General features: G+C 71.0%; 85 protein-coding genes, 3 tRNA genes and 1 pseudogene. 46 read left to right on the top strand and 43 right to left on the bottom strand.

Annotation, left to right across the window (positions count from 1 at the left end):
* Positions 1-139: 139 nt before the first annotated feature.
* A complete protein-coding gene (locus LPA41_RS34785) occupies positions 140-814 on the bottom strand; it encodes a hemolysin III family protein (RefSeq protein ID WP_229075485.1) in 675 nt (224 codons plus the stop codon).
* A 78-nt stretch (positions 815-892) separates the two neighbouring features.
* Here LPA41_RS34785 and LPA41_RS34780 point away from each other — a divergent pair, with 78 nt between their 5' ends.
* Genes LPA41_RS34780 through LPA41_RS34770 form a run of 3 tightly spaced genes read left to right on the top strand, consistent with a single transcriptional unit; the run spans position 893 to position 3,109 of the window.
* Entirely contained in the window at positions 893-1,498 is a 606-nt protein-coding gene (locus LPA41_RS34780; protein WP_229075484.1) for an allophanate hydrolase subunit 1, read from the top strand.
* Positions 1,495-2,361 carry a biotin-dependent carboxyltransferase family protein gene (locus LPA41_RS34775; RefSeq protein WP_229075483.1) on the top strand — a complete coding sequence of 289 codons (867 nt, stop codon included), beginning with the start codon at positions 1,495-1,497 and terminating at the stop codon, positions 2,359-2,361. Before LPA41_RS34780 ends, LPA41_RS34775 begins: the two co-directional genes overlap by 4 nt.
* Positions 2,357-3,109, top strand: a complete 753-nt coding sequence (locus LPA41_RS34770; protein WP_229075495.1) for a LamB/YcsF family protein — start codon at positions 2,357-2,359, stop codon at positions 3,107-3,109. Before LPA41_RS34775 ends, LPA41_RS34770 begins: the two co-directional genes overlap by 5 nt.
* Positions 3,110-3,295: 186 nt before the next feature.
* Here LPA41_RS34770 and LPA41_RS34765 read toward each other — a convergent pair whose 3' ends face one another.
* From LPA41_RS34765 to pdhA, 6 genes are all read right to left on the bottom strand, one after another.
* Positions 3,296-5,098, bottom strand: a complete 1,803-nt coding sequence (locus LPA41_RS34765) for an NHL domain-containing thioredoxin family protein (RefSeq protein WP_229075482.1) — start codon at positions 5,096-5,098, stop codon at positions 3,296-3,298.
* 117 nt (positions 5,099-5,215) lie between these two features.
* Positions 5,216-9,040, bottom strand: coding sequence for a hypothetical protein (locus LPA41_RS34760; protein WP_229075481.1), 3,825 nt, complete (start codon positions 9,038-9,040; stop codon positions 5,216-5,218).
* Between the two features lie 321 nt (positions 9,041-9,361).
* On the bottom strand, positions 9,362-9,499 hold the full coding sequence (locus LPA41_RS34755; protein WP_229075480.1) for a hypothetical protein: 138 nt from the start codon (positions 9,497-9,499) through the stop codon (positions 9,362-9,364).
* Between the two features lie 198 nt (positions 9,500-9,697).
* Positions 9,698-11,188, bottom strand: coding sequence for a dihydrolipoamide acetyltransferase family protein (locus LPA41_RS34750; protein ID WP_229075479.1), 1,491 nt, complete (start codon positions 11,186-11,188; stop codon positions 9,698-9,700).
* A 5-nt stretch (positions 11,189-11,193) separates the two neighbouring features.
* A complete protein-coding gene (locus tag LPA41_RS34745) occupies positions 11,194-12,180 on the bottom strand; it encodes an alpha-ketoacid dehydrogenase subunit beta (RefSeq protein ID WP_374238246.1) in 987 nt (328 codons plus the stop codon).
* Positions 12,180-13,322, bottom strand: a complete 1,143-nt coding sequence (pdhA, locus tag LPA41_RS34740; RefSeq protein ID WP_229075477.1) for a pyruvate dehydrogenase (acetyl-transferring) E1 component subunit alpha — start codon at positions 13,320-13,322, stop codon at positions 12,180-12,182. Before pdhA ends, LPA41_RS34745 begins: the two co-directional genes overlap by 1 nt.
* 1,816 nt (positions 13,323-15,138) lie before the next feature.
* Between pdhA and LPA41_RS34735 the strand changes: the two genes are divergently transcribed.
* Entirely contained in the window at positions 15,139-15,396 is a 258-nt protein-coding gene (locus LPA41_RS34735) for a hypothetical protein (RefSeq protein ID WP_229075475.1), read from the top strand.
* Positions 15,397-15,402: 6 nt separating this feature from the next.
* On the opposite strand, the gene LPA41_RS34730 is transcribed toward LPA41_RS34735, so the two are convergent.
* Genes LPA41_RS34730 through LPA41_RS34720 form a run of 3 tightly spaced genes read right to left on the bottom strand, consistent with a single transcriptional unit; the run spans position 15,403 to position 20,155 of the window.
* The gene (locus LPA41_RS34730; RefSeq protein WP_229075474.1) at positions 15,403-16,602 is read right to left on the bottom strand and encodes a hypothetical protein; all 1,200 of its coding nucleotides are present in this window, start codon (positions 16,600-16,602) and stop codon (positions 15,403-15,405) included.
* A gap of 32 nt (positions 16,603-16,634) precedes the next feature.
* Entirely contained in the window at positions 16,635-18,287 is a 1,653-nt protein-coding gene (locus tag LPA41_RS34725; protein ID WP_229075473.1) for a GTPase family protein, read from the bottom strand.
* Positions 18,284-20,155 carry an ABC transporter gene (locus LPA41_RS34720; RefSeq protein ID WP_374238245.1) on the bottom strand — a complete coding sequence of 624 codons (1,872 nt, stop codon included), beginning with the start codon at positions 20,153-20,155 and terminating at the stop codon, positions 18,284-18,286. The genes LPA41_RS34725 and LPA41_RS34720 overlap by 4 nt, the downstream gene beginning before the upstream one ends.
* Before the next feature lie 217 nt (positions 20,156-20,372).
* Between LPA41_RS34720 and dnaK the strand changes: the two genes are divergently transcribed.
* The 4 genes from dnaK to LPA41_RS34700 all read left to right on the top strand — a co-directional run bounded on the left by dnaK (position 20,373) and on the right by LPA41_RS34700 (position 24,599).
* On the top strand, positions 20,373-22,241 hold the full coding sequence (gene dnaK, locus LPA41_RS34715; protein WP_229075471.1) for a molecular chaperone DnaK: 1,869 nt from the start codon (positions 20,373-20,375) through the stop codon (positions 22,239-22,241).
* Complete coding sequence (gene grpE / locus LPA41_RS34710) at positions 22,238-22,855, top strand: nucleotide exchange factor GrpE (RefSeq protein ID WP_229075469.1); 618 nt, start codon at positions 22,238-22,240, stop codon at positions 22,853-22,855. The genes dnaK and grpE overlap by 4 nt, the downstream gene beginning before the upstream one ends.
* A 73-nt stretch (positions 22,856-22,928) precedes the next feature.
* Positions 22,929-24,137: a molecular chaperone DnaJ gene (gene dnaJ / locus LPA41_RS34705; protein ID WP_229075467.1), complete on the top strand. Its 1,209-nt coding sequence runs from the start codon at positions 22,929-22,931 to the stop codon at positions 24,135-24,137.
* A 21-nt stretch (positions 24,138-24,158) separates the two neighbouring features.
* Entirely contained in the window at positions 24,159-24,599 is a 441-nt protein-coding gene (locus LPA41_RS34700) for a heat shock protein transcriptional repressor HspR (RefSeq protein ID WP_229075465.1), read from the top strand.
* A 75-nt stretch (positions 24,600-24,674) separates the two neighbouring features.
* Here the strand turns inward: LPA41_RS34700 and LPA41_RS34695 are convergent, their stop codons facing one another.
* The 4 genes from LPA41_RS34695 to LPA41_RS34680 form a co-directional block, all read right to left on the bottom strand.
* Positions 24,675-25,121: a hypothetical protein gene (locus tag LPA41_RS34695; RefSeq protein WP_229075463.1), complete on the bottom strand. Its 447-nt coding sequence runs from the start codon at positions 25,119-25,121 to the stop codon at positions 24,675-24,677.
* Between the two features lie 186 nt (positions 25,122-25,307).
* Entirely contained in the window at positions 25,308-26,459 is a 1,152-nt protein-coding gene (locus LPA41_RS34690; protein WP_229075492.1) for a cation:proton antiporter, read from the bottom strand.
* A gap of 65 nt (positions 26,460-26,524) precedes the next feature.
* Positions 26,525-27,022: a cation:proton antiporter regulatory subunit gene (locus tag LPA41_RS34685; protein ID WP_229075461.1), complete on the bottom strand. Its 498-nt coding sequence runs from the start codon at positions 27,020-27,022 to the stop codon at positions 26,525-26,527.
* A 69-nt stretch (positions 27,023-27,091) separates the two neighbouring features.
* Positions 27,092-28,309, bottom strand: a complete 1,218-nt coding sequence (locus LPA41_RS34680; RefSeq protein WP_229075459.1) for a sugar efflux transporter — start codon at positions 28,307-28,309, stop codon at positions 27,092-27,094.
* A 129-nt stretch (positions 28,310-28,438) separates the two neighbouring features.
* On the opposite strand from LPA41_RS34680, the gene clpB reads away from it, so the two are divergent.
* Positions 28,439-31,027 (top strand): ATP-dependent chaperone ClpB, encoded by a 2,589-nt coding sequence (gene clpB, locus LPA41_RS34675; protein WP_229075458.1) that lies wholly within the window; start codon positions 28,439-28,441, stop codon positions 31,025-31,027.
* 40 nt (positions 31,028-31,067) lie between these two features.
* Here the strand turns inward: clpB and LPA41_RS34670 are convergent, their stop codons facing one another.
* Positions 31,068-31,244 (bottom strand): hypothetical protein, encoded by a 177-nt coding sequence (locus LPA41_RS34670; protein WP_229075456.1) that lies wholly within the window; start codon positions 31,242-31,244, stop codon positions 31,068-31,070.
* 348 nt (positions 31,245-31,592) lie between these two features.
* Between LPA41_RS34670 and LPA41_RS34665 the strand changes: the two genes are divergently transcribed.
* The 5 genes from LPA41_RS34665 to LPA41_RS34645 all read left to right on the top strand — a co-directional run bounded on the left by LPA41_RS34665 (position 31,593) and on the right by LPA41_RS34645 (position 37,394).
* Entirely contained in the window at positions 31,593-33,149 is a 1,557-nt protein-coding gene (locus tag LPA41_RS34665) for a hypothetical protein (RefSeq protein WP_229075455.1), read from the top strand.
* Positions 33,150-33,476: 327 nt separating this feature from the next.
* Positions 33,477-34,460 (top strand): hypothetical protein, encoded by a 984-nt coding sequence (locus LPA41_RS34660; protein WP_229075453.1) that lies wholly within the window; start codon positions 33,477-33,479, stop codon positions 34,458-34,460.
* Positions 34,461-35,313: 853 nt separating this feature from the next.
* Positions 35,314-35,691 (top strand): helix-turn-helix transcriptional regulator, encoded by a 378-nt coding sequence (locus LPA41_RS34655; RefSeq protein WP_014440216.1) that lies wholly within the window; start codon positions 35,314-35,316, stop codon positions 35,689-35,691.
* Between the two features lie 118 nt (positions 35,692-35,809).
* A complete protein-coding gene (locus LPA41_RS34650) occupies positions 35,810-36,484 on the top strand; it encodes a class II aldolase/adducin family protein (protein WP_229075452.1) in 675 nt (224 codons plus the stop codon).
* A 142-nt stretch (positions 36,485-36,626) separates the two neighbouring features.
* Positions 36,627-37,394, top strand: coding sequence for a DedA family protein (locus tag LPA41_RS34645; protein ID WP_229075451.1), 768 nt, complete (start codon positions 36,627-36,629; stop codon positions 37,392-37,394).
* A gap of 498 nt (positions 37,395-37,892) precedes the next feature.
* Here the strand turns inward: LPA41_RS34645 and LPA41_RS34640 are convergent, their stop codons facing one another.
* The 5 genes from LPA41_RS34640 to LPA41_RS34620 form a co-directional block, all read right to left on the bottom strand.
* Entirely contained in the window at positions 37,893-38,942 is a 1,050-nt protein-coding gene (locus LPA41_RS34640; protein ID WP_308036658.1) for a DedA family protein, read from the bottom strand.
* 85 nt (positions 38,943-39,027) lie between these two features.
* Positions 39,028-41,523, bottom strand: coding sequence for a polynucleotide kinase-phosphatase (locus LPA41_RS34635; protein ID WP_229075449.1), 2,496 nt, complete (start codon positions 41,521-41,523; stop codon positions 39,028-39,030).
* The gene (locus LPA41_RS34630; protein WP_229075447.1) at positions 41,520-42,887 is read right to left on the bottom strand and encodes a 3' terminal RNA ribose 2'-O-methyltransferase Hen1; all 1,368 of its coding nucleotides are present in this window, start codon (positions 42,885-42,887) and stop codon (positions 41,520-41,522) included. The genes LPA41_RS34635 and LPA41_RS34630 overlap by 4 nt, the downstream gene beginning before the upstream one ends.
* 51 nt (positions 42,888-42,938) lie before the next feature.
* Positions 42,939-43,124: a hypothetical protein gene (locus LPA41_RS34625; RefSeq protein ID WP_229075445.1), complete on the bottom strand. Its 186-nt coding sequence runs from the start codon at positions 43,122-43,124 to the stop codon at positions 42,939-42,941.
* A gap of 84 nt (positions 43,125-43,208) precedes the next feature.
* Positions 43,209-44,756, bottom strand: a complete 1,548-nt coding sequence (locus LPA41_RS34620) for a hypothetical protein (RefSeq protein WP_229075444.1) — start codon at positions 44,754-44,756, stop codon at positions 43,209-43,211.
* A gap of 157 nt (positions 44,757-44,913) precedes the next feature.
* Here LPA41_RS34620 and fbaA point away from each other — a divergent pair, with 157 nt between their 5' ends.
* The 3 genes from fbaA (at position 44,914) to LPA41_RS34605 (ending at position 47,389) form a co-directional block, all read left to right on the top strand.
* The gene (fbaA, locus tag LPA41_RS34615) at positions 44,914-45,939 is read left to right on the top strand and encodes a class II fructose-bisphosphate aldolase (protein WP_229075442.1); all 1,026 of its coding nucleotides are present in this window, start codon (positions 44,914-44,916) and stop codon (positions 45,937-45,939) included.
* Positions 45,940-46,165: 226 nt separating this feature from the next.
* Positions 46,166-46,564 carry a hypothetical protein gene (locus LPA41_RS34610; protein ID WP_229075441.1) on the top strand — a complete coding sequence of 133 codons (399 nt, stop codon included), beginning with the start codon at positions 46,166-46,168 and terminating at the stop codon, positions 46,562-46,564.
* Between the two features lie 561 nt (positions 46,565-47,125).
* Positions 47,126-47,389, top strand: a complete 264-nt coding sequence (locus tag LPA41_RS34605; RefSeq protein WP_229075439.1) for a type IV toxin-antitoxin system AbiEi family antitoxin domain-containing protein — start codon at positions 47,126-47,128, stop codon at positions 47,387-47,389.
* Between the two features lie 292 nt (positions 47,390-47,681).
* Here LPA41_RS34605 and LPA41_RS34600 read toward each other — a convergent pair whose 3' ends face one another.
* Both LPA41_RS34600 and LPA41_RS34595 read right to left on the bottom strand, forming a co-directional pair.
* Complete coding sequence (locus LPA41_RS34600) at positions 47,682-48,035, bottom strand: hypothetical protein (RefSeq protein WP_229075436.1); 354 nt, start codon at positions 48,033-48,035, stop codon at positions 47,682-47,684.
* A gap of 504 nt (positions 48,036-48,539) precedes the next feature.
* On the bottom strand, positions 48,540-49,727 hold the full coding sequence (locus tag LPA41_RS34595) for an LOG family protein (RefSeq protein WP_229075434.1): 1,188 nt from the start codon (positions 49,725-49,727) through the stop codon (positions 48,540-48,542).
* Between the two features lie 76 nt (positions 49,728-49,803).
* On the opposite strand from LPA41_RS34595, the gene LPA41_RS34590 reads away from it, so the two are divergent.
* Together LPA41_RS34590 and LPA41_RS34585 are read left to right on the top strand one after the other, a co-directional pair.
* Positions 49,804-50,793 carry an ADP-ribosylglycohydrolase family protein gene (locus LPA41_RS34590; RefSeq protein WP_229075432.1) on the top strand — a complete coding sequence of 330 codons (990 nt, stop codon included), beginning with the start codon at positions 49,804-49,806 and terminating at the stop codon, positions 50,791-50,793.
* Positions 50,794-50,870: 77 nt separating this feature from the next.
* On the top strand, positions 50,871-51,293 hold the full coding sequence (locus LPA41_RS34585) for a DUF3151 domain-containing protein (RefSeq protein WP_229075431.1): 423 nt from the start codon (positions 50,871-50,873) through the stop codon (positions 51,291-51,293).
* 145 nt (positions 51,294-51,438) lie between these two features.
* On the opposite strand, the pseudogene LPA41_RS34580 reads toward LPA41_RS34585, so the two are convergent.
* The 3 genes and pseudogenes from LPA41_RS34580 to LPA41_RS34570 form a co-directional block, all read right to left on the bottom strand.
* Positions 51,439-52,509, bottom strand: a pseudogene (locus tag LPA41_RS34580) (MinD/ParA family protein); the annotation flags it as partial.
* Positions 52,510-52,599: 90 nt separating this feature from the next.
* The gene (locus LPA41_RS34575) at positions 52,600-53,556 is read right to left on the bottom strand and encodes an acylglycerol kinase family protein (RefSeq protein ID WP_229075429.1); all 957 of its coding nucleotides are present in this window, start codon (positions 53,554-53,556) and stop codon (positions 52,600-52,602) included.
* Position 53,557: 1 nt separating this feature from the next.
* Positions 53,558-54,847: an adenylosuccinate synthase gene (locus LPA41_RS34570; protein ID WP_229075427.1), complete on the bottom strand. Its 1,290-nt coding sequence runs from the start codon at positions 54,845-54,847 to the stop codon at positions 53,558-53,560.
* A gap of 91 nt (positions 54,848-54,938) precedes the next feature.
* Here LPA41_RS34570 and purD point away from each other — a divergent pair, with 91 nt between their 5' ends.
* Positions 54,939-56,180 (top strand): phosphoribosylamine--glycine ligase, encoded by a 1,242-nt coding sequence (purD, locus tag LPA41_RS34565; protein WP_229075426.1) that lies wholly within the window; start codon positions 54,939-54,941, stop codon positions 56,178-56,180.
* A 70-nt stretch (positions 56,181-56,250) separates the two neighbouring features.
* Here purD and LPA41_RS34560 read toward each other — a convergent pair whose 3' ends face one another.
* Entirely contained in the window at positions 56,251-56,703 is a 453-nt protein-coding gene (locus LPA41_RS34560; RefSeq protein WP_229075425.1) for an SCP2 sterol-binding domain-containing protein, read from the bottom strand.
* Positions 56,704-56,861: 158 nt separating this feature from the next.
* Here LPA41_RS34560 and purB point away from each other — a divergent pair, with 158 nt between their 5' ends.
* Positions 56,862-58,283 carry an adenylosuccinate lyase gene (gene purB, locus LPA41_RS34555; protein ID WP_229075423.1) on the top strand — a complete coding sequence of 474 codons (1,422 nt, stop codon included), beginning with the start codon at positions 56,862-56,864 and terminating at the stop codon, positions 58,281-58,283.
* 91 nt (positions 58,284-58,374) lie between these two features.
* On the opposite strand, the gene LPA41_RS34550 is transcribed toward purB, so the two are convergent.
* Positions 58,375-59,052: a trypsin-like serine protease gene (locus LPA41_RS34550; RefSeq protein ID WP_229075421.1), complete on the bottom strand. Its 678-nt coding sequence runs from the start codon at positions 59,050-59,052 to the stop codon at positions 58,375-58,377.
* Between the two features lie 282 nt (positions 59,053-59,334).
* Here LPA41_RS34550 and purS point away from each other — a divergent pair, with 282 nt between their 5' ends.
* The 3 genes from purS to purL are packed head-to-tail and all read left to right on the top strand — an operon-like array spanning position 59,335 to position 62,815.
* Positions 59,335-59,592, top strand: coding sequence for a phosphoribosylformylglycinamidine synthase subunit PurS (gene purS / locus LPA41_RS34545; RefSeq protein ID WP_229075491.1), 258 nt, complete (start codon positions 59,335-59,337; stop codon positions 59,590-59,592).
* Positions 59,589-60,302: a phosphoribosylformylglycinamidine synthase subunit PurQ gene (purQ, locus tag LPA41_RS34540; protein WP_229075490.1), complete on the top strand. Its 714-nt coding sequence runs from the start codon at positions 59,589-59,591 to the stop codon at positions 60,300-60,302. Before purS ends, purQ begins: the two co-directional genes overlap by 4 nt.
* A complete protein-coding gene (purL, locus tag LPA41_RS34535) occupies positions 60,299-62,815 on the top strand; it encodes a phosphoribosylformylglycinamidine synthase subunit PurL (protein ID WP_229075420.1) in 2,517 nt (838 codons plus the stop codon). Before purQ ends, purL begins: the two co-directional genes overlap by 4 nt.
* 184 nt (positions 62,816-62,999) lie before the next feature.
* Here purL and LPA41_RS34530 read toward each other — a convergent pair whose 3' ends face one another.
* The gene (locus LPA41_RS34530; RefSeq protein WP_229075419.1) at positions 63,000-64,853 is read right to left on the bottom strand and encodes a carboxypeptidase-like regulatory domain-containing protein; all 1,854 of its coding nucleotides are present in this window, start codon (positions 64,851-64,853) and stop codon (positions 63,000-63,002) included.
* Positions 64,854-65,005: 152 nt separating this feature from the next.
* Here LPA41_RS34530 and LPA41_RS34525 point away from each other — a divergent pair, with 152 nt between their 5' ends.
* The 5 genes from LPA41_RS34525 (at position 65,006) to amcA (ending at position 69,823) form a co-directional block, all read left to right on the top strand.
* Positions 65,006-65,365: a sterol carrier family protein gene (locus LPA41_RS34525; RefSeq protein ID WP_229075417.1), complete on the top strand. Its 360-nt coding sequence runs from the start codon at positions 65,006-65,008 to the stop codon at positions 65,363-65,365.
* Between the two features lie 130 nt (positions 65,366-65,495).
* The gene (gene purF, locus LPA41_RS34520) at positions 65,496-67,106 is read left to right on the top strand and encodes an amidophosphoribosyltransferase (RefSeq protein WP_229075415.1); all 1,611 of its coding nucleotides are present in this window, start codon (positions 65,496-65,498) and stop codon (positions 67,104-67,106) included.
* Positions 67,107-67,145: 39 nt separating this feature from the next.
* Positions 67,146-68,297 (top strand): phosphoribosylformylglycinamidine cyclo-ligase, encoded by a 1,152-nt coding sequence (gene purM / locus LPA41_RS34515; RefSeq protein ID WP_229075412.1) that lies wholly within the window; start codon positions 67,146-67,148, stop codon positions 68,295-68,297.
* A 226-nt stretch (positions 68,298-68,523) separates the two neighbouring features.
* Complete coding sequence (gene amcB, locus LPA41_RS34510; protein ID WP_304523815.1) at positions 68,524-69,627, top strand: cyclophane-forming radical SAM peptide maturase AmcB; 1,104 nt, start codon at positions 68,524-68,526, stop codon at positions 69,625-69,627.
* The gene (amcA, locus tag LPA41_RS34505) at positions 69,596-69,823 is read left to right on the top strand and encodes a multiple cyclophane-containing RiPP AmcA (protein WP_229075409.1); all 228 of its coding nucleotides are present in this window, start codon (positions 69,596-69,598) and stop codon (positions 69,821-69,823) included. The genes amcB and amcA overlap by 32 nt, the downstream gene beginning before the upstream one ends.
* A gap of 123 nt (positions 69,824-69,946) precedes the next feature.
* Here the strand turns inward: amcA and LPA41_RS34500 are convergent, their stop codons facing one another.
* Both LPA41_RS34500 and LPA41_RS34495 read right to left on the bottom strand, forming a co-directional pair.
* A complete protein-coding gene (locus tag LPA41_RS34500; RefSeq protein ID WP_014440246.1) occupies positions 69,947-70,162 on the bottom strand; it encodes a DUF3073 domain-containing protein in 216 nt (71 codons plus the stop codon).
* A 181-nt stretch (positions 70,163-70,343) separates the two neighbouring features.
* Positions 70,344-71,408, bottom strand: a complete 1,065-nt coding sequence (locus LPA41_RS34495; protein ID WP_229075407.1) for a Glu/Leu/Phe/Val dehydrogenase — start codon at positions 71,406-71,408, stop codon at positions 70,344-70,346.
* A 155-nt stretch (positions 71,409-71,563) separates the two neighbouring features.
* On the opposite strand from LPA41_RS34495, the gene LPA41_RS34490 reads away from it, so the two are divergent.
* Entirely contained in the window at positions 71,564-72,403 is an 840-nt protein-coding gene (locus LPA41_RS34490; protein WP_229075405.1) for a hypothetical protein, read from the top strand.
* Between the two features lie 281 nt (positions 72,404-72,684).
* Positions 72,685-72,894, top strand: a complete 210-nt coding sequence (locus LPA41_RS34485) for a BldC family transcriptional regulator (protein WP_014687221.1) — start codon at positions 72,685-72,687, stop codon at positions 72,892-72,894.
* Between the two features lie 163 nt (positions 72,895-73,057).
* Here the strand turns inward: LPA41_RS34485 and LPA41_RS34480 are convergent, their stop codons facing one another.
* A complete protein-coding gene (locus LPA41_RS34480; protein WP_229075403.1) occupies positions 73,058-73,429 on the bottom strand; it encodes a PPOX class F420-dependent oxidoreductase in 372 nt (123 codons plus the stop codon).
* A 19-nt stretch (positions 73,430-73,448) separates the two neighbouring features.
* Between LPA41_RS34480 and LPA41_RS34475 the strand changes: the two genes are divergently transcribed.
* The 4 genes from LPA41_RS34475 (at position 73,449) to LPA41_RS34460 (ending at position 76,732) form a co-directional block, all read left to right on the top strand.
* Positions 73,449-74,225 carry a bifunctional 2-polyprenyl-6-hydroxyphenol methylase/3-demethylubiquinol 3-O-methyltransferase UbiG gene (locus LPA41_RS34475; RefSeq protein ID WP_229075401.1) on the top strand — a complete coding sequence of 259 codons (777 nt, stop codon included), beginning with the start codon at positions 73,449-73,451 and terminating at the stop codon, positions 74,223-74,225.
* Positions 74,222-74,788 carry an RNA 2'-phosphotransferase gene (locus LPA41_RS34470; protein WP_229075399.1) on the top strand — a complete coding sequence of 189 codons (567 nt, stop codon included), beginning with the start codon at positions 74,222-74,224 and terminating at the stop codon, positions 74,786-74,788. Before LPA41_RS34475 ends, LPA41_RS34470 begins: the two co-directional genes overlap by 4 nt.
* Positions 74,789-74,870: 82 nt before the next feature.
* A complete protein-coding gene (locus tag LPA41_RS34465; RefSeq protein WP_229075397.1) occupies positions 74,871-75,470 on the top strand; it encodes a hypothetical protein in 600 nt (199 codons plus the stop codon).
* Complete coding sequence (locus LPA41_RS34460; RefSeq protein WP_229075396.1) at positions 75,467-76,732, top strand: PrsW family intramembrane metalloprotease; 1,266 nt, start codon at positions 75,467-75,469, stop codon at positions 76,730-76,732. Before LPA41_RS34465 ends, LPA41_RS34460 begins: the two co-directional genes overlap by 4 nt.
* Positions 76,733-76,734: 2 nt before the next feature.
* On the opposite strand, the gene LPA41_RS34455 is transcribed toward LPA41_RS34460, so the two are convergent.
* Positions 76,735-76,983, bottom strand: a complete 249-nt coding sequence (locus LPA41_RS34455) for a hypothetical protein (protein WP_229075394.1) — start codon at positions 76,981-76,983, stop codon at positions 76,735-76,737.
* Between the two features lie 152 nt (positions 76,984-77,135).
* Here LPA41_RS34455 and LPA41_RS34450 point away from each other — a divergent pair, with 152 nt between their 5' ends.
* The 3 genes from LPA41_RS34450 (at position 77,136) to LPA41_RS34440 (ending at position 78,694) form a co-directional block, all read left to right on the top strand.
* Positions 77,136-77,534, top strand: a complete 399-nt coding sequence (locus LPA41_RS34450; RefSeq protein ID WP_255691097.1) for a hotdog fold thioesterase — start codon at positions 77,136-77,138, stop codon at positions 77,532-77,534.
* Between the two features lie 69 nt (positions 77,535-77,603).
* A complete protein-coding gene (locus LPA41_RS34445; RefSeq protein ID WP_229075390.1) occupies positions 77,604-77,993 on the top strand; it encodes a hypothetical protein in 390 nt (129 codons plus the stop codon).
* 26 nt (positions 77,994-78,019) lie between these two features.
* Positions 78,020-78,694, top strand: coding sequence for a DUF2786 domain-containing protein (locus tag LPA41_RS34440; RefSeq protein WP_229075389.1), 675 nt, complete (start codon positions 78,020-78,022; stop codon positions 78,692-78,694).
* Here LPA41_RS34440 and LPA41_RS34435 read toward each other — a convergent pair.
* Positions 78,681-78,989 (bottom strand): hypothetical protein, encoded by a 309-nt coding sequence (locus LPA41_RS34435; RefSeq protein WP_229075387.1) that lies wholly within the window; start codon positions 78,987-78,989, stop codon positions 78,681-78,683. The two genes, LPA41_RS34440 and LPA41_RS34435, sit on opposite strands and share 14 nt — an antisense overlap.
* Before the next feature lie 182 nt (positions 78,990-79,171).
* Here LPA41_RS34435 and LPA41_RS34430 point away from each other — a divergent pair, with 182 nt between their 5' ends.
* Complete coding sequence (locus tag LPA41_RS34430; protein ID WP_229075385.1) at positions 79,172-79,627, top strand: permease-like cell division protein FtsX; 456 nt, start codon at positions 79,172-79,174, stop codon at positions 79,625-79,627.
* A gap of 199 nt (positions 79,628-79,826) precedes the next feature.
* Entirely contained in the window at positions 79,827-81,191 is a 1,365-nt protein-coding gene (locus LPA41_RS34425) for a calcium-binding protein (protein WP_229075384.1), read from the top strand.
* Between the two features lie 51 nt (positions 81,192-81,242).
* On the opposite strand, the gene LPA41_RS34420 is transcribed toward LPA41_RS34425, so the two are convergent.
* Positions 81,243-82,136: a TetR/AcrR family transcriptional regulator C-terminal domain-containing protein gene (locus LPA41_RS34420; RefSeq protein ID WP_229075382.1), complete on the bottom strand. Its 894-nt coding sequence runs from the start codon at positions 82,134-82,136 to the stop codon at positions 81,243-81,245.
* A gap of 110 nt (positions 82,137-82,246) precedes the next feature.
* Here LPA41_RS34420 and LPA41_RS34415 point away from each other — a divergent pair, with 110 nt between their 5' ends.
* Entirely contained in the window at positions 82,247-82,999 is a 753-nt protein-coding gene (locus LPA41_RS34415) for an ABC transporter ATP-binding protein (protein ID WP_229075377.1), read from the top strand.
* Complete coding sequence (locus LPA41_RS34410) at positions 82,996-84,315, top strand: FtsX-like permease family protein (protein ID WP_229075376.1); 1,320 nt, start codon at positions 82,996-82,998, stop codon at positions 84,313-84,315. The genes LPA41_RS34415 and LPA41_RS34410 overlap by 4 nt, the downstream gene beginning before the upstream one ends.
* 207 nt (positions 84,316-84,522) lie before the next feature.
* On the opposite strand, the gene LPA41_RS34405 is transcribed toward LPA41_RS34410, so the two are convergent.
* The 9 genes from LPA41_RS34405 to LPA41_RS34365 all read right to left on the bottom strand — a co-directional run bounded on the left by LPA41_RS34405 (position 84,523) and on the right by LPA41_RS34365 (position 91,197).
* Entirely contained in the window at positions 84,523-85,878 is a 1,356-nt protein-coding gene (locus tag LPA41_RS34405) for a calcium-binding protein (RefSeq protein ID WP_229075374.1), read from the bottom strand.
* 431 nt (positions 85,879-86,309) lie between these two features.
* Positions 86,310-86,564 carry a DUF6226 family protein gene (locus LPA41_RS34400; RefSeq protein WP_229075373.1) on the bottom strand — a complete coding sequence of 85 codons (255 nt, stop codon included), beginning with the start codon at positions 86,562-86,564 and terminating at the stop codon, positions 86,310-86,312.
* Positions 86,565-86,610: 46 nt separating this feature from the next.
* Positions 86,611-86,687, bottom strand: a tRNA-Phe gene (locus tag LPA41_RS34395).
* Between the two features lie 13 nt (positions 86,688-86,700).
* Positions 86,701-86,774: transfer RNA gene (locus tag LPA41_RS34390), tRNA-Asp, on the bottom strand.
* Between the two features lie 54 nt (positions 86,775-86,828).
* Positions 86,829-86,901: transfer RNA gene (locus LPA41_RS34385), tRNA-Glu, on the bottom strand.
* Between the two features lie 171 nt (positions 86,902-87,072).
* Complete coding sequence (locus LPA41_RS34380; protein WP_229075371.1) at positions 87,073-88,053, bottom strand: MerR family transcriptional regulator; 981 nt, start codon at positions 88,051-88,053, stop codon at positions 87,073-87,075.
* Complete coding sequence (gene idi / locus LPA41_RS34375) at positions 88,043-88,612, bottom strand: isopentenyl-diphosphate Delta-isomerase (RefSeq protein WP_229075369.1); 570 nt, start codon at positions 88,610-88,612, stop codon at positions 88,043-88,045. Before idi ends, LPA41_RS34380 begins: the two co-directional genes overlap by 11 nt.
* Positions 88,609-90,090, bottom strand: coding sequence for a phytoene desaturase family protein (gene crtI / locus LPA41_RS34370; RefSeq protein ID WP_229075367.1), 1,482 nt, complete (start codon positions 90,088-90,090; stop codon positions 88,609-88,611). Before crtI ends, idi begins: the two co-directional genes overlap by 4 nt.
* Before the next feature lie 39 nt (positions 90,091-90,129).
* The gene (locus LPA41_RS34365; RefSeq protein WP_374238244.1) at positions 90,130-91,197 is read right to left on the bottom strand and encodes a polyprenyl synthetase family protein; all 1,068 of its coding nucleotides are present in this window, start codon (positions 91,195-91,197) and stop codon (positions 90,130-90,132) included.
* 68 nt (positions 91,198-91,265) lie between these two features.
* Between LPA41_RS34365 and LPA41_RS34360 the strand changes: the two genes are divergently transcribed.
* From LPA41_RS34360 to LPA41_RS34345, 4 genes are all read left to right on the top strand, one after another.
* Entirely contained in the window at positions 91,266-92,153 is an 888-nt protein-coding gene (locus tag LPA41_RS34360) for a phytoene/squalene synthase family protein (RefSeq protein WP_229075366.1), read from the top strand.
* Position 92,154: 1 nt separating this feature from the next.
* The gene (locus tag LPA41_RS34355) at positions 92,155-93,480 is read left to right on the top strand and encodes a deoxyribodipyrimidine photo-lyase (protein WP_229075365.1); all 1,326 of its coding nucleotides are present in this window, start codon (positions 92,155-92,157) and stop codon (positions 93,478-93,480) included.
* Between the two features lie 271 nt (positions 93,481-93,751).
* Entirely contained in the window at positions 93,752-95,110 is a 1,359-nt protein-coding gene (locus tag LPA41_RS34350; protein ID WP_229075364.1) for an NAD(P)/FAD-dependent oxidoreductase, read from the top strand.
* Positions 95,111-95,271: 161 nt separating this feature from the next.
* Positions 95,272-96,126, top strand: a complete 855-nt coding sequence (locus LPA41_RS34345; protein ID WP_229075363.1) for a Rieske 2Fe-2S domain-containing protein — start codon at positions 95,272-95,274, stop codon at positions 96,124-96,126.
* Positions 96,127-96,528: the final 402 nt, after the last annotated feature.

The following is a 96,528-nucleotide window of genomic DNA, read 5'->3' as shown; positions in this document are numbered from 1 at the left end:
GAGCGCAAGATATGCCTCACGCTCGCGGGTCAGACGTCGACGGCCCTGATTGACCGACCGGTCCCGGACCTCGAAGTCCATCGCATCCCCTGAACTGGGGTGTTGCGACGACTCCTAGAACCCAAGGACCCGGGCCTTCTCAGGCGTAGAGGGCAAAGTAGATCGCGATGTGGTGGCTTATCGCCGCCACCAGCGTGCACGCGTGGAAGAACTCGTGGTGGCCGAAGACGGTCGGCCACGGGTTCGGCCGCCGCAGGGCGTAGAAGACCGCGCCGACGGTGTAGATCAGACCGCCGACGATCATCAGGACCAAGCACGTCACGCTGACGTGCAGCACGTCCGGGATGATTGCCACGGCGACCCAGCCCAGTGCCACGTAGAGCGGCGCGCCGACCCACCGGGGCAGGTGCGGCCAGATCAGTTTGAGGGCGACACCGCCGAGGGCGCCGAACCAGACCAGGCTCAGCATCAGCGTGGCCATGCCCTTGTCGAGCAGCAGCACGCAGAACGGCGTGTAGGTGCCGGCGATGAAGATGAAGATCATCGAGTGATCCATCCGCCGCATGATCTGGTAGCCGCGTTCACTCCAGACCCGGCGATGGTAGAGCGCACTCACGCCGAACAGGCCGCAGACCGTGATGCTGTAGATCAGGCAGCTGAAGAACGGCGCCATGCCCGGGCGGGTGAGGGCGATCGAGCAGAGGACGATGCCGCAGACGACTGCGACGAAGAACGCGTACTGATGCAACCGGCCGCGCAGACGCGGCTTACCGAGATCGGCCGGCTTCATCCGGAACGGGGTTGAGGGCGTCACGTGTTCCAGGTTACGGCACCGTAGGTTACTAGCGGGTAGTGACGCCGCATACGCCAGACCATCACCGATGATTTCCCCATGAAAGTACGACGCGTGGGCGCCTCGGCGCTGCTGATCGAATGCACCGGCCCGGCCGCCGTGGAAGGCTGGCGCGCCGAGCTCTGGCGCCGCCGCGAGATCGGCGACCTGGACGCTGTGGAGATCGTTCCCGGGGCACGGACCGTCCTGCTCGACGGCGTACCGCCCGGCACCGAGGAGCGCCTCGCCGCCTGGGAACCGGCACCGGACGCCACACCCGCCGCCGGTCCGCTCGTCGAGGTGCCGACCACCTTCGACGGCGACGACCTGGCCGACGTAGCCGAGATCTGGCAGGTCACCGTCGAGGACGCGGTGAAACGCCTGGTCGAGACGCCGCTGACGGTGGCGTTCTGCGGATTCGCGCCCGGTTTCGCCTATCTCCGTGGTCTGCCGGAGGCGTGGGCGGTGCCCCGGCTCGCCGCTCCGCGGCCTCGCGTGCCGGCCGGTTCCGTCGCGCTCGCCGGTGGTTACGCCGGGATCTACCCCACGGCCTCACCGGGCGGGTGGCGGCTGGTCGGCCACACCGGCTTGGAGCTTTTCACCGTACGGGCGGAGCAGCCCGCCCTGCTCTCCCCGGGCACCCGCGTCCAACTGGTCCAGCAATGATCACCGTGCTGCGGGCGGGCCCGCTCACCACCGTGCAGGACCAGGGCCGCCCCGGGTACGCGCACCTCGGCGTGCCCCGCTCCGGCGCGCTCGACGCACCGGCCCTGGGACGCGCCAACCGGCTCGTCGGCAACCCGGACCACGCGGCCGGGCTGGAAACCACCCTGCTGGGCTGCCGGCTGCGGTTCGAGACGCCGGCCATCGTGGCGGTGACCGGCGCGGTGGCCGCCGTGAAACTCGACAAGGTGCCCGTCGGCGGTCCGGTGATCGAGGTGCCGGCGGGCGGGGTGCTGGAGATCGGGCGGGCGGTGCGTGGGGTGCGCTCCTACGTCGCGGTGGCCGGCGGGATCGCTGTCGAACCGGTGCTGGGCAGCCGGTCCACGGACACGCTGGCCGGGCTGGGCCCGGAGCGGCTGGCCGACGGGATGACACTGCCGATCGGGGGTGCCGGGGGCTCGTCCGCGGCTCCGGGCGGCCTGCCGGTCGCGTCCGGGGCTCCGGGCGGCCTGCTCGGTGCGCCGGAGCCGGCGGACAGCGTCGTGCTGGGGGTCCGGCTGGGGCCGCGCGACGACTGGTTCGAGGTCGCGGGACTGTTCGGTCACCCGTACACGGTGAGCCCGATGAGCAACCGCGTCGGATGCCGGCTGGCCGGCACCGCCCTGACCCGCACCCGGGCCGGCGAACTGCCCTCCGAAGGCGTGGTGCTCGGCGCCGTGCAGGTGCCGGCGGACGGGCAGCCGATCGTCTTCCTCGCCGACCACCCCACGACCGGCGGATATCCGGTGATCGGAGTGGTCGGGGACGTGACCCCGCTCGCTCAGGCGCGGCCAGGTACTACGGTACGTTTCCGTGAACTCGATTGACCTCAACGCCGACCTCGGCGAAGGCTTCGGAGCCTGGCGGCTCGGCGACGACGACGCGCTGCTCGACGTCGTCACCTCGGCCAACGTGGCGTGCGGCTTCCACGCCGGCGACCCGTCCACGATGTACCGGGTGTGCCGCACCGCGGCCGAGAAGGGCGTGGCGGTCGGAGCCCAGGTCGGGTACCGGGACCTGGCCGGGTTCGGCCGGCGGCGCATCGACTACGACCCGCGGGACCTGCGCGACGACATCCTGTACCAGATCGGCGCGCTGGAGGCGTTCTGCCGGGCCAGCGGGACCAAGGTCAAGTACGTGAAGCCGCACGGCGCGCTCTACAACACCGCGGCCGTCGACGGGGTGCAGGCGTCCGCCGTGGTGGCGGCGGTCCTCGCCTACGACGCCTGGCTGCCGATCGTCTGCCAGCCCGGTTCGGTCCTCGCCGACAAGGCCCGGGAGGCCGGGCTGACCGTGATCGCGGAGGGGTTCGCCGACCGCGCCTACCTGCCCGACGGGCGGCTGGTGCCCCGATCGGCGTCCGGTGCGCTCGTGCACGACCCGGTCGAGGTGGTGGACCGGGTGGTACGGATGGCGGCGGCCGGCGAGGTGGTCGCCACCGACGGTTCCGTGCTCGAAATGCCGGTCCAGTCGATCTGTGTGCACGGTGACACGCCCGGGGCGGTCGAGCTGGTCCGGAAGGTTCGGGAGGCGCTCGAGTTCGCTCTGACGGTCGTGCGGCCGGTCAACCGCTGAGCCGGGGCGCCGACTCCGGGCCCCCTCCGGCCGGCTTCGGCGCCCTCCGGTCAACCGCTGACCTGAGGGCGCCGGCGTCGGTGCCCCGCCCGTCCACCGTTCGCCCCCACCGGCCCCGGGCCCGCCGGGCGTCTTGGCCCGGGCTGACGCTCGCCGTGTGCCCGGGGCGGTGATGGCCGATCCGGATCAGGCGGCCGGCTCGTCGAGACCGCGCAGGACCAGGGGCAGGCGGTCCGGGCCGGTCGGGTCGATCACGATGGGAACGCCCCAGTCCTGCCGGGTCAGGTGGCAGGCGCCGAACTCGGCGTCCACATCGCACGTCGCGGCCTGCGCGACCACCTGGAGCACGCCCTTCGGAACGTCCGGGTTGAGCACCAGCCGGCGGGACAGGTCGGTGGTGACGCCGTCGCCGGACAGCAGCAACTCGGCCGGGGAGGCCGACACGGTCAGGCGCAGCGGCGAGCCGAACTGGCTGTCCAGCTTCTGGCCCGGCGCCGGCGTGAAGATCACGTCGAGGGTCACCTCGCCGGGGGCCAGGTGCGACGGCGGGCGCTCGGTCCGGTGCCGTTCGCCGCTGACCGTCTTCACCACACCCGGAGCCAGCCGGGTCAGCCGGTGCGCGGCCGACTCGACGACGAGGACCTCGTTCGCGGCGGTCACCAGGATGTCGCTCGGCTCGGCGAGACCCGAGTCCACCGTGGAGACGGCGTTCGCCACCGGGTCGAAGCGGCGGACCGCGCCGTTGTAGGTGTCCGCGACCAGCACCGAACCGTCCGGCAGCGCCGCCACCCCGAGCGGATGCTGGAACAACGCCTCAGCAGCCGGACCGTCGACGTGACCGAAATCGAACAGACCCTGACCGACCGCGGTGTGCAGCACGCCGGCCTCCACATACCGCAGGGCCGACGTCTCGCTGTCCGCGATCCAGAGCCGCTCGCCGTCGGCGCTCACCGACAGACCGGACGGCTGGGCCATCCAGACGTCCGGCAGCGGCCCGTCCCGCAGCGCCTCGACAGTCGTGCCGGCGTAGACGCCGACGGTCCGCTTGATCGGATCGAACCACCAGAGCTGGTGGATACCGGCCATCGCGATGATGACCTTGTCGTCGAACCAGGCCAGATCCCACGGCGAGGACAGGTCGGCGGCGAGCGCGTCGTGCGGGTGCTCGTCCACCGTGGAACGCCACGGCCGGCCCGAACCGGCGACCAGGGTGATCTCGCCGGTCGCGGTGTTGATCGCCCGGAGCTGGTGGTTCACGGTGTCGGCGACGACCACGTCGTAACCGGCGATCTCGGCCACCGGCGGCGGCAGCAGAACCAGGCCCTGCGGCTCGCTGAACGGCTCGTTGCGCTGCTCGCCGCCGAACCGGCGTACCAGAGTCTCGCCGTCCGCGGCCAGCTCGACCACCGAGTGCCGCGCCGAGTCGGAGACCAGCAGGTTGCCGCCGGGCAGCTCGATCGCCTTGCCGGGGAACCGGAGCAGGCCGTCCGGCGCGGGCGGCGGAACGAACGGGCCGTCGCCGCGGTGCAGCGTGCCGTCCGCCTCGTGCTTGGCGATCAGTTCGTCGATCAGGCGGGACAGGCCCTCGGCGTGCCCCTCACCGGCCATCGAGGCGACCAGGTAGCCGGTCGGGTCGACCACTGCCAGGGTGGGCCAGGCCTTCGCCGCGTACTGCTGCCAGAGGTGCATGTCACCGTCGTCGACGACCGGATGGTGCACCCCGTACCGCTCGACGGCGGCCGCCAGCGCCACCGGGTCACGCTCGTGCTCGAACTTCGGCGAGTGCACCCCGATCACCACGATCGCGTCGCCGTACTTCTCCTCGAGCGGGCGCAGCTCGTCCAGGACGTGCAGGCAGTTGATGCAGCAGAACGTCCAGAAATCCAGGATCAGGATCTTGCCCCGGAGGTCGGCCAGGGTGAGATCCCGGCCGCCGGTGTTGAGCCAGCCGCGGCCGGAGAGTTCGGGCGCACGCACGCGAGAGTTCATGGTGCCCATCGTGCCTGACGAGCCGTGGACCGCCCACTGGCGGTCGGCCCACGGCTGTGATCAGGCTTTACCTGCGCCCTGCGGCGCCTCTCGGTCAGCCCTGCGGGCGGGCCTCGGTCAGCCGCGCGGCTTGAGGCAGAGCACCTGGTTGGCGCCGTCCTTCGGGATCACGATGTACGGCTGGGAGGTGTCCGCGCACTGGTCCTTGGTGGCCGCGATCGAGACCACCTCGAACGCGCCCTTCGTCGAGCAGTCGGCCTTCACCGGCGTGTTGCTGCCGGTCCGGGTCACGCACTCGCCCTGAGCCACGCTGAACTCGTCGTCACCGGAGATCAGGTAGACCAGGCCGAACACCACACCGAGCAGCAGCGCGGCGCCGAGCACCACGGCCAAGGTGACCGGCACGGTACGCACGTTCACCTTCACCGGTGCCGGAGGTGCCGCCGGCTCCTCCGACTTGAACTGGTCGAACCGGTTCTGCTCCTCGGCCGGGCCGGGCCAGCTGGTGGTGTCCTCCGGGCCGGGCGGTGTCACCGTGGCCCGGGCCGCCGGGCTGTTCGGGTAGACGCTGCCGGGACCGGACTCGGGCATCGGCGGCAGGGCGGGCGCCGGTACGTACGGCGAGTCACCCCGGCCCGAGACGTCCGTGGTGTTCTCGTTGAACTGGTCCGGCCGGGCGCCACCGGGGCTGGTCGGGGCGTTGCTCCGGCCGAAGTCGGTGGTGAAGTCGCTGTAGGGCGGGCCGCCGGCGCCCGGCGCACCGAACCCGGGACCGCCCGGGGACGGCTCACCCGGGAACTGCGGCGAACCCGGCATCGGGAACGGCGCGGTGCCGGAACCCGGGTAGGGCGAGCCGCTGCCCGGTGCCTCCGGTGGCGCGACCCGGGCACTCGCCGACGCGCGGGCCGAGGCCCGGGCCGGGGACTGCGGCGCCACGCCAGGCGCGTCGGTGCCGAAGCCCGGCGCGCCGTCACGCGGGAACGGCATGCTGGCGAACCCGCCGGACGGCTCGCCGTCGGACGACTCGCCGGCCCGCCGGCCGTAGGTGCCGCTCTCGGCCGGACGTGCGCCGAAGGGGTTGCTGTCGCCGGGACGCCCGTTCTCAGCCGGTCGGCCGTAATCGCCCTGGTGACCGTTTTCGATCGGCTGACCGTATTCGCCGAGGCCGCCGTTCTCCGCGGGCCGGCCGTATTCGCCGGGACCCCCGCTTTCCGCGGGTCGGCCGTATTCGCCGGGGCCGCCGTTCTCCGCAGGTCGGCCGTACTCGCCGGGGCCGCCGTTCTCCGCAGGCCGGCCGTACTCGCCTGCGTGCTCGACGGGCCGGCCGTACTCGCCGCTGTCGCCAGGCCGCTGGCCGAACGGGTTGTTCTGCGCCGCCGGCGCGCTCTCGCCGAAGCCGCCGCCGCCCGCCTCGCCGAAGCCGCCGCCGCGCTGCGGCAGCGGCGCGGCCAGGAAGCCACCACTCGGCTCGCCGTCGGGCTGGGCCGGGAAGCCGGCGCCACCGTGCTGCGGAACACCGGAGAAGCCCGGGCCGTTGCCCTGCTGCGGCGCGGGCGGGAACCCGGCGGGCGGGGCGAAGCGGTCGTCGGCACGGGAGAAAGCGCCGGACGGCTCGTCGTTGCCGGGGTACTGCCCGCCCTGCTGCGCCGCGAACGGCTCGGCCCGGTCCGCGCCCGGCTCGCCGCGCTGTGAGAGCCCGGCCCGGTTCGCGCCCGGCTCGCCACGTTGCGGGAGTGGAGCGGCGAACGGTTCCGCCCAGTCCGCACCCGGCTCGCCGTGCTGCGGGACCGAGGTGCCGTACGGTGCCGATTCGGCGCGATCCGTCCCCGAGTCACCGCGCTGCGGGAGCGGGGCCCCGAACGGCTCGGCGCCGGGCTCGCCCCGCTGCGGGAGCGGGGGTGCGTAGGAGGCCGAGTCGCCGCGCTGGGCGCCGGGCTCGCCGCGTTGCGGCAGCGGAGTGGAGTACGGCGCGGCGGGGAAGCCGCTCGACGGCTCCTCGTCGACCCGGTCGTCGGCGCCGGTCTCCGGCTCGGCCGGGGGCGTCGCGGCCGGGCGGCCGTAGACGCGGGCCTGCGGCGCGGGCGCGGGCGGTGGCAACTCGGAGGCGTCGACCCGTGAACCGGGAACCGAGGCGCTGGCCGTCACCGGGCGGGCCGATCCGACGACCGGACCGGCTGCCGGTCCGGGACGCTCGGCGAGTTCACCCGGGTCACGTGGCTGCGGCACGGCACTGCCGGACGTGGGTGCCGGCATCGGTGCGCCGCCACTGGAGAGCGAGGCGCCGGGCACGCGCTGCGGGAAACCGGAACTCCCGGCGGGCTGGGCATCCCGGTCGGCGGGGGCGTCGGCGGGCTGACCACTCGCCGGGTACGCCCCGAAGCCGCCGGAGTGCGCACCGCCGGACTGCCCGTTGTCGGACCGTGCGCCATCGGCCTGTGCGGCACCGAACGGCTGGGCGCCGACGCCGGCATCGGACGTGCCGCCGAAAGGCTGCGAACCAGGACCGAAGCGACCCTCAGCACCACCCGGCTGCCGATCGCCGCCGTCAGACTGGACGGACCCGAAGGACCCGCCGGAAGACGCCGGGCCGAAGGAGCCACCGGACGAGGCCGAGCCGAAGGAGTCGTTGGAAGACGCCGGGCCGAAGGAGCCGTTGGACGACGCCGAGCCGAACGAGTCGTTGGACGACGCCGAGTCGTTCGAGGAGGCCGAGCCGAACGCCGGCGCATCGTTCTCGGGCTGGGCGGATCCGAACGGCTGCGATGTGCCCGAGGTGGGCTGACTCGAACCGAACGGCTGCGGTGCGCCGGAAGCGGGTGCCGGGGAGCCGAAGGGCTGCGGGGACTCCGATGCGGCGGCGCCGAAGGGCTGGGCGCCGGGCTGCTGACCGCCCGCGTAGGACTGGCCGGCATTGCGGACCGGCAGGTCGAGGCCGGGTGAGCCGTCAGCCTCCGCGGTGGCCGGGCCGGCGGGTGCGCGCAGCGGGAAGCCGCCGCCGTCACCCCGGCGGGCGGGGAAGGTGTCGGCGGCCGGCCGGGTCGGGTCGGCGGGCTCGGGGTTGCGGGCGTTGTTCTGCATCCAGCTGTTCTGTGCCGGGCCGGCAGTGAAACCACCGGGCGCGGGGACATCGGGGAGGTCGGTGAGGCTGGCGCCGGGCACACGCACCGGCTGGTCACCGAAAGCGGAGAAACTGGTGCCGCCGGAGTCGTCGGCGGAGGGCACCGAGGCGCCAGGGGTACGGGTCGGCAAGCCACCGGGTCCACCGGAACCACCAAGGCCACCGGAACCACCAAGGCCACCGGAACCGAGGCCGCTGGCACCGGAGCCGCCGGAACCGAGGCCGGGGCCGCTGGAGCTGCCGGGGCCGCTCGCGGCGTTCGACCCGGCGGGACCGCCGGCCGGCGCGCTGCCGTTGAGACCGGGAACGCCCTGCTGCTCACCGCCCGGTGCGGGCTGACCGGCGGGTGCGGGCTGGCCGTAAGGAGCGGGCTGACCGGCGGGTGCGGGCTGACCGGCGGGTGCGGGCTGGCCGTAAGGAGCGGGCTGACCGTAAGAAGGTGACTGCCCGTAGGGGACCGCTCCACCGTAGGGCGCGGGGGTTCCGGGGACGCCGGGTGTGACCGAACCGTACGGCGAGGCTGGCTCGCGCCGGGGCAACGGCTCGGCTTCGCCGGGCTGTGGCGGGCGTGCCGAACCGTAGGGCGTCCCGGCGGGCTTGGGGCCCGCTCCGAACGCGGCGACCTGCGGAACGACGAACGGCGAGCCGCCGTTCGGGGTGGCTTGGGGAGGCGGCCCGTACGAAGTCGGGACCTCGGCCGGTGCCGGGGCGGATGCCCGGCCGGCCACTCGCTGACCCTCAGCGTCGGACGGGTAACCGTCCGAACCGGGTCCGCCCGACGTGGCTTCGGCCGGCTGACCGGCGTGGTGCCCCTCGGACGTCATACGCGCCTCCTCGTTTCTGCGGCCGTGCCAGCTTTGCACGGACGCGACCCTGCCGGTGTCCTTCCGTGGCAAGGGCCTTGCCGGCTCTGTCGGCCAGGGCCGTGCTGGGGGCCGGGGTCCGTGGCCTCCGGTGGCCCCGGTCCTCGTCAGCCGACCGGCCGTGCCGGCTTGGGGACCGTGCCCAACCGTACCGGGCGTCGGCGACCGGAGGAATCCCGGTGTACGCCCCGGAGGGACGAGTGTCCGATCTTGAAGAGTGGTTTTTGACACGAAACAGCCCGTCCGGATGATCCGGACGGGCTGTTTCGCGGGATGTCGACCCTAGAAGGGCCGCCGCTGGGCGAAGTAGGCGATCTCGTCGCGCATCGCCTGCGTGGGCGCCGTCTGCATGGCGCGGTCGATGGCGCGGTTCTGGCGGCTGATCCTGCGGCGCTGGCGGATGCGGTCGATCATGCTCATGACGCTGCTCTTTCCCCGGCTGGTGTGCCGGCACTGCTCATGACGAGCGTCCCGGTCCGCTTGTGGCGGTCACCTCGGCGCACGTCTCGGTGTTGACTCGAGTATGCGCCTCCACTGAGGAGCTTTCCAAACTTTTAGAGGGTGAGCTGGGTCATCTGCCTAAGGATCGAAGGTCCGCACCCGCCATGACCGAAGGAATCAGCCCCAGGTGAGCATCGCCGTCTTGGGGTCGGCCAGGAAGGCGCCGACGTCCCGGAGGAACTTCGAGCCCAGCTCGCCATCGATGATCCGATGGTCGAAGGAGAGCCCGAGCGTCGTGACCTGGCGAATCTTGATCTTGCCGTTGTGCACCCAGGGCGTCGGGCGGATGGCACCCAGCGCCAGGATCGCAGCCTCGCCCGGCGGCAGGATCGGGGTGCCGGTGTCGACCCCGTACACGCCCACGTTCGTGATCGAGAACGTGCCGCCGGTCATGTCGGCCGGTGGCGTCTTGCCCGAACGCGCCGTCCGCACCAGGTCGTTCAGTGCGGTCGCGAGCTCCGGCAGGGTGAGCCGGCCGGCGTCCTTGACGTTCGGCACGATCAGGCCGCGCTCGGTCGCCGCCGCGATCCCCAGGTTCACGTAGTCCTTGACGACGATCTCGTTCGTCTCGCCGGACCAGGTGGAGTTGACCATCGGGTACCGCTTGATCGCGAGCAGGACCGCCTTCGCCACCAGCAGCAACGGCGAGATCCGCTGCTCGGCGAACTCCGGCCGGGACCGCAGCTTCTCCAAGGTCTTCACGCTGCGGGTCACGTCGACGGTGAGGAACTCCGTGACGTGCGGTGCGGTGAAGGCGGACGCGACCATGTTCGCCGCGGTCAGCTTCCGCACCCCCTTGATCAGGATGCGCTGCTCGCGCGTGCCGGCGTCGGCGACGCCGCCGGTCAGGGTCACCGCGGGCGCGGCCTCGACGGCCACGTCCAGGTCCGGCGCCGATCGGGCCTGGGCGACAGCCTGATGTACGTCGTCGCGCGTCACCGACCCGAGCGGACCGGTGCCGGCGATCGTCGCGAGGTCCACGCCCAGGTCACGGGCCAGCTTGCGGACCGGCGGCTTCGCCAGCACCAGGCCGGGGCGGGTGACCGGGGCCGGTGCCGGGGTGGGCGATGCCGTTGGGGGCGTGCCGGCCGGAGTCCCGGCGGTAGCCGCCGCAGGCGGGGTGGTGGTGGCCGCGGGTGTGGCAGAAGTGGCCGTACCGGTGCGGGGTCGCCGTTTCGCGCTCGTGGTGCGCGGGCCGTAACCGACAAGTACCGCCGTGCGCCCGCCAGGGGCCGGACCACCGATCAGGCCGGCTTCGACCTCGCCGCCCGCCGTGTCCGTGGTCGCTGCTGCTGCTGCTGCCGCCGTCGTCTGCGTCTCCAACGACGTGGGGGCCGGCTCGGTGGGGACCGGACCGGAGGAGGGGTCCGTGTCGATCGAGATGATCGGCTTGCCGACCTCGACCACCGTGCCCGCCTCGTGGAAGATCCGGGTGACGACGCCGCCCCATTTCGCCGGGATCTCGACGGCCGCCTTGGCGGTCTCCACCTCGACGATGGGCTGGTTCAGCTCGATCGTGTCGCCGACCTTGACCAGCCAGGACAGGATTTCGCCCTCGGTGAGGCCTTCGCCGAGGTCGGGCAGGTTGAATTCCTTGATCCGGGACATCGGCGTCACCAGCCGAACGAACGGTCGACGGCGTCCAGCACCCGGTCGAGATCCGGGAGGTACTCCTCCTCGGCGCGTGCCGCCGGGTAGGGGATGTCGTAGCCGGTGACCCGCAGGACCGGTGCCTCCAGGGAGTAGAAGCACTCCTCGGTGATCCGGGCGGCAAGTTCCGCGCCCAGGCCCAGGTTGCCCGGCGCCTCGTGGACGACGACCGCGCGGCCGGTCCGCCGGACCGACTCGAAGATCACCGGGTAGTCGACCGGTGACAGGGTGCGCAGGTCGATGACCTCGAGTTCGCGGCCGTCCTCGGCGGCGGCCGAGGCGGCGTCGAGCGCCACCCGGACCATCGGGCCGTAGGCGAGAACTGTCGCGTCGGTGCCAGGCCGGGCCACCCGAGCGGCGTGCAAGGGGTACGCGCCGTCGAGCTCGCCGGCCAGGTCGACCTCGCCCTTCTCCCAGTAACGCCGTTTCGGCTCGAAGAAGATGATCGGGTCGTCGGACGCGATGGACTGCTGGATCATCGTGTAGGCGTCCGCCGGGTTGGAGCAGGTCACGACCTTGAGGCCGGGGGTGTGCGCGAAGTACGCCTCGGGGGACTCCGAGTGGTGCTCCACCGCGCCGATGCCGCCGCCGTAGGGAATCCGGATGACGATCGGCAGCCGTACGTTGCCCTTGGAGCGGTAGTGCATCTTCGCCACCTGGGCGACGATCTGGTTGTAGGCCGGGAAGACGAAGCCGTCGAACTGGATCTCGCAGACCGGCCGGTAACCCCGGATCGCGAGGCCGACGGCGGTGCCGATGATGCCGGCCTCGGCGAGCGGGGTGTCGATCACCCGGTCCTCACCGAAGTCCTTCTGGAGGCCGTCGGTGATCCGGAAGACGCCGCCGAGCTTGCCGACGTCCTCACCCATGATGACGACCTTGGGGTCGTTCTCCAGCGCGCGGCGCAGGCCGTGGTTGAGCGCCTTGCCCAGGTTGATCGTCTCGGCCATCAGTGCCCACTCCCCTCGAACGACGCCTGGTAGTCCTCGAACGCCCGGCGCTGTGCCGCGATCTCGGGCGAACCGTTGGGATAGACGTTGTCGAACATGGCGACCGGTTGCGGGTCGGGCATCGCGAGGACCCGCTCCCGCAGGTCCAGGGCGAGTTTGCCGGCACCCTCGTCGACCTCGCCGAAGAAGTCCTCCCCGGCCAGCTGCTGCTTGGTGAGGAACGCCTTGAGGCGGGAGATCGGGTCCTTCGCCTTCCAGGACTCGACCTCGCTGGAGATGCGGTACCGCGTCGGGTCGTCGGAGCTGGTGTGCGCGCCCATCCGGTAGGTGTACGCCTCGATCAGGGTCGGGCCCTGTCCGGTGCGGGCGGCGTCCAGGGCGGCCCGGGTCACCGCGTAGGTGGCGAGCACGTCGTTGCCGTCGACCCGGATGCCGGGGAAGCCGTAGCCGTTGGCCCGCTGGTGCAGCGGGACGCGGGTCTGCCGCTCGAGCGGTTCGGAGATCGCGTACTGGTTGTTCTGGCAGAAGAAGACGATCGGTGCGTTGAAGACACCGGACCAGACGAACGACTCGTTGACCTCGCCCTGGCTGGTGGCGCCGTCACCGAAGTACGCGATCACGGCCTCGCCGTCCGCGCTGCCGGTCCGGCCGTCCATCGTGACGCCCATCGCGTAGCCGGTGGCGTGCAGCGTCTGCGAGCCGATCACGATGGTGTACGTGTTGAACCGGAACTCGTTGGGGTCCCAGCCGCCCTGGTCGACGCCGCGGAACAGGCCGAACGGCATGATCGGGTCGATGCCACGGCAGTAGAGGACGCCGTGCTCGCGGTAGGTCGGGAACGCCATGTCCTGCGGCCGCAGCGCCCGGCCGGAGCCGACCTGTGCCGCTTCCTGCCCGAGCAGGCTCGCCCAGATGCCGAGCTCGCCCTGTCGCTGGAGCGCGACGGCCTCGGTGTCGAGACGCCGGACGGTGACCAGGTCGCGGTAGAGCTCCCGGTACTCCTCGTCGGTGAAGTCGACGGTGTAGGTGGTTCCGTCGGCGGTGGTCGCGCTGTCGAAGCGCTCGCCGTCGGGGGTCAGCAGTTGGACGAAGCCGCCGGCCGGCACATCGCTGCCGGCTTTGTCGCGCTCGCCTTTCGCCATCCGTGTCTCCTGTTTCCTCTTCGCGCCCGCGGCGGGTGTCTCCCGGCCGCGCGGCTGACCGCTGGGGCTGCCGCGCCTGACCCGGGTGGGGTTGCCGCGCGGCCTGTTCCGGCTGCTGCTCCTGCCGGGACGAACCCGCCGAAGCCCCGCTGGTTGGCGGAGGACGACGGCGGCGGTGCCGTCGCCCCCATCCTGACAGAGGGAGTGACCGCCGTTACAGACTGCGTGGATCACGAATAGAGATTTTCTCCCAGCGCATCGCCGAGGATATTTGTCCGGTTTAGTGGTTTTTGTGCTCTCACTCCAGTACGAATAGCAGCCTCTCACCGCTGCCGGATGCGGAATGCGTCGTTCAGCCCTTTGACCGGAACGGATCCAACTGGATCTTTTCTTCGCTGGAGGAACACGCGTGTCGCACCTGCCCCACGACGACGGCCCCGTGCCGCCATTCAAGGTGCTGCGCAAGCGCCTCAACGGGGTGTACAGCGAGGACCACGGCTTCTCCGGCCCGACCCGCCGCTACGTGATCATGGTGGCGATGCTGGTCGGCCTCGCGTCGGTGCCGACGCTGGCGGTGCTCACCACCGGCTCCAGCGAGATCTCCCGGCAGGACCGGCCCGGGGCGATGGATGTGCCCTTCCTGCCGCCGGCACCTACCGGGCCGGTGGGCGGGCCATCGGCCACGGCGTTGCCGCCGGGCCCTGCTGCGCCGAGCGAGCCCTCCGATATGACCGATAAAGATCAGGTGTACGCGGGGGAGCGTCCGGCGGGTTCGAAGAACGGGCGGGGTACGGGGGCGCCGGTTCCGCCGACGATTTCGGATCCTGCGAAACCGAGGGATTCCCCGGCTCGTAAGGAATCGCCGCGCGCTTCCGGTAGCGGTGTTATGTCCGAATTGCCGAAGGGGTCGGATTCTCGGCGGCTGGATCCGCCCGGTGTGCCGGATTCGCCACGGGGGCCAGGTTCTTCGCCCGGCTCTCTGCCCGGTTCTTGGCCCGGTTCTTGGCCCGCGCCTGGCTTTCCGTCGCGGCCGGGTTCGCCTGCTGGGCCGGGTTCGCCTGTCCGGCCCGGATCGCCACACGGGCCTGGGTCGCCGCAACGGCCTGGGCTGCCGCACGGGCCTGGCTCGCCGCACGGGCCTGGGGGGCCGGGGGTTCCGGGGCTTCCGGTCGTGCCGGGTCTGCCGGTCGTGCCGGAGGAACGGAATGCGGGGTGGCACGAGGAGCCGGCCGCGTTTCCCACCGCTCCGGGGCTGCCCGCTGTGCCACCTGACGGCCGGTCGCCGGCCGGCAGATCCGCCAGCTCGCCCGATGGCCGGTCGTCTGCCCGCAGCAGCTCGCCCCACGGCAGTTCGTCGCACGGCACTTCGCCCGACGGCAGTTCGCCGGATGGCCGGTCGTCGTCGCGTGGCAGTTCGCCGCGCGGCAGTTCGTCCTACGGCGGCTCATCGCACGGGGGGTCGTCGCGGGGTAGCTCGTCACCCGACAGCTCGTCGCCCGCCACGGCGTCGCACGCCGGCTCGTCGCCTGGCAGTTCGTCGCGCGGCCGGGCGTCGGCCGACAGTTCGTCGCAGAGCCGGTCCTCGCGCGGCAAATCTGGTCGGCCGCGGGGCGCCGGCCGGTCGGCGGACCGCCGGCTTCCCGGCTGGCCGACGGATAAGCCGGGCTGGCCGACGGACAAGCCCAACCGGCCGGCGGAGGAGCCTGGCCGGCCGGCGGACGAGCCGGCCGTGCCGGCGGCGGAGCCGTGCAAGCCCATCCGAGAACACAGCCGCCGGTCGGGAGCCGACCGGTCCGAGACCAGCCGGAGGTCAGCGGTGGCCGAACGCCCGTACAACATTCGACCTGCTCGGATCCTCGAACAGAGTTACGCGGACGGCGGGATCAACGTGCACCGCCTGCTCACCCAGCCGCGTTCCGACGAGGACCGGATGATGAACCGGCCGTACCGGGGTCAGCACCGGGCCGAGCACACCCAGCAGTCCGACGAGCTGAACGCGGCGTGGCAGCGCAGCACCCGGGTCGGGCGGCATCACGCCGAACCGGTCGACGACCATCACGTCAACCGGCGCTGAGCCGGCTCATTCGTCGCGGTTGGCCTCGAGCCAGGCGTCGATCGCGGACGCGTCGTTGGGGTCGACGCCCTCGGCGATGAGCTGGGCCACCGCCGCGGTGGCCGGGCTGCGCCGCTCGCCGGTCGTGTAGAGCCGGGCGAACTCCGGGATCAGCTCCTCCATCGCGGACTCGGTCTCGGCGACCGCGTCGGCGGGCAGGGAGCGCCGGTGAGCCGTGTAGGCCGACCAGGCTCGCACCACCCGGGGCAGCATGGCGGCGTCGTCCATGTCGAGGACGGCCCGGCGGTGCACCCAGTCGAGCAGGAACAGGCCGGCCACGGTCGGGCTCCAGCGCAGCGGGTCGCCGCCGGGCAGGCTCTCGGCGTGGTCCAGGATCAGGCTGAGGCAGAAGCTGAACGAGGCCTGGTCGGCGTCGGACGACAGCTCCGGCAGGCCGGCGCGGGCCGCCTCGGGTGAGGACATGAAGTCGTGGGCCAGGTCGGCGCCGGTGGGGCCGGACGGCTCGTCCAGCGGCGGCGTGGTCACCGCGGGCAGCAGGGCCAGCCGGGCCGCGGCGAGAGCGCGGTCGGTGGCGAGCGAACCGTCGGACGGCAGGTCGCCCAGCTCGTCGGTGATCTCCAGGTGGCGGCCGACCTCGTCGCGGAGCCGGCCCGGGTCCTCGCTGCGGAACCAGGTGAGGTCGTCGGCCGTGCACAGCTCGCGCACCTGGGTGAGCAGTCCGTCGGCGGCGGCCGAGACGAAGACGTCCTTGGTGATGCCGATGTTGTGGTCGACGACGGCGACGACCGCGTGCTCCGGTCCGCCCGCGGAGTCGTCGTCGTAGGCGAACGTCGCCAGGTAGGAGGTCTGGTCGCCGTAGACGTCGCCGTACGCGTAGAAGCCGGTCGGCCGCACCCGGCCCAGCTGGTCCACCCAGGACGGCGCCCGCCCGTCGTGGCCGACCTGGGCGGCGCCGTCGGCATCGGGCACCAGGGCGGCGAAGACCTCCCGGATCGTCACTGCCTCCGGGGTGCCGCGCCGGCTGGTCTCGCTCAGGAACCGGCCCACGAAGTCGCGGACCGCTTCGGCACGGTGCTCGGTGGCGACCGAGTAGACGCTGCCGAGCAGCGCCGTGCCGAGCATCTCCGCGTCGAGGGCGCAGCCCAGCTTCGTGACGTCGCGGGCCGCGTGCAGAACAGCCTCGTACGCGCTCTGGGGTGCCGGCATGTCGCGAGCCTACGCCGGGTCCCCCGCCGGAACTACTCCGAGCGGACCACGCCGAGCGCTTCTCGTGCCTGGGCGTAGGCGTTCAGCACCTCACGGACCGGCGCGACCACGTGTTCCCGGGCCACCTCGGTCACCGCCGCCCGCAGTCGCTGCTCCGCTTTCCGGTGTGCGCGCCGGGCGCCCGCCGCCACCAGCGGCTTCAGCAGCAGCCAGACGAGCAGCCCGGCCAGCAGGCCGCCGAGCAGCAGCAACGTCGGCAGCGGGACGGAACCCACCTGCGGGTTGTTCAGCTCGGGCAGGCCCAGGGCGCCTAGCGCGTACCCCAGGATCAGCCAGCCGAGACCGACCACCGCCGCACCGAGCAGCACCCACTGGAGCACCCCGGCGACCCGCCACCAGAGGGGTTTGCGCTGGGCGCCGAGGTCGGCCGTGGCGATCGCCCGGTCCAGCGCGTCGGGCAGGTCACCGGACCGGGAGCGGGCCGCTTCGGTGAGCGCCGGCGCCCAGACGTCCGGCAGCGGCGCGGCGGCCCGGGTGGCGACCGCCCGGACCGAGATGCCGACCGCGGAACGCTGGGCGGCGTCGGGTGCCGGCACCGAGGTGCGCGGCACGATGTCCGTCGAGACCGCGTCGGTCTCCGGTTTGTCGCCGAGGTGCAGCCGGCGCAGCGGGTCCGGGCGGAGCCGGTTCAGCCCGCGGATGAGTGGCCAGCCGGTCGCCGCGGTGGCGCGTTGCCGGTACGCCGCGGCGGTCGCGTCGGCCACCGCGGGAACGCCCGCCGAGGCGGCGAGCGAGTCGGACAGCTGCCGCACGGTGCTGCGGTCCACCTCGTCCTCGGCGGCCGGCGGGCCGATCGTCGCGGCCAGTTCCTCGCCGACCGTGTCCAGGTCGGCGGCGAGCCGGCGCAGCGCGGCCTGTCGCGCGGCCACCGTCTCCTCCAGGGCGGCGCGCAGCTCACCGAGCATCCCCGGTTGTTTGGCCGAGGCGGCCAGCACCGGCGTCTCCTCCAGGCCGTCCTCCTCGATGAGCCGGCGCAGGTCGCCGAGCACCACCTCGGTGTCGCCGGGACTGAGCCGGTCGGCCTGGTTGAGCACCACGATCGTCACGCCGGCGTGCGCGCTGAACTGCGAGAGATATGCCTGGTGCAGCACCCGGTCGCCGTACTTCTGCGGGTCGACGACCCAGACGATCTGGTCGACCAGGCCGAGCAGCCGGTCCACCTCGAGCTGGTGGGTGCGCTCCACCGAGTCGAAGTCCGGCAGGTCGAGCAGCACCAGCCCGTGCAGGGCCACCTCGTCGTCGCCGTCCAGCGCGCTCTCCCGGACGAACCGCTGCCGCGGCAGCACGCCCACCCAGTCGAGCAGCTTGTTGGCCGGTTCCAGCGGGCCCCAGACGCAGGCGTGCGCGGTGCCGGTGGTGGGCCGGCGCACACCCACCTGGGAGAGCTTGAACCGGGCGAGCGCGTTGAACAAGCTCGACTTGCCGCTGCCGGTGCTGCCGGCCAGCGCCACCACGGTGTGGTCCAGCGAGAGGGCGAGCCGGTTGCCGGCCCGCTCCACAAGCGTGTGCGCCGCGACCAGCCGGGTGTCCGGCAGGTACGGGCCGGCCACCCGGAGGAACCGGGACAGCGCCTCCAGCCGCCGGGCGAGATCCTCGGCGTTCACCCTCTGCTCCACCAGACTCATTGCCCCGACCCGGTCAACGCGAGTTCCTTCCTGGCTTCCTCGACCTCGGTGCCGACCCGGCGCAGCGCGGTGCCCGGTTCGGCCTCGAGACGCGCCGTGGCTGTCCGCTCGGTGAACCGGGCGGCCTCGACGGCAAGCAGATCATCCACCCGGGACAGCAGCTCGGTGCGGGCGCGGGTGGCAAGCGTGCGGATGGCCTGGTCGCCGAAGACGGCTTCGAGCACCTTCTGCGCGGCGACCGCGCTGCCGGCGCCGGCAGCGACCTCCAGGCCGGTCGGGATGAACGCGGTCGAGGTGAACACCGCGATCATCACGGCCAGGCCGGCGCCGTTCACCGCGTACGCCGCGCCGCGGGCCACCGTGCGCTTGTCCGCGGCCTCCCGGCGGACCAGGTCGAGCACCCACTGCTGCCAGTCGCGGACCAGGCGGTCGGCGCGTTGCGCCAGGTCGTCGGAGGCGCGTTGCAGGCCGGGTTCGAGCAGGGCGGCGCCGGCCGGGTGGGCCTGCCAGGCCGCGTACGCCTGCTCGGCCGCGTCGGCCGCCACCCCGCGCAGCAGGGTGACGAGCTGGGACTCCATCGCGACCTGAAGGTTCCGCCCCGGTGCCGGACGGCCGCTGACCGCCGCGAACAGCCGGTCCCGCAGGTGGCCGACCCGGGACTCCAGGCTGCGCAGGAACTCGCCGGTGCCGATGAACTCCTGCCAGCGGGCCAGCACCTCGCCGCGGAGCAGCCGGCCGTCCTGGAGGCCCTCCTCGGTGGTGCGGCGGGCGCCGCGGTAGGCCGCTTCCACCCGCTCGTCGAGGTTCTGTGCGGTGGACACCTGCTCGGCGGCGGCGTCGGCCAGGCCGTGCAGTGCCGGGGCGAGTGCGCCGAGTGCGCCGTCCAGCGTCTGCCGGACCACCGCGGACCGGGCCGTCGCGTCCGAGGAGAGCTGGGCGAACCACTGCCGCATCGGGCCGACCGCCGAGTCGGGCAGCATGCCGTTGCTGTCCAGGCCGGTCTCCGGGATCACGAACAGTGGTGCCGAACCCAGGTCGCGCTCGGTGAGCATCTCGCCCAGGTGCGCGGCGACCTCGGCGGCGGCGTCGGCCGGGACCCGGTCCAGAACCAGGGCGATCACGGTGCCGCGCAGGCGGGCGGTGGTCAGCAGCTCCCACGGGACCGCGTCGGCGTAGCGCGCGGCGGTGGTGACGAAGAGCCACAGGTCGGCCGCGGCCAGCAGCTGGGCGGCGAGTTTGCGGTTGCGGTCGACCACCGAGTCGATGTCGGGGGCGTCGAGCAGCGCCACGCCGGGGCCGATCGACGGCGCGGCGACCACCTGCAGCGTGTTCGGGTCGGTGCTCTGCTCACCGGTGCGGACCAGGCCGGGCAGCAGCCCGCCCCGGCCGAACCAGTTGAGATCGGCCGGGTTGGCCACCAGCACCGGCGAGCGGGTGGTCGGGCGCAGCACCCCGGCCGTGCTGACCGGCGCCTGGATCAGGCTGTTGACGAGCGTCGACTTGCCCGCGCCGGTGGAGCCGCCGACCACCACGAGCAGTGGCGCGTCGAGGCGGGCCAGCCGCGGCAGCAGATAGTCGTCGAGTTGGGCGACAAGCGCCGCGCCGACCCGGCGCGCCTCCTCGGCGGAGGGCAGGGCCAGAGGGTACGAGACAGCGCCCAGCGCCGCCCGTAATCCGCTCAGGCCCGTCGCGAGCCGGCTCAGGGCGGGTGGCACTCCGGCCGTTTCGGGCCTGTTCTCCCGATTCGCCGGACGCTCCGCGTTGGTCCCCGTACGCTCTGATGGGCTGTTGACCTGGTTCTTCTCATCTGAGGCGGCGGGGACGGCGGACAGGGCCGACGGACCGACCGCGTCTCCGTGCGTCGTCACGGGTAAAGCCTGCACGATCTATGCATCCCCGACAACGGGTCCCGGTATGCCGTGACCGGACAGGTATGTAGGTGATTGCCGAATCATCTGTCCCGCGCGCCAACTTGCGCCGCTCCGGCTCAACTTCGATTTGACGTTGTGTGGGACCGTGGCATCATTGAGTCGGTTCCACTCAACCCTGGTATGAACCAAGTCGGTTAGCGAAGCGAGGAACACCATGGCACGTGCGGTCGGCATCGACCTCGGCACCACGAACTCCTGCGTCAGCGTTCTGGAAGGAGGCGAGCCCACCGTCATCGCCAACGCGGAGGGCTCTCGGACGACTCCGTCGATCGTCGCCTTCGCCCGCAACGGCGAGGTGCTCGTCGGTGAGGTCGCCAAGCGTCAGGCGGTGACGAACCCTGACCGGACCATCCGCTCGGTCAAGCGTGAGGTCGGCACGAACTGGTCGATCGACATCGACGGTAAGAAGTACACCCCGCAGGAGATCTCGGCGCGGGTGCTGATGAAGCTCAAGCGCGACTCCGAGGCGTACCTGGGCGAGACGATCACCGACGCGGTGATCACCGTCCCGGCCTACTTCAACGACGCCCAGCGTCAGGCCACCAAGGAGGCCGGCGAGATCGCGGGCCTCAACGTGCTGCGGATCGTGAACGAGCCGACCGCGGCTGCCCTGGCCTACGGGCTGGACAAGGGCTCCAAGGAGCAGACCGTCCTGGTCTTCGACCTCGGTGGCGGCACCTTCGACGTCTCGCTGCTGGAGCTGGGCGACGGCGTCATCGAGGTGAAGTCGACCTCCGGTGACAACCACCTGGGCGGCGACGACTGGGACCAGCGCATCATCGACCACCTGGTCAAGACCTTCCGCGGCGAGCACGGCATCGACCTGTCCCAGGACAAGATGGCTCTGCAGCGTCTGCGTGAGGCCGCCGAGAAGGCGAAGATCGAGCTCTCCGCGGCGACCACCACGAGCATCAACCTGCCCTACATCACGGCCGGTGCGAACGGCCCGCTGCACCTCGACACGTCGCTGAGCCGCGCCGAGTTCCAGCGCATGACGCAGGACCTGCTCGACCGCTGCAAGGGCCCGTTCGAGTCCGCGATCAAGGACGCCGACGTCAAGCTCTCCGACATCGACCACGTCATCCTGGTCGGCGGCTCCACCCGGATGCCGGCGGTTACCGAGCTGGTGCAGAGCCTGATCGGCCGCGAGCCGAACAAGGGCGTGAACCCGGACGAGGTCGTCGCGGTCGGCGCCGCCCTGCAGGCCGGTGTGCTCAAGGGCGAGGTCAAGGACGTCCTGCTGCTCGATGTCACCCCGCTGTCGCTGGGCATCGAGACCAAGGGCGGCATCATGCACAAGCTGGTGGAGCGCAACACCACCATCCCGGCGCACCGCTCCGAGGTCTACACCACGGCCGACGACAACCAGCCCTCCGTGCTGATCCAGGTCTACCAGGGTGAGCGCGAGATGGCGGCCTACAACAAGAAGCTCGGCACGTTCGAGCTCAGTGGCATCGCGCCGGCGCCGCGCGGCGTGCCGCAGATCGAGGTCTCCTTCGACATCGACGCGAACGGCATCGTGCACGTGTCCGCCAAGGACCTGGGCACGGGCAAGGAGCAGAAGATGACGATCACCGGCGGGTCCGCGCTGCCGAAGGAAGACATCGAGCGCATGATGCGCGACGCCCAGGACCACGCGGACGACGACAAGAAGCGCCGCGAGGACGCGGAGACCCGCAACCTGGCCGAGCAGCTCCAGTGGCAGACCGAGAAGTTCCTGGCGGAGAGCGGCGACAAGCTCCCCGAGGACAACAAGAACAAGATCAGCGAGGCTCTCGGCGAGCTGCGTGGCGCCCTCGGCGGCACCGACATCGAGAAGATCAAGACGGCGCACGAGCGGCTGTCGCAGGTCTCCCAGGAGGCCGGCTCGCTGCTCTACTCGCAGGGTGAGGCCCCGCAGGGCGCTCCCGGTGCCGACGCCGGCCCGGGTGCTCCGGGTGGCGCGACCGGCGCCGGCCCGGCGGGTGCCGCGGGCGGCGACGACGTGGTGGACGCCGAGATCGTGGAGGACGACAAGAAGTGACCGCCAAGGACGACGACAACGACGGTCCGGTGACCGAGCGGGAAGTCATCCAGGGCGAGATCGACGAGTCAGCCGAGGAGACTTCCGCCGAGGAGCCGGTGAACAAACCGGCCGGCGCACATCGCGCCCCCGACGAGGAGGACGAGATCCCGGTGCCCGAGGACGCGACGCCCAGCCTCGGTGCTGAGCTGGAGTCGCTGCGCAACGAGCTCGACGAGCGGACCCACGATCTGCAGCGGGTCACCGCCGAGTACGCGAACTACCGCAAGCGGGTGGACCGCGACCGGGGTGCGGCGGCCGAACAGACCACCGGTGCGGTGCTCACCGCACTGCTCCCGGTGCTGGACGACATCGACCGGGCCCGCGAGCACGGTGACCTGGTCGGGCCGTTCGCCTCGGTGGCGGAGCAGCTCACCGCGGCGACCGGCAAGCTCGGTCTGGTGGCGTTCGGGGAGAAGGGTGATGCCTTCGACCCGAACCGCCACGAGGCGGTCGCGCACCAGATGTCGCCGGACGTCACCGAGCCGACCTGTGTCGAGGTGATGCGCCGCGGCTACAGCCTGGGCGAGCGGCTTCTGCGCCCGGCGATGGTCGCGGTCGCCGACCCGGAGTGAGACCTTCAGGCGTTTCCCGCCCGCCGGTTCGCCGGCGGGCGGGACCTTCAGTGAAGTCGAGGAGGTGGACTGAATGAGCTCGAAGGACTGGCTCGAGAAGGACTTCTACGCCGTGCTGGGCGTGAACAAGTCCGCCTCAACCGACGAGATCAAGAAGGCGTACCGGAAACTCGCCCGCGACCTGCACCCGGACCGCAATCCGGGCAACAAGGAGGCGGAGGAGAAATTCAAGGCCGCCTCCGAGGCGTACGACGTGCTCGCCGACGACAAGAAGCGCAAAGAGTACGACGAGATGCGCTCCCTGTTCGGCTCGGGCGCGTTCCGCCGGGGCGCCCGTCCCGGCGGCGGTGCCGGTGGCGCCCAGTTCGACCCGTCGGACCTGTTCGGCGGGTTCAGCGGGGCGGCCGGGACCGGTGCCGGTGCGGACCGCCGGTTCGGTGGCACCGGCTTCTCCGACATCTTCAGCTCGATCTTCTCCGGCGGTGGTGGCCCGGCCGGGCCGGGTGCCGCCCGCCGGGGCCCGCAGCGCGGGCGGGACGTCGAGACCGAGGTGACGCTGGACTTCGTCCAGGCCGTCCGCGGCACCACCCTGCCGCTGACGTTGCGCACCCCGGGCGCCTGCGACACCTGCCACGGTTCGGGCGCCAAGCCGGGGACCATCCCGCGCTCCTGCCCGAAATGCCACGGCAGCGGCATGATCTCCAGCAATCAAGGCTCGTTCAGCTTCTCCGAGCCGTGCCGTGACTGCCAGGGCTCAGGCAGCATCGTCGACGAGAAATGCCCGGAGTGCCGGGGCAGCGGCGGCGTCACCAAGTCCCGGACGATAAACGTGCGCTTCCCGGCCGGCGTGGCCGACGGGCAGCGGATCCGGCTCAGCGGCCGGGGCGAGCCGGGCGATCGCGGTGGCACTGCCGGCGATCTGTACGTGCAGGTCAAGGTGCGGCCGGACGAGCTGTTCGGGCGCAGCGGCGACGACCTGACGCTGGCCGTGCCGATCACCGTCGCGGAGGCCGTGCTCGGTACCGACCTGCGGGTGCCCACCCTGGACGGCCCGGTCACCCTGCGGGTGCCGCCGGGCACGCCGAGTGGGCGCAAGCTGCGGGCCCGCGGCAAGGGTGTGGTCCGCAAGGAGGGCCAGGCCGGTGACCTGATCGTCACGGTCGACGTGCAGATACCGGCCGTCGTCAGCGACGAGGCCCGGGACGCGCTGGAGAAGTTCGCGAAACTCACCCCGCCGGTGGGGCGGGAGCGGCTCGACGCCCGTATGCGCCGAGCCGGTTAGGACCCTCACGGGAGGTGGCACATGTATGAAGAGATCCACATCTCGACGGAAGCCTCCGACGCGAAGGTTTTGATCATCTCGGTCGCCGCCCGGCTGGCCGGGATGCACCCGCAGACCCTCCGGCAGTACGACCGTCTCGGTCTGGTGCAGGCGGGACGGGCGGGCGGCGGTGGCCGGCGGTACAGCGAGCGCGATGTCGCGCTGCTCCGGGAGGTGCAGCGGCTCAGCCAGGAGGACGGTGTCAACCTGGCCGGCATCAAGCGGATCATCGGGCTCGAACAGCTCGTCGGCGACCTCCAGCACCGGATCGCCGAGCTGGAGCAGGAGCTCGAGGAGGCGTACACGCGCATGGCCCGGATGGAGGCGATGCGCAGCCCTTACGCCGGTCGGGACCTGGTGCGTCAGGAGAACCACTCGACGGCCCTGGTGGTGTGGCGGCCACGCCGCTCACCGGACAGGTAAGCAGAAACGGCGGCCCTCATCGAGTGGCCGCCGTTACTACTTGTAGTTATTTACCGCTTACCGAGCGTCAATTCATCAGCGCCGGTTGAAGAGGCCGAGTCGCCGCGGATGACGGACCAGGCCGCCCTCCATCCAGTCGTGGTGGTCGAAGAGCTCGGGCCGCGTCATCAGCACCCGGCAGTTGTGCGCCCAGATCTGCATCGGCTCGTCGCCGACCTCTTCCGCGCGCTCCACGAACTTCTTCAGTCGGCGCTTGCGCTGCCCGCTCGCGTTCTGCCGCACCCCGTCCGCGGCGTAGATGTACATGCAGTGCTGTGCGAATCGCCGCGCCGGGCACTGCCGGTCCATGGCCAGCTCGAACAGGGTCGGGCCGAGCACGTCGCCGGAAATCAGCAGATCCCAGTCGCGCGGCATGGTGTTCAGTGGGACCGTCTCAGGGTGGTACGCCCACGCCTGAAGCTCGTCCGGCCGGGGATCGACCGGATTCCCGAATCCGAAGAATGTTGCTTCACGCACGCTCACGCCGCCGCCTCACTCATGCGTCCACAGCAGGTGACCGGCGTCTCCGCCGGTCACAGGTGTCGGACGTCCCAATACTCAGAGTCGTCGCCCCGAGACGGTAGCGTGCTCAATGTTTCAGCGGAAGTGTCAAGGCTTCACATTCAGATACTGGACAGTAACTTTGGGCGCTCCCCGTGGAGACGCCCGTCACTCCGTCGCCGCCGGCCGCTGGGCGCGTTCCACCTGCGCCACCATCCGCCGCCGGACCGCCTTCTTGAACCACTGGTAATCGGGTAGCCGGGCCAGCATCGGACCGGTCACCACGGTGATCAACACGTACGCGGTGGCGAGCGGCGCGAGCCGGGGGTCCACGCCGTACGCCACCGCGAGGCCCGCGATCACCACCGAGAACTCGCCGCGCGGCATCAGCGCCAGGCCGGTCCGCAGCCGGCCGGGCAGCGCGATGCCGGCCCGCTTCGCCGCTAGGTAACCGGTGAGCACCTTGGTCAGCATGGTCAGCACCGCCAGCCCGAACGCCGGCAGCAGCACCGCCGGCATGTCGGCCGGGTCGGTGGCCAGCCCGAAGAAGACGAAGAACACCGCGGCGAACAGGTCACGCAGCGGCGAGAGCATCTGCGTCGCGTGGTGCGCGACCGGCCCGGAGAGCGCGATGCCGACCAGGAACGCGCCGACCGCCTCGGAGACCTTGAGCTCGCCGGCCACCCCGGCGATGAACAGGGTGAGGCCGAGGACGCTGAGCAGCAGCGCCTCCGGGTCCTTGACCGAGATGAACCGGCTGATCTCCCCGCCGTACCGGATGGCCACGACCAGCACCGCCACCACCGTGACCACCGCGACGCCGAGCGTGGTGAGGCCCGGGATCAGGCCGGCCCCGGCCAGCACCGCGGTGGCGATCGGCAGGTAGAAGGCCATCGCCAAGTCCTCGATCACCAGGACCGAGAGGATCACCGGAGTCTCCCGGTTGCCGACCCGGCCCAGGTCGCCGAGCACCTTGGCGATCACACCGGACGACGAGACCCAGGTGATGCCGGCCAGCACCAGCGCGGCCTCCCAGCCCCAGCCGAGCAGCAGCGCGAACGCCGCGCCGGGCAGCGCGTTCAGCAGCATGTCGATCAGGCCGGCGGGCGCCGCTGCGCGCAGGTTGCCCACCAGTTCGCCGGCCGAGTACTCCAGGCCCAGCATGACCAGGAGCAGCACCACCCCGATCTGGGCGCCGACGCCGATGAACTCCTCGCTCGCCGAGAGCGGCACCACCCCGCCGTGCCCGAAGGCCAGACCGGCCAGCAGGTACAGCGGGATCGGGGAGAGGCCGAACCGCCGGCCGATGCGGCCCAGCATGCCCAGGCCGAAGAGGAGCGCGCCGATCTCGATGAGCAGGATCGTCGTGTCGTGATGCACGGTACTCAGCCGTCGTCGTTGCCGGCCAGGATGGCGGTGACGCCGTCCAGGCCCTCCCGGGTGCCGACCGCAACGACCACGTCGTTGGAGTCGAACCGGAACGACGGCTCCGGGGAGGCGATCACTTCCCGGTCGCGCAGCACCGCCACGATCGAGGCCCCGGTCCGGCTGCGCGCGCGGGTGTCGCCCAGGCGCCGGCCCACGAACGGCGAACCGGCCGGAAGCGCGACCTGCTCGGTGAGCAGGCCGGCGGCCTGCTGCCGGAGACCGGCGAGCTGACCCAGCATCAGGGACGCGCCGAGGACGTCGGCGAGGGCCTCCGCCTCGTCGTCGGTGAGCGGGATCGAGGCCAGGCTGGAATCGGGGTCGTCGACGTCGTACAGCACCAGGTCGCGGCGGCCGTTGCGGTGGGACACGACCCCGACCGTCCGGCCGGAGGAGGTCACCAGATCATGGCGGACGCCGATTCCCGGCAGCGGAGTCTGTTCCACCCGAACACGCACGACGCCAACGGTAACCCGCAACCGGCCGGTATCGGCCCGGAAACCGACTCGGGCACCGGTAGGAGGGCATTACGCCTGTTCAGTGGCCTTCTCTTGATCGAAGTTGGTCGGTTGCGGCGTGTCGGCCGGGCGGGACCGGGCCAGCGCCAGCAGCACGAGCCCGAGCACGCAGAGTCCCAGGTTCAGGCCGAACGCGAGGCGGAACCCGTACTGCTGGGAAAGGCCGAAGAGCGGCGCGGCCAGGATGTTCCCGATCGGGAAGGTGTTGGTGAACATGGTGGTGGCCCGCCCCGGGAAGCGGGGCATCATGTCCTGCACGTACGAGATGCCCAGGCCCGACGTCGCGGCGATGAACAGCGCGTTCGGCAGCTGGGCGGCGGTGAGCATCCAGATCGACGTGGCGCTGAGGGCCAGCGCCTGGTAGATCACCGCGCAGACCGTGCCGGCCAGGATGATGACGCGGAGCGGCACCCGGGTGGAGAGCCAGCCGAAGCCCAGCATCAGCGGGATCTCCAGGGCGGCGCAGAGCCCGAGGATCAGGCCGGCGTCGCCGATCGAGCCGTTCAGCTCCGTGCTGGTGAACAGCGGCATCGCCTGCACGCCGAGGACCATCGCCGTCTGGAGCAGGGTGAACCCGACCAGGATCGGGATGAGCACCCGCGGCGCCCGGGAGGAGACCGGTCCGTCCTCCGCGCGCGGTGACGCCGGCGCCTCCATCTCCGGCAACCAGCGGATCGCCACCAGCGCGGCGATCAGGTACATCAGGGCGGCCGCGCCGTAGACCCAGCTGAAGTCGCCGGCCTCGAGCAGGAACGCCGCAAGCGTGGGACCGCCGACCCAGGCGATCGAGAAGACCGTGCGCAGGGTACTGATTCCCATCGCGGCCCGGCTCGGATCGTCGCGTTGGAGCACCTGTCTCGCGTACGCGAACGATTGTGGGTAGAGCGACCCGGCGATCGCCGTCGCCGTCGCGGTGAGCGCGAGCAGCACCCAGTAGTCGCGGACGACCGCGGTGAGACCGGTGCCGACGCAGCCGGCGAGGGCGGCGACGACAAGCAGCAGGCGTCGCATCGGGCGGCGGTCGGAGATCCGGCCGATCGCCCAGGACATCGCGACGCCGGAGAGGGAGGCCACCATCAGGAAGACGGTGACCTGGACCGGGCTGGCGTCGACCGCGGTGCTGAGGAAGAGCCCGAGGAAGGGACCGACCACGGCGGTGGCGATGCCGGAGGTGAGGAAGACGAGGCCTAGCGGGAAGAGCCGTCGCGTCAGGGAGGGCAGCGACACAGCTCGTACGTTACGGGTTCTTACCTGTTCGGGCCCCCTACCGGTGGTGGTCGTCACCGTTTTCCGGCACGCGCTAAAGTTGAGTTGCATACGCTCAAGTCTTTGGTTGGGAATCGATCAGGGGAGCAGATGAACACCGAACGCTTGACCACCAAGAGCCGCGAAGTGATCACTTCCGCGGTCGCCGACGCCGGCAGCCGCGGGCATGCCACGGTCGAGCCGTGGCACATGCTGCTGTCGCTGCTCGACACCGGCGGCTCGACCGCGACCGCGCTGCTGCGGGCGGTCGGGGCCAATCCCGCGGACATCCGCCGATCCGCCGCCCGCGCGCTCGAACAGCTGCCGTCCGCGCGCGGCGCCAGCACCGCGGAGCCCAGTCTTTCCCGGGAGTTCGTCAACGCCATCGGTTCGGCCGACCTGATCGCCAAGCCGCTCGGTGACGAATACGTGTCCACCGAGCACCTGCTGGCCGGCCTGGCCCGGGTCGGCGGTGCGGTCGGTCAGGCACTGCAGAGCGCCGGCGCCACCGAGGAGGCGCTGGTCGCCGCGTTCCCGCAGGTGCGCGGTGGGGAGCGGCGGGTCACCACCGCCGACCCGGAGCAGACCTACAAGTCGCTGGAGAAATACAGCGTCGACCTGACCGCGCTGGCCCGGGACGGCAAGATCGACCCGGTTATCGGGCGGGACGCGGAGATCCGCCGGGTGGTGCAGGTGCTCTCCCGGCGTACCAAGAACAACCCGGTGCTGATCGGTGAGCCGGGCGTCGGCAAGACCGCGATCGTGGAAGGCCTGGCCCAGCGGATCGTGGCCGGCGACGTGCCGGAGACCCTGCGCGACAAGAAGCTGGTCTCGCTCGACCTCGGCGCGATGGTCGCCGGCGCGCAGTACCGCGGCCAGTTCGAGGAGCGCCTCAAGAGCGTTCTCGAGGAGATCCGCGGATCCAACGGGCAGGTCGTCACGTTCCTCGACGAGCTGCACACGGTCGTCGGCGCCGGCAAGGGCGAGGGCTCGATGGACGCCGGCAACATGCTCAAGCCGATGCTGGCCCGCGGTGAGCTGCGGATGGTCGGCGCCACCACCCTCGACGAGTACCGCGAGCACATCGAGAAGGACCCGGCCCTGGAGCGCCGCTTCCAGCCCGTCGTGGTGGGCGAGCCGACGGTCGAGGACACCATCGGCATCCTGCGCGGTCTCAAGGGCCGTTACGAGGCGCACCACCGCGTGCAGATCACCGACGCCGCGCTGGTCGCCGCGGCCAGCCTCTCCGATCGCTACATCAGCGACCGGTTCCTGCCGGACAAGGCGATCGACCTGATCGACGAGGCCGCGTCCCGGCTGCGCATGGAGATCGACTCCCGGCCGGTCGAGCTGGACCAGCTTCAGCGCCAGGTCGACCGGATGCGGGTGGAGAGGCTCGCGCTCGGCAAGGAGACCGACCCCGCCTCGGTGGCCCGGCTGGAGAAACTGGAGCGCGACCTCGCCGACCGCGAGGAGGACCTGACCGCGCTCACCGCCCGCTGGGAACGCGAACGCAGCGGCCTGAACCGGGTCGGTGAGCTGAAGAAGCGGCTCGACGAGGCGAAGGCGGCCCAGGAGCGCGCCCAGCGCGACGGCGAGTTGCTCGAGGCGTCCCGGCTGCTCTACGAGATCATTCCGGCCCTGGAGAAGGGGATCCGGGAAGCCTCCGAGGCCGAGGACGAGAAATCCGAGCCGCCGATGGTCAAGGAGGAGGTCGGCGCCGACGACATCGCCGAGGTCGTCTCCGCGTGGACCGGCATCCCGGCCGGCCGGATGATGGAGGGCGAGACCGCCAAGCTGCTCCGGATGGAGGAGTCGCTGCAGGCCAAGGTGATCGGCCAGCAGGAGGCGGTGGCCGCGGTGGCGAGCGCCGTCCGCCGGGCCCGGGCCGGCATCGCCGACCCGGATCGCCCCACCGGCAGCTTCCTCTTCCTCGGCCCCACCGGTGTCGGCAAGACGGAGCTTGCCAAGGCGCTGGCCGGGTTCCTCTTCGACGACGAGCGGGCCATGGTCCGCATCGACATGAGCGAGTACGGCGAGAAGCACTCGGTGGCCCGGCTGGTCGGTGCCCCGCCCGGCTACGTGGGGTACGAGGAGGGCGGCCAGCTGACCGAGGCGGTGCGTCGCCGCCCGTACAGCGTGGTCCTGCTCGACGAGGTGGAAAAAGCCCACCCGGACGTCTTCGACCTGCTGCTCCAGGTGCTCGACGACGGGCGGCTCACCGACGGTCAGGGCCGGACCGTCGACTTCCGCAACGCCATCCTGGTGCTCACGTCGAACCTCGGCTCGGCGAACGCCGACTTCACGATGGGCGACGAGGAACGCCGCGACGAGGTGCTCGCCGCCGTGCGGGCACACTTCAAGCCCGAGTTCCTGAACCGGCTCGACGACATCGTGGTCTTCCACGCGCTCACCAAGGCCGACCTCACCGCGATCGTCGACATCCAGCTCGGCCGGCTGCGCAGCCGACTCGCCGAACGGCGGCTCGACCTCGAGGTGGCGCCCGAGGCGGTGGACTGGCTGGGCGAGCACGGGTACGACCCGATCTACGGCGCCCGGCCGCTGCGGCGCCTGGTGCAGTCCACCATCGGCGACCTGCTCGCCAAGGCGCTGCTCGGCGGCGACATCCGGGACGGCGACCTCGTGCAGGTCACGCTGAACGAGAACAAGGACGGTCTCACCGTCCGGCGCGGCGCCTGACGAACAGGGGCCCCGGGTTTCCCCGGGGCCCCTGTCATTTTCAGATGTCCGCTCCCCGTTGCCGGTAGGCGTGTGTCATCAGAATGTCCGTGATGGCGTGCTCGCCGTCCGCGGACCAGATTCTGATCCCGTTGCGGTGGAGCTGATATCGCACGTCCTTGAAGCGGGTCCGGGTGTCGTCATGGTGGACGACGGTCAGGGTGTCGGCGTGGGGCATGGGACTCACCGGTCCTTGTCAGATCTGGGGCCGCCGCGGTGCGGTCACGCGGCCGGCCTGATGGGATGGGTGCCTGAAGCCGGTCTGCCACGGCCCCGGCGCGCTCTGCGCGGGGCGGGCGACTCGTGCGGGCAAGGCGGTCCGCCGGAGATCTCTGCTGCCAGCTGGACGCCACGGCATCGAAGTGTAGGCGGGCGTGTCGCAGGGTGTCGCCCCCCGAAAGAGCGACGGTTTGCGGGTTTTTCGGACCATCGTCGCCCGATGCTGCCACACCGTCGCAGACCGTGAGGCGCGGTCGCGGTAGATGGCCTCCGACCGATACCGTAAATGGATCTAGAGGAGGGCAGTGTGACCGTTCCCATATATCCCACCCCAAACCCGGCACCGGCCGCGCGTCCACGGCGGCCCGGTGTCGTGACGACCTCGTCGTTCCTGCTCTACGGAGTAGCTTTCCTGCAGTTGGCGAGCGCACTCATCACGCTGCTCACCCTGGGCGGGGCGCGTGACGCCTACAACGACGCGTACGCGGGGACCGGCATCGACGTCGAGGCCGCCACGACCGCTGTCATGGTCGTCATCGCCCTGATGTACGGGGTGATCGCCATCGGTCTGGCGGTGCTGTCGTTCTTCAACAGCCGCGGCCACAACGCCTCCCGGATCACCACCTGGGTCTTCGCCGGCATCGGACTCTGCTGCAACGCGCTCAGCCTGACCAACGCGGCCGGCAGTGCGGTCACCGCCGAAGGGGCCGGCGTCCCCAGCGACAGCCAGGTCGAAGCCCAGGTGTCGGAGTCCTTGCCGGGCTGGTACGACCCGGCGCTCTGGGCGCTCACCCTGCTCACCGTGGGCGCGCTGCTCGCCGTGATCGTGCTGCTGGCGTTGCCGGCGTCGAACGCGTTCTTCCGCAAGCGAGGTGTGGGGTACGGGGGATATCCGGGCCCTTACGGCGGACCGTCGTACGGGCAGCCGTACCCGGGGATGCCTGGTCATCCCGGTGCCTACGGCCCTGCCGCCTACGGGCCTGCCGGTCCTTATGGGCCGCCGGCCGGCGCTCACGGTTCCGAGGCGTCGCCCTACGCGGCGCCTGACGTGACCGGCCAGCCGTTGTCGGGCGGGCCGGCATACCCGGGGCAGCCTGGCCCCGCGCCGTTCTCCGGGGCGCCTTATCCGAGTGGGCCTGGGTTCCCTGGGCAGCCCTATCCGGGCGGGCCTGGAATCCCCGGACAGCCTTATCCCGGCGGACCCGGGTTCCCTGGACAGCCCTATCCGGGCGGACCTGGCTTCGCCGGACTGCCCTATCCCGGCGGGCCCGGATTCCCGGAGCAGCCCTATCCGGGTGGGCCGGCGTTCCCCGCGCCTGGACAGTTCCCGCCGCATCCCGGCCAGCCGGGCGAGGCGAGCCACCTCGGGTCACCCGAGCAATACGGTGAGCCCGGGCAGCCGGCGCCGGGGCTTCCGCCGTACCCCGGCCAGACCGGAACCCACACGCCGGCATCCGCGCCGCCCGCATCCGCACCGCCCGCATTCGGCCTGCCGGCTTCTTCGCCGCAGGCGGGCCAGGACTACCCGCAGACCGGGCCTGCAGCACCGGGCTTCCCCGCACCGAGCGATTCCACGGTGCCGGGTTTCCCGCCGGCAGGTTCGGACGCCGCACCCGGCGGTTCGCCGGCACTCGCCGGTCCGCCCGCCAGCCAGCCGCCGAGTGACCCCTGGGCCCCGCCGCCGGCCACGGACCGGACACCGGCCGAGCCGCTGGATCAGCCGCCGGCTGCTGCCGCCGGCCAATCACCTGGCGATCTGCCGGCGGCTTTTCCGGCCGGGGATTCGCCTGCGGTTCCCGGTAGGGAGGCCTCCGACCAGCCCGGAAGCGACCAACCGCAGCGCCGGCCGGACGACCCGGCCTGACGAACACCGGACCGGCTCGCCTGCAAAGGACGAGCCGGTCCGTTTTTGAACACAGAGGCCGCCCCCCGGACCGGACGAGGCTGCCGCCGGGTCGGGGCGGTACCCGCGCGCCGCTGGTTGGGCCGACCCTGCGCCTGCTCGTCCCACCGGCTGCGCGATGTGCTCGCCGAGGCCCGGGCCGCGCGGCCGCACGGGTCCCCGTGAGCGGACGGCCGGTGACCCGCCGGTGACCGGTAGCCACCTGTCCGCGCACCCTGGGCAGTCCGCCCACTTTCCCCCGCTGCAGGCGGTAGGTTTTGGCCAGCCGACCACTGCGGGAGCCCATCGATGTCGTACGTCGCCCAGCCACCCTCACCGGCCTCGCCGCCGCAGAATCAGTACCCCGCGCCGCCCCGGCCCGCAGCCCGACCGGCTTCGATCACTGTTGCGGTCGCTCTGCTCTGGACCATGGCGGTGGCGGGGCTGGCCTACGCGGTCAGCATGGTCGCGGTGACGCCGGGCACGGTAGGACGGTTCCGGGACGCCACTGCCGGGTCCGAGCTGGCGGAGAACTTCATCGCGGTCGTCTGGCTCGTCTCCGCAGTGGGTGCGGTGGTGGCGGTGCTCGTTGTGGCACTGTTCGTGGTGCTCGGCCTGGGTTTGCGGCGGGGCAGCCGGGTGGCCTGGGGTGTCACGCTCGGGCTCTGCGTGCTCGGTGTGCTGGGCGGTTGCGGCGCGGTCGCGGCGATCGGGGCCCAGCAGTCCGGTGACGCGGTGCCGGGGTCGCTGGGTTTCGCTCTGAACGACGCCTATCCGGGCGGCTGGATCGGCTTGAACGCCGTGGTGGCGGTGGCGCAGGTCATCGCGTACATCTTGGTCGCCTTCCTCCTGCTCCTCACCCCGCGCGCGTTCTTCGGCGGCGCGGCTGCGGCAAGGAGCGCGGAAGGAAATTCCTGGGGTACGGCCGGAGCGGCACCCTGGCACCCCACGAGCGGCACCCCGGCGGGCGTGCCCGGCGCACTAGGCCACCCCGGCGGCCCGGCGGCATCGGGCGGACCGTGGGCGACCGGCGGCCCGGCGGCATCGGGCGGACCGTGGGCAGCCGGCGGCCCGGGCTCGGCGGGAGCGATGTGGAATCAGGGTGACGGCGGGAACGGACCCGTATACCCATCGAGTGAGTCTCCCGTCACATCATCACCGTGGGCTGGACCACATTCTCCGGATCAATACCCGCGTTCGGATCAAAGTCCGTCCGAAGGGGATCACAAGTCGGTGATGGAGAAGCCCGCGCCGAGGCCGGAAGACGAGTACTGGTCACGACCTTCGGACTGAACCGGCCAGTAACAAACCCTATCCGGTCCGGCATCGACGACTGTGGGTCACTCGAACGGGTACGGTGCGTTTCTGCGGGCGTCACCCGATCGGCTGTCCGGATAGATGGAGATCGGCCGACCGGTGCGTGTTTTCGCCTGGACGGGCAAACGTGATTCCGAACCCTCACAGCAGTCTCACAGCGCAGCCACCAGGTGATCCTGAGGTGCGCGGAGGTACCGTGGCGACGTTACCTTCTTTGAGCAGCGTCTATGGTCCGTGGAAAGGTCGAGCGCCGATGGACGATCGGTAAACCTTCTTTACAGAGCCCGGCAAAGCCCTGGGTCAATAGTTCCGTTCCGCCCCGGCGGGGCGAAAGATTCCGGTTTCCTTCCAGCCAGTACGCTCGATGTCATGACGGCACGGCAAGACCTGCGTAAATTCATCACTGAATGGCCGTCGCGCAGCGTGGCGTCGTGCTTTCATCGGGTCGTGAGCTGTTGGGTTCGGAGTGTGGCTACCAAAAGATCGCGCAGTGCGGCGTGATGGTCTGGATGCGTTCTGTTGCGGGTCATCGTCCGAGATCGGTGAACCGAAACAATCGACGAATTGACAATGTGGCCCGCCTCACTCCGGAGACGGGGATCGAGAGCTCGACACGGATAGGTAGCGACCAGATGGCGGCTGAGGCGTTGCAGGAGGCAGAGACCGAAGTCGGTGTCGTGGTCGAGGACGGCCGGAAGCTGGGGCGGTGCGGGTTGCCGGAGCGCCTCACCGGTCGGCCGACCCGGCGGGCGATCTCGGCCTTACGGCCCGAAAGTTAGCCGGTTCGTTCCTGCACACATGCAGGAGAATCGATGCAGTTGGTGGAAGGATGGAGATCGTGGGAACTGCGTTGGCGGAAATGACAATGCCTCAAATCTCGCCGCTTGCCGGCGAGCCGATTGAACGCGCCGACGCCGAGCGGCTGGCGGGAGTGCTCAAGGCACTCGCCGACCCGGCCCGGCTGCGGCTGCTGAGCCTCATCCAGTCCGCGACGGATGGCGAGGCGTGTGTCTGCGACCTCACGGCTCCCCTGGGGCTCTCGCAGCCCACGGTGAGCCACCACCTCCGGATCCTGACGGAGGCTGGTCTGCTGGAGCGCGAGAAGCGCGGTGTCTGGGCGTACTACCGCCTGGTGCCGACCGCAATCGCGACCATTGCGGACCTGCTCACCCCGCCGCGCAAGCGGGCCACCAAGAAGGCCCGCTGATCCGTTGGGAAACGCCTGGCGTCACTGAAGCATGGGGGCGTGACGCCAGGCCGAGGACTTCATCCCAGTCCACTTGGGCGGACCCGAAGAGGACTTGGGCGGACCTGAGGAGGAACGGGTGAACTACGTCCCCGGCGACTTGCGTGAACAGCTCGCGCACGTGGGTTACGACGTGGTGCAGGCGGGTCTTGTGTGTGGTTCGGGCGGCAATCTGTCCGCCCGGATCCCCGACGAGGACGCCGTCTGGGTCACTGCGAGTGGTTCCTGGCTCGACCGGCTGAACCGGAGTTCGTTCGCGTCCGTCCGGATCTCGGACGGCGCACCGGTGACGATCGGCTCGGTGCCGCAGCCGCGGGTCGAGCCGACGAGCGAGCTGGCGCTGCACCTCGCGCTCTACCGGGCCCGGCCGGACGTCAACGCGGTGGTCCACCTGCATCCGCAGACGGCGCTGCTGCTGGACGCGCTCGGCGAGCACATCCGGATCGTCACCACCGATCATGCTTACTACCTGCGGCGGGTCTCCACCGTCCCGTTCCGGCTGCCCGGCAGCACGGAGCTGGCGTCGCTGACCGCGGCGATGGCTGCGGACGGCACCGACTGCCTGGTTCTCAGCCAGCACGGTTGTGTGGTGATGGGTGACTCCGTCGAGCTGGCCCACAAGCGGGCCCGCAACCTGGAGGAAGCCGCCTCCCTGACCTACCGGGCGCTGACGGCGGGCCGGTTGGAAAACTTGCGCGACTGCCCGGAGCAGTTCCTGGACCGGCTGTCCGGCTCCACAGCGGTCTCGGTCTAGGCCGGTCCTGCGGCAGGCGGGCCGGTCGCGCCCACCTGCCGCCGGCACAGACGATTCACAGGATTTTTCTAGCTCGCGCCCGTACCCTCGGCGGCGAATTGGTCTGCGCGTCCACCGATCCGCTCGAGGAGACGATTTCTGCATGGGTGGCATCACCGACTGGATCAGTGACTGGGTCTTCCGGCTGGTCGATGCGCTGGGTGCGATAGGCGTCGGCCTGCTGCTCTTCCTCGAGACAGTCATCCCGCCGATCCCCTCGGAGCTGATCCTTCCGCTGGCCGGGTTCCGTGCCCGGGACGGCGATCTCAACGTCTTCGCCGTCTGGACGACCGCCACGCTCGGTGCGCTGGCCGGTGCGCTCGTCCTCTACTACGTCGGCGCCCTGCTGGGATACGACCGGCTGCACGCGCTGGCCGGCAAGCGCTGGTTCGTCCTGGCCACCCGCGCGGACGTGGAGCGGGGTTACGCCCTCTTCGAGAAGTACGGGACCTGGCTGGTCCTGGCCGCCCGGTGCGTGCCGATCGTCCGCAGCCTGATCTCGCTCCCGGCGGGCGTCGCGCGGATGTCGCTGAGCAAGTTCGTCCTCTTCACCGCCATCGGCAGCGGCATCTGGAACGCCGCCCTGATCGGTGCCGGCTGGCTGCTCGCCGACAACTGGGAGAAGGTCGAGGGCTACCTCAGCCCGGTCAGCAAGATCGTGCTGGGTCTCGGCGTCGCCTTCGTGATCTTCCTGGTGGTCCGCCGGGTGCTGGCCCGGAAACGGGCGACCGCAGCCGGCGTCGACCCGGCCGAGGCCGACGTGGACGGCCGCCCGGCGCCCGACTTCGACGGCCTGGGTCACCCGAACGAGTACCCGACGGGCCGGCACCCGGCGCGCGGCGTGGCCCGGGTGCGGGACGACCGGCAGTGACCGGGGTGTGCGGTGACCGGGGTGTGCGGTGGCCGGCGGTGACCGGGATGTGCGGCGGGCGAGGCAGAGGGTGCGGCGTGGTGTTGCTTCCCCTCGGCTCTGTTGCGGTCTCTCGACAAGGGGCGCTGCGGTCGTCCGCGCGGCGGTGTTGATCTGCTAGCGGTGCGAAATCGCGGTTTTGACCCCATGATCACAGCGATTTCGTAGCGCTAGCAGATCAACATCTCGCCAGGGGCGGCCCTGCCGGCGCCACTGGGGCCGGAACCTGGGGACGCAGGCCGGAATCGGGCGCCTGCCGGAACCGGGCGCGGGTCGGCACTGGACGCGGACTGGAACCTGGCGGCGCGGGCCGGCACCGGGAGGGCGCGGGTTCGGTGCGCGGGCCGCGCCGGCTGGACGGTGACCGGGCGCGGCGCCTGCGGGGTGGTGCTGAGCTGTGGGGACGGAAAAGCCGGCCCGGCCTGGGGAAGGCGGGGCCGGCTCAGCACCGGGTGAAGGTCAGCGCGGCCAGTTCTGGTCGTCGCCGTACTGCGGGGGCTGCTGCGCGGGCTGACCGTAGACGTGCCCGGACGGCTGGCCGTAGGCCTGGCCGGGCTGCTGGCCCTGGTTCTGCGGCTGCGGCGGGAAAAGCTGGCCACCGTACTGGCCGGTCGGCTCGTCGTAACGGTCCGGCCCGTACTGGGCGGGCGCGTGCGGGGCCTGGCCGTACTGGTGCGGCGGCTGCCCGTACCCCTGCTGGGTCTGACCGCCGTGCGGGGCGGCAACCGGCTGGTGATGCGGGTGGATCTCGTCGTGGGCGGCGTCCGCGATGCCGGCGACGCTTGCCGCGGCGACCACGCCGAAGGCCTCCACCGGCTCGGGGCCGTCCGACTTGCCGACCTTCTTGTGCTTCCGCTCGCGGAGGATCTCGATGAAGATCGGCAGCACCGAGATCACGATGATCAGCGCGACCACCGGCAGGATGTAGTGGTCGATCTGGTCGCCGATGGCGTCGTAGATGCGCTGCGCCAGCAGGTAACCGATGAGGATGATGCCGTCGGTCCAGAGGATGGCGCCGACCACGTTCCACAGGAAGAACTGCTTCGCCGGCATGCCGAGGGTGCCCGCGACCGGGTTGAGGAAGGTCCGGACGATCGGGATGAACCGGGCCAGCACCACCGCCTTGGCGGGGCCGAACTTCTCGAAGTAGTACTCCGCCTTCTCGACGTACTCCTTCTTGAACAGCTTCGACTCGGGCTTGTCGAACATCCGGCGGCCGTACTTGGCGCCGAGCCAGTGCCCGAGCTGGGCGCCGATGATCGCGCAGATCGGGGCGCCGATCAGCAGGGCGGCGATCGACAGCTTGGTGTCGAAGATCGAGTCGGCTACCGAGGAGGCCGCCACACCCGCCAGGAACAGCAGGGAGTCCCCGGGGAAGAAGAAGCCGACCAGGAGGCCGGTCTCCGCGAAGAGGATGGCCAGAACGCCTGGCACGCCGAAGGCCGAGAGCAGGTCCTTCGGGTCCATCGGGTTCAGAGCGAGCTGCTCGGTGAGCGCATGGATTTCCACGAGGAGCCAGGGTACCGGCCTGTTCAAGGCCGGTACCCCGGGAAACCTTGCGCACCGAGAAGTAATCCGAGCGGTGATCGGACGGTCACAGCCGGGGGTCGACCGGCTCCGATTCGGCGGCCAGAACGGCGAAGACCAGTTCGTGGATCCGCCACGGCGCGGCACCCTCGGCCAGCCGGTCCAGGGCGGCCAGGCCCAGCCCGTGCTCGCGCAGGGCGAGCGACCGCTTGCGGCCCAGGTTCCGGCCGCGGAGCCGGGTGAGCTGTTCCGGCCGGGTGTACTCCGGGCCGTAGATGATCCGCAGATACTCCCGGCCGCGGCACTTCACGCCGGGCTGCACGAGGCGGCCCTTCGCGTCGGTCGCTGCCAGGCCGGCCCACGGCTTCACCACCATGCCTTCGCCGCCGGCGGCGGTCAGCGACAGCCACCATTCGGTGGCGGCGGCCTCCGACACCGGGTCGTCGAGGTCGACGATCATCCGGCGGGTCGGCGTGAAGATCTCCGGGTCTGCCGCGACCAGGCGGTCCGCCAGCGCCAGGTGCCAGTCATGGTCCTTCCTGGTGTACGCGGCACCCGCGCCGGCCAGCACCGCGAAAGGCGCCAGGGTGACACCGGTGAGGCCGTCCGTCGGTTTCACGTACGACCGGTAGGCCACCGAGTAGCCGTCGATCTCGGCCGACCGCAGTTCCAGCCGGTCCCGCAGCGCCGTCACGTCGAGACCCCGCGCCGCCGTCCGATCCAGCACGTCGAGCGCGGCCGGCAGGGCGGACCGCCCGGCCGCGCCGACCCCGGCGTAGTGGTCGCGGATCAGCGAGCCGGCCTTCGCCGACCAGGGCAGCAGTTCGGCGTCGAGCAGCAGCCAGTCGGTGCCGAGGTCGGCGAAGAGCGGCGCGGCGGCGGACCGGACCCGGGCGAGCAGCGGCTCGTCCAGTTCGGGCCCGAAGAACGGCCGGCCGGTACGCGTCCAGATCGCGTCACCGGACCCGGCGGCGGAGACCCGCACCACGGCCCGCGAGCCCATGTGCTTCTCCTCGCACACCAACCGGCCGACCCCGGCGGCTCGCAGGTCGGCGAAGGCCGCAGACGGATGTTCGAGGTACCCGTCGACGGTGGAACTGGAGCAGGGCGCCATCGTCGGCGGCAGCCAGACCAGCGTTTCCGGGTCCAGGGCGAACCGGCTCATCACCTCCAGGGCGGCGGCGGCGTTCTCGGCGGGGACGATCGTCCGCCCGTACCCGTAATCGATGTGCCGGCGGCCCGTCACGTCCGCGATGTCGAGGCCCGAGTCGGGTTTCGCCGCAATGGCGGCGAAGGGCTTGGCCGGTGCGTAGTACTCCTTCGCGGCGGGCACCGCGACCAGTTCGCGGGTGGGCCAGCGCAGCGCGGTGAGCGCGCCGCCGAAGACGCAGCCGGTGTCCAGGCAGATCGTGTTGTTGATCCACTCCGGTTCCGGTGTCGGTGTGTGGCCGTAGACGACGGCGGCCGACCCGCGGTAGTCCTTGGCCCACGGGTAGCGGACGGGAAGGCCGTACTCGTCGGTCTCGCCGGTTGTTTCGCCGTAGAGCGCGAAGCTGCGCACCCGGCCGGACGCCCGCCCCTGGTACGCCTCCTTCAGCCCGGCGTGCGCGACCACCAGCTTGCCGTCGTCGAGCACGTAGTGACTGACCAGGCCCTCGATGAACGTTTTCACCTCGGTGACGAACTCGTCGGGTTCGGCGGCGAGCTGTTCCAGCGTCTCCGGCAGGCCGTGGGTGAGCTGCACGTTGCGGCCGTTGAGCTTGCGGGCCAGCTTGTTCTCGTGGTTGCCCGGCACGCAGATCGCGTGGCCGGCCGCCACCATGCCCATCACCAGCCGCAGCACGCCGGGCGAGTCCGGGCCGCGGTCGACCAGGTCGCCGACGAAGACGGCGGTCCGGCCCTCCGGGTGCACCGCGTCGACCGGCCGGCCCTGCTCGTCGCGGACCAGGTCCCAGCCGAGCCTGCCGAGCAGCACCTCCAGTTCGGCGCGGCAGCCGTGCACGTCGCCGACGATGTCGAACGGCCCGTGCTCGTCGCGCCGGTCGTTGAAGAGCTTCTCGTAGCGGACCTCGGCGGCCTCGATCGCCTCCGTGCCGCGCAGCACGTGGATCTTGCGGAATCCTTCCCGGCTCAGCTGATTGAGGGACCGCCGCAGGTCCCGGTGCATCCGGGTGATCACCTGGCGGCCGAATGTGCGGTCCTCGCGGGCCTCCGTGCGCTCCCAGGCCAGCGACTCCGGCACGTCCAGGACGATCGCCACCGGGAGCACGTCGTGCTCGCGGGCGACCTTGACCAGCCCGGCCCGGGCATGCGTCTGCAGGTTGGTGGCGTCCACGACGGTGAGCCGGCCGGCGGCCAGCCGCTTGCCGGCCACGTAGTGCAGCACGTCGAAGGCGTCCGCCGAGGCCGACTGGTCGTTCTCGTCGTCGGCGATCAGGCCGCGGAAGAAGTCCGACGAGAGCACCTGGGTGCTCTTCCAGTGCTTGCGGGCGAACGTCGACTTGCCGGACCCGGAGATGCCGACCAGCGCGACGAGGGCGAGGTCGGGAACGTCGATGATCATGCGGACACCTCCGTGCCGATCGTGAAGAGGGCGAGCTGGGTCGGTGCGCCGGTCGTCTCGTCGGGCTCGCCGACACCACGCACCGTCACCGTGTAGCCGTGTTCGGCGGCGACCCGGCCGGCCCACTCGGTGAACTCGGCGCGGGTCCACTCGAAGCGGTGGTCCGAGTGCCGCATCCCGGTCAAGCCCTCGTAGTGCACGTTGTACTCGACGTTCGGCGTGGTCACCACGACTGCGGCCGGTCGCGCGTGCCCGAAGACGGAGGCCTCCAGCGCGGGCAGCCGGGGCAGGTCGACGTGCTCGATGACCTCCATCAGCACCGCCGCGTCGAACCCGCGCAGCCGGTCGTCACGGTAGGTGAGGGCAGTCTGGATGAGCTTCACCCGGTCGCGCTGACGGTCCGGCAGCCGATCCAGCCGCAACCGGCGGGCGGCCTGCTCCAGCGCGCGGCTGGAGACGTCGGCCCCGACGATCTCGGTGATCGCGCGCTGCTTGAGCAGCGCGGTGAGCAGGGCGCCGCCGCCGCAGCCCAGGTCCAGCACGCGGGTGGCGCCCACCTCGGCCAGCGCGCCGAGCACCGCGTCCCGCCGCTGCTCGGCGAGCGGGGCCCGGCGCGGCACCGGGAGCTCGGCGTCCTCCTCGGTGGCCGGCTCGTCGTCCGTCTCCAGCAGCTGCAGGGCGGTGGTCGCCAGGGACCTGCGGTGCGCCAGGTAGCGGCGGGCGATCAGCACCTTCTCCGGATGCTCGGCCAGCCAGCCCGCGCCGGAGCGCAGCAGCTTCTCGATCTCGTCCGGGGCGACCCAGTAGTGCTTGCTGTCGTCGAGCACCGGCAGCAGCACGTAAAGGTGGTTGAGCGCGTCGGCGAGCCGCAGCTCACCGGTGAGCCGCAGATCGACGTACCGGCTGTCGCCGCCGATCTCCGGCTCCAGCGGGATCGGCGTCACGTCGACCGCCCAGCCGAGCGGGGTGAACAGACGGGTCACCAGTTCGGTGGTGCCGCGCAGAACCGGGACCCGGATCTCCAGCGGGATCGGCACGGCGGCCAGCTCCGGGCGGTCCTTGGAGGCACCGCGGAGGGCGCTGCGGAACACCTTCGCGAGCGCGCCGGCCAGCAGGCTGGAAGCGGCGTACGGGCGATCGTTGACGTACTGGCTCAGCTCGAAGGCGTCCCGCTGCGCTCGCAACCGCGCCGGATCGACGTCCAGCAGCAGGGCCGCGGTGCACCGATCATCGGTCGCCTCCGGGTACATGACGTACGCCGTACCGGTGGGCACGTCGAAGGAGTGCACCCGCTCGGGGTGCTTGACCAGCAGGTAACCGAGATCGGTCGCGGGCCGGTGTGTGGTCGTCACAGTGAGCAGCACGCACTGATCGTGTCAGCCCCGCGCCGCTCCCGGCGATCGAATTGTGGCCGGTCAGCGGTAGTCGTCGTCGAACTCGACGATCCGGCCCTGCTCCTGGGCGTCCCACTCGTTGGCCTCGGCGACCGCCGGGACCGGGCTGTCCTCGTGGTCCTGCCAGCTCGGGACGGCGCTCATGGACTGTTCCGCCGCATCCACCTCGGGCGTCTCCAGGTCGATCTGGTCCCTCGGGTGCGTCATGCTCGGCTCCCCCTCGCTAGTCGCCGGTTCCATGGTGCGGCTTCCCCCGCGAAGATGCCGCACAAACCGGCACGAGCCATCAGATCACCGGCGGGGTACGGCCGGACGCCGCGCCAGCCACCTGCCGAAACCGCCCACCACCAGCAGCAGGACGCCGGCGGCGAGCAGCCCGCCGGGCCCGGTGATCGGCAGATCGTCGTCCCCGACGGCGACGGTCACCACGAGCGGGGCGGTGTTGTTCTTCGGCCGCGGGTCAACGGCGAGCGCCGGTGCGCGGACCTGCCCGGCCTCGTCCGGCTTCTCCTGCACCACGAGGGTGAACTCGAGATGCTCCCGCGTGCCCGGTGCCAGCGCGGTGTTCGTGTAGCAGTAGAAGTTTCCGTCGGTGCCCGTCCCTTCGCAGTCACCGTCGACACCGCCCACCCGGGTGCCGCGCGGCGGCTCCACGACGATCGGCAGCAGGTTGTTGTCGAACAGCTCCGGGTGCAGGCGTCCGGGCCCGTTGTTGACCCGGCCCACCCGCAGCGCGACCTCTTCGCCGGTCCGCCCCTTCACCTCGGTCCCGATCGCGGCCAGGTCCGGGGTCCGGCCGCCGGTCACGGTGAGCGTGAAAGCCGTGGAGTTGTCGTCCGGCTCCAGCTCGACCTGCGGGGTGCCGGCCGCGGCGACGACCTCGGTCAGCGTCAGCTCGCCGCCGGTGCCGGGTTCGGCGCCGGGCAGGAGGCGGTCGATCGGCATGGAGGCCACCATGTCCTCCCACTCGGTCGCGGTCGTCCAGGCGAGCTCGGCGTCCAGGACGCTGCCGTCGATCGAGTCGGCCGGGGTGCGCAGCCGGATCGGCTCGGTGAGCGCGTAGGTCGACCCCGGCTGGATCCGCGTGTCGAAGGTGCAGAAGACCACCACGCTGTAGACGCAGTTCCGGTACGAGGTCGGCACCAGCGCTTCGCGGCGCACCCCTAGGTAGAGGGTCACGCCGTCGGCGACGGTGCTGCCGGTGTTGCGGACCCGGGTGTCCACCGGGACCTCGGCACCGGGCGCCGCCTCGACGGGCGCCGCCTCGGTTGCGGCCAGGTTCACACCCTCGCCGATCCGGATCAGGGATTCCGCGGTGCTCTCCGGCCCGTCGTCGACCGACGCGGTGACCCGGACGGTGCCGGAGTCACCGGCGACCCCGCCCGGCTTGGGCGTGACCTGGAAGAAGGCCAGTGCGAGCAGCGGGGTCATGCCGCCCACGTACTGCCGGGTGGTGCAGGTGAACGTGTCGCCGCCGGCCCGGCAGCCCTCGTCCGGCGCCGCCGAACTCGTCGCGCCGCCGGCGGATCGGACGGCGATGTCGTCACGCAGGTAGCCGCTCTCCACGACCTCGCTCAGCTCGACGTCGGCGAAACCGGTGACGTCGCTGAAGTCGACGACGTAGCGGATGGTCGCGAGCGGGCTGTCGTCCTCGCCGGTGACGATCGAGGCCCACAGGCCCGGTTCGAAGGCCTCGCCGCCGGGTGTCAGCGTCAGCTGCGGGAAATAGGCCGTGATGGTGGGTCGTGCCGGTGCGGCAGTGGCCGGGACCGGGCAACAACCCACGGCGAGCAGGATCGCGGACGCGGTGGTCACGAGCCGCCCGGGAAGTGCGGACATGATCCGAAGGTTATTCGTCCTTTAGGTGTGATGTGCCGGATTAGCGGTCCCAGTTCCGGGGTGATTTCCGCTACGCAGGGCGACTGCGGAATACTGCCTGCTGGAGGACAGCGCGGTCCTGCCCTCTGCTTCCCGTTCCAAGAGCAAGGAGCGCCTGATGCCTATCGCTTCCCCCGAGGTCTACGCCGAGATGATCGATCGCGCCAAGGCCGGCGCGTTCGCTTACCCGGCGATCAACGTGACGTCCTCGCAGACGCTCAACGCGGCCCTGCAGGGCTTCGCTGAGGCCGGCAGCGACGGCATCATCCAGATCTCCACCGGTGGCGCGGAGTACGTCTCCGGCCCGACCGTGAAGAACATGATCACGGGCGCCGTCGCGCTGGCCGAGTTCGCCACCGAGGTCGCGAAGAACTACCCGATCAACATCGCGCTGCACACCGACCACTGCCCGAAGAACAAGCTCGACGGGTACGTCCGCCCGCTGCTCGCGATCTCCAAGGAGCGCGTCGCCAAGGGCCTCGCCCCGCTGTTCCAGTCGCACATGTGGGACGGCTCGGCCGTGCCGCTGGACGAGAACCTCCAGATCGCTGAGGAGCTGCTGGCCGACGCCGCGGCTGCGAAGATCATCCTCGAGATCGAGGTCGGCGTGGTCGGTGGCGAGGAGGACGGCGTCTCCGCCGCGATCGACGACAAGCTGTACTCCACTGTCGAGGACGGCCTGGCCACCGCTGCCGCGCTCGGCCTGGGCGAGAAGGGCCGCTACATGACGGCCCTGACCTTCGGCAACGTGCACGGCGTCTACAAGCCGGGCAACGTCAAGCTGCGTCCGGAGATCCTCAAGGAGATCCAGGAGGCGGTCGGCGCCAAGTACGGCAAGGAGAAGCCGTTCGACCTGGTCTTCCACGGTGGCTCGGGCTCGCTGCTCTCCGAGATCCACGGCGCCCTGGACTTCGGTGTGGTCAAGATGAACATCGACACGGACACGCAGTACGCGTACACCCGCCCGGTCGCCGACCACATCATGAAGAACTACGACGGCGTCCTGAAGATCGACGGCGAGGTCGGCAACAAGAAGGCGTACGACCCGCGCGCCTGGGGCAAGCTCGCCGAGAACGGTCTGGCCAAGCGCGTCGTCGAGGCGTGCGAGCACCTCCGCTCGACCGGAACCACTCTCTCGAAGTAATCGATCGGCGACGGCCGGTCCCCGATGGCGGGGACCGGCCGTCGTTGTCTTGCGCCGTGACACAGCGGCATGGGTACGATCGAACGTCAAGATCGGCGGGACGGTGATCGTGCTCGGAATCGAGGGCTGGAAACCTGAGTGGCATCACGATGCCGAGGCCCTCGCCGCGACTCATCGACACATGTTCGTGCGGCTCATCGGCCGTCGACTGCGATCAAGCTGGCTGATGTGGGACGTCGCCCAGCGCGGCTGGTTCGCCGACGGCCCGGTCATCCTCGACTTCGGACTGAGTCGCGTCGAGATCACGCACCGTAAGTTCGACGAGTGCGCGATAACCTGGGATCAGATCGACATGGCGCAGCCGGTCGACTGGTACGAACATTTCGACTGGCGCGCCGACCCGCACACCGCCCTGCGCCGAGCCCGGGGCCGTCCACTGCGGGCAGTGAACATCATCGAACGGACCACATCGGCGGACTGGCGGCCGCGAGTGCTGCACGCCGTCGAGTTCCTCTTCGACGGCGCGCGCCTCGCGATCTACAACGCGATGGACGAGAACGGGCTGACCGACGTGCCCGAGGCCGAGCTGCCGGCAGTGCACTGGCGCCGGGTCCACGTGGCCTGAGGCCGGGTCCATGCAGGTGCCCCGAGCGGGCGTCGCCCGACTGGGCGGCTTTCTGGGTGTGCGGCTATCTGGGGGTGCGGCTTTCTGGGGGTGCCGCTCTCTGCGTGCGCGTCGCGCTCAGTGCGGGGTCCAGCGCGCGCGGGTTTCCGCGTGTGCCGGTTTGAGCGCGTCGCGCCAGGGTGCGCCTCGCGCCCAGTGCGGGGTCCAGCGCGCGCGGGTCTCCGCGTGTGCCGGTTTGAGCGCGTCGCGCCAGCGTGCGCCTCGCGCCCAGTGCGGGGTCCCAGCGTGCGCCGGTCTCAGCGCGCGTCGCTCCAGGGCATCGCTTCCCAGTTGCGCCGCCCCCCACGTGGGCCGCCCCCAAACGTGGGCCGCCTCCCAGCGCGCGCCGCCTCACCCACCCCGCGCTGCGATCTTGGAGTGCGGTGGGGAGGGCAGGAAGGGGTTTGTGGTTGGTAGTGGGGCCTATGACACCCACCAGACTCCACGTAAGCGTTGTCCACATTCCCCGCCTCTCCACAGACCACGTGGCGATCTCGGTTACCGGGGCGGAACCTCGCTCGCATGGCAGCAAACCTCGAAGACATCAAGCGCCGTCAGCGTGGCGTGATCACCACAGCGCAGGCGCGGCAGGCCGGTCTGAGCGCCGACACCATCCGTAACCTGCACCGGTCGGGGCGGTGGCCTCGGCTGTACCGGGGCGTCTACGCCACCTTCACCGGTGAGGTGCCGCGGCCGGTGATGCGCTGGGCGGCGATGCTTTCGGCTGGTAGGGGCGCCCTGCTGTCGCACCGCTCCGCGGCCGAGCTCTGTGGCCGAGCTCTGTAGCCGAGCTCTGTGGCCGAGCTCCGCGGCGAGTTTTGCGGTCCAGCTCCGCGGCCGAGTCCTGCGGCCGATTCCTGTGGCCGAGGTGCTCGGGCTGGTCGAGGAAGGGCCGGTGCGATCCTCGTGCTGGTGCCCGCCGAACGCCGTCCCCATGCGGCCCCCGGCATCGTGGTGCACCGGGCGCGGCGATCGACCGAGCGGCGGCATCCCAGGGCAGTCGTACACGCCGCGTCGGTGCAGGAGCGCGCCGGCGCCAGACTCGAGGCAGGGCCGATCCTTTGTCCGACAGAGCGGATCAGTCGCCTCCTCCGCCGCCTCCGCCTCCTCCGCCGCTGTCCCCGCCGCCGCTGCTGCCGGAGTCGGAGGAGCTTCCGCCCCAGCCGCCCCAGCCGCCGTCGGAGCTGGAACCGGAGTCCGAGTAGTCCTGGACGGCCCCGGAATCCGATGACCCGCCATGCGACGACCCGCCGTGCGACCACGACGAACCGTGGTGCCGGGAACGGCCGTGCCGGATCGGACCGTAATCGCGGCCCCGCTTCACGGCTCGGAAGATCAGCACCGCTGCGGTGGCCATGATCCCGAAGACGAAGAGAGCCACCAGCGCGAAGAAGACGACCACGAAGCTCACCATGACCGCAGTGTGCGGCATCACCGCCACCTCACCCGACCAGGGCCACCCTCGCCTCGCCGGGTCCGGCGACGGGGTCAGTCCCAGCTGAAGCTCCAGCCGTCCGAGCCGCCTCCCGAGCCGCCTCCCGAGCCGCTCTCCGAGCCGCCTCCCGAGCCGCTCTCCGAGCCGCCTCCCGAGCCGCTCTCCGAGCCGCCTCCCGAGCCGCTCTCCGAGCCGCCTCCCGGCCCGGCGCCGCCTCCCGCGTCCAAGCCGGAATCCGGGCCGGAGCTGGAGCTGGAGCCGGGGCCGGTGGTGGACCTCGGACCCGGATCCGAGCCCCGATCCGAGTGGCCGCCGGAGTCCACCGGTCCGAGGTACGACAGCGTCGACCCGCTGTTGCTCGGGGAGCGGCCTGGTCGGTCCGGGCGCTGCTTCGCCGCCTGCCTCGCCGCGGCGGCCATGACAGCGACGAAGGCGGCCAGTACCGCGAAGATGACTACCAGACGACCGCCATGACCGGCAGTGTGCGGGATCGCCGCCACTTCAGCCGACCAGGGCCGCCATCGCCTCGTCCAGGGAGTCGGTGACCACGATCAGGCCGGACTGGTCGCCGTGCGGTGACCGGGCCAGCAGCGGGCGCAGCAGGTCGGCGACGGGCAGCGCCGACCAGTGTTCGGCGCCGAGGAACACGTACGCCCCGGACGGCCCGTCGGTGGCGTAGAACGTCTTCGTCGCCGCCTGGAAGATCTCCTGGACGGTGCCGGCCCAGCCGGGGGCGAACACGATGCCGCCCCGGGCCAGCCGCAGGATTGAGTCCTCCCGGACCGCGTTGGAGAAGTACTTGCCGATCTGCCCGGCGAACAGGTTGGCCGGTTCGTGCCCGTACAGCCAGGTGGGCAGGGCCAGACCGCCGTGCTTGAGCTTGCCGGCCAGATCCAGTTCGGGCAGCGGGTACGTCCGGCGCACGGTGAGCGCCGCCGCCGTGAACGGCTCGTGGTCGTCGAAGTGCGGTGCCGCCGCGAGCAGGTCGATCGCCGCGCCCAGCTCGTCCGCGTCACGGGAGGCGAAGTACGCACCGAGGTTCGCCGCCTCCATCACGCCCGGCCCGCCGCCGGTGACGATCAGCCGGCCCGCGCCGGCCAGCCGCTGCGCCAGCTCGGCCGCCATCCGGTAGGCCGACGAGCCACGGGGTGCCGCATGCCCGCCCATGATGCCGACCGCGCCCTCGTGGCCGTGCACCGAAGCCCACGCCGCGAGCGCCTTGCCGAGGGCGTTGTCGATGCCGGCGTCGTGCAGCCGCTGCGCCAGCGCCTCCCGCACGTCCGGTACCGCTCCGCCGTGCGCCACGAAGTGGTCGTAGACGAGGGTGTCGTACATGCCGGCGAACCCGGAGTCGGCGAAACCGGCGGACAGGTCCTCGGGTGTGTAGAGGACGGCCGGATGAGTCGGGTAGGGCCGCCCGTCGAACGCCGGGATCACGTGCGCGCCACGGCGGATCAGGTCGGTCTCGACGTCCGGGCCGGTGAACTCGCAGCCGACGAAGAGGGTGTCGTGCACGTCGACGCCGGACAGGTCGGGCGGGTCCCGGTCCAGGCGCAGGCCGAGGACCACCAGGCCGGCGAGGGTGTGTTTGGTGAGCAGGGCGTCCAGTTCGGCGCGGGACTCGACCTCGGACTCGGTCGCGTCGAACGGTTCGTCGCCGCCGAGGACGGGCTGTAACGGATCGGGCATGTGGTCCATCTTGCGCGTGCCCGACCACACCGGTCCGCCGGGTCCGCCTTGTTGACGGCCTGCCTAGAGTTGTCGCATGCGTGCTGCGTCGGGATCGCTCTTCGGGTTGGCGTACGGGGACTCGCTCGGGAAGCCGACCGAGTTCCGGCCGTACGCGGAGATCGTCGCCCGTTACGGCCCGGGCGGTCCACGTCAGCTCGAGGGCGAGCCGGCGCTCGTCACCGACGACACCCAGATGGGGCTGGCCGTCGGTGAGGCGCTCCTCGAGGTCCGTGACCTCACGCCTGAGGCGTTCGAACCGGTGCTGCGGCGCCGGTTCCTGGAGTGGGCGGCCAGCCCGGAGAACGACCGGGCCCCGGGCATGACCTGCCTGCGGGCCTGCGCGGCCCTGGCCGACGGCCGACCCTGGGTGCAGGCCACTCAGACGGGGTCGAAAGGGTGCGGGGCGAACATGCGGGTCACGCCGATCGGCCTGGTCCCGGGGCTGAGTGACGAGCAGCGCTCCGGTGCGGCCCAGCTTCAGGCGGCCCTCACGCACGGTCATCCCACCGGCTTGGCGGCGAGTGAGCTCACCGCGTACGCCTGCTGGTGGTTGCGGGGTGGCCTGGAGCCGCATCGCCTGCTCGCAGCCCTGCGGGAGCGCTGCGCGGAGCAGCGCGAGGTCTACCACGGTGACTGGCTCGGCGATCTTTGGCAGCAACCCTCGGTGACGTCGCCGGAGGAGTTCATCGCCCGCGGCTGGGACGAGTGCGCGGTCGCGTTGGACCGGGTGGCGACGGCGCTCGCGGCCGGCGACCACGACGGCGACCCGTGCCTGGCGACCGGCGCCGGCTGGATCGCCGAGGAGGCGCTGGCGACGGCGCTCTACGTCTACTTGATCTCGCCGGACGAGCCGGTCGCGGTCCTCGGCCGGGGCGCGGCCTCGTCCGGCGACTCCGACTCGATCGCCTGCCTGGCGGGTGCCTTCGCGGGCGCGTCGCTCGGGCTCAGCGCGTGGCCGGCCGAGTGGCAGACCCAGATCGAGTACGCGGACCGCCTGTTCCGTCTCGGCAAGGCCTGGGACTGACCGGCCGCCCGGCGATTCCCCGCGCGAAACGCCGGGCGGAGCGGAATTAACCCTCGCCGGACCGGTTGAATGAGGTCATGCAGAACCTCCTTCCCGAGCCGCCGGCCACCCGACTGCCCGCCGACGCAGTGGCCGACGAAGCCCTCGCCGACGCGGCCGCCACCGGCACCGCCGAGGCCTACAAGGCGGTCGCCGCCAAGTTCCCCGCCTACAGTGCCGCCTGGGCGCCCCTGGCCGCCGGTGCGCTCGCCGCCGGTGAGCCGGTCACGGCGTACGCGTATGCGCGCACCGGTTACCACCGCGGCCTGGACGCCCTGCGCCGCAACGGCTGGAAGGGTCACGGCCCGGTGCCCTGGTCGCACGAACCCAACCAGGGCTTCCTGCGCTGCCTGCACACCCTCTCGCTGGCCGCCGCCGCGATCGGCGAGGCCGACGAGGCCGCCCGGTGCGCCCAGTTCCTCCGCGACAGCGACCCCGCCGCCGCCGACGCCCTGACCTGACCGACGTCGTGAGCCCGGCCGGTCCCGGGCCGGGCTCACGACCCTGCGGCCTGTCCTGCGCCGCGCGGCAGCCCGCGTCTGGCTCACCGCGCGGCGGCCTGCGCCGGGCTCATAACTCTGCGCCGCGCGGCGGCTTACGCCGCGCTCACAGCCCTTCGGCGACCGAGGCGGCGATCTTCAGCCAGGCGTCCCGGGTGCCTGCCGAGAGGGCGCTGTACCGCAGCGGCTCGCCCGAGTCGACAAGCTTCTCGTACGGCGCCAGCAGCACCACCCGGGTCCGTCCCGCGAAATGCCGCTGGATCGCCGGCAGGTCGATGTCCTTGCGGGTGGGCGGCATGGTCACCACGGTGACGGCCCGCCGCACCAGCCGGCGCCGGCCGGTCTGCTCCAGATGGTCGAGCATCCGCGCGGCGGTCTCCGCCGAGTCGTTGCGCGCCGACATGGTGATCACCAGCTGGTCGGTGGCGTCCATCGCGGCCTGCCAGTTCTCCGCCCGGACGTTGTTGCCGGTGTCCACGAAGATCAGCTTGTAGAAGCGGCTGACCACGTCCCGGATCTGGGCGAACGCGCCGGCGGTCAGCATCTCGCCGGCGGTGGCCGACTCGTCCGAGGCGAGCACGTCGAACATGCCCTCGCCCTGTGAGCGGACGTACTGCGACAGGTCGCCGATCCGGCCCTGCGCCCCCTGGAACAGGTGCAGGTCGCGCATCATGTCGCGCACCGTGCGGCTGTGGAAGTCCTGCTGCGCCCGCATCCCGAGGGTGCCCTGGGTCTCGTTGTTGTCCCAGGCCAGCACGTACCCGCCGCGTTTCTGCCCGAACGTCATCGCGAGCAGCAGGACCGCCACCGTCTTGCCGGCGCCGCCCTTCGGGTTCACCACGGTGACCTGCCGCAGCCCGCCGAAGTTCCGCCGGACCGTCTCGACGTCCTGCCGGAACTCGACCTCACGCCGGCCCGGCGGCAACTTCACCAGGCCCAGCGTGCCCTTCTGCAGCATCGCCCGGACGCCCATGGTGGCGGTCTGCTGCGTCGGACGGGCCAGCCGGCGGCGAGCGAACTCCTCGGCGGTCGGCGCGTCCAGGTCCGGGGCGGGTTCGTCGAGCGACGGCGGCGCCTTCACCTCGACCGGCGGTGCGGGTCGTTGCAAGGGCTGGGACCACGGCGAGCCCGGTGGCGCCGGCTCCGGGGCCCGGAGCGGTTCGGCGTCCCGGGCCGCCGGAACGTGGTCCTTTTCGGTGACTTCGTCCTCCACGAATGCGTCCTCCCCTACGAACAGGCGGAATGTCCGTTCAGAGTCGCACAGTGATCAGCCCGCGTACACCGCCCAGGCGCCGGGCTCGGTCCACCAGGAGCGCTTACGGCTCGTCGACCCGGCCACGCCGTCGTCGAGGAACTGCAGGTCACCTTCGCGCGGCAGCACCGAGACCGCCCGGCCGCGGGCGCGACGGACCTCGATGCGTACCCTCGTGCCCTTGAACCGCTGCTTCACCACGACCGGAACCGCCACCGCGACCTCGACCCGCCCGTCGGTGGGGTCGCCGTCGGCGAGCATCCGCAGGCCGTCGAACTCGGCGTAACCACCGGCGTTGCCGACCGCGCAGGCCAGCACCGGCTCCTCCCCGTCGGTGAGCAGCGCGTCGTCCACCTCGACCCGGCCACGCCACGGAACCGCGCGGCCGGTGTCGTCGGCGCCACCGAGCAGGGCGCCGTCAAGCGTCACCGAGCCGCCGTCGTTGCGCAGCAGGTCGAGCCGGCGGACCGGGCCGGTCAGCACGGCTTCGGCCACCGCCTCGGGGGTGCGGGGCAGACCGAGCTGGGCTGCGAGGTCGTCGGTGTTGCCCGGGTCGAGCGGCAGGATGGCCAGCGGCGGCAGGTCCGGCACGGTCCGGACGGTGTCCAGGTCGGCCGGGCGCTTGCTGGGTGGCGGAGCGTACCGCCGGACCAGCCGGCGCACGACGGCGCGCAACTGGCCGTCGGTGGCCGTCGCCACCACCAGCCGCATGGTGCTGTCCGGGTCGGGCCAGGTCAGGCCGTCGGGCCGGGCCGGGCCGTCGAAGCGCGCCAGGACCGCGTCAATCTCCTGATCAGAACCGGCCATCACGGTCTCGACGCGGGCGCCGGCCTTGCGCAGCACGTCCGCGCAGGCCAGCACCGGGGTTCGCGGCGTGCAGGCGGCCGCGGCGGCCGGGCCGCAGCCGCCGCAGCCGGAGCCGCAGGCGTCCTTCGATCCTTCGGCCAGGCTGAGGAGCACCACGTCGAACATGTCAGGCCTCGAGAACCGAGTGGCGCTCGATGACCGCTTCGCGACCCGGTCCGACGCCGACGATCGAGATGCGCGCGCCGATCCGCTGCTCGACGAACTCGACGAAGCCCTGCGCCTCCTTGGGCAACTCGTCGAAGGTGCGGCAGCCGGAGATGTCCTGCTTCCAGCCGGGCAGCGTCTCGAGGATCGGCTTCGCGTGGTGGAAATCGGTCTGGTTGACAGGCATCTCGTCGTGCCGGACACCGTTGACGTCGTACGCCACGCAGACCGGGATCTCGTCGAGACCGTCGTAGTTGTCCAGCTTGGTCATCGCGAAGTCGGTGACCCCGTTGATCCGCTGCGCGTAGCGGCCGATCACCAGGTCGAGCCAGCCGATCCGGCGCGGGCGGCCGGTGGTCGTCCCGTACTCGTGGCCGACCTCGCGCAGGTAGTCGCCCTTCTCGTCGTGCAGCTCGGTGGGGAACGGGCCCTCGCCGACGCGCGTGGTGAACGCCTTCAGCACGGCCACCACCCGGTCGATCCGGGTCGGCGGGATGCCGGAGCCGGTGCAGGCGCCGCCGGCCGTCGCGTTCGAGCTGGTCACGAACGGGTAGGTGCCGTGGTCCACGTCGAGCAGGGTGGCCTGGCCGGCCTCGCAGAGCACGACCTTGCCGCCGTCGATGGCCTGGGCGAGCTCCAGGGCGGTGTCCGCGACGTAGGGCCGCAGCCGGTCGACGTAGGAGAGCAGCTCCTGCACGACCTCCTCGGCCTTCACCGCGCTGCGGTTGTAGATCTTGGAGAGCACCTGGTTCTTGAAGGCGAGCGCGGCGGACACCTTCTGCCGCAGGATCGACTCGTCGAAGAGGTCCTGGACCCGGATGCCGATCCGGTTCATCTTGTCGGCGTAGGTCGGCCCGATGCCGCGGCCGGTCGTGCCGATCCGCCGGGCGCCCAGGAACCGCTCGCTGACCTTGTCGAGCGACCGGTTGTACGACGCGATGACGTGCGCGTTCGCGCTGATCCGCAGGCGCGACGTGTCGATGCCGCGCGCCTCCAGACCGTCGATCTCCTGGAACAGCACGTTGAGGTCGACCACGACGCCGTTGCCGATCACCGGTACGACCCCGGGGGAGAGGATGCCGCTCGGAAGAAGGTGGAGTGCGTACTTCTCGCCGTCGATGACGACGGTGTGGCCCGCGTTGTTGCCACCGTTGAACTTGACCACGTAGTCCAGCCGGTCACCCAGCAGGTCCGTGGCTTTGCCCTTGCCCTCGTCGCCCCACTGGGCGCCGACCAACACGATCACCGGCACTTTTGGTTATGCCTTTCCCCAAGGTCGTACCTGGAGGAGCCCGGGTACTGCCGAAGTTTACGCGACGGTGGCGCAGGTAGGATGGGCCGTCGTGCGCGTACTTCTGATCGGCTCCGGTGGGCGCGAGCACGCGCTTGCCGTCGGCCTCTCCGCCGACCCCTCCGTCGACTTCCTGGCCGCCGCGCCCGGCAACCCGGGCATCGCCCAGGTCGCCGAGCTGCACGAGGTCACCGCCACCGACCCGGACGCGGTCGCCGCGCTCGCCGTCGAACTCCGCGCCGACCTGGTCGTGATCGGCCCGGAGGCCCCGCTCGTCGCCGGCGTCGCCGACGCGGTCCGCGCCAAGGGCATCGCCTGTTTCGGCCCGAGCGCCGCCGCCGCCCGGCTGGAGGGCTCCAAGGCGTTCGCCAACGAGGTGATGGCCGCCGCCGGGGTGCCGACCGCCCGGTCCTTCGCGTGCACCGACATGGACGCGGTCCGTGCCGCGCTCACCGAGCTGGGCGCGCCGTACGTGGTGAAGAACGACGGTCTGGCCGCCGGCAAGGGTGTGGTCGTCACCGACGACCTCGACGAGGCCCTGATCCACGCCGAGGCGTGCGGCAAGGTCGTCATCGAGGAGTTCCTGCCGGGCCCCGAGGTCTCGCTCTTCGTGGTCACCGACGGCACCGCTGTCGCGCCGCTGATGCCGGCACAGGACTTCAAACGGCTCGCCGACGGCGACGAGGGGCCCAACACCGGTGGCATGGGCGCGTACGCCCCGCTGGACTGGGCGCCGGCCGATCTGGTGGAGCGGGTGGTCCGGGAGACGGTCGAGCCGACCCTGGCGGAGATGCGCCGGCGGGGCACCCCGTTCGCGGGTCTCCTTTACGTCGGACTCGCGCTGACCCCGGACGGGCCGAAGGTGATCGAGTTCAACGCGCGCTTCGGCGACCCGGAGACCCAGGTCGTCCTCACCCTGCTCGAGACGCCGCTGGCCGGCCTGCTGCACGCCGCCGCAACCGGCACGCTGGCCGAGCACCCGCCGCTGACCTGGAAGGACGGCTCTGCGATCACCGTCGTGGTGGCGAGTCACAACTATCCGGGCACGCCGCGTACCGGTGACGTCATCGAGGGCGCCGAGGTGCCCGGCGTCATCCACGCCGGAACGGCGCGGCGCCCCGACGGCGCGCTGATCTCCGCCGGCGGGCGGGTGCTGAGCGTGACGGCTGCCGGCCCGGACCTGCGGGGCGCGCGCGAGGCGGCCTACGCCCTCGTGCGGGGTGTACGGCTGGACGGCGCCCAGTACCGGACCGACATCGCCGTGAAGGCGGTCGAGGGCCGGATCACCGTCTGACGGGACGGGCCGCCGCCTGGCGAGGGCATGGGAAAGGCCGGCACGTGATGTGCCGGCCTTTCGCCGTTCGTCAGCTCTTCGGGATGTCGAAGAGCTTGGCGATGCTGGCGGCGAGGGAGAGGTCGCCCTTTGCCTTGATCTTGCCGGTCATGAACAGCATCATCGGGTTGCCGTCGCCGGAGACCGTCTTGAGGAACGTGACCGCGTCCATGGTCATCGCCAGCTTGGGTTCGCGGACCGGCTGGTTGGTGACGGTGCAGGCGCCGTTCTCGATGACCGTCTCGTAGGTGTCGCTCGCGCCGCCGGCGCCGCCCGTGATGATCCAGTGGATGACGGCCGAGGTGTTGCCGGCCCGGTCGGCGCGGAACAGCGTCGGCATCCGGTTGAAGACCTCGTCGAGGATCTTCGGCCGCATGTCCGACGCCATCACTTCGGCGATCTTCGAGTCCGGCGTGGACTTCACGAGCGCGGCGAACTCCTTGGGGCCGAACGACGAGAGCGACTCGGGGCTGAAATCAGTCATCAGGGGACCTTTCGGAAGGAACGTCTACCTACTCGCCAGTAACCTTAGCGAGGCTGCCCGTGCTTGTGCAGTGTGCCACTCGGCTGGTGCCCGGCCGTCGCGCCGCTGTGCGGCGCAGCCAGCGGTTACCGCCTCCGGAGACGTGAAAGAATCGCCGCGTGACCATCCCGAACGTGCTCGCCGCTCGCTACGCCTCCGCCGACCTCGTCGCCCTCTGGTCCCCGGAGGAGAAGATCCGGATGGAACGGCGGCTCTGGCTCGCCGTCCTGAAGGCCCAGCGTGACCTCGGCGTGGCGGTGCCCGACGGCGCCGTCGAGGCCTACGAGGCAGTGCTCGACCAGGTCGACCTGGAGTCGATCGCGGCCCGCGAGCGGGTCACCCGGCACGACGTGAAGGCGCGCATCGAGGAGTTCAGCGAGCTGGCCGGCTTCGAGCAGATCCACAAGGGGATGACCTCCCGGGACCTGACCGAGAACGTCGAGCAGCTCCAGATCCGCGCCTCCCTCGAGCTGGTCCGGGACCGGGTCGTCGCGACGCTGGCCCGGCTCTCCGCCCTCGCCGTCGAGCACTCCGACCTGGTGATGACGGGCCGTTCGCACAACGTCGCGGCGCAGGCCACCACGCTGGGCAAGCGGTTCGCCTCGGCGGCCGAGGAGCTGCTCATCGCGTACGAGCGGCTGGACGACCTGATCGGCCGTTACCCGCTGCGCGGCATCAAGGGCCCGGTCGGCACCGCCGCCGACCAGCTCGACCTGCTGGACGGCGCGGACGAGAAGCTCGCCGAGCTGGAGCAGCGGGTGGCCGGCCACCTCGGTTTCGCCCGGGTGCTCTCCAGCGTCGGGCAGGTCTACCCGCGATCGCTGGACTTCGACGTGGTCTCCGCGCTGGCCCAGATCGTCGCCGGCCCGTCGTCGCTGGCCACCACGATCCGGCTGATGGTCGGCCAGGAGCTGGTGACCGAGGGCTTCAAGCCTGGTCAGGTCGGTTCCTCGGCGATGCCGCACAAGATGAACACCCGGTCGTCGGAGCGGGTCAACGGCCTCGCGGTGATCGTCCGGGGTTACCTCTCGATGGTCGGCGAGCTCGCCGGCGACCAGTGGAACGAGGGTGACGTCTCCTGCTCGGTGGTGCGCCGGGTCGCGCTGCCGGACGCGTTCTTCGCCACCGACGGCCTGTTCCAGACGTTCCTCACCGTGCTCGACGAGTTCGGTGCGTACCCGGCGGTGATCGCCCGTGAGCTGGACCGGTTCCTGCCCTTCCTGGCCACGACGAAGATCCTGGTGGCATCGGTGCGCAAGGGCGTCGGCCGGGAGGTCGCGCACGAGGTGATCAAGGAGCACGCGGTCGGCGTCGCGCTGGCCATGCGGGAGAAGGGCGTGGCGGTCAACGACCTCTTCGACCGGCTGGCGGCGGACGGGCGGCTCCAGCTGTCCCGCGCCGAGATCGACACCCTGGTGGCGGACCGGGCGGCCTTCGTCGGTGCGGCACCGGCGCAGGTGCAGGCGGTCGCGGCGCGCGTGGCGGAGATCGTGGCCAAGAACCCGGCCGCGGCCGGGTACGCCCCCGCACCCATCCTCTGACCCGCCGCGCCGCGCCGCGACGCCCGGCACGGTGCGGGCTGGACAGGGTGATGGCGCCCGGCCGCAGCCGGGCGCCATCACCGAGCGGGGATCAGACGCCGGCGACTGACGTGATCCACGCGCGGTTGTAAGCCACACTGCCGTAGTACTGCCGGCTCTGGCCGTCGGCCGTGGAAGCCACGCCGACCTGGGCGCCGTTGTAGACCTGCGGGCCGCCGGAGTCACCGCGCCAGGCGTTGCCGTTGATCCGGCTGCTGCCGATCGCCCGGCCGCCGTACGCGTCGGTCTGGTTGGTCGAGGTGACCTGGACCGTGGCGGTCTTCAGCACGGTCGACGCCGAGCAGCCGGAGTAGCAGGTCATGCCCCAGCCGTAGATCGAGTTGGTGGAGCCGACCGGCGGGTAGGCGCTGGACAGCGGCATGTAGGACGTGGTGACCGGGCTGCTGAGTCGCATGAGCGCCAGGTCGTACCGGGACGACGTGCTGGCCACGGTCCGGGTCACCCCGCCGCTCGTCCGGTTCACGCTGCCGACCCGGACCGACATCGAGCCGCTGATGCAGTGCCGCGCGGTGAGCACGTAGTTCGCCGAGATGATGGTCCCGGAGCAGGTGAAGTTGCCGTTGCTGAGCACGGCTGCGGCCCACGGCGCGGAGGAGACGGTGCCTCCGCCGATGATGAGCGGGGAGACGTCGTCCGCCTGTGCGGCGGTGGCGGGGGCGAGCAGGCTGGCGGCGAGGCCGGTGAGTGCGGCCACGAGGCGAATGCGCACGTCGAGGTTCCTTCCTGGGGATCGGGTCGACGAAGGTGCAGCCCGGCGGTGAATCGAACGCGATGGATGCAACGTAGGGCATCGACGTCGGTACCGATACAGACCAATCGACACCTATCACGGTGTGATGGCCCCCTCAGGGCGGTGCGCGGGCGCTCGCGATCATCAGGAGATTCCCAGCTCAATGACCGTCGGGTCGGCTGGGCGACACCGGCCCGTGGGCTGTGGGCCAGCTTGACCAGGTAGGCTTCGCGTGCTTACACCTATCAGTCAGGAGTGCCCGTGGCTCGCGTCGTGGTCGACGTCATGCTCAAGCCGGAGATCCTCGACCCGCAGGGTCAAGCGGTGGCGAACGCGCTGCCCCGGCTCGGCGTCACCGATGTCTCCTCCGTCCGAATCGGCCGCCGAATCGAGATCGATTTCGCGGGCGAGCCCGACCTGGATCGGGCTCGCGAAATTGCCGACAAGCTGCTCGCCAACCCGGTGATCGAGGACTTCGAGATCCGGGTCGCCGAGGACGCCGCGGCGGAGGTCGCCTGACCATGCGGATCGGTGTGGTCACCTTCCCTGGTTCGCTGGACGACGGGGACGCCGCCCGCGCCGCCCGGATCGCCGGCGCTGAGGCCGTGCGGCTCTGGCACGGCGACCCGGACCTGCACGGCGTGGACGCCGTGGTCCTGCCCGGCGGCTTCTCGTACGGCGACTATCTGCGTTGCGGCGCCATCGCGCGATTCGCTCCGGTGATGGAGTCGATCATCGACGCGGCTCGTGGCGGCCTGCCCGTCCTGGGCATCTGCAACGGTTTCCAGGTTCTGTGCGAGGCGCACCTGCTGCCCGGCGCACTGACCCGTAACCAGCACCTGCACTTCCGCAACCGGGACCAGTGGCTCAAGGTCGAGGCGACGAACACCGCCTGGACCAACCGCTTCACGCCCGGCCAGGAGATCCTCATCCCGGTGAAGAACGGCGAGGGCTGTTTCGTCGCCGACCAGCGGACGCTCGACTCGCTCGAGGCCGAGGGCCGGGTGATCGCGCGCTACATCCGCGGCAACCCGAACGGCTCGCAGCGCGACATCGCCGGGATCACCAACGAGGCCGGCAACGTCGTCGGCATCATGCCGCACCCGGAACACGCCGTGGAGGCGCTGACCGGTCCGTCGCTCGACGGCCTCGGCTTCTTCACCTCCGTCCTGCGGGCCCTGGCGGGGGCGACCGCGGACGGTCAGCTCGCAGGGGGACAACAGCGATGACCACGCAGCCGGAGACGGCGACCGGCGGGGCCGAGGCCCCGCGGGGCGTGCCGAACCAGCAGCCGGCGGCGGCCGCGCCGACGAACAAGCCGAGCGGTTTCGCCGCGACGGACGTGCTGGTCGACGAGTTCGCCGACGGGCCGGACACGGTCGGCAAGGCGCAGGCCTCGCCGGACGAGCTCCAGCCGTTCGGTGAGCTGGGCCTCAAGGACGACGAGTACGAGCGGATCCGTCAGATCCTCGGGCGGCGGCCTACCGCCTCCGAGCTGGCGATGTACTCGATCATGTGGAGCGAGCACTGCTCGTACAAGTCGAGCAAGGTGCACCTGCGCCAGTTCGGCGAGAAGACCCCGGCCAACACCCGGATGCTCGCCGGCATCGGCGAGAACGCCGGTGTGGTGCAGATCTCCGACAAGATCGCCGTCACCTTCAAGGTCGAGTCGCACAACCACCCCAGCTACGTGGAGCCCTACCAGGGTGCCGCGACAGGCGTCGGCGGCATCGTGCGCGACATCCTCGCGATGGGCGCCCGGCCGATCGCGGTGATGGACCCGCTGCGCTTCGGCGCGGCCGACCACCCGGACACCGCCCGCGTCCTGCCCGGCGTCGTCGCGGGCATCGGCGGCTACGGCAACTGCCTCGGCCTGCCCAACATCGGCGGCGAGATCGTCTTCGACCCGTGCTACCAGGGCAACCCGCTGGTGAACGCGCTCAGCATCGGCGTCCTGCCGGTCGAGCGGCTGCAGAAGAAGGAGGCGACCGGCACCGGCAACATCGTGGTGCTGCTCGGCGCCCGCACCGGGCGCGACGGCATCGGCGGTGTCTCCGTGCTGGCCTCGGCGACCTTCGACGAGGAGGCCGAGCAGCGCCGCCCGTCGGTGCAGGTCGGCGACCCCTTCATGGAGAAGCTCCTGATCGAGAGCTGCCTCGAGCTGTACGACGCCGGCCTGGTCAGTGGCATCCAGGACCTCGGTGGCGCCGGCCTCACCTGCGCGCTCACCGAGACCGCCGCGGCGGCCGGCACCGGCATGCGGGTCTGGCTGGAGCGGGTCCCGCTGCGCGAGGCCTCGATGTCGCCGACCGAGATCCTGGCCAGTGAGTCGCAGGAGCGGATGCTCCTCATCGTCACCCCGGAGAACCTGGACAAGGTCCTCGCCGTCGCCGAGAAGTGGGGCGTCTGGGCCACCGCGATCGGCGAGGTCACCGCGGCCGGTGCCGACGGCACCCCGGGTCGCCTGGTGATCAGCTGGAACGACCACGTCGTGGTGGACGTGCCGCCGGGCTCCCTCGCCGACGACGGGCCGGTCTACGCCCGTCCGCTGCGCGAGCCGGGCGACCTGATCCTGCTGCAGGCCGACCGGGCGGAGACGCTGCCGCGTCCGTCGACCGGTGACGAACTGCGCGAGACCGTGCTGAAGATGATCGCGTCGCCGAACCTGTGCGACAAGACGTGGGTCACCGAGCAGTACGACCGCTACGTCCTCGGCAACACCGTCCTGGCCCAGCCCGAGGACTCCGGCGTGCTCCGGATCGACGAGGAGACCGGCCTCGGTGTGGCGCTGTCGGTGGACGGCAACGGCCGGTTCGCCCGCCTCGACCCGTACGAGGGTGCTCGTCTCGCGCTCGCCGAGGCGTACCGCAACGTCGCCGTCACCGGCGCCGAGCCGGTCGCCGTCACCGACTGCCTGAACTTCGGTTCTCCGGAGGACCCGGCCGTGATGTGGCAGTTCGCCGAGGCCGTCCGCGGTCTCGCCGACGGCTGCCAGCAGCTCGGCACCCCGGTGACCGGCGGCAACGTCAGCTTCTACAACCAGACCGGCGCCGCGGCGATCCACCCGACCCCGGTGGTCGGCGTGCTCGGCATCTTCGACGACGTGACCCGGCGCATCCCGATGGGCTTCCCGCCGCCCGCGAAGTCCGGCGGCGACCTGCTCTTCCTGCTGGGCGAGACCCGTAACGAGCTCTCCGGCTCGGAGTGGGCCTGGGTGACGCACGGTCACCTCGGTGGCAAGCCGCCGAAGGTGGACCTCGCGGCCGAGCAGGCGCTGGGTGTCCTGATGGGCCGGGCCTCGAAGGCCGGCCTGGTCAGCGCCGCGCACGACCTCTCCGACGGCGGCCTCGCGCAGGTGCTGGTGGAGAGTTGCCTGCGGCGTGACGTCGGCGCGAAGGTGACGTTCCCGGAGGGCGAGACCACGCCGTTCGTGCACCTGTTCAGCGAGTCGGCGGGCCGGGCCGTGGTGGCCGTCCCGCGCGGTCACGACAAGGCGTTCCTGGCCCTGGCCGCCGAGTGCGGCGTGCCGGTGACCGCGATCGGTGTCACCACCGAGGAGCAGTCGCTGCAGGTGCAGGACCAGTTCACGATCAGCCTGGCGGAGCTCCGCGAGGCCTGGTCGGGGACGCTGCGCAAGCTGTTCGGCGGGCCCGCCGAGGTGGCGGCTCCGGCGCAGGGCGAGGTCCGTTCCGTGACGCTGGAGCTGACCGACCCGCAGGCGCCGGGCGGTTCGCTCAGCTGATCTGAAGCAAGACGACAAGGGCGGGGAGCGCAGGCTCCCCGCCCTTCTTCGTGTCCGCCCTGCTGACGCCGGGACAACGAGGTCCCGTGCTGACGCCGGGAGAGCGAAGGCCCCTGCTGACGCCGGAAAGAGCGAAGGCCCCGGTGTGATCACCGGGGCCTTTCGATCGTGAGTGCGGCGGGGGTCAGCCGTTCCAGTCGCGGTTCTGCGGACGGCGGCCGTTCTGCGGGCCGTAGCCGCCGTACTGCTCCGGGTCCTGGTCGTCGTAGCCGCCCTGCGGCTGCTGCGGCGGCGGGTAACCGCCCGGCGCGCCGTAACCACCCGGCTGCGGCTGCTGCTGCGGGTAACCGTCCTGGTCGCCGTAACCGCCACCGTAGCCGCCCGGGGCCGGCTGCTGGCCGCCGTAGCCGCCCTGGTCGCCGTAGCCACCGCCGTAGCCGCCCTGGTCGTACCCGGGCTGCTGCTGCTCGTAGCCCGGGGCGCCGTAGCCGCCCTGGTCGTAACCACCCTGGCCGCCGTAGCCGGCGCCGCCGTAGTTGTCGCCCTGCTCGGGCTGGTACAGGCTGGTGTGCTCGTCGTACCGCTGCGGCTGCTGGCCCTGCTGCGGCTGCTCCGGCTGGTAGAGGCTGGTGTGCTCGTCGTAGCGCTGCTGCGGGACCGGCTGGCCGGCCACACCTGTCGAGTACGGGTCGGCAGGCTGCCCGTACTGCGGCTGGGCGCCGTAGCCGGCACCGCCCGCCGCGGTGGCGCCGTAGCCGCCGGCGGCCTGCTCGCCGGCCCCCCACTGGCTGGTGCCGTTGTAGCTGCCCTGCGGCGGCATGGGCGCGCCGTAGGGGTCGGGGAACTCGTCCTCGACCACCGGGCGGTGGATCATGGTGGGCGCGTCGGAGATGCCGCCGCCACCCATCGGGGCGATCATCGTGGCGTCACCGCCGCGGCCGCCACCGACCGGAGCGGCCACCCGCGTCGCGTCGAAGGGCGAGCCGCCGGGGCCGCCGGGGCCCGTGCCGGGCATCCCCGCGTCCGGGTCGTCGTCGTTCTTGCCCGCGTTCTTGCGGCGCATCACGACCAGGACGATGGCGCCGATGCCGGCGGCGACGAGCAGCACGCCCATGATGATCAGCAGCCAGTTGGTGCCGCTGTCGGACTCGCTGGCGACCTGCTCCTGGGTCAGCGGTGCCTCGGTCTCACCGGCGGTCTCGTCCTCGGCCGGTTCGCCGGTGACCTCCTCGGTCGGCACGGCGCTGGCCGAGGCGCTGCTGGAGGGGCTCGGGGACGGGCTCTCGACGGCGAGCTTCTTCATCGTGATCGGCACGTTCACCGACTTGCCGGTGGAGCCCTGCACGGTGACGGTCGTCGAGGAGTAACCCTCCTTCAGCGCGCCCACCGTGATGTTGCCGGGCGCGATCGGGTTCGCCTCGGAGCCGATGAACGAGTAGGCACCCTGACCGTTGGTCGTGGTGGCGTACTTGTTGCCGGCGGCGTCCTGCATCGCGACCGCGACACCGGAGACCCGCTTGCCGTCGCCGTCCTTGACCCGGCCGGAGACCTTCGTCACCAGCTGCGGCTTCTCGGCACCCTTGACGGTCACGGTGGCGCTCGCCGTGCCGGGTGCCTCCCCGGCGACGGTCGCGGTGACCCGGACGGTGACCGTCTTGGTCTCGCCGTCGGCCACGTTCGGCGCGGTCAGGTTCGCGGTGAAGCTGGAGCTGCCGTCGATCTGCTTGATGGCGCTGCAGTCGCCGCTGCAGTCCATGCCGCTGACCCGGATGTTGACGCTGCCGGCCTGCTGCTGCTGGCCGCCACCCTCTTCTTCTTCACCCTCGCCGCCACCACCGTCGTCGCCGCCCCCGACGTTACTGATGGTGTACCGCATGGTTACAGTACTTCCGGGGGACACCTCGGTGGGCGACAGGTCAGCGATCTGCACGTCCGGTGGGGCCGCCATGGCAGCTGTCGGCGCGCCGGCCACGAGGCCGACGACCAGTGCCAGGAACGCACCGGCCTGGGTCGTCCTGGCACGTAGGTGCGTTGTCACGTCCACCACCTTCCGGGTCGCGCGGTCCCCGGCTTCGGTGGCCGGAAGATCCCGCGACTTCAACACCGTCGGCCACTATGCCTTGTCGCATGTCACTTTCGCGACCCAGGGCGGTGTGCCGTTGTCTACAGACAGAGTCGTATCGTCCCGACGTGTCCTCTGCGCACAGTAAATCCGAATCGGTGAACCAGGCCCTGGACGCGCTGGACCGAGGCGCCGAACCTGAGCGCCCGGTGCTGCGTGACGCCGTCCGGGCGCTGCTGGCCGAGTTGTCCCGACGAGCCCCTGGCCGATCGGTGGAGGTCCGGATTCCACCTTTCGGTGCGATTCAGTGTGTGGCCGGTCCGCGGCATACCCGTGGCACACCACCCAATGTGGTCGAAACGGATCCGACGACTTTCCTGCTGCTGGCCGCTGGGCGCCTGAGCTGGGCGGACGCGGCGCACGACGGGCGTCTGCGGGCGAGCGGCATCCGTACCGATCTCTCCGAATTCCTGCCACTCACCGAGTGATGAGCCTGGTCATGAGCCAGGGGTCGCTGCCCTTGTCCTCGCGTACACTGGGCGATCGGAGCGGACCAGCTAGTTCGAGCAGATCAGCGCTTCGAGCGTTTCAAGCAGATCCGAACGAGGGAGCAAGCAGGTGCCCCGAGGCGACGGCCTACTGACCGACGATCTCGACCCCCAGGAGCGTGGCCCCCAGGATGCCTGCGGCGTCTTCGGCGTCTGGGCCCCCGAGGAAGAGGTCGCCAAACTCACGTACTTCGGGCTTTACGCCTTGCAGCACCGAGGTCAGGAAGCGGCAGGCATTGCCGTGAGCGATGGCTCCGGCGTGGTGGTCTACAAGGACATCGGCCTGGTCTCCCAGGTCTTCGACGAGCCGACCCTGGCGAGCCTGCGCGGCCACCTCGCGATCGGCCACGCGCGCTACTCCACGACCGGCGGCTCCAACTGGGAGAACGCGCAGCCCACCATCCGGGCGACCCCGGCCGGCACGACCATCGCGCTGGCGCACAACGGCAACCTGGTGAACACGGCGGAGCTCGCCAAGGAGGTCGCCGACCGCGGTCTCGAGGTCGGTGACTCCACGTCCGACACCGCGCTCGTCACCACGCTGCTCGCCGGTCGCCCGGACCTCTCGGTCGAGGCCGCGGCCATGGAGCTGCTGCCGACCCTGCGCGGCGCCTTCAGCTTCGTCTTCATGGACGAGCACACGCTGTACGCGGCCCGCGACCCCCAGGGTGTCCGCCCCCTGGTCCTCGGCCGGATGGAGCGGGGCTGGGTGGTCGCCAGCGAGACCGCCGCCCTGGACATCACCGGCGCCAGTTTCGTCCGTGAGGTCGAGCCCGGCGAGATCATCGCGATCGACGAGCACGGCCTGCGCTCCACCCGGTTCGCCGCGCCGGAGCCCAAGGGCTGCCTCTTCGAGTACGTCTACCTCGCCCGCCCGGACACCACGATCTCCGGCCGCAACGTCTACGCGGCGCGCGTCGAGGTGGGCCGCAAGCTGGCCAAGGAGCACCCCGTCGAGGCCGACCTGGTGATCGGTGTGCCGGAGTCCGGCATCCCGGCCGCGATCGGTTACGCCGAGGCCTCCGGCATTCCCTACAGCGCCGGCTTCATGAAGAACGCCTACGTCGGCCGCACCTTCATCCAGCCGTCCCAGACGATCCGGCAGCTCGGCATCCGGCTCAAGCTGAACCCGCTGCGCGAGGTCGTCCGCGGCAAGCGCATCGTGGTGGTCGACGACTCGATCGTCCGGGGGAACACGCAGCGCGCGCAGATCCGGATGCTGCGCGAGGCCGGTGCGCTCGAGGTGCACGTCCGCATCTCGTCGCCGCCGGTGAAGTGGCCGTGCTTCTACGGCATCGACTTCGCGACCCGCGCCGAGCTGATCGCGAACGGTCTGGAGATCGACGGCATCCGTCGCTCGATCGGCGCTGACAGCCTGGGCTACGTGTCCCTGGACGGCCTGGTCCAGGCGACTGAGCAGCCGAAGACAAGGCTCTGCATGGCGTGCTTCGATGGGCAGTACCCGATCGAGCTCCCGGCCGGGGACCTGATCGGCAAGCACGTGCTGGAGGGCGTCGGCAAGCGCGCCTCCATGCCCGGCGCCTCCGCGGCGACGACCGACGCGGCGGTGTCGGACCTCGAGTCGGACTACGAGGCCCGTGAGTACGGTGACGACGACCGGTCCACGCCGGTGCAGCTCGTCGCGAGCCCCGGCGGCGCCGGCGCCCTGCACCACCCGTGACTTTTCAGATACACAGACAGAACCGCTAAGGGGAGAACCGTGACGCACGTGTCCGAGCGCAGCAGTGCCGGATCGAACGGCAGCGAAGGCGCGGACCGCCAGCTGTGGACGGCCGGTGGCGGCCGCGGCGCCCGCAAGCGCTCGGCGACGTACGCGGACGCGGGTGTCTCGATCCACGCCGGTGACCGGGCGGTCGAGCTGCTCAAGTCGAAGGTGAAGAAGACCACCCGTCCCGAGGTGATGGGCGACCTCGGCGGTTTCTCCGGTCTGTTCAAGCTGAACACCGCGAAGTACAAGAGCCCCGTCCTGGCCTCCTCGACCGACGGTGTCGGCACCAAGCTGGTGATCGCGCAGCAGCTCGACATCCACGACACGATCGGCATCGACCTGGTCGCCATGGTCGTCGACGACCTGGTGGCCTGTGGTGCCGAGCCGCTGTTCCTGCTCGACTACATCGCCTGCGGCGAGGTCGTGCCGGACAAGGTCGCCGAGATCGGCGCCGGCATCGCCGACGGCTGCCGGTACGCGGGTTGCGCCCTGCTCGGTGGTGAGACCGCCGAGCACCCGGGTGTCCTGCGCCCGGACGAGTACGACGTCTCCGCCACCGGTGTCGGCGTGGTCGAGGAGAGCGAGATCCTCGGCAAGGAGCGGGTGGAGATCGGCGACGCGGTGATCGCGATGCGCTCGTCCGGCCTGCACTCCAACGGCTACTCGCTGGTGCGGCACGTGCTGCTCGGTGCCGGCCGGATGCGCCTGGACACCGTGGTCGACGACTTCGGCACCCAGCGCACCCTGGGTGAGGAACTGCTCACCCCCACCAAGATCTACGCCAAGGACTGCCTCGGCCTGATCGAGGAGACCGACGTCCGCGCGTTCTCGCACGTGACCGGTGGCGGCATCCCCGGCAACCTGAACCGGGTGTTGCCGAGCAACCTGGACGCCGTGGTCGACCGGTCCACCTGGCGCCCGCAGCCGATCTTCGACCTGATCCAGGCGAAGGGCCGCATCGAGGACTCCGAGATGGAGGCCACGTTCAACATGGGCGTCGGCATGTTCGCGGTCGTCTCGGCCGACGACGCGGACCGTGCGATGGCCTACCTGACCGGCCGTGGCGTCGAGGCGTGGCAGGTCGGCGAGGTCCTGGAGGGCACCGGCGAGGTGCAGATGATGGGGTCGTACACGCGGGGCTGACCCGTTCCGCGGCCACTCGGGCCGGCGCACGAGGAGAAGTTGAAGCTGGTTCGCGTCGGACCGAACGTGAAATGATCCGTGTGTGTCGATGTCCGGCACATGCGGATCTTTCGTTTTTATGAGTGGACCGGTGCACCTAATCTGACCCGTGCGGCCGGCGCCGCTCGGGGCCACCGGCTCGAGGCGAACGGGAGTGTGGCGGGACATGACCGATACGTGGAGTGGGATGCGCGGTGTCTCCGCGGTTCCCGGCTACGTCGTGATGCAGCCCACCACGCTGTGCAATCTCGCGTGCGGCTACTGTTACCTGCCGTTCCGGCGCGACAACCTGAAGATGCCGGTCGCGGTGGCGGAGCGGGTCGCCGAGCAGGTCGCGGAGTTCGCCCGTACCCGCCGGTTCTCCGTGGTGTGGCACGGCGGTGAGCCGCTCGCCGCGGGCCGGGAGCACCTGGCCGCGCTCTTCGCGCCGTTCGGCGCGTCCGTCGAGCACCACGTGCAGACCAACGCGACGCTCATCGACGACGCCTGGTGCGAGTTCTTCGCCCAGCACGACGTGCGGGTCAGCGTGAGCGTGGACGGGCCGCGGGAGCACAACGGCGACCGGGTGGACCGGCGGGACCGGCCGGCTTACGACCTGATCCTCCGGGGCATCGAAGCGCTACGCCGGCACGAGCTGCCCTTCTCGGCGCTCTGCGTGGTGAGCGATCCACGGCCGGGCGTGGCGACCGAGCTCTACGACTTCTTTCTCGACCTGGGCTGCGAGGTGCTCGGGATAAACGTCGAGGAGCAGGAAGGCGTCAACACCCGGCGCAACCGGCACGACCCGGCGGCGGTGAGCGCCTTCTGGGCCGAGCTGCTCGGCGCCTGGCGGCGGGCGCCGAGCATCCATCTGCGCGAGGTGGAGTGGTCGCTGAGGTACGCGTCAGCGGTCCTGGACGGCACGGCCGACGCGCTGCTGCCCCGGCAGCTGGATCCGATACCCACGGTGGCCTACGACGGCTCCGTGGTGCTGCTCTCGCCCGAGCTGGCCGGCTTCTCGGATCCGCGCTACGGCGACTTCGCCAGCGGCAACGTGCTGCACACCCCGCTGCCGGAGATCCTGGCCGGTGCGGCCGGGACACCCTGGATAGGCGAGTTCCTGCGCGGCGTCGAGGCATGCCGGAGCAGCTGTCCCTATTTCGGCTTCTGCGGCGGCGCGCACGCGGCCAACCGGTACTTCGAGCACGGCAGGTTCGACGTCACCGAGACCGACCACTGCCGGAACAGCAAGATTCGCCTACTGGAGGGAGTGCTGGACCATGCCCGAGATCACGAGGCCACGGCTGTCTGACGACGTGGAGACGGATCCGGTGACGGCGCGGGTGCACGACACCCGAGCCGGGCTGAGCGCGCTCATAGCGGAGGCCGAAGCGGCGCGGCAGAAACGCGATGAGCAGGCATCACAGGATGACGGCTCGGCGGTGTGCGCCTGGAACCACTTCGAAAACATTCCCACGTTCTACAACTGGAACAACCGGCCTCGCTGAGGCCCCAGCCCGGTTTGAAGCCCACGCGGGGTGACCCGCGTGGGCTTCAAGTACAACCGTAGGAAGTGTGACCGCCACTCACCCGAGCACACGGCTCAGCCGTGTGCCCTGTGCTACCGCGGGTCAGCGCCTTGTCGGCGACCAGGTATCCCGGTCGTCATCCGCGTCGTCGTCCTCATCATCATCGACGAACTCGTCGTTGTCGTCGTCGAAGTGATGATTCGACTTACCGGCACTCGCCAGTTCGCGCTGCAAGGCGGTGAGGTCGGTGTTCGGGGAGTGGTACTTCAACTCCCGGGCCACCTTCGTCTGCTTGGCCTTAGCACGGCCGCGCCCCATGGCTCGACCCCCTCGCACAGAATTCGGGGCAGCCCGAAGGCGGGCCCCGATGACGTCAGGCATCTCTCGTGGGTCTTACGGTACATGGACGATGCCGCCTTCGGCACCTCGGGTTGCGTGTGACACTGCCGCGCGTCGCGGTTTGACCTTTTCGCAGGCGCGCGGCAGTCACTGAACCGGCTCAGTTCAGGTGGATCGAACGCAGCCGGCCGACCTCCGCCATGCGTCGTTCGGCGAGCCGGTCGGCCGCGACGGCGGGCGGCACCCCCTCGTCGCCGGCGAGGTGGAGGATCCGCCGGGTGGTCTCGAAGATCCCGGTGGCCCGCAGCTTGGCCCGCTCGAAGTTGAAGCCCTGGATCTCGTCGGCTACCTGGATCACGCCACCGGCGTTCAGCACGTAGTCCGGGGTGTAGAGGATCCCGCGGTCCTCCAGGAGCTTGCCGACGCCGGCGTGGGCAAGCTGGTTGTTGGCGCCGCCGGCCACCACCTTGGCGCGCAGGACAGGGACGGTGTCGTCGTTCAGGGCCCCGCCGAGGGCGCACGGCGCGTAGACGTCGATGTCGGACGTGATCAGCGCCGTGGTGTCCGGCACGAGCTGGATCTCCGGGTGAGTGGTCCGGGCCCACTCGAGGGCGGCCTCGCTGACGTCGGTGGCGACCACGGTCGCGCCGTCCTCGAGCAGGTGACCGGCGAGGTACTTGCCGACCTTGCCCAGGCCCGCGACGCCGACCGTGCGGCCACGCAGCGACGGGGTGCCCCAGGTGTGCTCGGCGGCGGCGCGCATGCCCTGGAAGACGCCCCAGGCGGTGAGCACCGAGGAGTCGCCGGCGCCGCCGTGCTCCACGCTGCGGCCGGTCACGTACTTCGTCTCGCGGGCGATGACGTCCATGTCCTGCACGTAGGTGCCGACGTCGCAGGCGGTGTAGTAGCGGCCGCGCAGCGACTCGACGAACCGCCCGTACGCCCGGAGCAGGCCCTCGGACTTGATCCGCGCCGGGTCGCCCCAGATGACCGCCTTGCCGCCGCCCAGGTCCAGGCCGGCCATGGCGTTCTTGTACGCCATCCCGCGGGACAACTTGAGCACGTCGGCGAGCGCGTCCGCCTCGGTCTCGTACGGGTAGAAGCGGGTGCCGCCCAGAGCCGGGCCGAGCGCCGTCGAGTAGATCCCGATGATCGCCTTCAGGCCGGTCGCCCGGTCCTGGCAGAAGACGACCTGTTCGTGCCCGTCGGTGTCGAACACGTCCATCGTTTTACTCTCCTGATCTGTGCTGATGGCCTTTGTGGGGCCGAGCCCTCCGGCGGGGGTGTGCCGGACATCTGCGAGCCTAGTGGTGGCAACTGGACGCCGATTACGTCCGCGCGGGAAGTTCCACCCGGCCGGATTCGTGAAAGGATCGCGCCGTGCCGTCACTGTTCGCGTCGTACCTCCGGGTCTACGAGCCACTGACCGCCTTCGACCGGGACCGGCAGTCCTACTGGCGCCGTTACGCGAAGGAAGGTCGGGACCTCGGTCCGATCGAGGGCCCGGTCCGTCAGCGCACCGCCGTCCTGGAGGCGCTGGGTGCCGGCTGGACCCGGTTGCCCGACCTGCCCGACGAGGCGTACGTGCTGGAGTGGGACAACGCCATCCTGGTCTGCCCGTGGAACCTGCGCCTGCGGGTCGCGGAGGCGGCGCTGAACGCCCGGGACGGCGTGCCTGCCGTGCTGGCCGACGCGTTCGTGCCGCCGATCCTGGCCGGGCAGGCGAAAGCGGTCGTGGAGGACTGGCGCAGCGGCGCCAAGGTTCTGGAGCAGGGTGTGCCCCGGGTGCACGAGCAGGTCTCCACGTGGGGCGTGCCGTTGCGCTGGTTCGCCTTCGTGGACCTGGAGGAGCGGGAGTTCTCGTTCACCGCCCGCCGGCGGACGCTGCGCTACCGCACCGAGATCTCCAAGGCCCGCCGCCGGGCGCACCGCGCGGTCTCGGTGCTGCGCAAGTCGCTGGGCGACGCGCCGATCACCGAGGCGGTGGAGGACGGCACCCGCTGGCTCGAGGAGTTCCATCCCCGGTCGGTGGTGGAGCTCGACTACGGCGGCCTGGTCAACCTCCTTCCGGAGGACAGGCTTGCCGAGGACGATTCCCCCGGACTGGTGGCAGCCGGACTTTCGGCACTTTCTCGCGGTGACGCTGAGTCAGCCAGCGAGGCCTACGAGAAGCTTGTCGCGCGGTGGCGCGCGGTGCAGCTTCTCGAGCGATGCAACTGACCTGCGGAAATAGGACAGAAGCGCCCGTATCTCATCCGATGGAAGCGCTCCCGAAGCGAACACTCTTCGTGATCGGCGCCGAGCGAACCGTGATAATCGGACTAAACGAGACACTATCTGGCGTATAAAACACGCAAAAATCGGGCATGCTTCATCCATCTATCTGGGGACGTTCGTCCGTTCGGCCCATGTCGGACATCGGGGACTAGCCGGACCATGAGAGACGCACCGGCCGGCGGGACCCCGGCCGATGTTTTTAGGCACCTGTGGAGGAGTGACCGATGGCATCGCGTACGCACGATCCTGAGCCGCTACTAACGCCGGCCGAGGTGGCGTCGATGTTCCGTGTCGACCCGAAGACCGTCACTCGGTGGGCGAAGGCTGGCAAGCTCAGCGCAATTCGCACCCTGGGTGGCCACCGTCGCTACCGGGAGTCGGAAGTCCGTGCACTGCTGCAAGGGCAGATCCCGACGCAGCGTCAGGGCGACTGACCGCATTCGACCGACATCGTTGCAAGGGGCGAGCGCTGGGGAAGGCGATCGCCCCTTCTTCGTACCTCTGAAGTTTTCGCCTCTTCCAACTGATCAACGACTTCTAACTGATCAACGAGGCGGGGGCGGAGGCGATTCGCCGTCGCCATGATTTTTTTCAGCGTCAGCCGACCAGCACCGCGACCGTTCCGTCGGCGCCCCGGCGGAGGCGGCTGCCGAGCACGGTGAGCCGGCCCATCAGCCCGTACTTCTTCTTGAGCGTCCCGGCGACCCGCTGGAAGTCGGCCCGGTCGCCGATCCGGGCGGTCGCCTCGATCGCCTCCCCGGTGGGCTTGCCGCGCATGTCGCAGGGTGCCACGGTGACCCGGCCGCTGTTGCGAATCCGCTTGATCTTGCCGCTCCCGGCCACCGTCCAGAATCCGAGGCCGGCACCGTCGGGCACGACCCAGAGCGGGGTCGGCACCGCGCGCCCGTCCTTGCGGAACGTGGTGAGCAGGACGTACTTCTCAGATCCGAGTTGCTCCAGTCCGGGCATTCCTCAAGAGTAGATCACCATGGAGCAGCCGACGATCGGCGACGCGTTCGGCGAGATGATCCGGGACGCGTACGCGGTGCGTACCGGGATCGGGCCCCGGCCGCTGGCCGGTGGGCGCTATCCCCGGCCGGTCATCGAGGTGATCGAGCGGGACGACGGGCTGATCAACGGCGCGCCGGCCGATCACTATCTGAACGAACCGGGCGACTGGCAGGCGTACGACCGCCGGGCCCTGCGCCTCTGCCGCGGGCGGGTGCTCGACATCGGTGCCGGCGCCGGCCGCGTCGCGATCGAGTTGCAGCGCCGCGGCATCGCCGTGACCGGGCTGGACACCTCGCGCGGCGCGATCGAGGTGGCCCGGGCGCGCGGATTGCGGGACACCGTGCTCGCCACCGTCGACGAGTTCGCCGAGGCTGCGGTCCGCTACGACACGTTCCTGCTGCTCGGCAACAACCTCGGCCTGCTGGAGAGCGCCGAGCGGGCCCCGGTCATGCTCGCCGCGCTGGCCCGGCTCGCGGCCCCTGGCGCCCGGATCGTGGCGCAGGGCAGCGATCCGTACGGGACGCGTGACCCGGTGCACGTGGCCTATCACGAGCGCAACCGGCAGCGCGGGCGGTTGGGCGGGCAGTTGCGGCTGCGCCTGCGGTACCGGGAGCTGGCGACCGAGTGGTTCGACTATCTGAACTGCTCGCCGGCGGAGCTGACGGCGCTGCTGGACGGCACCGGCTGGCATCTGAAATCGATCGACCAGCAGGATCGGCCGTACTACGTTGCGGTCATGGAGCTCGATTCATGACCGAACTCACCCGCGACCAGGTCCGCCTCAGCCGGCGGATGTCGCTGGTGCTGCGACACCGGCCGGAGACCGCCGGCCTCACCCTCGACGCGAACGGGTGGGTGCCGGTGCCGGTCCTGCTCGCCGCCCTCGGCATCGACCGGGCCGAGCTGGACACGGTGGTCGCCGGCAACGACAAGAAGCGGTTCGCGGTGGCGCCCGGCCCGGACGGCGTGGACCGGATCCGGGCGAGCCAGGGGCACTCCCGGCGGGTGGCGGTCGATCTGGAGCTGCCGCCGGCGACGCCGCCCGCGGAGCTCTTCCACGGCACGCCGCGCGCGAACCTCGACGCGATCCTGCGGCAGGGGCTACGGCCCGGCAGCCGCCATCACGTCCACCTGTCGGCGGACGTGCCGACCGCGCTCACGGTGGGCCGCCGGCGTTCCCCCGACGTGGTGGTGTTCCGGGTGGCGTCCGGGACGATGGCGGCGGAGGGTCACATCTTCCACCGCAGCGACAACGGGGTCTGGCTTACCTCTGTCGTGCCGTCACAGCACCTTTCGATAAAACGGACAAATCCGTAATCGCCCAGGTTGATCGTCCATCCACTGTGGGCGGCGGCAGGTTCTCCGGACAACCGGCCAGGACCGCCGTTAGCTTGGACGGATGGGGAGGGTTACGCGCAGTCAGCACACCGACCTCCCCGGTACCCTCGCCCTGCCCCTCGCGCTCGTCATCGTCCTCGTGCTGGCCGGCCTCACGTTCGGCCTGCCGCTGCTGGACCGGGCCGTTCCGGCACAGCGGGCGGTCCCGGCCGGTGAGTCGTACGAGGTCGGTGCCGGTGTCACCATCGTGCCCCCGCCCGGCGCCACGCTGGACGTCACCGGCACCCGGCCCGGCGGGACGCAGGGCACCGCACTGTTCCAGCTGAGCACGCGACCGGACGAGAGCCCGGTGCGGTACGCGATAGCCGTCCAGCCCTTCGACGGCGACCTGACGGCGGCCGCGGTCCGGCTGCGCCAGCGCATCACCGGCACCTCAGGTCACCGGCTGACCGGCACCCAGCTCGCGGTCTCCACGGCCGGCGGGCTCGCCGGTGTCCAGGGCGGCTACACCGCCGGCGGCCGTGGCGGCCGGTACGCGGTGTTCGTCGCGCACGGCCTCACCATCGAGGTCACGGTCAGCGGGGACGACCGCGAACTGGCCCGCACCCTGGCGGCGATCGACGCGAGCACCCGCACCCTGCGTCACGAGGGCCGCCGATGAGTGACGCGGTCCGTCCCGGTGTCGTCCGGGCGGCCGCCCTCGCCCACAAGCCGGCCTTCTGGGTGATCCTGGCACTGCTGGCCGCGGGCGGCCTGCGGATCGCCCAGATCACCTGGCGCTTCCTGGACGCGTACCCGATCGCCACCCTCACCGCGGTGGTCCTCTTCGCCCTGCTCGCCGTGCCGTTCTGGCTCTTCGTCTCCGAGCTGGACTTCCTCGAACGGGAACCGGCGAGCCTGCGGGTCCTGGCGTTCGCCTGGGGCGGCCTGGTCGCCACCACGGTCTCCATCCCGGCCAGCACCGCGCTGGACAACCTGATCGCGAAACTCGGCTCGCCGGCCCTCGCTGCCGACTGGGGTGCCGCCCTGGCCGGGCCCACGGTCGAGGAGACGGTGAAGACGCTCGGCGTGGTCGCCATCGTGCTGATCGCCCGTGCTCAGGTGAACAGCGTGCTCGACGGCGTGGTCTACGGCGCGCTCGTCGGTCTCGGCTTCCAGATCGTCGAGGACGTGGTCTTCGCGATCGGCGCGGTGGCACAGGCCGGGCAGGGCGACCAGGTCCAGCCGGTGGTCACCACGCTGCTGGTCCGCGGCTTCCTGGCCGGCGTCTGGAGCCACACCCTGTTCGGCGCCCTGGCCGGCGCCGGCATCGGCTACCTGGTGGTCAACCCGGACCGCACCCGCCGGCACCGGATCGGGATGGCCGCGCTCGCCCTCTTCGGCGCCTGGGCCTCGCACGTGCTGTGGAACTCGCCGTTCTTCCGCGACGGCCTCGGCAACGGCGCGCTTGCGCTGCTCGCGGTGCTGCTCTTCAAGGGCCTGCCGCCGCTGCTGCTCACCCTCTACCTGGTCCGGCGGGCACACGACGCGGAGGCCGCCTACTACGTCGCCAAACTCGCCACGCTGCGCGATCCGTCGCTGATCACCCCCGACGAGCTGCGAGTGCTCGGGTCCGGGTCGCGGCGGGCGGCGGCGCGCCGGCATGCGGGGGCCCGGGCCGGGCGCAGGGCCAGAGTGGCGGTACGCCGACTGCAGCGCGCCCAGGCCCGTCTGGCCGTCGACCTGTCCCGTGCGCCCGCACAGGCGCACGAGACCGAGGCCGCGTCGGAGGTTCGTGCCCACCGGTCCCGGCTCGAGTCGCTGGGTCACCCGGAGGCGGTGGAGGGGGTGCGCTCGTGGCGGCACACCGTCTCCACGGCCGGCACCACGGCCGTGGCGATCGCCGTGATCTGGGTGGCGCTCTCCGCCCTCGGCGGCGGCTGAGATCAGGCCTCCGGCGGCAGCCCGCCGTCGCCGTCGACGACCTTGTCCGGGGTGCCGTCCTCGTCCAGGTCGACCATGGTGATGTCGACGCGGCCGTCCCCGTCGGTGTCGAACTGGTAGAGGTCCGGCTTGCCGTCACCGTCGGTGTCAGAGATCCAGACGTCCGTACGCCCGTCGCCGTTGGCGTCCTGCTTCACGAGGTCCACGCGGTACTCGCCCCGAGTCTCGATGATCTCCTGCGGTTCGCTCACGGTGGCTCCTCCAGTTGGCCGGCGGGCCGGCGTCGGTTCTCCCCCACGTACCCGGAGCGTTCCCGGATCACTCCCGTCGCTGTGACGGTTGTCGCTGGTTGCCGTCCGGGGCGGCGGTAACGTACGCCGACGTGGATATCGCGGAGGACGGCATGCAGCACCTGTTCACCAGCAGCGGTGGCGGCGCGCTCGCCGAGCGGATGGGCATCGTCATCACCGAGGCCACCGCCGAGCGGGTCGTCGGGACCATGCCGGTCGAGGGCAACACCCAGCCGTACGGGCTGCTGCACGGCGGGGCGTCGTGCGTGCTCGCCGAGACGCTCGGCTCGGTCGGCGCGGTGATGCACGGGCAGACCGTGGACCGGCCGTTCGCGGTCGGCGTCGACATCAATGCCACCCACCACAAGGCCGCGCGGTCGGGGCTGGTCACCGGCGTGGCGTCGCCGGTGCACCGGGGGCGGGCCGTGGCGACCTACGAGGTGGTGCTGACCGACGAGTCGGGGGAGCGGGTCTGCACGGCACGCATCACCTGCCTGCTCCGCGGCGCGTGATCCCCTCCTTGGTGCGGGAATTCACCCGTCCGCGAGCGTTGCTTGACGGTTGGACGTACCTTTTCTGACGTGACCGAAGTACCACAGTACGCATTCGACGACGCCGCGCAGATCCTGCAGTGCGCGATAAGCGGCGACTCCGCTGCTGTGGCCGACTCCTTCGACGCGGTCGTCGACCGGGACGGCGTGGTCGGCGCGTGGGACGTGGCGTGGTGCCTGGCGGCGACCATGGTCGGGCAGCTGCCCGGTGGCGGCGCCTGGACGCTGGAGTTCCCCGGCATCGACGACGCGCAGTACGACAAGCGCTGGGTGGCGCGGTTCGTCAGTGCGTACGTGAACGGCGACTTCCCGACCGGGGAGGCGCTGTTCGGTGCCGCGATCGCGGACGGCCGGCTGCCGGACTGCCTGCTCGCGCTCGCCGGGTCGACGGTGGCGACCCTGCGCCGCCGGGCCGCGTGACGGCGCTCCCGCCCGTACCGCTCGCCATGAACGACAGCCTGCTGGCCCGCGTGCGCAAGTTGCTCGCCATGGCCGAGGACCCGGCCTGCACCGCCGGTGAGGCGGAGGCCTTCACCGTGAAGGCCGCCGAGCTGATCGCGAAGTACGGCGTGGATCAGGCGATGCTCACGGCCGGCGACCCGGCGGCCGACCCGGTGGGGGATCGCGTCGTCACGATCGACCCGCCGTACGCCCGGGACAAGGCCGGTCTGCTCGCGGCGGTGGCCTCCCCGCTGCGCTGCCGGGTGGTGCACCTGGACCGGCGCGGTTCGGCGCGCAGTCACCTCTTCGGTCACGCGGTCGACCTGGAACGTGTCGAGCTGCTCTTCACCTCGCTGCTGCTGCAGGCGGCGCACGGGCTGGCCGGGAGCCCGGTGCCGGCGTCGGAGAGCCCGGCCGCCTACCGCCGGTCGTGGCTCGTCGGGTACAGCCAGGCGGTGAGCGCGCGGCTCTGGGCGGCGGAGCAGAGCGCCGCGGCCGGCACGCCGGGCGCCGAACTCGTCCTGGTGGACCGCACCGATCTGGTCGAGCTGCGGCGCGACGAGACGTACCCCAGGCTGGCGAAGATGCCGCCGCGGCGGTTGCGCGGCAGCGGGCGGGTCCTCGGTTATCGCGCGGGCCAGCACGCCCACCTGGGCGGCCCCGAGGTCAGCGAGTCTTGAGGTAGAGGGCCTTGGCGTACTGTGCGGCGGCCGCGTTGTTGTACATCGAGGCCTGCGACATGAAGAAGCCGTTGTCGGCGATCGCGCGAGCCGCCTGCGACGTGGCTGACCAGCGGATGTCGGCCTCCGCCTCGGACAGGCCCCGCGCCTTGAACTGACGCCGCATCGCCATCTTGCCGGAGCGGAACGCCTCGCCCGCCTCCTCGGCGTGTTTCATGCACGACATCGCCTTGTCGCTGAGTGCCTCCGCCAGGGTGTAGGCCGCCTGTTCCGCCTCGTTCGTGAACGTCTGCACGACGTCGTCCTCCTCAGTGCCCGGTGCCGGGACCGGGCCCGATAACACTCTTGCCGCCCGGCTTCCGCGCTTCAAGAGGTGTTCACCCGGGCCGGAGAAGATGTCGGCGTGGTGAAGGCGAACTAGAATCGCGTCACCGAGCGGTTGATCTTGCCGTCCGGATTCCCGGGGGAGGATCCACTGTGTCTCGACGCCTGCTGACCGTCGTGGCGATGGCCGCCGCAGCACTGTTCATCGGCGCGGCCACGTCGATCACGGTGATGCTCCTCGCCGGTTGGCGGTACGTGCCGGAGCGGACCTTCGAGCTCACGGTCGAACTGGAACCGGCGGCCACCGAGGCGCAGAAGTCGGCGATCCGGTCCGAACTGGAGTCGGCTTCGGCGGACGTGTCGGGCGAGGTCCGGTTCGAGACCCGCGAGGAGGCGCTGGCCCGGTTCCGGGAGCAGTGGAAGGACGATCCGGAGCGGGTCGCCGGTGTCCAGGTCGAGAGCATGTCCGAGTCCTTCCGGTGGACGGCGGAAGCCCGCGAGTTCGATTGCACCCCGGTACCGGCGATTCGCCAGATGTCCGGCGTCGACCGTCTCTGGGTGGTCGGGAATGCCACTGCGGGCCGCCCGGCCGTCGAGATCGGCTGCTGACAAAGCCCTGGTCCAACGGGTAGGCGTCCACTGGGTGAACATTGCGTCGATACGGTCCCGTTCTATGGAACCGGGCTTGTATTCGCGAGCGTCAACCGCTGGAATATCCGGCACGGGGGAAGATCGCGTGGCGTGCGCGCCCTCCGTACCTCAGCTTCGATCTTTTGATCGTCTTCGCCCGACACGGGGGTACTTCCGCATGTTCCTGTTCAACCGCAGGGCCCTGGCCGCCATCGGCGCCACGGCTGCCGCCGTCGCCACCACGTCCTTCCTCGGCGCGGCGCCCGCACAGGCCGCCTCGGCCGGTCTGGCGAAGGTGAGCGGCTCGTCGACCGTCCAGTTCAACGCCCTGATGGGCAAGGCGAACGCGCTGACCATCACGATCTCCGGGCGCACCGTGACGCTCGACGACAAGGTCGCGATCAAGGCCGGCAAGGGCTGCAAGGCGGTCAAGGGCGACAAGACCAAGGTCAAGTGCAAGACCTCGAAGGCCACCAAGCGGATCAACGCCGCGCTGGGTGACAAGAACGACTCGGTCAAGAACAAGACCAAGGTGTTCCTGTTCGCCGACGGTGGCGCCGGCAACGACGTCCTGACCGGTGGCTCCGGCGCGGACCAGCTCCAGGGCGGCACCGGCAACGACAAGGTCTACGGCGCCGGCGGCAACGACAAGCTCTTCGGTGGCTCCGGCAACGACAAGGTCCACGGCTCCACCGGCAACGACGGCATCGACACGGGCGCCGGCAACGACACCGCGACCGGTGACGCCGGCAACGACACCCTGTTCGGCGGCACGGGCGTCGACCGGGTGTCCGGTGGCGCCGGCAACGACAAGATCGACGCGGGTACGGGCAACGACACCGCCTACGGCGAGACCGGGAACGACCTGATCTACGGTGGTGCCGGGCACGACAAGATCGGTGCCGGGCACGGTCACGACGTCATCGACGCGGGCGCCGACAACGACACCGTCTACGGCGACGCTGGCGACGACGAGCTCTACGGCCGGGCCGGCAACGACACGCTCAACGCCGGCGACGGTCACGACTACATCGAGGCCGGCACCGGTGACGACAAGGTCTGGGGCGGCCGCGGTGAGGACGGCCTCTTCGGTGAGGCCGGCACCGACCGCCTCTACGGCGGTCCGGACGGCGACATCGTCCTGAGCGGCACCGGCAACGACTACGTCAACGCCGAGGACGGCTCCGACGTGGTCGCCGGCGAGGACGGCAACGACCAGCTGTACGGTGGCCGCGGCGTCGACATGGTCGTCGGCCTGGCCGGTAACGACATCGTCTCCGGCAACGAGGACGACGACATCCTGGCCGGCGAGGACTTCAACGACTCGTTCAAGCCGATCGGCAACCCGGCCGCCGCGGACAAGGTGGACGGTGGCTCGCACACCTACGCCGACATCTGCCTGGTGTTCCCCAACACGACCAAGGCCAACTGCGAGGCGTACGAGCTGGCGCCCGACGCCGCCCTCAAGTCGGCCTCCGCGTCCGCGGCCAACCCGGTCGCCGCCGAGCTGAAGAAGCGGCTCGCCGAGGCGCTCGCCAAGTAGTTCCGGCTTTTCGCCGCACCGAAGCCCGGCCGTCCTCGCGACGGCCGGGCTTCAGTCTGTCAACAGGGGTTCCAGGCCGTCGAGGAGGCGTTCCAGGCCGAACTCCATCAGGATGTCCAGGTCGAACTCGTTGTCGTTGGCGGCGAGGAAGGCGGTGAACATGGGGAAGCGGCCGGTGGCCAGCACCGCGGCGAACCGGTCGTGCTGGGCCGCCATCCACTCCTGGTCGGTGATGCCGGTCTCCTGCTCGGCCTGTGCCTCCTGCTCCAGGTTGACGGCGGTGCCGCGCACGTAGTTGGCGACCGTCACGGCGATCCGGAACGTGGTGACCGGGTCCAGGCCGTGTCCGTCGAGAGCCCGCATCACCCACTCGGTCTGGGCCATCGCGTGCGGGGCCAGTAGTGGCCGGGTGAACGAGACCGCCTGGGCGAGCCAGGTGTGCCGGCGGTGCATCGACCATTGGAGACGCGCCAGCGCCCGCACGCAGGCGCGCCAGCCGTCGCGCTCGGGGGAGAGGTCCTGCGGCGGCGGGTTGGCGCCCATCACCCGGTCCATCATCAGCAGGACCAGTTCCTCCTTGTCGGCGACGTAGCGGTACAGCGACATGGTCGGCATCCCCAGTTCGCCGGCGAGGCGGCGCATGGAGAGCGCGTGCAGGCCCTCGGCGTCGGCGATGGTGACGGCGGCCCGGATCACGCGGTCGCGGTCGAGCGGCGCCTCGACCGGGCGGGCGACGCCGGACACGACGGTGCCGACACCGGGCCGCGCCTCCACCAGCCCCTGCTCGCGCAGTGCCGCCAGCACTTTCGACGCGGTGGCCATCGCGACACCGTGCTCCGCCACGATCTGCCTGGTGGACGGCACTGTGGCGCCGGGCGGCAGCTCACCTCGCGCGATGCGACCGGCGATCTCCGCGGCGATGGTGCGGTACACCGGAATCTCCATAGTGCACTAGTGCACCGCATGCCAGTGCACTAGTCAAGTACGGGTGTTAGCACTACTGACGACCCATCTAGTGCACTCATACGGTGTACAAAACTAGAAGGGACAATCCGATGGCTGAGGCAGTGCGGCTGGAATCGCTCCACAAGACGTACGAGGGTCCGGTCACCGCCCTCGACAGCATCAGCGCCACGTTCGCGGACGGCACCTTCACGGCGGTGATGGGACCGTCCGGCTCCGGCAAGAGCACCCTGCTCCACTGTGCCGCGGGGCTGGACCGGCCGACCGGCGGCCGGGTCTTCATCGGCGGGACCGAGCTCACCGCCACCACCGACACCGCGATCACCAAGTTCCGCCGGAGCCGGGTCGGTTTCGTCTTCCAGGACTACAACCTGCTGCCGTCGCTGACCGTGCTGCAGAACGTGGTCCTGCCGCTGCGCCTGGCCGGGCGTCGTGCCGACCGGCGCCGCTGCCGGGCCGTGCTGGAGCAGCTCGGTCTCGGCGAACGGCTGGACGACCTGCCCGGCCGGCTCTCCGGTGGCCAGCGTCAGCGTGTCGCCGTCGCCCGCGCCCTGGTCACCGAACCGGCCGTGATCTTCGCTGACGAGCCGACCGGCGCACTCGACCTGCGCAGTGCCCGCGAGGTGCTCAGTCTGTTGCGCGCGGTGGTGCACCAGCACGGCCGTACGGTTGTGATGGTCACCCACGATCCGGTCGCTGCCGCGTACGCCGACTCGGTCCTCTTCCTCGCCGACGGCCGCATCGCGGGGTCGCTGCGCGCACCCACCCCGGATGCCGTCGCCGAACGGCTGGCCCACCTCGGTGACATCGCCGCTGTTCCCCGCCGGACCGAGGCCGCGGCATGATCGCCGTCGCGCTGCGCAACCTGCGGCACCGCCCCGGCGGGTTCGTCGCCACCTTCCTCTCCGCGTTCTTCGGCGCCACCCTGCTGATGGGGTTCGGCTCGCTGCTCGACACCGCCGGCCACCTCGACCCCGCCGGTGCTGAATCGCTGACTGTCACAGCCAGTGTCGGCGGCGGCTGGTGCCTGGTCATCGTCGCGTTCGCGGTGACCTCCACCCTGAGCCTGGCCGTGCGGCAACGCGCCGAGCAGATCGAACTGCTGCGCCGGGTCGGCGCGACCGGACCGCAGCTGCGCCGGATGATCCTCGGCGAGGCAGCCGGGGTGGCCCTGCTCGCCGCAGCGGTCGCGGTGCCGGCCGGGCTGCTCATCGGCCGGCTGCTGCTCGGCCTGCTCCAGGACACCGGTCAGGTCGACCGGACGGCGACGGTGGTTCTCGGGCCGATGGCGTTCGGCGCCGGTTTCGGGGTCACCCTGATCGGGAGTCTGGTGGCGGCGGTCGCGGCGGCACGCCGTACCACTGTGGAACGCGGCGGTGGATCGCCCAGGCCTCGCCTCCGCCGCGTCGGCGCCGCCGTGTTCCTGCTGGCGGGGACGAGCTGCGCGGTGGTGACCGCGACCGTGATGGACGGCAAGGGCATCGACGCGATGCAGACCGCCGGGCAGGCCGGCATCTGGGCGTCCATCGGTGTCGCCCTGCTCGCCCCGGAGCTGTTGCGACTGGTCACGGCGTTGCTCGGGGCGCCGGTCCGGATGCTCGGTGGCGCCGCGGGTGAACTCGCGGTCCTCGGCGCACGGGCCCGCAACCGGCGGCTGGCCGGCGCGGTGATGCCAGTGGTGTTGTTCACCGGGATCGCCACCGGAACCGTCTACATGCAGGCGGTCGAGGACGAGGCGTCGGCCGGGCAGGTGCAGCCGGACTACGCGCAGGACGTACAGACCCTCAACTACGTGGTGGTCGGCATGATCACGCTGTTCGTGGCGATCATGCTGGTCAACACCCTGATCGCGGCCACGGTGGGCCGGCGCCGGGAATTCGCCCAGCAGCGGCTCGCCGGCGCGACCCGAGGACAGCTCCTGACGATGGTTGCCCTCGAAGGGCTGCTGGTCACGGTCGCGGGCGTACTCGGTGGTTCGACCGCCGCCCTGTTCACCGTCCTGCCCTTCGGTGCGGCCCGGGTCGCGCGGTGGTGGCCGGACGCCTCACCGGCCGCGTACGCCCTGATCGTGGTGGTGGCAGTGGCCCTCACCGGCGCCGCGATGCTGGGCGCCACCCGGCGCGCGATCCGCGGCCCGGCGGCGACGATGCTCCGGGCCTGACCCCGACCCACCGCTGGAGACGTAAAGGAGCCCGCGCTGTCACGGGGGAGACGGCGCGGGCCTGCCGCAACCATAGCGACGATCGACGAGTTGATCGAGGGGTTGCGCTGAATACATAGCTGAAGCACAGCTTCGGCACCCTGGCTCGAAAAACCGGACAGCCCGGTCGCCTTGGTGGCGGCCGGGCTGTCCGGGTGGTGCTGACCGTTACCGGCGATCGCTCGCGGCCGAGGCCTCCGCCCGGGCCTTCGGCGCGTCGAAGCCGGAGCCGCTCGCGGACTTGGCCGAGAGGCCGCTGCCCGAAGCACCGGGGAAGCTGCCCGCCTCGCAGTTGATGGCGGTGCCGGCGGCGAGTACGGCGCAGAAGTCGGCGTTGGTGCCACCGTCCACCTTGTCCGTGGCGCTCGGGTTGCCGATCGGGTTGTCGCTGTCGTCGAGGTTCTCGCCGATCAGGGCGTCATTACCGGCGTCGCCCCAGAGCCGGTCGTTGCCGGCAAGGCCGTAGATCTGGTCGGAATCGTTGCCGCCACTGATGCTGTCGTGGCCGTGCTCGCCGCCCATGTAGTCGTTGCCGGCCTCGCCCCACACGAAGTCGTCACCGACACCGCCCGCGACGAAGTCGGCGCCGGCGCCGGCCCAGACGCGGTCCACGCCGGCCTCGGCGTAGATCTTGTCGTTGCCGTTGTTGCCCCACAGCCGGTCGTCGCCACTGCCGGACTGGACCCAGTCGTTGCCGTCGCCGCCGTACAGGGCGTCGGTGCCGTCCCAGCCGTACACCGTGTCGTTGCCGGCATCGCCGTAAAGCGTGTCGTTGCCGGTGTAACCCCACAGGGTGTCGTTGCCGGCGCCGCCACCGAGCCTGTCGTTGCCGGCGTCGCCCCAGAGCTTGTCGTGGCCGTGCTCGCCGTAGACGGTGTCGTTGCCGGCCTCGCCGGCGAGCTCGTCGTTGCCGGTACCACCGATGACCTTGTCGTTGCCGGTGTTACCCCAGAGCTCGTCGTTGCCGGAGTCGCCGTAGACGCTGTCGTTGCCGGAGCCCCCGTCGGCGAAGTCGTTGCCGGTGCCCCCGTAGAGCCCGTCGTTGCCCGACTCCGCGAACAACTTGTCGTTGCCGCCGGCACCCCAGAGCTTGTCGTTGCCGCTGGCACCCTGCAGCTCGTCGGCACCGGAGCCGCCGGTCAGCCGGTCGTTGCCGGAGTCACCGAAGACGAGGGAGGCCACCTTGGTCTTGTTCTTGAACGAGTCGTTCTTGGCGCCGAGCACCGCAACGATCTTGCTGGTCTTCTTCTTGGTAGTGCACTTGACCTTGGTCTTGTCGACCTTCTTGCAGCCCTTGCCGGCCTTGAGGGCAACCTTGTCGTCAAGGGTCACGGTCCGGCCCGATATCGAGACCACGAGCGAGTTCGCCTGGTTCTTGCCGGCCACGAACCGCACCGTCGAACCGGAGACCTGGGCCGTGCCGGTCGAGGCTGCCTGGGCGGGCGACGCGAGCAGGGCGGTCGAGGCGACGGCGACGGCGGTGGCGCCGATGGCGGCCAAAATCCGGCGTTGGTACAGGAACATGGGAACCCCCGTGTACGGCAGATGATCGAGTGATCAGCTGATCGAGTGATCGCGCAAGAGCGAAGGGGGCGCCGGCCACACATGCTCTCGGTGCTGTTCATTCGAACCGACGCGGATCCACAAGCCAATCGATATCCCGTAGAACGGGACCGTTTCGACGTCTTGCCCACCAGGTGGACAGCCCGTCCAGCCCCGGCCGCCGCGTCGCGCGCCCGCCGTGGCGAGATGTTGATCTGCTGGCGTTACGAAATCGCTGTGATCAAGGGGTCGGAACCGCGATTTCGCAGCGCCAGCAGATCAACAACAGCCCGCGGACCCGACGGAGCCGGTCGCGGCTGGTCGTCACGACGGAGTTCTGCGGCGCCACCGTGTCGTTCGAGTCCGGGTTCGAGCATCGGTGAGCTGGTCGATCCGGTCGCGGAGTTCCTCGATCAGATCGGCCGGGTCGTCGGCGCAGGCATCGCATCCGCAGGCGGGCAGTGCGACCTCCCGTTCCTGCCCCAGCTCGTCTCGGTGACCTCGTACCGTTCGACCAGTTCGTCGAGAACGCGATGCGCTGTGTCGTGGAGCACGCGGAAACGTTCCGGATCGGTGACTCGTCCGTACGCCTCTTCCGGAGGATCGCCGGCAGCATCCATGCCGATCAGCGTGAATGCGGAAGAAGGCCGGGAAAGCAAAACGTCCACCGCGCTGAAACGCTGGTGGACGATGCTCAGTGCCCGGCGAAGAGCCTGGTGGCCAGGGGCGGGGTCGAACCGCCGACCTTCCGATTTTCAGTCGGACGCTCGTACCAACTGAGCTACCTGGCCGTGCTGTGTGTTGCGGTCCTGACGGGACTTGAACCCGCGACCTCCGCCTTGACAGGGCGGCGAGCACTCCAACTGCTCCACAGGACCTTGCTCTTACGACTTGCTCCGGTCTGTCAGCAACTCGCGCTGCTAACTTACCAGTACCCCCAACGGGATTCGAACCCGTGCTACCGCCTTGAAAGGGCGGCGTCCTAGGCCACTAGACGATGAGGGCAACTCCGCCATCATTACACACCCCGCTGGAAGCGAGATCCGCAACGCTTGGTGGCCTTCGCCCCAACCGCGCCCCGTTGAGGCCTGCAAAGCATATGTGATCCACCGAGCGGTCTCCAAATCGGCACCCCCCTTTTCTTTCGCGCCTCGCTGACCAGCAAAAACGTGAGGGTCAGCCGACGACGGCCGCGGTTGTGGCACGGACTGCGCCGGCCAGGTCGCTCAGGGTGGTCACGGTGGGGGGTAGACCTTCGATGGGCCAGCCGGGACCGGCCGCGGCGAGGAGGCGGGGCGGGCAGGGTGCGTCCATGAGTCGCTCCAGTTGATCCACAGCGCTGCGGGAGGGCAGCTGGGACCAGAGCACCACCGCGGCCGGCTCGGTGCGGTTCACGGCGTCCAGGAGGGCCTGCTGCGGCACCCGCGCGCCGAGCATCCGGGTGGGTGTCCCCGCCTCGGCCAGGGCGGCGGCGAGGGCCTCCAGGGGGAGCGTGTGCTGTTCCTCGTCGGCGGCGGCGAGCAGGATCCGGGGTTCGTGGTCGTGGTGCGGGCGGGGGACGGCGGCGAGCACCTCGGTGACGGTCCGGGACAGCAGGTGCTCGACCTCGATGAACCGTTTCGTGGCCTCGTACCGCTCGCCGACGCCGATCAGCACCGGCATGACCACCTGCTGCCAGGCACGGATCACGCCGTCGCCGGTGACGGCCGTCGCGATGATGTGGCGCATCGCCGGCTGGTCCAGTCGCATGGCGGCCCGGGCCAGTCCGCGCGCGGCGGGGTCGGCGCGCGGACCGAGCGCGATGGTCGGTTCGCCTCCGGCCGGCCCGGAGGCGACGGGACCGGGGCGCGACGAAGGACCGGGGCCGGCGAAAGGACCGGCGCCGGAAGAAGGAGCCGGGCCGGAAGAAGCCGCAGCACCGGGATGATCCGGCGAGCGCTGCGCCCAGGCGGCGGCCTCGGCCGGCGCCACGCCCTGTGCGGTGAGGCGCTGCATGACCTGGAGGCGGCCCATGTCCTCGGCGGTGTAGCGCCGGTGGTGCCCGGGCTCGTGCCGGCTCGGCCCGAGCCCGTACCGCTGATGCCAGGTGCGCAGGGTGGTGACCGCGACGCCGAGACGCCGGGCGGCCGCGCCCGCACTCAGGCCGTCATCTGCCACCCGATCGCTCCGGAACGACACGAGACAGATAAGACACCAGCTGGTCGGTGACCCCGGTGAGCCACGGCGCGTACGACCCGGGATCGCCGGCCAGGCGCTCCTGGAGGTCGGGCACTGAGACCCAGAGCAGCCGGGCTATCTCGGCCGGATCGGGGCGGAACCGGGTGCTGATCGGGAGTCGCCCGACGAGGACGTGGTCGTACTCCTTTTCGACCCGGCCGGTCAGCGGATCCTCGGCGAAGTAGCTGTGCACCCCGGCCTCGGCGAGCGGCACCCCGCCGACACCGAGTTCCTCGCCGAGGCGCCGGACGGCCGCCACCGTGACCGGTTCGCCCGGCTCAGGGTGCCCGCAGCAGCTGTTGCCCCACCGCAGCGGGAAGCGGGTCTTGACCGCGGCCCGCTGCTGCAGGAGCACCCGGTCCTGGTCGTCGATCAGGAACACGGAGAACGCCCGGTGCAGCCGGCCGGGCGCCTGGTGCGCCTCGGCGACGGTGGCCGAGCCGATCGCCGTGCCGGCCTCGTCGACGAGTTCGACGAGATGTGATTCGCGCGATGTCACGCGGTGCCCCCGGTGATCCGGGAGGCGGCGAGCTTCCCGGAGATCAGCACCATCGGCACGCCGACGCCGGGCTGGGTGCCGGAGCCGGTGAAGACGACGTTGGACAGGGTGGGGTGCAGGTTCGACGGGCGGAACGGCCCGGTCTGGGCGAAGGTGTGCGCGGCCGCGAACGGCGTACCGGCGGCCATGCCCTGGTCGGCCCAGTCGGCGGGCGTGACGATCCGCTGCACCTCGACGCCGTCCCGGAAGCCGATGTAGCCGCGGTCCTCCAGGACGCCGAGGATCTCGTCCGCGTACCGCTTGCCGAGACCGCCGTGCCAGTCCAGCGGGGCGGCTTCGAGGTTGGGCGCGGGCGCCAGCACGTAGTAGGACTGGCGTCCGTCGGGCGCCGCTGACGGGTCGCTGTGCGACGGGTTGGTGACCAGCAACGACGGGTCGCTCATCAGCAGGCCCTTGTTGATCACTTCGTCGAACGTGCCCTTCCAGGACTTCCCGAAGTGGATGTTGTGGTGCGCGATCTTCGAATAGGTCCGGTCCGAGCCGATGTGCAGCACGACGCAGGACGGCGAGTAGCGCAGCCGGCGCTGCCGCTTGGCCGGGAGCAGGTCGCGGTACGCCACCGGCAGGTCCGGGTTCAGCACCACGACATCGGCCGGGATGTGCTCGCCGCCGGCCGTGACGACCCCGGTGGCCCGCCCGTTCGCGGTGCTGACCCGCTCGACGGTGGTGTCGTAGCGGAACGTCACGCCGTGCTTTTCGGCCGCGCCGGCCAGCGCCTTCGGGACGGCGTGCATGCCGCCCACCGGGAAGTACACCCCGGCGACCGAGTCGAGGTAGGCGATGACGGCGTAGATGGCGAGCGCGTCGTGCGGCGAGAGCCCGGCGTACATCGCCTGGAAGGAGAAGATGCGCTGGGTACGCGGGTCGCGGAAGAACTGGTCGATCTTCGGTTGGAGCCGGCGGAACCCGCCCATCCCGAGCAGCTTCAGCAGCTCCAGGTTCATCAGGTCGAGCGGGGTGTCCAGGTTGCGGTCGATGAAGTTGTCCCGCTCCAGCTGCCAGAGCCGGCGGGTGTAGTCGACGAACCGCAGGTAGCCGTCGGCCTCGCGAGGACCGCACACCTTGGCGATCTCGGCCGCCATCCGGGTGGTGTCGGTCCGGACGTCGAGCGTCGAGCCGTCCGGGTAGTAGGCACGGTAGGCCGGGTCGAGCGGCCGCAGCTCCAGCCAGTCGGAGAGGTCCTCACCGACCGCCGCGAGCGGCTCCTCGATCAGTTCCGGCATGGTCAGGACGGTCGGTCCGGTGTCGAACTCGTAGCCGCCGACGGAGAGGCGGCCGGCCCGGCCACCGGGGATCGGCTCGCGTTCCACGACGGTGACCTGCCGGCCGGCGGCCGCGAGGTGCAGGGCGCAGGCGAGACCGCCCAGGCCGGCGCCGACCACGACGACCCGGTCGGTGGATCCAGGAACAGTACGCAACTCAACAGCTCCAAAGGTCGGGGGGAAACCGGATGAGCATCATGCCGGGCGGTGCGTCGCCACGGTTGCCAGCTCGATCAGGGCGGCGCGCGCTTCCGGCTGGATGGGCGCCTCGGTCAGGGCCGCGACGCCCTCGTCCACCCGTACCCTGATCATCTCTTCGATCCGGGCCGGAGCGCCCGTCTCCGCGATGACCTGGGCACGCTGTTCGATGTCGCCGCGGGCGAAGGCGGCGTGCTGCGCGTCGGTGAACATCCGCCGGGCCATCATCAGCAGGGCGGTGGGTTTGCCGGTACGCAGGTCGTCCGCGGCGGGCTTGCCGGTGACCGCCGGGTCGCCGTAGACGCCGAGCAGGTCGTCCCGCAGCTGGAAGGCCTCGCCCACGGTGGTGCCGTAGACCTGGTACGCCTCGTCGAGCCGGCGGTCGCCACCGGCCAGCGCGGCGCCGAACGCGAGCGGCCACTGGATGGTGTAGCTCGCCGTCTTGTGCCGGGCGACCACCAAGGCGCGCTCCACCGACCAGGACGACGGGTCGCTCTCGCCGAGCACGTCGAGGTACTGCCCGGCGATCGCTTCGACACGCATCCGGTCGTAACGGGACCGGACCTCGAGCAGCGCGGGTGCGGGCAGCCGGGTACGGGCCAGCAGCTGGTCGGCCCAGACCAGGCAGAGGTCGCCGACCAGGATCGCCGCCGAGCCGCCGAAGTGCTCGCCGTGCTGGGTCGCGAAGATCCGGTGGGCGGTGGGCCGGCCGCGACGGGTCGCCGACTCGTCCATCAGGTCGTCGTGCACCAGCGCGAACGTGTGCATGAGCTCGAGGGCGCCGAGCGCGGGCAGGACACCCTCGATCGGCTCGGCCGGACCGACCACGCCGCGCCAGCCCCAGTAGGCGAAGGTCGGCCGCAGCCGCTTGCCACCTGCCAGGACGAGGTCGCGAGCGGTCCGGGCGAAGCCGCCGAGCGCCGGGTCGACGGCGTCCAGGGCGGCGATCTGGGAGGCGAGGAAATCGGCGAGCGTGCCCTCGACAGCGCCGATCAACGCTCGCTGTGAGACCGGCTGGCGGGGGATCGCTTCACGGCGACTTCCCTCGAGGGTGTGATTGGCCACGCGGAGTACCGTACCCTAACTTTCGAATGTTGCGTCGATTCGTGCGTCGATTGGCCGGGAGGCCCGGGATGGATACCGATCTGGCGGCTGCTTATGCGCGCTGCCGCGAACTGCACCGCGAACACGGGCGGACGTACTACCTGGCGACCCGGTTGCTGCCGGCGTGGAAGCGGCGGCATGTGCACGCCCTCTACGGGTTCACCCGCTACGCGGACGAGATCGTCGACCGGACCGAGACGCGCCCGTCCGCCGAACGAGCAGCGCTGCTCACCGACTGGTCGAACCAGTTCCTCGACGGTCTGCGCGGCAAACCCAGCGACGACGAGATCCTGCCCGCGATCCTGCACACCATCGCGGTCTTCAACCTTGATCTTGAAGACTTCGAGAAGTTCCTGCGCAGCATGGCGATGGACATCACGGTGATGTCGTACGAGACCTACGACGACCTGCTGGAATACATGGAAGGCTCGGCCGCGGTCATCGGCACGATGATGCTGCCGATCCTCGGATCCGCCGACCCGGTCGCCGCCCGCGAACCGGCCCGCCAGCTCGGCAACGCCTTCCAGCTCACCAACTTCATCCGGGACGTCGCCGAGGACCTCGACCGCGGCCGGATCTACCTGCCCCAGGAACACCTCGCCGAGTTCGGCGTGACCCGCCGGATGCTGCAGCGCCGGGTCGCCACCCCGGAGATCCGGGAGCTGATCAAGGCAGAGATCGCCCGGGCCCGGCAGCACTACGCGGCGGCCGCCCCCGGCATCCCGCTGCTGGAACCCACCTCCCAGGCCTGCATGCGGACGGCATTCCAGCTGTACGGCGGCATCCTCGACGAGGTGGAGGCGGCCGGTTACGACGTCTTCGTCCGCCGCGCCACGGTCCCCAACCGGCGCCGGGCCGCGGTCGCCGTGCGCAGCCTGCTCACCCGGCCGGGCACACCGATCCCGAGCGCGGCCTGAGATGAGCACCGCGGTCGTGCTGCTCACCCGCGACCTGCGGGTGCACGACAACCCGGCCCTGGCCGTCGCCTGCACCGAGGCGGACCGGGTGATCCCCCTCTACGTCCTCGACCCGGGGCTCGCCGGCCTCTCCCCGAACCGGTCCCGGTTCCTGCACCAATGCCTTGCCGACCTGCGTGAACAGTTCCGTGCACGAGGCGGTGACCTGGTCGTGCGCACCGGCGACCCGGTGGCCGAGACGATCCGGATCGCTCGCGAGCACGACGCCGGCGCGATCCATCTGGCCGCCGACGTCAGCGGCTACGCCCGCCGCCGGGAGCAGCGTCTCGGCGCCGAGTGCGAGCGGCACCGGACGGCGCTGCGGCTGCACCCCGGCCTCACCGTGGTCCCGCCCGGCGATCTGCGGCCCGGCGGCGGTGGCGAGGCCTACCGGGTCTTCTCGCCCTACTTCCGGGCCTGGTCGGCGGCTCGGTGGCGGGCACCGGCGCCGGCTCCGGAACGGATCATGCTGCCCGGCGGCGTGGAGACCGGCACCATGCCGGCGACACCGGACGGTGAATCCCCGCACGCGGCTGAGGGCGGCGAGACCCTGGCCCGGCGGCGGCTGAGCGACTGGCTGGGCACCATCGAGGGGTACGCGGACGCGCACGACGACATGCCCGGGGATGCCACCAGCCGGCTCAGCCCGTACCTGCGCTGGGGTTGTCTCTCGCCGCTGGCCGTCGCCGAGGCGGGCAGAGCGCGCGAGGCCGACGCCTTCGTCCGCCAGCTCTGCTGGCGCGACTTCTACTACCAGGTGGCCCGGATCTTCCCGAAACTCTCCTCCGAACCCATCCGGCCCACCGGCGACCGCGACTGGCGTTACGACGAGGACGCCCTGCGGCACTGGCAGGACGGGCTCACCGGGGTGCCGATCGTCGACGCCGGGATGCGCCAGATGCGTGCCGAGGGCTGGATGCACAACCGGGCCCGCCTGATCACCGCGGCGTTCCTGACCAAGCATCTCGGGGTGGACTGGCGGCCCGGCGTCGCCTGGTTCTTCCGCTGGCTGCTCGACGGCGACGTGCCGAACAATTCCGGCAACTGGCAGTGGACCGCCGGAACCGGTAACGACACCCGGCCCTACCGGCGGTTCAATCCGATCCGGCAGGCACTCCGGTTCGACCCGGAAGGCGTGTACGTTCGTCGCTACGTACCCGAGCTCAAAGGCATCGACGGCCCCGCGGTGCATCAGCCGTGGCGCCTGCCCGAGCCGGTGCGCCGCAACCTCGACTACCCCGGGCCGCTGGAATCGCACCGGGACGAGGCGGTCTGGCTGCGGCCGTGAGTTCCGCCCGGCTTGCCCGGGCGGGGAAAGCGGGGCCCGCCGGCGGTTGCGTCCGTCAAAACGTTCAACCGGCAGGCCCCGCCGACCGCTTCCGCTTCGCCGGTTCGCGCGAAGCGGGCGGCGGCCATGAGGGTGACGACGGATAAAAGCCGTTACCTGTCATCGCCCTCATGGCCGCCCGATGTGTTCCCGCCTACGCATCCTCAGAATCGGATGCGTCGTGCCGCACATGAGGGATTCCGGCGGGGATCGAAGTGATTAGCTGAGCCGCATGGGCGAAACGCGGCAAGTCGATGTGGTGGTCCTCGGTCTCGGGGTCGGCGGCGAGGAGGTCGCGGGCCGGCTGGCCGAGGCCGGGCTGGACGTGGTCGGCGTCGAACACAACCTGGTCGGCGGTGAATGCCCGTACTGGGGCTGCATCCCGACGAAGATGATGGTCCGGGCCGGCTCGGCGCTGGCCGAGGCGCGGCGGATCCCCGGGCTGGCCGGGTCGTCGACCGTCGAGCCGGACTGGGCGCCGGTCGCCCGGCGGATCCGCGACGAGGCCACCGACAGCTGGGACGACAAGGTCGCGGTGGACCGGTTCACCGGCAAGGGCGGCACGTTCGTGCGGGGGACGGCGACCGTCACCGGACCCGGCCGGGTCCGGGTCGGCGACCAGGAGTACGCCGCCGGCCGGGGCATCGTCGTCGCTACCGGGACCGCGGCCGTGATCCCGCCGATCGACGGGCTGGCCGGGACGCCGTACTGGACCAACCGGGACGCCGTCGAGACCGCCACCCTGCCCGGGTCGCTGCTGGTCCTGGGCGGCGGGGCGATCGGGACCGAGTTCGCGCAGGCGTTCGCCCGGTTCGGTGTCCGGGTCACGATCATCGAAGGTTCGGACCGGGTCCTCGCCATGGAGGAACCGGAGTCGTCCGAGGTCGCGGCGAAGGTGCTCACCGCCGACGGGGTGACCATCCGGACCGGGGTCCGCGCCGCCCGCGTCGACCACGACGGCGGCTTCACCGTCACCCTCTCCGACGGCTCTGTCGAGACCGGCGAGAAGCTGCTGGTCGCCACCGGGCGCGCGGCCCGGATCAAGGAGCTCGGCCTGGAGACGGCCGGGCTCGACGCGCAGGCCCGGTTCCTGAGCACCGACGAGCGGATGCGCGCCGGCGACAAGATCTGGGCGGTCGGCGACGTCACCGGCAACGGCGCCTTCACCCACATGGCGATGTACGAGGCCGACATCGCCGTCCGCGACATACTCGGACAGGGCGGGCCCGGCGCCGACTACCGCGCCCGGCCCCGGGTCACCTTCCTCGACCCGGAGATCGGTGCGGTCGGGCTCACCGAGAAGCAGGCACGGGACGCCGGTCTCGACGTCCGGGTCGGGCATGTGCCGCTCGCCTCGACGTCGCGCGGCTTCATCCACGGGCCGGGGAACGAGGGCTTCATCAAGGTGATCGCCGACCGGGGGCGAGGTGTGCTGGTCGGGGCGACCACTGCTGGGCCGGCGGGTGGCGAGATGATCGGGGCGCTCAGCGTCGCGATCCACGCGGAGGTGCCGGTCTCCACGCTGCTGAGCACCATCTGGGCGTACCCGACGTTCCATCGCGGTATCGGCGATGCCCTGAAGGCGCTCTGACCGGAATCCCTCATAGGGGAGGCGGGGCGCGTACTCCTGCTCGTGTCTTCCGCCCTCGGCTCATCAATCTTCTGCGCCTTGGCCGCGGGCCTTGCGCTTGATCGATTCCTGGCTCGCGACTTTTCGGTTTGGGGTGGGTCAGCGCGGGAACGGCTTCTCGTATGTTGCGGCAGGCGATCACCCGGCTCGAACAGGCGGAGGCGCTCGACGGCGCCAGCGACAAGATGCAGGCAGTGGTGAGCGCGGCGATCCGGCCACGCTTGCTGCGCGACCTGCTGCACGGCACCAAGTCGGGGCATCCGGTGCACCCGGTGCTGGTGCAGGTGCCGCTCGGCGCCTTCCTCTCGGCCGCGGTCCTGGACGCCATCCCGGGGATGCAGAAGGCCGCCACCACGCTGATCGGTTTCGGTACCGCGAGCGTGCTGCCGGCGGCCATCGCCGGCTGGGTGGACTGGTCGGAGATGACCAAGGACCGTCGGCGGGTCGGCCTGGTCCACGCGACGACGAACGTGGTGGCGACCGCGCTCTACGCGAGTTCGCTGGTGGCCCGGCTCACCGGACACCCCACCCGGGGGAAGGCGCTTGCCTATGCGGGACTCTCGGTTGCGGGGGCGGGCGGCTATCTCGGCGGACACCTGGCGTACGCCCAGGGCGGCGGAATCAGTCACGCGGCCACCGAGGTCGCGCTCGTCCCGGAGGAGTGGACCGAGGTGACCTCGCTGTCGTCGCTCCCCGACGGCAAGCCCGCCGTCCGCAAGGCCGGCGACGTGCCGGTCTTGCTCTATCGCCAGGGCGACCGGGTGACCGCGCTGATCGAGCGGTGCTCGCACGAGGCCGGTCCGCTGGGTGAGGGCGAAGTGGTCGGCAGCGGCTCGTCGGCCTGCGTCGTCTGCCCGTGGCACGGCAGCACCTTCCGTCTGAGCGACGGCTTGGCGGTGCACGGCCCGGCCGGAAACGATCAGCCGGTGCTCCCGGTCCGGATCGTCGGCGGCGCCGTACAGGTCCGCCGACCCTGAGATCGTCGATATACCTACGCTGACCTGCGGAAACGCGTAACACTGGGACCCGATTTGGAGCCCGGGAAACCAGCAGGTAATGTTTTCCGAGCCGGCAGGGAAACGGGCGAGCGAACGAGACCTGAAAGTTTGGGGCTCGGAGCGGCCGTCCTGCCAAATCCTCTGAAGCGGATCCACAGCCTCGCTGTGGCCTGCCCACGGGGAGGCACTAGGGCAGATCGGTAGCAACCGGGAGAAACCGGTTGACAACGCCGGGAAGACCTAGTAAAGTAGAGCGAGTGCCCCGGGGAAACGGGCCGCGGATTGCGGATCGTTTTGATGGTGTGCGGTTGTTCTTTGAGAACTCAACAGGGTGCTTGATAAGCCAGTGCCAATTATGGCAATACCCCGGCCTATCTGTTT

The organism is Actinoplanes sp. DH11 (assembly GCF_020873875.1).
Taxonomy (GTDB): domain Bacteria; phylum Actinomycetota; class Actinomycetes; order Mycobacteriales; family Micromonosporaceae; genus Actinoplanes.
The sequence above is the reverse complement of the archived record's forward strand: the minus strand, read 5'-3'. Positions and strand labels throughout refer to the sequence as shown.

Coding starts and splice junctions, on each gene's coding strand:
- LPA41_RS34780 (WP_229075484.1), top strand. CDS start 893: ATGAAAGTACGACGCGTGGGCGCCTCGGCGCTGCTGATCGAATGCACC.
- LPA41_RS34775 (WP_229075483.1), top strand. CDS start 1,495: ATGATCACCGTGCTGCGGGCGGGCCCGCTCACCACCGTGCAGGACCAG.
- LPA41_RS34765 (WP_229075482.1), bottom strand. CDS start 5,098: ATGAACTCTCGCGTGCGTGCGCCCGAACTCTCCGGCCGCGGCTGGCTC.
- LPA41_RS34760 (WP_229075481.1), bottom strand. CDS start 9,040: ATGACGTCCGAGGGGCACCACGCCGGTCAGCCGGCCGAAGCCACGTCG.
- LPA41_RS34755 (WP_229075480.1), bottom strand. CDS start 9,499: ATGAGCATGATCGACCGCATCCGCCAGCGCCGCAGGATCAGCCGCCAG.
- LPA41_RS34750 (WP_229075479.1), bottom strand. CDS start 11,188: ATGTCCCGGATCAAGGAATTCAACCTGCCCGACCTCGGCGAAGGCCTC.
- LPA41_RS34745 (WP_374238246.1), bottom strand. CDS start 12,180: ATGGCCGAGACGATCAACCTGGGCAAGGCGCTCAACCACGGCCTGCGC.
- pdhA (WP_229075477.1), bottom strand. CDS start 13,322: ATGGCGAAAGGCGAGCGCGACAAAGCCGGCAGCGATGTGCCGGCCGGC.
- LPA41_RS34730 (WP_229075474.1), bottom strand. CDS start 16,602: ATGCCGGCACCCCAGAGCGCGTACGAGGCTGTTCTGCACGCGGCCCGC.
- LPA41_RS34725 (WP_229075473.1), bottom strand. CDS start 18,287: ATGAGTCTGGTGGAGCAGAGGGTGAACGCCGAGGATCTCGCCCGGCGG.
- dnaK (WP_229075471.1), top strand. CDS start 20,373: ATGGCACGTGCGGTCGGCATCGACCTCGGCACCACGAACTCCTGCGTC.
- dnaJ (WP_229075467.1), top strand. CDS start 22,929: ATGAGCTCGAAGGACTGGCTCGAGAAGGACTTCTACGCCGTGCTGGGC.
- LPA41_RS34700 (WP_229075465.1), top strand. CDS start 24,159: ATGTATGAAGAGATCCACATCTCGACGGAAGCCTCCGACGCGAAGGTT.
- LPA41_RS34690 (WP_229075492.1), bottom strand. CDS start 26,459: ATGCTGGGCCGCATCGGCCGGCGGTTCGGCCTCTCCCCGATCCCGCTG.
- clpB (WP_229075458.1), top strand. CDS start 28,439: ATGAACACCGAACGCTTGACCACCAAGAGCCGCGAAGTGATCACTTCC.
- LPA41_RS34670 (WP_229075456.1), bottom strand. CDS start 31,244: ATGCCCCACGCCGACACCCTGACCGTCGTCCACCATGACGACACCCGG.
- LPA41_RS34660 (WP_229075453.1), top strand. CDS start 33,477: ATGTCGTACGTCGCCCAGCCACCCTCACCGGCCTCGCCGCCGCAGAAT.
- LPA41_RS34655 (WP_014440216.1), top strand. CDS start 35,314: ATGGAGATCGTGGGAACTGCGTTGGCGGAAATGACAATGCCTCAAATC.
- LPA41_RS34645 (WP_229075451.1), top strand. CDS start 36,627: ATGGGTGGCATCACCGACTGGATCAGTGACTGGGTCTTCCGGCTGGTC.
- LPA41_RS34635 (WP_229075449.1), bottom strand. CDS start 41,523: ATGATCATCGACGTTCCCGACCTCGCCCTCGTCGCGCTGGTCGGCATC.
- LPA41_RS34625 (WP_229075445.1), bottom strand. CDS start 43,124: ATGACGCACCCGAGGGACCAGATCGACCTGGAGACGCCCGAGGTGGAT.
- LPA41_RS34620 (WP_229075444.1), bottom strand. CDS start 44,756: ATGTCCGCACTTCCCGGGCGGCTCGTGACCACCGCGTCCGCGATCCTG.
- fbaA (WP_229075442.1), top strand. CDS start 44,914: ATGCCTATCGCTTCCCCCGAGGTCTACGCCGAGATGATCGATCGCGCC.
- LPA41_RS34610 (WP_229075441.1), top strand. CDS start 46,166: ATGTGGGACGTCGCCCAGCGCGGCTGGTTCGCCGACGGCCCGGTCATC.
- LPA41_RS34605 (WP_229075439.1), top strand. CDS start 47,126: ATGGCAGCAAACCTCGAAGACATCAAGCGCCGTCAGCGTGGCGTGATC.
- LPA41_RS34600 (WP_229075436.1), bottom strand. CDS start 48,035: ATGCCGCACACTGCGGTCATGGTGAGCTTCGTGGTCGTCTTCTTCGCG.
- LPA41_RS34595 (WP_229075434.1), bottom strand. CDS start 49,727: ATGCCCGATCCGTTACAGCCCGTCCTCGGCGGCGACGAACCGTTCGAC.
- LPA41_RS34590 (WP_229075432.1), top strand. CDS start 49,804: ATGCGTGCTGCGTCGGGATCGCTCTTCGGGTTGGCGTACGGGGACTCG.
- LPA41_RS34585 (WP_229075431.1), top strand. CDS start 50,871: ATGCAGAACCTCCTTCCCGAGCCGCCGGCCACCCGACTGCCCGCCGAC.
- LPA41_RS34575 (WP_229075429.1), bottom strand. CDS start 53,556: ATGTTCGACGTGGTGCTCCTCAGCCTGGCCGAAGGATCGAAGGACGCC.
- LPA41_RS34560 (WP_229075425.1), bottom strand. CDS start 56,703: ATGACTGATTTCAGCCCCGAGTCGCTCTCGTCGTTCGGCCCCAAGGAG.
- purL (WP_229075420.1), top strand. CDS start 60,299: ATGACCACGCAGCCGGAGACGGCGACCGGCGGGGCCGAGGCCCCGCGG.
- amcB (WP_304523815.1), top strand. CDS start 68,524: ATGCGCGGTGTCTCCGCGGTTCCCGGCTACGTCGTGATGCAGCCCACC.
- amcA (WP_229075409.1), top strand. CDS start 69,596: ATGCCCGAGATCACGAGGCCACGGCTGTCTGACGACGTGGAGACGGAT.
- LPA41_RS34500 (WP_014440246.1), bottom strand. CDS start 70,162: ATGGGGCGCGGCCGTGCTAAGGCCAAGCAGACGAAGGTGGCCCGGGAG.
- LPA41_RS34495 (WP_229075407.1), bottom strand. CDS start 71,408: ATGGACGTGTTCGACACCGACGGGCACGAACAGGTCGTCTTCTGCCAG.
- LPA41_RS34485 (WP_014687221.1), top strand. CDS start 72,685: ATGGCATCGCGTACGCACGATCCTGAGCCGCTACTAACGCCGGCCGAG.
- LPA41_RS34480 (WP_229075403.1), bottom strand. CDS start 73,429: ATGCCCGGACTGGAGCAACTCGGATCTGAGAAGTACGTCCTGCTCACC.
- LPA41_RS34475 (WP_229075401.1), top strand. CDS start 73,449: ATGGAGCAGCCGACGATCGGCGACGCGTTCGGCGAGATGATCCGGGAC.
- LPA41_RS34470 (WP_229075399.1), top strand. CDS start 74,222: ATGACCGAACTCACCCGCGACCAGGTCCGCCTCAGCCGGCGGATGTCG.
- LPA41_RS34465 (WP_229075397.1), top strand. CDS start 74,871: ATGGGGAGGGTTACGCGCAGTCAGCACACCGACCTCCCCGGTACCCTC.
- LPA41_RS34460 (WP_229075396.1), top strand. CDS start 75,467: ATGAGTGACGCGGTCCGTCCCGGTGTCGTCCGGGCGGCCGCCCTCGCC.
- LPA41_RS34450 (WP_255691097.1), top strand. CDS start 77,136: ATGCAGCACCTGTTCACCAGCAGCGGTGGCGGCGCGCTCGCCGAGCGG.
- LPA41_RS34440 (WP_229075389.1), top strand. CDS start 78,020: ATGAACGACAGCCTGCTGGCCCGCGTGCGCAAGTTGCTCGCCATGGCC.
- LPA41_RS34425 (WP_229075384.1), top strand. CDS start 79,827: ATGTTCCTGTTCAACCGCAGGGCCCTGGCCGCCATCGGCGCCACGGCT.
- LPA41_RS34420 (WP_229075382.1), bottom strand. CDS start 82,136: ATGGAGATTCCGGTGTACCGCACCATCGCCGCGGAGATCGCCGGTCGC.
- LPA41_RS34415 (WP_229075377.1), top strand. CDS start 82,247: ATGGCTGAGGCAGTGCGGCTGGAATCGCTCCACAAGACGTACGAGGGT.
- LPA41_RS34410 (WP_229075376.1), top strand. CDS start 82,996: ATGATCGCCGTCGCGCTGCGCAACCTGCGGCACCGCCCCGGCGGGTTC.
- LPA41_RS34405 (WP_229075374.1), bottom strand. CDS start 85,878: ATGTTCCTGTACCAACGCCGGATTTTGGCCGCCATCGGCGCCACCGCC.
- LPA41_RS34360 (WP_229075366.1), top strand. CDS start 91,266: ATGGATACCGATCTGGCGGCTGCTTATGCGCGCTGCCGCGAACTGCAC.
- LPA41_RS34355 (WP_229075365.1), top strand. CDS start 92,155: ATGAGCACCGCGGTCGTGCTGCTCACCCGCGACCTGCGGGTGCACGAC.
- LPA41_RS34350 (WP_229075364.1), top strand. CDS start 93,752: ATGGGCGAAACGCGGCAAGTCGATGTGGTGGTCCTCGGTCTCGGGGTC.
- LPA41_RS34345 (WP_229075363.1), top strand. CDS start 95,272: ATGTTGCGGCAGGCGATCACCCGGCTCGAACAGGCGGAGGCGCTCGAC.